The organism is Psychrobacter sp. Choline-02u-9 (genome assembly GCF_002836505.1).
GTDB lineage: Bacteria > Pseudomonadota > Gammaproteobacteria > Pseudomonadales > Moraxellaceae > Psychrobacter.
In genome coordinates this window covers 115,344-230,686 of record NZ_PJBF01000059.1, presented here as the reverse complement: position 1 = coordinate 230,686, position 115,343 = coordinate 115,344, and the positions used below count along the sequence as shown (strand labels likewise).

The 115,343-nt window shown below is 42.9% G+C and carries 88 protein-coding genes and 3 tRNA genes (1 of these 91 only partly in view); 22 read left to right on the top strand and 69 right to left on the bottom strand.

Annotation, left to right across the window (positions count from 1 at the left end; all coding sequences use genetic code 11):
• The first annotated feature begins 81 nt into the window (after nucleotides 1-81).
• Nucleotides 82-420 (top strand): ISC system 2Fe-2S type ferredoxin, encoded by a 339-nt coding sequence (fdx, locus tag CXF69_RS12320; RefSeq protein WP_101206134.1) that lies wholly within the window; start codon nucleotides 82-84, stop codon nucleotides 418-420.
• Nucleotides 421-524: 104 nt separating this feature from the next.
• On the opposite strand, the gene CXF69_RS12315 is transcribed toward fdx, so the two are convergent.
• From CXF69_RS12315 to CXF69_RS12295, 5 genes are all read right to left on the bottom strand, one after another.
• Nucleotides 525-1,946, bottom strand: a complete 1,422-nt coding sequence (locus CXF69_RS12315) for an adenylate/guanylate cyclase domain-containing protein (protein ID WP_101206135.1) — start codon at nucleotides 1,944-1,946, stop codon at nucleotides 525-527.
• A gap of 311 nt (nucleotides 1,947-2,257) precedes the next feature.
• Nucleotides 2,258-2,689, bottom strand: coding sequence for an HIT domain-containing protein (locus CXF69_RS12310; RefSeq protein ID WP_057759208.1), 432 nt, complete (start codon nucleotides 2,687-2,689; stop codon nucleotides 2,258-2,260).
• A gap of 149 nt (nucleotides 2,690-2,838) precedes the next feature.
• Nucleotides 2,839-6,549 carry a transcription-repair coupling factor gene (gene mfd / locus CXF69_RS12305; RefSeq protein ID WP_101206136.1) on the bottom strand — a complete coding sequence of 1,237 codons (3,711 nt, stop codon included), beginning with the start codon at nucleotides 6,547-6,549 and terminating at the stop codon, nucleotides 2,839-2,841.
• A 217-nt stretch (nucleotides 6,550-6,766) separates the two neighbouring features.
• Nucleotides 6,767-7,303, bottom strand: coding sequence for a ribonuclease E activity regulator RraA (gene rraA / locus CXF69_RS12300; RefSeq protein ID WP_101206137.1), 537 nt, complete (start codon nucleotides 7,301-7,303; stop codon nucleotides 6,767-6,769).
• Between the two features lie 488 nt (nucleotides 7,304-7,791).
• Nucleotides 7,792-8,493: an NAD-dependent epimerase/dehydratase family protein gene (locus CXF69_RS12295; RefSeq protein ID WP_101206138.1), complete on the bottom strand. Its 702-nt coding sequence runs from the start codon at nucleotides 8,491-8,493 to the stop codon at nucleotides 7,792-7,794.
• A 464-nt stretch (nucleotides 8,494-8,957) separates the two neighbouring features.
• On the opposite strand from CXF69_RS12295, the gene rpsT reads away from it, so the two are divergent.
• Complete coding sequence (gene rpsT / locus CXF69_RS12290) at nucleotides 8,958-9,224, top strand: 30S ribosomal protein S20 (protein ID WP_010200097.1); 267 nt, start codon at nucleotides 8,958-8,960, stop codon at nucleotides 9,222-9,224.
• Between the two features lie 155 nt (nucleotides 9,225-9,379).
• Here rpsT and CXF69_RS12285 read toward each other — a convergent pair whose 3' ends face one another.
• From CXF69_RS12285 to CXF69_RS12195, 19 genes are all read right to left on the bottom strand, one after another.
• Nucleotides 9,380-10,216 carry a histidine phosphatase family protein gene (locus CXF69_RS12285; RefSeq protein ID WP_101206139.1) on the bottom strand — a complete coding sequence of 279 codons (837 nt, stop codon included), beginning with the start codon at nucleotides 10,214-10,216 and terminating at the stop codon, nucleotides 9,380-9,382.
• A 156-nt stretch (nucleotides 10,217-10,372) separates the two neighbouring features.
• On the bottom strand, nucleotides 10,373-11,185 hold the full coding sequence (locus CXF69_RS12280) for a metallophosphoesterase (protein ID WP_101206140.1): 813 nt from the start codon (nucleotides 11,183-11,185) through the stop codon (nucleotides 10,373-10,375).
• A 209-nt stretch (nucleotides 11,186-11,394) separates the two neighbouring features.
• Nucleotides 11,395-12,093, bottom strand: coding sequence for an orotidine-5'-phosphate decarboxylase (gene pyrF / locus CXF69_RS12275; RefSeq protein ID WP_101206141.1), 699 nt, complete (start codon nucleotides 12,091-12,093; stop codon nucleotides 11,395-11,397).
• 104 nt (nucleotides 12,094-12,197) lie between these two features.
• On the bottom strand, nucleotides 12,198-12,605 hold the full coding sequence (locus CXF69_RS12270; protein ID WP_101206142.1) for a lipopolysaccharide assembly protein LapA domain-containing protein: 408 nt from the start codon (nucleotides 12,603-12,605) through the stop codon (nucleotides 12,198-12,200).
• Between the two features lie 63 nt (nucleotides 12,606-12,668).
• On the bottom strand, nucleotides 12,669-12,974 hold the full coding sequence (locus CXF69_RS12265) for an integration host factor subunit beta (protein ID WP_101206143.1): 306 nt from the start codon (nucleotides 12,972-12,974) through the stop codon (nucleotides 12,669-12,671).
• Between the two features lie 324 nt (nucleotides 12,975-13,298).
• On the bottom strand, nucleotides 13,299-14,987 hold the full coding sequence (rpsA, locus tag CXF69_RS12260; protein ID WP_057759193.1) for a 30S ribosomal protein S1: 1,689 nt from the start codon (nucleotides 14,985-14,987) through the stop codon (nucleotides 13,299-13,301).
• 307 nt (nucleotides 14,988-15,294) lie between these two features.
• Entirely contained in the window at nucleotides 15,295-16,062 is a 768-nt protein-coding gene (gene cmk, locus CXF69_RS12255) for a (d)CMP kinase (RefSeq protein WP_101206144.1), read from the bottom strand.
• 178 nt (nucleotides 16,063-16,240) lie between these two features.
• Complete coding sequence (gene tadA / locus CXF69_RS12250) at nucleotides 16,241-16,759, bottom strand: tRNA adenosine(34) deaminase TadA (RefSeq protein WP_227522981.1); 519 nt, start codon at nucleotides 16,757-16,759, stop codon at nucleotides 16,241-16,243.
• A gap of 69 nt (nucleotides 16,760-16,828) precedes the next feature.
• Complete coding sequence (locus CXF69_RS12245) at nucleotides 16,829-17,566, bottom strand: uracil-DNA glycosylase (RefSeq protein ID WP_101206145.1); 738 nt, start codon at nucleotides 17,564-17,566, stop codon at nucleotides 16,829-16,831.
• Between the two features lie 180 nt (nucleotides 17,567-17,746).
• Nucleotides 17,747-20,287 carry an AAA family ATPase gene (locus CXF69_RS12240; RefSeq protein WP_101206146.1) on the bottom strand — a complete coding sequence of 847 codons (2,541 nt, stop codon included), beginning with the start codon at nucleotides 20,285-20,287 and terminating at the stop codon, nucleotides 17,747-17,749.
• Between the two features lie 637 nt (nucleotides 20,288-20,924).
• Complete coding sequence (locus CXF69_RS12235; protein WP_101206289.1) at nucleotides 20,925-21,320, bottom strand: ATP-dependent Clp protease adaptor ClpS; 396 nt, start codon at nucleotides 21,318-21,320, stop codon at nucleotides 20,925-20,927.
• Nucleotides 21,321-21,483: 163 nt separating this feature from the next.
• A complete protein-coding gene (locus CXF69_RS12230) occupies nucleotides 21,484-22,350 on the bottom strand; it encodes a hypothetical protein (protein ID WP_101206147.1) in 867 nt (288 codons plus the stop codon).
• Between the two features lie 103 nt (nucleotides 22,351-22,453).
• A complete protein-coding gene (gene argC, locus CXF69_RS12225; RefSeq protein ID WP_101206148.1) occupies nucleotides 22,454-23,521 on the bottom strand; it encodes an N-acetyl-gamma-glutamyl-phosphate reductase in 1,068 nt (355 codons plus the stop codon).
• A 136-nt stretch (nucleotides 23,522-23,657) separates the two neighbouring features.
• Nucleotides 23,658-24,794, bottom strand: coding sequence for a uroporphyrinogen decarboxylase (hemE, locus tag CXF69_RS12220; RefSeq protein ID WP_101206149.1), 1,137 nt, complete (start codon nucleotides 24,792-24,794; stop codon nucleotides 23,658-23,660).
• A gap of 92 nt (nucleotides 24,795-24,886) precedes the next feature.
• A complete protein-coding gene (gene proB, locus CXF69_RS12215) occupies nucleotides 24,887-26,059 on the bottom strand; it encodes a glutamate 5-kinase (RefSeq protein ID WP_101206150.1) in 1,173 nt (390 codons plus the stop codon).
• 78 nt (nucleotides 26,060-26,137) lie between these two features.
• Nucleotides 26,138-27,343 carry an Obg family GTPase CgtA gene (gene cgtA, locus CXF69_RS12210; RefSeq protein WP_102078760.1) on the bottom strand — a complete coding sequence of 402 codons (1,206 nt, stop codon included), beginning with the start codon at nucleotides 27,341-27,343 and terminating at the stop codon, nucleotides 26,138-26,140.
• A gap of 290 nt (nucleotides 27,344-27,633) precedes the next feature.
• Entirely contained in the window at nucleotides 27,634-29,076 is a 1,443-nt protein-coding gene (locus CXF69_RS12205; RefSeq protein ID WP_101206152.1) for a glyceraldehyde-3-phosphate dehydrogenase, read from the bottom strand.
• A gap of 356 nt (nucleotides 29,077-29,432) precedes the next feature.
• The gene (locus CXF69_RS12200; RefSeq protein WP_101206153.1) at nucleotides 29,433-30,638 is read right to left on the bottom strand and encodes a lipocalin family protein; all 1,206 of its coding nucleotides are present in this window, start codon (nucleotides 30,636-30,638) and stop codon (nucleotides 29,433-29,435) included.
• 449 nt (nucleotides 30,639-31,087) lie between these two features.
• On the bottom strand, nucleotides 31,088-32,221 hold the full coding sequence (locus tag CXF69_RS12195; RefSeq protein ID WP_101206154.1) for an NUDIX domain-containing protein: 1,134 nt from the start codon (nucleotides 32,219-32,221) through the stop codon (nucleotides 31,088-31,090).
• 298 nt (nucleotides 32,222-32,519) lie between these two features.
• Here CXF69_RS12195 and hemP point away from each other — a divergent pair, with 298 nt between their 5' ends.
• The gene (gene hemP, locus CXF69_RS12190; RefSeq protein WP_227672156.1) at nucleotides 32,520-32,678 is read left to right on the top strand and encodes a hemin uptake protein HemP; all 159 of its coding nucleotides are present in this window, start codon (nucleotides 32,520-32,522) and stop codon (nucleotides 32,676-32,678) included.
• A 151-nt stretch (nucleotides 32,679-32,829) separates the two neighbouring features.
• On the opposite strand, the gene CXF69_RS12185 is transcribed toward hemP, so the two are convergent.
• Entirely contained in the window at nucleotides 32,830-37,824 is a 4,995-nt protein-coding gene (locus CXF69_RS12185) for a translocation/assembly module TamB domain-containing protein (RefSeq protein ID WP_101206155.1), read from the bottom strand.
• 102 nt (nucleotides 37,825-37,926) lie between these two features.
• Entirely contained in the window at nucleotides 37,927-41,415 is a 3,489-nt protein-coding gene (locus tag CXF69_RS12180) for an autotransporter assembly complex protein TamA (RefSeq protein ID WP_228706790.1), read from the bottom strand.
• Between the two features lie 522 nt (nucleotides 41,416-41,937).
• Between CXF69_RS12180 and CXF69_RS12175 the strand changes: the two genes are divergently transcribed.
• The 7 genes from CXF69_RS12175 to CXF69_RS12145 all read left to right on the top strand — a co-directional run bounded on the left by CXF69_RS12175 (nucleotide 41,938) and on the right by CXF69_RS12145 (nucleotide 51,464).
• Nucleotides 41,938-43,269 (top strand): MFS transporter, encoded by a 1,332-nt coding sequence (locus CXF69_RS12175; RefSeq protein ID WP_101206157.1) that lies wholly within the window; start codon nucleotides 41,938-41,940, stop codon nucleotides 43,267-43,269.
• 228 nt (nucleotides 43,270-43,497) lie between these two features.
• Nucleotides 43,498-44,142, top strand: coding sequence for a 2-polyprenyl-3-methyl-6-methoxy-1,4-benzoquinone monooxygenase (gene coq7 / locus CXF69_RS12170; RefSeq protein WP_057759163.1), 645 nt, complete (start codon nucleotides 43,498-43,500; stop codon nucleotides 44,140-44,142).
• A 243-nt stretch (nucleotides 44,143-44,385) separates the two neighbouring features.
• Complete coding sequence (locus tag CXF69_RS12165; RefSeq protein WP_101206158.1) at nucleotides 44,386-45,510, top strand: tetratricopeptide repeat protein; 1,125 nt, start codon at nucleotides 44,386-44,388, stop codon at nucleotides 45,508-45,510.
• 299 nt (nucleotides 45,511-45,809) lie between these two features.
• A complete protein-coding gene (locus CXF69_RS12160) occupies nucleotides 45,810-48,287 on the top strand; it encodes an esterase/lipase family protein (RefSeq protein WP_227522975.1) in 2,478 nt (825 codons plus the stop codon).
• 452 nt (nucleotides 48,288-48,739) lie between these two features.
• Nucleotides 48,740-50,236: a cytochrome ubiquinol oxidase subunit I gene (locus tag CXF69_RS12155; protein ID WP_102078119.1), complete on the top strand. Its 1,497-nt coding sequence runs from the start codon at nucleotides 48,740-48,742 to the stop codon at nucleotides 50,234-50,236.
• Nucleotides 50,236-51,252 (top strand): cytochrome d ubiquinol oxidase subunit II, encoded by a 1,017-nt coding sequence (gene cydB / locus CXF69_RS12150; protein ID WP_057759155.1) that lies wholly within the window; start codon nucleotides 50,236-50,238, stop codon nucleotides 51,250-51,252. The genes CXF69_RS12155 and cydB overlap by 1 nt, the downstream gene beginning before the upstream one ends.
• Nucleotides 51,253-51,347: 95 nt before the next feature.
• Nucleotides 51,348-51,464, top strand: a complete 117-nt coding sequence (locus CXF69_RS12145) for a DUF2474 domain-containing protein (protein WP_101206161.1) — start codon at nucleotides 51,348-51,350, stop codon at nucleotides 51,462-51,464.
• A 182-nt stretch (nucleotides 51,465-51,646) separates the two neighbouring features.
• Here CXF69_RS12145 and murU read toward each other — a convergent pair whose 3' ends face one another.
• Together murU and CXF69_RS12135 are read right to left on the bottom strand one after the other, a co-directional pair.
• Entirely contained in the window at nucleotides 51,647-52,384 is a 738-nt protein-coding gene (gene murU, locus CXF69_RS12140; protein ID WP_102078120.1) for an N-acetylmuramate alpha-1-phosphate uridylyltransferase MurU, read from the bottom strand.
• Nucleotides 52,385-52,430: 46 nt separating this feature from the next.
• Complete coding sequence (locus CXF69_RS12135) at nucleotides 52,431-53,534, bottom strand: aminoglycoside phosphotransferase family protein (protein ID WP_102078121.1); 1,104 nt, start codon at nucleotides 53,532-53,534, stop codon at nucleotides 52,431-52,433.
• A 381-nt stretch (nucleotides 53,535-53,915) separates the two neighbouring features.
• On the opposite strand from CXF69_RS12135, the gene CXF69_RS12130 reads away from it, so the two are divergent.
• Both CXF69_RS12130 and CXF69_RS12125 read left to right on the top strand, forming a co-directional pair.
• Complete coding sequence (locus tag CXF69_RS12130; RefSeq protein WP_102078122.1) at nucleotides 53,916-56,999, top strand: LPS-assembly protein LptD; 3,084 nt, start codon at nucleotides 53,916-53,918, stop codon at nucleotides 56,997-56,999.
• A 156-nt stretch (nucleotides 57,000-57,155) separates the two neighbouring features.
• Complete coding sequence (locus CXF69_RS12125) at nucleotides 57,156-58,547, top strand: peptidylprolyl isomerase (RefSeq protein WP_102078123.1); 1,392 nt, start codon at nucleotides 57,156-57,158, stop codon at nucleotides 58,545-58,547.
• A gap of 474 nt (nucleotides 58,548-59,021) precedes the next feature.
• Here CXF69_RS12125 and CXF69_RS12120 read toward each other — a convergent pair whose 3' ends face one another.
• A complete protein-coding gene (locus CXF69_RS12120) occupies nucleotides 59,022-60,152 on the bottom strand; it encodes an endonuclease/exonuclease/phosphatase family protein (RefSeq protein WP_102078124.1) in 1,131 nt (376 codons plus the stop codon).
• A gap of 439 nt (nucleotides 60,153-60,591) precedes the next feature.
• Between CXF69_RS12120 and asd the strand changes: the two genes are divergently transcribed.
• Nucleotides 60,592-61,725, top strand: a complete 1,134-nt coding sequence (asd, locus tag CXF69_RS12115) for an aspartate-semialdehyde dehydrogenase (RefSeq protein ID WP_102078125.1) — start codon at nucleotides 60,592-60,594, stop codon at nucleotides 61,723-61,725.
• A gap of 64 nt (nucleotides 61,726-61,789) precedes the next feature.
• Here the strand turns inward: asd and CXF69_RS12110 are convergent, their stop codons facing one another.
• Nucleotides 61,790-62,383, bottom strand: coding sequence for an SOUL family heme-binding protein (locus CXF69_RS12110; RefSeq protein ID WP_227684572.1), 594 nt, complete (start codon nucleotides 62,381-62,383; stop codon nucleotides 61,790-61,792).
• 321 nt (nucleotides 62,384-62,704) lie between these two features.
• Between CXF69_RS12110 and tgt the strand changes: the two genes are divergently transcribed.
• A complete protein-coding gene (tgt, locus tag CXF69_RS12105; RefSeq protein ID WP_102078127.1) occupies nucleotides 62,705-63,856 on the top strand; it encodes a tRNA guanosine(34) transglycosylase Tgt in 1,152 nt (383 codons plus the stop codon).
• Between the two features lie 141 nt (nucleotides 63,857-63,997).
• On the opposite strand, the gene CXF69_RS12100 is transcribed toward tgt, so the two are convergent.
• The 12 genes from CXF69_RS12100 to rimO all read right to left on the bottom strand — a co-directional run bounded on the left by CXF69_RS12100 (nucleotide 63,998) and on the right by rimO (nucleotide 79,057).
• A complete protein-coding gene (locus CXF69_RS12100) occupies nucleotides 63,998-65,350 on the bottom strand; it encodes a sodium-dependent transporter (protein ID WP_102078128.1) in 1,353 nt (450 codons plus the stop codon).
• Nucleotides 65,351-65,652: 302 nt separating this feature from the next.
• Nucleotides 65,653-66,432: an acyl-ACP--UDP-N-acetylglucosamine O-acyltransferase gene (lpxA, locus tag CXF69_RS12095; protein WP_101206170.1), complete on the bottom strand. Its 780-nt coding sequence runs from the start codon at nucleotides 66,430-66,432 to the stop codon at nucleotides 65,653-65,655.
• A gap of 173 nt (nucleotides 66,433-66,605) precedes the next feature.
• The gene (fabZ, locus tag CXF69_RS12090) at nucleotides 66,606-67,142 is read right to left on the bottom strand and encodes a 3-hydroxyacyl-ACP dehydratase FabZ (RefSeq protein ID WP_102078129.1); all 537 of its coding nucleotides are present in this window, start codon (nucleotides 67,140-67,142) and stop codon (nucleotides 66,606-66,608) included.
• A 52-nt stretch (nucleotides 67,143-67,194) separates the two neighbouring features.
• Nucleotides 67,195-68,211 (bottom strand): UDP-3-O-(3-hydroxymyristoyl)glucosamine N-acyltransferase, encoded by a 1,017-nt coding sequence (gene lpxD, locus CXF69_RS12085; protein ID WP_102078130.1) that lies wholly within the window; start codon nucleotides 68,209-68,211, stop codon nucleotides 67,195-67,197.
• A 146-nt stretch (nucleotides 68,212-68,357) separates the two neighbouring features.
• The gene (gene bamA / locus CXF69_RS12080) at nucleotides 68,358-70,757 is read right to left on the bottom strand and encodes an outer membrane protein assembly factor BamA (protein WP_102078131.1); all 2,400 of its coding nucleotides are present in this window, start codon (nucleotides 70,755-70,757) and stop codon (nucleotides 68,358-68,360) included.
• A 262-nt stretch (nucleotides 70,758-71,019) separates the two neighbouring features.
• Nucleotides 71,020-72,396, bottom strand: a complete 1,377-nt coding sequence (gene rseP, locus CXF69_RS12075) for an RIP metalloprotease RseP (protein WP_101206174.1) — start codon at nucleotides 72,394-72,396, stop codon at nucleotides 71,020-71,022.
• 96 nt (nucleotides 72,397-72,492) lie between these two features.
• Nucleotides 72,493-73,701, bottom strand: a complete 1,209-nt coding sequence (gene ispC, locus CXF69_RS12070) for a 1-deoxy-D-xylulose-5-phosphate reductoisomerase (RefSeq protein ID WP_101206175.1) — start codon at nucleotides 73,699-73,701, stop codon at nucleotides 72,493-72,495.
• 58 nt (nucleotides 73,702-73,759) lie between these two features.
• Nucleotides 73,760-74,569 carry a phosphatidate cytidylyltransferase gene (locus CXF69_RS12065; RefSeq protein WP_102078132.1) on the bottom strand — a complete coding sequence of 270 codons (810 nt, stop codon included), beginning with the start codon at nucleotides 74,567-74,569 and terminating at the stop codon, nucleotides 73,760-73,762.
• A 189-nt stretch (nucleotides 74,570-74,758) separates the two neighbouring features.
• Nucleotides 74,759-75,517, bottom strand: a complete 759-nt coding sequence (gene uppS, locus CXF69_RS12060; protein ID WP_102078133.1) for a polyprenyl diphosphate synthase — start codon at nucleotides 75,515-75,517, stop codon at nucleotides 74,759-74,761.
• A 388-nt stretch (nucleotides 75,518-75,905) separates the two neighbouring features.
• Nucleotides 75,906-76,460 carry a ribosome recycling factor gene (gene frr / locus CXF69_RS12055; protein ID WP_102078134.1) on the bottom strand — a complete coding sequence of 185 codons (555 nt, stop codon included), beginning with the start codon at nucleotides 76,458-76,460 and terminating at the stop codon, nucleotides 75,906-75,908.
• A 112-nt stretch (nucleotides 76,461-76,572) separates the two neighbouring features.
• Nucleotides 76,573-77,298, bottom strand: a complete 726-nt coding sequence (gene pyrH, locus CXF69_RS12050) for a UMP kinase (RefSeq protein WP_057759121.1) — start codon at nucleotides 77,296-77,298, stop codon at nucleotides 76,573-76,575.
• 172 nt (nucleotides 77,299-77,470) lie between these two features.
• On the bottom strand, nucleotides 77,471-79,057 hold the full coding sequence (gene rimO, locus CXF69_RS12045) for a 30S ribosomal protein S12 methylthiotransferase RimO (protein WP_101206179.1): 1,587 nt from the start codon (nucleotides 79,055-79,057) through the stop codon (nucleotides 77,471-77,473).
• Between the two features lie 135 nt (nucleotides 79,058-79,192).
• Between rimO and CXF69_RS12040 the strand changes: the two genes are divergently transcribed.
• The 3 genes from CXF69_RS12040 to CXF69_RS12030 all read left to right on the top strand — a co-directional run bounded on the left by CXF69_RS12040 (nucleotide 79,193) and on the right by CXF69_RS12030 (nucleotide 82,732).
• Nucleotides 79,193-80,557 carry a two-component system sensor histidine kinase NtrB gene (locus CXF69_RS12040; protein WP_101206180.1) on the top strand — a complete coding sequence of 455 codons (1,365 nt, stop codon included), beginning with the start codon at nucleotides 79,193-79,195 and terminating at the stop codon, nucleotides 80,555-80,557.
• Between the two features lie 90 nt (nucleotides 80,558-80,647).
• Nucleotides 80,648-82,429 carry a sigma 54-interacting transcriptional regulator gene (locus tag CXF69_RS12035; RefSeq protein WP_102078135.1) on the top strand — a complete coding sequence of 594 codons (1,782 nt, stop codon included), beginning with the start codon at nucleotides 80,648-80,650 and terminating at the stop codon, nucleotides 82,427-82,429.
• Nucleotides 82,430-82,647: 218 nt separating this feature from the next.
• Nucleotides 82,648-82,732, top strand: a tRNA-Leu gene (locus CXF69_RS12030).
• Nucleotides 82,733-82,945: 213 nt separating this feature from the next.
• Here CXF69_RS12030 and CXF69_RS12025 read toward each other — a convergent pair.
• The 3 genes from CXF69_RS12025 to CXF69_RS12015 form a co-directional block, all read right to left on the bottom strand.
• On the bottom strand, nucleotides 82,946-83,344 hold the full coding sequence (locus CXF69_RS12025; protein ID WP_102078136.1) for a ribbon-helix-helix domain-containing protein: 399 nt from the start codon (nucleotides 83,342-83,344) through the stop codon (nucleotides 82,946-82,948).
• 55 nt (nucleotides 83,345-83,399) lie between these two features.
• Nucleotides 83,400-83,960, bottom strand: a complete 561-nt coding sequence (locus tag CXF69_RS12020; protein ID WP_323807180.1) for a DJ-1/PfpI family protein — start codon at nucleotides 83,958-83,960, stop codon at nucleotides 83,400-83,402.
• A 168-nt stretch (nucleotides 83,961-84,128) separates the two neighbouring features.
• Nucleotides 84,129-85,154 carry a protein kinase domain-containing protein gene (locus CXF69_RS12015; RefSeq protein ID WP_102078138.1) on the bottom strand — a complete coding sequence of 342 codons (1,026 nt, stop codon included), beginning with the start codon at nucleotides 85,152-85,154 and terminating at the stop codon, nucleotides 84,129-84,131.
• A gap of 192 nt (nucleotides 85,155-85,346) precedes the next feature.
• Here CXF69_RS12015 and CXF69_RS12010 point away from each other — a divergent pair, with 192 nt between their 5' ends.
• Nucleotides 85,347-86,318, top strand: coding sequence for an ATP-binding protein (locus CXF69_RS12010; protein ID WP_416375008.1), 972 nt, complete (start codon nucleotides 85,347-85,349; stop codon nucleotides 86,316-86,318).
• A gap of 40 nt (nucleotides 86,319-86,358) precedes the next feature.
• Here CXF69_RS12010 and CXF69_RS12005 read toward each other — a convergent pair whose 3' ends face one another.
• The 7 genes from CXF69_RS12005 to CXF69_RS11975 form a co-directional block, all read right to left on the bottom strand.
• Nucleotides 86,359-87,495, bottom strand: a complete 1,137-nt coding sequence (locus tag CXF69_RS12005) for a ribonuclease Z (protein ID WP_102078139.1) — start codon at nucleotides 87,493-87,495, stop codon at nucleotides 86,359-86,361.
• Nucleotides 87,496-87,599: 104 nt separating this feature from the next.
• On the bottom strand, nucleotides 87,600-87,911 hold the full coding sequence (locus tag CXF69_RS12000) for a hypothetical protein (RefSeq protein WP_102078140.1): 312 nt from the start codon (nucleotides 87,909-87,911) through the stop codon (nucleotides 87,600-87,602).
• A 94-nt stretch (nucleotides 87,912-88,005) separates the two neighbouring features.
• Nucleotides 88,006-88,674, bottom strand: a complete 669-nt coding sequence (locus CXF69_RS11995; protein ID WP_057759100.1) for a glutathione S-transferase — start codon at nucleotides 88,672-88,674, stop codon at nucleotides 88,006-88,008.
• A 193-nt stretch (nucleotides 88,675-88,867) separates the two neighbouring features.
• Nucleotides 88,868-89,938, bottom strand: coding sequence for an EamA family transporter RarD (gene rarD, locus CXF69_RS11990; protein ID WP_102078141.1), 1,071 nt, complete (start codon nucleotides 89,936-89,938; stop codon nucleotides 88,868-88,870).
• A 240-nt stretch (nucleotides 89,939-90,178) separates the two neighbouring features.
• Nucleotides 90,179-91,249 carry an EamA family transporter RarD gene (rarD, locus tag CXF69_RS11985; RefSeq protein ID WP_102078142.1) on the bottom strand — a complete coding sequence of 357 codons (1,071 nt, stop codon included), beginning with the start codon at nucleotides 91,247-91,249 and terminating at the stop codon, nucleotides 90,179-90,181.
• A gap of 176 nt (nucleotides 91,250-91,425) precedes the next feature.
• Nucleotides 91,426-94,230 (bottom strand): DNA gyrase subunit A, encoded by a 2,805-nt coding sequence (gyrA, locus tag CXF69_RS11980; protein ID WP_102078143.1) that lies wholly within the window; start codon nucleotides 94,228-94,230, stop codon nucleotides 91,426-91,428.
• Between the two features lie 292 nt (nucleotides 94,231-94,522).
• The gene (locus CXF69_RS11975) at nucleotides 94,523-94,702 is read right to left on the bottom strand and encodes a YdcA family protein (protein ID WP_101206188.1); all 180 of its coding nucleotides are present in this window, start codon (nucleotides 94,700-94,702) and stop codon (nucleotides 94,523-94,525) included.
• 469 nt (nucleotides 94,703-95,171) lie between these two features.
• On the opposite strand from CXF69_RS11975, the gene CXF69_RS11970 reads away from it, so the two are divergent.
• Together CXF69_RS11970 and CXF69_RS11965 are read left to right on the top strand one after the other, a co-directional pair.
• The gene (locus CXF69_RS11970; protein WP_101206189.1) at nucleotides 95,172-95,453 is read left to right on the top strand and encodes a hypothetical protein; all 282 of its coding nucleotides are present in this window, start codon (nucleotides 95,172-95,174) and stop codon (nucleotides 95,451-95,453) included.
• A gap of 55 nt (nucleotides 95,454-95,508) precedes the next feature.
• Nucleotides 95,509-96,360, top strand: a complete 852-nt coding sequence (locus CXF69_RS11965; RefSeq protein WP_101206190.1) for a methyltransferase domain-containing protein — start codon at nucleotides 95,509-95,511, stop codon at nucleotides 96,358-96,360.
• Between the two features lie 34 nt (nucleotides 96,361-96,394).
• Here the strand turns inward: CXF69_RS11965 and CXF69_RS11960 are convergent, their stop codons facing one another.
• From CXF69_RS11960 to CXF69_RS11930, 7 genes are all read right to left on the bottom strand, one after another.
• On the bottom strand, nucleotides 96,395-97,720 hold the full coding sequence (locus CXF69_RS11960; RefSeq protein ID WP_198551547.1) for an ABC transporter ATP-binding protein: 1,326 nt from the start codon (nucleotides 97,718-97,720) through the stop codon (nucleotides 96,395-96,397).
• Between the two features lie 124 nt (nucleotides 97,721-97,844).
• The gene (locus CXF69_RS11955; protein WP_101206191.1) at nucleotides 97,845-99,521 is read right to left on the bottom strand and encodes an ABC transporter permease; all 1,677 of its coding nucleotides are present in this window, start codon (nucleotides 99,519-99,521) and stop codon (nucleotides 97,845-97,847) included.
• Between the two features lie 184 nt (nucleotides 99,522-99,705).
• Entirely contained in the window at nucleotides 99,706-100,830 is a 1,125-nt protein-coding gene (locus CXF69_RS11950) for an extracellular solute-binding protein (protein ID WP_057759087.1), read from the bottom strand.
• A 264-nt stretch (nucleotides 100,831-101,094) separates the two neighbouring features.
• Nucleotides 101,095-101,817 (bottom strand): 16S rRNA (uracil(1498)-N(3))-methyltransferase, encoded by a 723-nt coding sequence (locus CXF69_RS11945; RefSeq protein ID WP_101206192.1) that lies wholly within the window; start codon nucleotides 101,815-101,817, stop codon nucleotides 101,095-101,097.
• Nucleotides 101,814-103,370 (bottom strand): 3-deoxy-D-manno-octulosonic acid transferase, encoded by a 1,557-nt coding sequence (locus CXF69_RS11940; RefSeq protein ID WP_102078144.1) that lies wholly within the window; start codon nucleotides 103,368-103,370, stop codon nucleotides 101,814-101,816. The genes CXF69_RS11945 and CXF69_RS11940 overlap by 4 nt, the downstream gene beginning before the upstream one ends.
• Before the next feature lie 132 nt (nucleotides 103,371-103,502).
• Nucleotides 103,503-105,032: a tetratricopeptide repeat protein gene (locus CXF69_RS11935; RefSeq protein WP_101206194.1), complete on the bottom strand. Its 1,530-nt coding sequence runs from the start codon at nucleotides 105,030-105,032 to the stop codon at nucleotides 103,503-103,505.
• A gap of 116 nt (nucleotides 105,033-105,148) precedes the next feature.
• Entirely contained in the window at nucleotides 105,149-106,786 is a 1,638-nt protein-coding gene (locus CXF69_RS11930) for a cardiolipin synthase (protein WP_101206195.1), read from the bottom strand.
• Nucleotides 106,787-107,069: 283 nt separating this feature from the next.
• Between CXF69_RS11930 and CXF69_RS11925 the strand changes: the two genes are divergently transcribed.
• Both CXF69_RS11925 and CXF69_RS11920 read left to right on the top strand, forming a co-directional pair.
• Nucleotides 107,070-107,145: transfer RNA gene (locus CXF69_RS11925), tRNA-Val, on the top strand.
• A 37-nt stretch (nucleotides 107,146-107,182) separates the two neighbouring features.
• Nucleotides 107,183-107,259 (top strand) — tRNA-Asp (locus CXF69_RS11920).
• Between the two features lie 149 nt (nucleotides 107,260-107,408).
• On the opposite strand, the gene modB is transcribed toward CXF69_RS11920, so the two are convergent.
• The 10 genes from modB to CXF69_RS11870 form a co-directional block, all read right to left on the bottom strand.
• A complete protein-coding gene (gene modB, locus CXF69_RS11915; RefSeq protein WP_101206196.1) occupies nucleotides 107,409-108,110 on the bottom strand; it encodes a molybdate ABC transporter permease subunit in 702 nt (233 codons plus the stop codon).
• Between the two features lie 46 nt (nucleotides 108,111-108,156).
• Nucleotides 108,157-109,032 carry a molybdate ABC transporter substrate-binding protein gene (gene modA, locus CXF69_RS11910; protein ID WP_101206197.1) on the bottom strand — a complete coding sequence of 292 codons (876 nt, stop codon included), beginning with the start codon at nucleotides 109,030-109,032 and terminating at the stop codon, nucleotides 108,157-108,159.
• Nucleotides 109,025-109,516, bottom strand: coding sequence for a molybdenum cofactor biosynthesis protein MoaE (locus CXF69_RS11905; protein WP_101206198.1), 492 nt, complete (start codon nucleotides 109,514-109,516; stop codon nucleotides 109,025-109,027). The genes modA and CXF69_RS11905 overlap by 8 nt, the downstream gene beginning before the upstream one ends.
• Nucleotides 109,517-109,593: 77 nt before the next feature.
• Nucleotides 109,594-109,875, bottom strand: a complete 282-nt coding sequence (locus CXF69_RS11900) for a MoaD/ThiS family protein (RefSeq protein WP_057759069.1) — start codon at nucleotides 109,873-109,875, stop codon at nucleotides 109,594-109,596.
• A gap of 93 nt (nucleotides 109,876-109,968) precedes the next feature.
• Nucleotides 109,969-110,475: a cyclic pyranopterin monophosphate synthase MoaC gene (gene moaC / locus CXF69_RS11895; RefSeq protein ID WP_102078145.1), complete on the bottom strand. Its 507-nt coding sequence runs from the start codon at nucleotides 110,473-110,475 to the stop codon at nucleotides 109,969-109,971.
• A gap of 30 nt (nucleotides 110,476-110,505) precedes the next feature.
• Nucleotides 110,506-111,249: a molybdenum cofactor guanylyltransferase gene (mobA, locus tag CXF69_RS11890; protein WP_102078146.1), complete on the bottom strand. Its 744-nt coding sequence runs from the start codon at nucleotides 111,247-111,249 to the stop codon at nucleotides 110,506-110,508.
• An 18-nt stretch (nucleotides 111,250-111,267) separates the two neighbouring features.
• On the bottom strand, nucleotides 111,268-111,798 hold the full coding sequence (moaB, locus tag CXF69_RS11885) for a molybdenum cofactor biosynthesis protein B (RefSeq protein ID WP_102078147.1): 531 nt from the start codon (nucleotides 111,796-111,798) through the stop codon (nucleotides 111,268-111,270).
• 129 nt (nucleotides 111,799-111,927) lie between these two features.
• The gene (gene moaA / locus CXF69_RS11880; protein ID WP_102078148.1) at nucleotides 111,928-113,040 is read right to left on the bottom strand and encodes a GTP 3',8-cyclase MoaA; all 1,113 of its coding nucleotides are present in this window, start codon (nucleotides 113,038-113,040) and stop codon (nucleotides 111,928-111,930) included.
• 122 nt (nucleotides 113,041-113,162) lie between these two features.
• Nucleotides 113,163-114,458 (bottom strand): molybdopterin molybdotransferase MoeA, encoded by a 1,296-nt coding sequence (gene glp, locus CXF69_RS11875; protein ID WP_101206204.1) that lies wholly within the window; start codon nucleotides 114,456-114,458, stop codon nucleotides 113,163-113,165.
• Nucleotides 114,459-114,879: 421 nt separating this feature from the next.
• Nucleotides 114,880-115,343: the final stretch of a lytic murein transglycosylase gene (locus CXF69_RS11870; RefSeq protein WP_101206205.1), read on the bottom strand. It continues 835 nt past the right edge of the window; only the last 464 of its 1,299 coding nucleotides appear in the window; its start codon lies beyond the right edge, outside the window — the gene reads right to left on this strand; its stop codon occupies nucleotides 114,880-114,882.

Here is a 115,343-nt window from a genome sequence, read left to right as displayed (position 1 = left end):
ACATCGACATATATAGCTTAGCTAACATATTAAGCTAACTTCTAATATTTTTTAAATTGATTAGCATCGGACAGATAATTTATGCCAAAAGTTACCGTACTACCCCACCACGAAATTTGCCCTGAAGGCGCAGAAGTTGAGCTACAAGCTGGTGAAAACTTATGCAAAGCACTATTAGAAAAAGGCATCAAAATTGAGCATGCTTGTGAGATGTCAAAAGCTTGTACCACATGTCATGTTGTAGTACGTAAAGGTTTCAACAGTTTGGATGAGATGGATGATATCGAGGCGGATCTACTTGATCGTGCTTGGGGCTTAGAGCCTGACTCACGTTTATCTTGTCAGGTCATGCTTGATGATGAAGACTTGACCATCGAGGTCCCTAAATATACCCTCAATCACGCTAAAGAAAATCATTAAACACTGAAGATACTTTCTAGTTAAGATTAAAAAAGGCCAGCTATATGATAGTTGGCCTTTTTCTATATATAATTTTAATATATTAAGCTTGAAATACTTAACGCTTACTTGCGATTGGCATTCTCACGCTTACTTTCTGCGGCTATGTCCTTTACTACTTTTTCTTCCTCTTGCTCTATGCGTTCCAGCGCAAAATTTAAACGAGCTCTAATATCTTGATAATCATTGTCTTTCATATCTTTGAAATTCAAATGCAAATTGAAACCAGGTAATGTGTGGTCGACCCATTTAGATAAATGACCTGTACTGGCACTAGGGTCAAGTACTTGCCATGCATCGATCTTTTCATCAATACCTTTCAAGCAAAATGCGGCAACGTGTTCGCATTCATAATTATGGCAAATATAATCGTAAGTGCTTTCACTGACCAATATCTGATCTTTGCCCGCACAGGACTCAAGCCTAGAAGCTAGGTTGGCTTCTTTGCCAATGATGGTATAGCTTAATCGACTATTACTACCAAAATTGCCAACGTGACAGTAGCCAGTGGTGATACCAACACGTATATATAAACCTTCAAACCCCATCAACCGCCATTTTTGGCGTAAGGTACGCATTTCTCGGCGCATATCAATTGCCATCGCCACACAATCTAATGCATCTTGACGCGAGCCGCGACTATTAGGCTCACCAAAAAAACATACCATGCCATCACCAATAAACTTATCAAGCACTGCACCATGCTTATCAGCGATTGACGTCATACAATGCATATAAGTATTGAGAATGTCTGACAAGTTGTCAGAGCTTAGACTATCAGACAGTTCGGTAAAGCCGATAATATCTGAAAACATGATAGTTATTTTTGCGCGTTTATTAGAAACACTAACGGGGCTATCCGATTTGACAATAGGCTCCCAAATTTGTGGGGGTACAAAACGGGTAAGCTTATTGATCACTGATACCATCGTGCTTAGGCGTCCCCCTGCCTTATAAGCAGAAGCCTTATAACCAATGTATTCTTGATACATACGCCAGAACTGATACAAAATAACCCCTAAACTTGCCACCATTACTATCAATGGTAATAAGCCTTCATCAAAATCCATACTATTCGCATTTAAGACTGTGCTAACGTAGAAAAATACAATGATAGTGACGACAGATACAGATAACAGTCTGAGGTGATTCTCAGGTCGGCTAAGAATGATACGTACACCAATCAAAGCAGCCAAGCTGATTGATATGACCGTACAGCATGGTAGGGAGCCAATGACAACCGATAATAGAATAATAACGATATTAGACGTCCAAAAGCTGGTCTGACGTCGGTAGTTATATATCAGGATCAGGAGACTTGGCAATGTAATAATAACCAATAGTGCCATTGAGATAGAACGGAAGTCGTAATATATAGCATGCAAAACAACCGTCATTATTAAAACGAAGACTTCTGGATAATCGAAACGACAAACTCCAGCATCTTTCAGCGGCGACTTTGGTTTGAATGTCTCTGAGAAGGTCATATGAGATTCACTTAAATAAGGTGAGCTATCTGAGAGACAAAGGCATACTACACTAACATATGTACGTTATTTGTCCTTATGACGATTTATCATAAGATATATTTAATAATATATTATACTTTTGAAATAAGTTTAAACAAGGTTACTGATGACTATAAGGCGACCTTTTGTCTAGTTTATTCACTGTTTTATAGTTTTTATCCACATTTAAATAAAAAGAGAGGCCAGATATATTTAAGTATCTGGCCTCTCTTTTTACATATAAAATTAAGGTTCAATCTATTCTTATTGAAGGCAAAATAGAATGATAATTACATTTGCCAATCAAACGGCATTTGGTGATGACCACGTAGCGCCATCATCAATGTCTGCTGCATTTGCGCCAACACTTCTTTGGTATATGGCACAGCTGGTACACCCCATACTGGGTTTGGCCATTGCATATCATTTTGATAACGGACAATGTGATGAAAGTGAAGTTGTGGCACTTGATTACCAAGAGCGGCCACATTCATTTTATCAGCTTGAAAGGTTTTAGCTAACTGACTCGACAACCAGCTGGACTCTCGTAAAAACTGTGTTTGATCTGCCTCAGACAGCTCATATAACTCTTTGATACCGGAGACACGTGGCACTAATATCAGCCAAGGAAATTGGCAGTCATTGATTAAACGACAAGTGGATAATGGAAAATCCCCCACTAAAAAACTATCAGCAGCAAGTTTATGATGAAGTTGGAACATAATGACGGTTCTCTTGTTGTTTAATGCAAATAAAATACAGAGGGTTAAAAAGTTAGTTGGGCTATTTTATCAGTTATCGGGTTGATAAAATAGCACCATAATTTATTGGTTTAATATGACTACTGAGCCTACTGATATCTAGCCATGTACTAAGCAGGCTCTGTCACCATGTGCTCGCTAAAATAGCGCAGCAGCTCTTGTATGACCGTTACGCGCTGTTGCGGTGTGGCCAGTTTATCGCTATTTTGGTAACGGATACCAGATGCGCCATTCATACGATAATGCTGACCATTTGATTGGATCAATTTAATAATCGCTAACGCATCAACGGGAGTATCTGGCGCAAATTCCAGCGTCATACTACTACTATTGGCATCAATTTTATTGATCTTCAGTGGCTCTGCTTGTAAACGTAATCCATGAATGGCGAATAATTGCTTGGTTTGATCTGGCAGTGCCCCAAAGCGGTCTATCATTTCAGTGCGAATATCCGTTAATGCCTCTTTATCATCGGTATTGCTAATACGCTTATAGAACAATAAGCGCTGATGCACGTCATGTAGATACTCCTCTGGAATGAGAGCAGAGCTATGTAGATTGATTTCACTGGTCAACGACAATGGTGTATTTAAATCAGGCTCCTTGCCAGCTTTAATGGCTTTAGTCGCACGCTCAAGCATATCCATGTATAAGCTAAAACCAATCGCCTGCATATTACCACTTTGCTGCTTACCCAATATCTCCCCTGCACCGCGAATCTCTAAATCCTCACTTGCCAGCATAAAACCTGCACCTAACGTATTGGCGCGTTCAATCGCATGCAAACGGCGTTTGGCATCACCTTTGAGGCCTTTCAGAGAAGGCACTAGTAAGTAGCAATATGCTTGATGATGACTACGTCCTACTCGGCCACGCAGCTGATGTAATTGCGCAAGACCAAACTTATCTGCACGTTCAATGATAATCGTATTGGCATTGGGCACATCAATACCTGTCTCGATAATGGTAGAGCAAACCAACACGTTGAATTTTTTATGATAAAACTGCTGCATGATCTGCTCAAGCTGACGCTCTTGCATCTGCCCATGAGCTACTCCTACTCGCGCTTCTGGCACTAGGTCACGAATAGTCTCTGCCATACGCTCAATACTGGCAACATCATTATGTAGCAGATAGACCTGCCCACCACGTAACAGCTCACGTAATATAGCTTCTTTCATCAAAGCTTCTGTCTTTTGCATTACAAAGGTTTTGATGGCAAGTCGTCGTGCAGGCGGTGTGGCGATAATCGACATATCGCGCATACCTGAGAGCGCCATATTAAGCGTTCTAGGGATCGGAGTCGCCGTCATAGACATGCTATCCACATCTGTTTGGATGGCCTTGATACGCTCTTTATGACGCACTCCAAAGCGATGCTCTTCATCAACAATCATCAGGCCAAGGTTGGCAAATTTCACATCTGGTTGTAGCAGTTTATGAGTACCAATGACAATATCCACTTTACCAGCGGCCAAATCAGCCAATACCATTTCTTGATGTTTTTTGCCGCCAAAGCGCGATAAGCTTTCAATGCGAACTGGCCAATCGGCAAAACGATCTCGGAAGTTGTCTTCATGCTGACCGGCAAGCAATGTGGTAGGCACCAGTACGGCAACCTGATAGCCAGCACTAACGGCAATAAACGCGGCTCGCATCGCGACTTCTGTTTTACCAAAACCAACATCGCCGCAAATGAGACGATCCATCGGCTGGTTTTGTCTCATGTCTTCCATTACTGCATGAATGGCATTGGCTTGGTCGGCGGTTTCTTCAAAGGCAAATTGACTGGCGAATAGCTCATACTGTGATGGGTCTATCTTGAAATGAATGCCAACTTTGGCCTCACGTCTTGCCTGCATATTGAGCAATTCAGCAGCGACGTCATGAATTTGCTCCAATGCTTTTTGCTTGGCTCGGTCCCATTTGCCACTACCAATCTTATGTAGCGGTGCTAACGCTGGATCACCGCCACTATAGCGACTAATCATTTGCAAATTGGCAACTGGCACATAGATACTAGCGTCATCAGAATATTTTAAATGGATAAATTCTTGCTCACCATCGCCCACATCTAAGGTAATCAAGCCATTATAACGACCGATACCATGCTCAATATGCACCACTGGACTACCATCTGTTATTTCAGTGACGCTCTTAACCAAGAATTCTTCTGATACCCCGCTTTGGCGACGACGGCGTGTCTGTAAAACTTGACGACCAAACAGCTGCGTCTCACTAATCAACACCAAGCGCTCAGGCACATAGACACCGCGCTCAATTGGCGCTACGGTCAGACCGACATGTGGTAGATGACTGTTATCAATAGCGCTGGTTTTATCTGCGGCTAAAAATGCCTCAAAGCTATCATACGCCTTGATATCAATCTTGCCTTTGAACAGTTCGATTAGAATCTCACGACGGCCTGCGGTTTCTGCAACGATTAATACGGGTGTTGTAGTCTTCGATTGCGTATCCAAGAAGTCGAGCAATTCTGATAATGGTTCAGACTTTTGATGATTGACTGCTAATTGGGGAGGCTCTTGAGCACTTAATGTCACCAGTCCTTGTTGTTTAGTGACACTCGATGGCAATGGTATTTGTGAGGCATCTGTACTTTCTGGTGCTTCCACATCATTCATCGTAGCCAGTTCATCACGAGCACTTAATATTACTCGTGGATACTGGTTTAGCTGTTCGTTAAGCGCGTTAGATAATAGATACAGCATTGCTGGCTCTACGATAGGCTTATCAATATCATGTCGACGCTCTTCGTAGCGGCGCTGGATTTGTGACCAGTAATCAGCTTGTTTTTCATTGATTAATTCATCGGTGATAAATAATGCATCGCTTGGTAAATAGGAAAATAAGCTACTCTCTGCCTCCCAATCTTTTAAGTTAAAAAATAGCGGCTGATAATACTCTAATCCGCTACTGGCAATTCCTGCCATTACGTCTTTGTGCAGCTCAGACTTACGGCTACTGGTATTAGGGAACATCGCAGCAAAGTTCGTGCGGAACGTCTCACGCCCTTCATCGAGCGGGAACTCTTTTGCGGGCAAAATTTGAAATTGGTCGATAGGTTTAGAGATATCTGGCATCTTGTGAAGCAGTGACAATGACTCTTTCGCCATACTGGTATCGTTGCCCGTCAACATCGCCTTCAAATCATCGGCAGTCAATGTACGTTGCGTTTGAGGATGAAAAAAGCGAATCGTTTCGATTTCATCATCGAACAAGTCTAAACGTAGCGGAAAAGGCTGACCCATGGCAAAAATATCAATAATACTGCCACGTACTGCAAACTCACCTGGTTCAAAGACATTTTCAACCGCGCGATAACCAGCCTTTGCCAGTAGCCCTCGCTGGGTATTGATATCAAAACGATCGCCGACACTCAAATCAAAATGCTGTCCAATTAACCAACTTGGCGGTGCGACGCGATGCATGAGGGCTTGTATCGAAATAAGCAGCACGCCCGTTTTTGGCATATCCGTCAACAGATTGATACGTTCGCTAACGATGTCTTGATGCGGAGATAGCTCATCATAAGTCAGTGTCTCCCAGTCAGGGAACACATAAGCATCGACTCCGCAAAATGCCAGCTCAGTCTCTATTTGATTGAGTTGGTTTTGGTCACGTGCCACCACAACTTTTAGGCGCTCGGCAACATTCCACATAGGTGTTTGCACCAAGCTTGCCAACCATAAACTGCTGACCGCACCATGGACAGGCGCTAGCCAACGCCGCTCGGCATTTTGGATAGGAAACAACTGCTGGTTAATAGGGTCAAACGCGTCAGTCAGAGCAGTAATAGGCATAAAGAGTAGAATCAAAGTTAAGGAGTCAGAAAGCTATTATACGAATATTTGAGCAATTACCAAAACTTATGCCGTAACGGTTTGTCACTTAAGAGTTTACTCACTAATGATTGAGTGTTAACAATGATTATTGCGCTTTAACTGTCATTACATAACAAAAAACCCCAACTTATCAGCTGAGGTTTTCATTTTTGCTAATCAAGCCAAGCCTAAAACTTCAGCTGATAAGTGGTTTATCATTAACGATAATGCCATTATTATCAGCATAAACAAACATACCCGAGTTCAACGTTAAATCACCGAAGCTGATTTCGATATCCGTTTGACCTTCATCACGGCGAGTTGATTTGCGCGGGATACAACCAAGCGCCATCACGCCAAGATCCATCTCTGCCATGTCATCAACATCGCGGACACAACCATATACAATAACTCCAGCCCAGCCGTTGTCGATAGCTGATTGTGCAATCATATCACCTAGTAATGCACAGCGCATAGAGCCGCCGCCATCAACGACCAACACTTTGCCATTGCCTTCTTTGTCCTTGCCATCGCTATTCAATAGAGATTTAACACAGCTATTGTCTTCAAAACACTTAACCGTCACGATTTCACCGCAGAATTTGTCTTTCGCACCAAACTGACGGAATGACTTACCTTCGATATTTGGTAAGCATACTTGCGACTCAGGATTGGCATCCAATAGATCACAAGTGACAAAATTCCCTCTATCCATTTGTATCGATTCTGACATTGCTCCTGCTCCTTATTTTAGTGTTTCAACTGACTGGTTTTTCAATACTTATCGATGCTTTGATAATAGTTATTGTATTTTTTACTCTTGTATTCTTGTTCTAATGCAATCTTGTCCCAATGCAATTAGGGTCTGTTGAACATTCAAATATTAGGGCTGCTGATCGCTAAAATTGCCTCAAACTAGGCGCAAGCTGACGATAATGTCGAGACCTTAGCGAAGCTTGCAACAACGTTTGGGGTGATTTTAGCATCAGCCCTTTGGGGCAGTACTATTTTTTGCCAATATATGGCGACATTGTTTAACCTAGAATGACTAGGCCGCAAAAATTTCACTGCCCAGTGTCTAAAAAAGCAGTGCCTAAAAAAAGCAATGCCTAAAAAATAGTGACTGCCAGCACCACATTTGAATGTTCAACAGACCCTAATAATCGATATCTGTAACTTTCCAGTTTTGAGACTGAATCTGTCACTAGAAAAACTGTCCTTTTATTTTTTGACACGGGTCATCGCTAGCATCTGCTTATTTTCGATAATATCGATATGCTTGATTTGAGGTTCAGTACGATATTTACTACGATGATAGATATCATGAGCACTCATAGCCATGGCACTAGCAACGCGTTTAGCAGAGATAGGATGTAACGATAGTGACTCTGAAACGAGCGGCGAGATGAGTTTAAAGGCTTTTTGACCAATGCTCTCAAGCGGACGACCTTTATGTTTGCCAAGCAATAGTGACGGACGGAAGACGACCAATTGTCCGAAGTCTAACGCCATAATAGCCTGCTCTGTTTCAGCCTTGACTCGATTGTATAAAAAACGACTGTCAATATCCGCATTCATTGAGGAGAGTAAAAAGAAATTCTCTACCCCTTTGTCACGACACAGCTTGGCAAAATTTACGTTGTAGTCTCGATCTACTTTGCGAAAAGCCTCATCACTACCAGCCTGCTTTTTTGTCGTACCCAAACAACTAAAAGCATCCGTGGTTCGATCGGCACCAACACTTGCAAACACTTCAGAGAGATTATCAAAATCATTGATTTGATAAAAACGCATGCTGGCATTAATGTAGCGTGGCGGGCGACGAGCAATCACAATCAATGTGTCATAAAGCTCACTCAGTTGCTTTACCAAATGCTGCCCTACTAACCCCGTTGCGCCAATCACAATTGCTTTTCGCTGCATACCCTATCCACTTATATAACATTAGATGAACTATATTGATGAGAAAATACCTATATCAAGGTCTATCGTTAGAATATCATACCTAAATTCCTCAATAACTGACGCTATTATATAGGATATATTGTAAGAGATTTTATCAACCCTCTACGTCTATCAGCGCTTACTACTGATTTAGTTACTAGAATGACCCAAATTCGATGATATTACGTAACTTCTTTGAGCATTAATCATCAAATATATTGTCCTTAGTTCAATAATTTGCTAAGATAATCGGCTTTACACGTCAACGCTGTTTAATTATTCCAAACAGCTCTGACGCTTACGATGATCTATTCATATTAGATACTTTAATATCAGACATCGACATCATATTTGACGAGACGGCTGCTCGTCACCGATGATTGTTAAACCCATTATTGCAATCAACATTCATATTTTTATCTATCTTTATCAAGGAGATACGCGTGGCTAATACTGCACAAGCTCGTAAACGCGCCCGTCAAAACACCAAACGTCGTCAGAACTCTGCGTCACAACGCTCTATGGTTCGTACTTACTTAAAACGTGTTGATGCGGCTATCGCAGCTAAAGATTATGACGCGGCTACCGAAGCTTATAAAAAAGCGGTACCAGTTCTTGATCGTATGGCTGACAAAGGTATTATTCATAAGAATAAAGCTGCTCGTCGTAAGAGCCGCCTAAACAAAACAATCAAAGGCCTACAAGCTTAAGATTTGTATTGGTTAGACCGCATTTCGCTTTTATAGCGTAATGACTAAAACCTTGTCACTGGTTCTAATACCGTGGCAAGGTTTTTTTATGCCTATTCAAAACGTATTCAATGAATAGCGGCTCTATCAACTCATTTCAATGTTTAAACAAAACATCAATTCCACTGCACTTCTGGCGGCAATAGCAACTTGCTAGGATGATAACCAGCTGCACGATAACCGTCTAACAATGAACTAATCGGCCGAGTATATACCTGACCTCGCCAAATAAAATGCGCACTCGCTTGATCAAATGGCTTATCATCAAACCATAAAAATACGCCTTCCATCATCTTCGGCCAATCATTCCAATCAATCTCTACCACATCGAACATAACCGCTAAGAATGCAGATAGCAACGTGTCATGACTCACAGCGAGCATCAGATGGCCGTGCTGTGGCTGATTCTGGTAAAAAAGCGACAAAATATCCAAACCGCCTTGATAGGTATTTTTAGTCCCTTCCAAATTGCCTTGCAAAAAGCGATTGATAAAGTTTAAGACGCCAATTTCTTTGAACACAGGATTGGCTATTTCAGGATCAGTGACGAGACTACCAGGCTCAACCAACAGCGACTGATGTGCAATATTACGCTCTAGACCAGCTCCCTCTTGCATCAACTGCGCGGTAGCAACACAACGCCCAATGGGGCTGGAGATACTATCGACGTCGAGCGAATATGGTAGATGGCCTGATAACCAACGACCCCAAGACTTTGCCAGTATGCGACCTTTGGGAGTCAACGGTAACTGATCGCTGGCAAAACCATTACCATCAGAACGCTCGCGTAAAGAGTGCCTCGTAAATAGAATCAGTCGCTTATTTTCAGGTAATAAGCTGACGGAGGGAATCATACTATCTGGTAGATGCGAAGGTGCAGGCGCGCTTGGTGTATGACTCCCAAGCTTGTCAGCAGATACTTTGGACAGGGTATTATTCAGATATTTACTCATGACAGCAAGCCTAGCAGATTTCTTATCAGGAATGAACCACAGACAAATCTAGTTGCAATATATCTTATAAATACTCCGCACTCTTTCAAAAATGCTTTATTCAAAAGAGTTCATACCTAGAATAAATGAAGATTTGCCCAATATTTACACACGGTCCTAGCCAATATCAATGACTTTGTCCCACGCGAACTCTAGTGCTGTACTACTGACCTCATTAGGATAGGCTCGTGGATTGACAATCACTCGCGTATTACCAATTTTATAATCAAATGCTTCATGAGTATGTCCGTGTACCCATAGCATCGGCGCCCAATCCTCGTGCATCCATCCTGACAGATCACTGACGAAAGCCGCATTGCTCGGTAGATTGGCATATTTTTCAGACACCGATAATGCACTGACGCTATGATGACTCATTACCACAGTTTTTTTACCAAGTTCATGAGATTCAATCAATGCTTGCTGTAGCCACTGACGATGCTCAGCATGAATCTGCATAGATACTTCAGGTGAAAACAGTTCGTTGCCTGCGTAAATCTGCTTGTAATCACGCATAAAATGCCTAGCAGCAGCCATGGTATCTTCGTTAGCATGATACTGATAGTCTGTCCAAAGCGTACAACCTAAAAGGCGTATATCACCGATATCGATATGCTGACATTGTAAGACGCGAACGCCTTTTTTAGACACAGTATCATAGTTATCCCAAGTTGCCAGTTTATGGTCAAAGCTCAATACGTCTTCATCAAAGTATTCATGATTACCAGCGATAGTAATCAGGGGAACTTCTAAGCGCGCCGCTTGTTCTTGCAACCACGGCATACCTTTGTCGCTATTAGCAGTATCTCCTGCTACCAATACTAGATCTGCATCAGTTTTAGGAATATGTCCAACGGGGTGCGATTGACGTGCATAACTATCAATATGTAAGTCACTCAATATCTGTAATTTCATATTATTCAACATCATTTAGTGGCGTTATTATTAAAAATCTAATTAGCGATAAACGCTCATAGCAGTACTACTGATATTTAGCTAAATGAGCGTTTTTAATATAGTTATTATATTTTAGAAAGGTTGTAAGAATAAATTTAAGTAGTGTAGCAGCTTTTTCTATACCATCAAAAAGTAAAAAGACAGCCATTTAGGCTGTCTTTTTTCTTAACATTTATTCAAACTTAAATACTTTGAAGTATTGTCTGTAGTTTAGCAGCAGGATCTAAAGCTTGAGTGATCGAACGGCCAATGACTAAATAATCAGAACCGTCTATTAGCGCCTGACTTGGTGTACAGATACGTTTTTGATCATCTGCATTGTCTTCAGCTAAGCGAATACCAGGCGTCACCAGTTTAAAATCCTGACCACATAATGCTTTAAGTGCCTTTGCTTCTTGAGCCGAGCACACCACCCCATCAAGTCCAGCTTGCTTAGTCAGTTGTGCTAGTCGGCTCACTTGGGTATCTAAGCTATCAGTGATTCCTGTTTGCATCAACGCTTCATTATCCATAGAAGTCAGTACGGTGACTGCGATAAGTAAGGTATCAAGATCTCTATCTAGCAAGCGCTGTTTTGCCAACGACATGGCTTCTAGACCTGCGCTAGCATGGACATTCACCATCCAGACACCAAGCTCAGCGGCAGCCAATACTGCTTGGGCAGTAGTATTAGGAATGTCATGAAATTTTAAGTCTAAGAACACTTCAAAATCACGTTGATGCAGTGCCTTGATGATATCAGGACCACAACGGGTAAACAGCTCTTTACCGACTTTTAATCGACATTGGGATGGATCTAACTGGTCAGCTAGCGCTAGAGACGCCTCTACCGTCATATTGTCTAGAGCGACGACAACTGGAGAGTTAATTACATTATTCATGGTTTTACCATATATTTTGAAGTTATCAAAGTATTGTATTTGAGGTCAGTACTGCGATCGTTAAGCTATCACCTAGCAGATCACATAAAAAATCACTTAACGACTTAATCTCGTCTACGCTTAGACAGAGTAGAGCCTTCAGTTAGGCTAGTTGCATCGGTATTGTGCACGTTAGTAGCAGAAGCACCATAAACAGCTTCATCTACTGTTGGCGCGCTTGCTTGACGATCGATAACTGTATTGGCTTGAGTCAATTGCTCTTGCAGGTTTGCGTTTGCTTTTTGTAGACGTGAGATTTCCCACTTATTTTGCAGCACACGAAAGATAAGTAATGCCAGTAAAATACCAATAACAATACCTAGCATCAAACACAAAATAAGTAGCAACCCTAGATTCATCGTAGGTGCTTGTGAAAACAGTAGGTTGACTCCGACCTCAGTATTATTTGCCAATACCAAACCAAGTGAATAGGCAAAGCTCAAGAATAGCAATACAAATAGTAGAAAGCGCATGAGACAATTACCTCAGTTTGGAATGATAAATTTTGAACGGTTCAATAGTCAGTACTGGTTTAACTAACTGTTTGCTACCGTATCGTTTACTGCTTCGCGTAAGGCCTTGCCTGGCTTAAAGTGTGGAATAGCTTTAGCCGGTACAGGTACACTTTCACCTGTCTTAGGATTGCGTCCCATACGGGCACGGCGGTGATGTAGACAAAAACTACCGAATCCGCGAACTTCGACTCGGCCATCATTGGCTAAAGTATGGGTCATCAAGTTTAAGATTTCACGCACTGCGTCATCAACCACGGTGTCTGCCATGTTGTCACAGTTTGCACTCAAATTACTAATAAATTCGGATTTGTTAATCGCTTGCTGCATTATTACGCTTGCCTTGTTGATTGATGGATAAGCTGATGATAAGTCAACGCTCTATAGTACGTAAATGCGTTTGGATAATTAAACTATATATACTGAATCTTTAAAAACTAACATTCAGAATCATATTCTGACTATAAAAAGCTTATAACTATCATCTCGTTACTCAATGGTGCAAATGATAGCGGATATTAGCGTAAATGGGAATAAGAGTTTTCCCATTTGGCTAAAAACCTCTATTACTAACTGTATTAATAAAATCTAATCATAAAAAAAAGCGACCGAAGTCGCTTTTTTTATATTACTTTTATATCAATAGCTTACAGCTTACTGCATTTGCTCTTTGATCAAATCACCAATAGTTTTTGGCTGTGCATCAGAACCTGGAGCAGCAGTAGTGTTGGTGCTACCAAGATCTTTAATCGCTTGACGCTCTTCAGCTTCGTCTTTCGCTTTGATAGACAAATTGATGTTGCGTGTTTTACGATCAACACTGATGATTTTCGCTTCAACGTCATCACCAACAGTCAGATGCTTAGTTGCATCTTCAACGCGGTCACGTTGAATTTCAGAAGCACGTAGATAAGCTTCAACTTCGTCAGCAAGTTCGATAGTAGCGCCTTTAGCATCTACTTCTTTTACTTTACCATTAACGATAGCACCACGGTCATTGTTGACTAGGTATTCGTTGAATGGATCAGAGCTTAACTGCTTAACGCCTAGGCTGATACGGTTAGCTTCTGCATCTACAGACAATACCATTGCTTCGACGGTGTCGCCTTTATTGTAGTTACGGATAGCATCTTCGCCAGTTTCGTTCCAAGAGATATCAGATAGATGAACAAGACCATCAATACCACCGTCTAGACCGATAAAGATACCGAAGTCAGTGATTGATTTGATAGTACCAGTGATTTTATCACCGCGCTCATGTTTCTTATCAAACTCATCCCATGGGTTAGCTAGAGTTTGTTTGATACCTAGGCTGATACGACGACGTTCTTCATCGATATCAAGAATCATTACTTCAACTTCATCGCCCACTTGAACAACTTTAGATGGGTGGATGTTTTTGTTGGTATGATCCATTTCTGATACGTGTACTAGACCTTCAATACCTTCAGAAATCTCAGCGAAACAACCATAGTCAGTCAAGTTAGTTACGCGAGCTTTTACAACACTACCTACTGGGTAAGTGCCGCCAACGTTATCCCAAGGATCAGTACCAAGTTGTTTTAGACCTAGGCTAACGCGGTTGCGTTCACGGTCAAACTTCAATACTTTAACTTTTAGGTCTTGGCCAACTTCAACAACTTCAGATGGGTGCTTGATACGGCGCCATGCCATGTCAGTGATGTGCAATAGACCATCGATACCACCTAGATCAACGAACGCGCCGTAATCAGTAAGGTTCTTAACGATACCTTCGATCTCGATGCCTTCTTCAAGCTTGTTCAATAGCTCTTCGCGCTCAGCTGAGTTTTCAGCTTCCATAACTGCACGACGGCTAACAACAACGTTGTTGCGTTTCTGGTCAAGTTTGATGACTTTGAATTCTAGCTCTTTGCCTTCAAGATGCGTTGTATCACGGATAGGACGTACATCTACCAATGAACCTGGTAAGAACGCGCGTACTGAACCGATATCTACAGTGAAACCGCCTTTAACTTTGCTTGAAATGATACCTTTAACGATTTCATCGTTATCAGCGATTTTTTCAAGGAAGTTCCAAGTTTCAACACGTTTAGCTTTCTCACGTGACAGCAAGGTTTGACCCATGCCGTTATCAACCGCTTCAACTACGACATCAACGCTATCGCCAACTTCAACTTCAAGTTCGCCTTCTTCGCTTAAAAACTCTTCACGAGCGACGATACCTTCAGATTTAAGACCAGTATCTACTGTGATCCAATCGCTATCGATGGCCACAACAGCACCTGTAATAACCGAGCCACGCTCGATATCTAGGCCCTGCTCTTCAATGCTCGCTTCAAATAGTTCAGCAAATGATTCCATTATGTCTACCTTTGTATAGCCGTATCCTGTCCAGCACAGTACGGATCAAATTTATGATTGTATAGAACGAAATACTGGTTTTATATCCCATACAATCATATAAAAAAACGTTTGTTAATAGCGAGCTCATTATAATTAAAACTGACTAACAACAACTGTCTTATATCGAATGCAATATCTTGAATAAACTAAGTTTTTCTTATGGCTTCAATAAAATTTAACTTAACCGTATTATTTTATACTAAAACAATGATTAATAGGAAACTTTTTAGTACTTAATATGTTGTTTTTACTAGCTATTAAATGACTAGCTAGTGAAAAAAACACCTTTATCTTGGCAATGCTTCTTAACCTGCTCATATACTGCATCAGCATTAAGCGCTGAGCTATCAAGTAATAATGCATCTGCCGCAGGCTTCGATGGCGCTGTACTGCGATTTTCATCACGATCATCACGCTCTTTTATCGTCGCTAAAATCGCCTCAAAATCTGCTGTTTGACCAGCATTCAATAACTGAATCACACGGCGCTCTGCACGTGCTTCAGCACTGGCCGTCAAAAACACCTTAACATCAGCATCTGGGAAAACAACCGTACCCATATCGCGACCATCAGCAACCAAACCTGAACGAGTGGCCATATCTTGTTGTAGCTTGAGCAATGCTTGACGAACTTGTGGAAAGACAGCTATCTGTGATGCATAGCCTCCGACCGTTTCATTGCGTACTTGCTCACCTACTGCTTGTCCATTAACAATGATATCTACACGTCCTGAGTCATTGTTTGGTACAAACGCTATCTCTAAGCTTTCAGTCAATGCTAATACAGCATTTTCATCAATTGGTTGGCTAGTATCTGCGCTGATTAAACCCGCTTCAAACGCCTTGAGTCCTACAATTCTATATAGCGCCCCAGAATCTAGCAATTGATAACCCAGTACTTGCGCCAAACGCCATGTGACCGTACCTTTGCCAGCGCCACTAGGGCCGTCAATACAAATCACAGGGTAGCGCGTTGATTGTGTGTTGCTGTCATTTTTATTGAGCAGATCGTTGTCAGATGCGGAGACGGTCATAATACTTACTCAACAATAATGGCTGCTACTTATAGGGCTTCTCACACAATCACAATAAAGCAATATTTACTGATATATCATGTGCTTAATAGCAGAGCAAAAGGTTCACTATCAAATAGGGCGACATTATAGCAAAAAATAGACGCTATCACTAGCACCAAGACTGATATCTTGTTTATTAGTTATTTTCAGTCAAAGCCTTATTTTTATTCTTTTTTGCTGCTCGCCTACGCTCACGAAAAAACGTCTTTAACATCTGGCTACTGTGCTCACTGCACAGTCCTTTGTGAACTTGGATATTATGGTTATAAAAAGGCTGAACTGATAAATCAAACTGACTACCTAGCATCCCAGCACGCGGTTCATTCGCTGCATATATCAGTCTATCTACACGAGCATGAATTAGCGCACCTATACACATCGTACACGGCTCCAACGTCACATATAAAGTCGTGTGTAGTGGCAATCGATAGTTTGCCAAACGCTGGCACGCATCTCTTAACGCAACTATCTCAGCATGCGCTGTCGCATCGTGACAGCCAATTGGTTGATTAAACCCTTGACCGATGATCTGCTGATCATGTACCAATACCGCACCTACTGGCACCTCTCCACATTCAGCGCCTTGTTCAGCCAGTCTCAGTGCTTTTTGCATCCATTTAATATCTTCATCTAACCAAAATGTACTGGTATGCATAGCTTCGATATCTGGCTGATGATTCAATGATTGATAAGGTTTCAAACTTATACTCGATGTGGTCATCATCTATTGTGGCAGTTGCCAATCAATCGGTGTCTGACCATACTGCACCAAGTAATCATTAGTCTTAGAAAAAGGTTTGGTACCAAAGAACCCGCCACGATTAGCAGCCAAGGGTGAAGGATGTACTGCAGTCAAAATCAGATGTTTATCGGTATCAATATACTTACCTTTTTTCTGTGCTTTACTACCCCACAAAATGAACACAGTATGCTCTGTCTGTTCGTTGACCGCATCGATGACTGCATCAGTAAATTGCTCCCAGCCTTTATTTTGATGACTATTCGGCTCGCCTTCTCGTACAGTCAGTGAACTATTTAACAGTAACACACCTTGCTCCGCCCAATAGGTCAAATCACCATGCGCTGATGGACGGATACCGATATCATCTGCCATCTCTTTTAGTAGATTGTTAAGTGATGGCGGCTTTGGAATGGCTTTAGGGACAGAAAATGACAACCCCATTGCCTGTCCTGGACGATGATAAGGATCTTGACCTAAAATGACCACCTTGACTTGCGATAACGGCGTGAGATTAAGCGCATTAAACATCAGCGGCGCAGGTGGATAGATACTATCGTCTGACTGATAGGCTTCCTTTAAAAATGCGCGTAGATTATCCATATTCTCAGACGTTAGTTCATCTGCTAATGCTGTTTTCCAATCTTCTGGTAAACGGACATTGTCTAAAATCGCCTGTTTTTGTTCTGCTGTTTTGGTTGTCGGTTCATCAAACAGTTCCATATTGTGTCCTTTTTATACTTGTTATCTTGTTATAAGTTCAATAGATTTGTTAAAGCCAGCTTACTATAAATAATCATACTAACAAAAAATAGTGTGCACTTTGTTGATGAATTATAGCAATAAAAAAACGGCTACCGCAGTAATACGGTAGCCGTTTTTGTGACATCAATATTAAACAACTTAGCTAGCAAGAGATTCAGAATCGGGTTGTGGTTCATGAGTTTCAACGACTGTCAGAATAATACGACTATCAGCTGAGCCTTTGTCTGACACCTTATCAGGCTTCATCGTATCATTCTCTTGAGAATCATCGACTTTAGGCTCTAAAGTCAGATGTACGACACCGCCATTGACCAAATCACCAAACAAAATCATACTTGCCAATGGTTTTTTGATTTCATCCTGAATCAAACGCTGCATCGGACGTGCACCCATTAGACGGTCATAGCCTTTATCCGCCAAGTAGTCACGTACATCGTCATCAATCTCTAATGTCACTTGCTTATCATCAAGCTGTACTTGTAATTCAACCAAGAACTTATCGACAACCGATACAACAACTGACGTATCTAGAGGATTGAACTGAATAATGGCGTCTAAGCGATTGCGGAACTCTGGCGTAAAGACACGTTTCAGCGACTCTGTATTATCACGACTATGGTCTTGTTGCGTGAAGCCCATTGACGAGCGACTGATACTATCAGCACCAACGTTCGTTGTCATAATAACGATGACTTGCTTAAAGATGGCCACACGACCATTGTTATCAGTCAACGTACCATGATCCATCACTTGTAGTAACAAGTTGAACACATCTGGATGCGCTTTTTCAATCTCATCAAGCAACAATACACAATGTGGATGCTGATTGATTTTTTCGGTGAGTAAGCCGCCTTGATCATAGCCAACATAACCTGGAGGTGCACCGATCAAGCGTGATGCCGTGTGCGCTTCCATATACTCTGACATATCAAAGCGTACTAATTCTACACCTAACAGGTTCGCTAACTGACGCGATACTTCTGTTTTACCCACACCAGTCGGACCTGCAAACATAAACGAACCAATTGGCTTATCTGGGGCTTTTAATCCTGCACGTGATAGCTTGATAGCATCAGCCAACGTAGCAATCGCCTCATCTTGACCAAACACCAAGTGCTTCAGATCTCGATCTAAATGCTCAAGGATACTCTTGTCATCACTCGATACAGATTTGGGTGGAATACGTGCCAGTTTAGCAATGATAGCCTCGATATCAGCAACATCGATTTTCATCGGTGGCTTTTGACCCTTTGATAACTTCACACCATCTGCTGATTTAGCACTATCGCTCGCTTTCGCAGTCGCTGCTTCATCCTGCATTTCATTATCTGTATCACCATCGATACCTTCAATATCAGCATCAATTTGCGCATCAAAATCCTGCTCTAAATCAGCAATGAAACTCTCTTCCGCTTCGATATCATCGACATCAGGCACCACACCTAAGCGCTTGTACGCACCTGCTTCGTCAATCACGTCAATAGCTTTGTCAGGTAAAAAACGCTCATGAATATGCTTGGCTGATAACTGTACCGCTGTAACCAACGCTTCATCCGTATACTCAACATTATGGAATTCTTCATAACGAGGTTTTAGACCACGCAAGATATCGATGGTGTCATCCACACTAGGTTCTTTAACATCGATTTTTTGGAAACGACGCGACAATGCATGGTCTTTTTCAAATACTTGGCGATACTCAGTAAAGGTTGTTGAACCGATACAACGCAGCTCACCGTTGGCAAGTGCAGGCTTAATCAAATTAGACACATCCATATTGCTGCTCATAGATGAACCAGCACCAATAATCATATGAATTTCATCAATAAAAAGAATAGCATTTGGTTTTTTCTTTAACGCATCAAGCAATGATTTCATGCGTTTTTCAAAGTCACCGCGATACTTAGTTCCCGCAATCAATGAACCAATATCAAGGCTATAAATCACGCAACCATTAAGGGGCATTGGTGCTTTATCGTTAATAATTAACCATGCCAAACCTTCAGCGATAGAGGTTTTACCTACACCAGGCTCACCTACTAGCAATGGGTTATTTTTACGACGACGGCATAGTACTTGGGCAGCACGTTCAATTTCAGAAGCACGCCCAATCAAAGGATCTGTTTTACCTTCAGCAGCTCGCTGGTTTAGATTGTTCGCAAATTCAACTAAGGGATCTTTACTGGTCTTTTCAGAGGCACTACGGCGTTCAGTGCCTGCAGAACCACGTGATTCAGATGGCTCTTCTTTATCTTGACCATGTGATAAATACTGAGTCAGCTCAAGGCGACTGATGCCTTGTTTTTTAAGCAAGTAGACAGCATAGGTATCATGTTCTGAAAACATAGAGACCAAAATATCAGACCCTTCCACCAAACGACCACCACCGATCGATTGCACGTGAAAAATAGCACGCTGCAAGATACGATCAAAGCTTTGAGTCGGCTGCGGTGACTGTTCTGTATCAGCATCGATGGTTGGCGTGTGTTTATTAATATAAACCTCAAGCTCAGTACGCAACGCCGAGACATTAGCATTACAAGCAGTCAACGTATTGGCAGCATGAGTGTTTTCTAATAAGGCCAAAAGCAAGTGTTCAACAGTGAGATACTCATGCGATTTTTGGCGCGCAAGCGTCATTGCTAAACGTAGAGAAACTTCAAGATGACGACTTAACATAACAACTTCCTACGGTTATATCTATCTTTATAGTTGATAGTTTTATGAATGAGTTAGTAAGTAAATCAGGGCGGTAGATGAATTGTTCAAGGGCTATATTCGTATTATTAGAAGTCATGAATAAATGAGGTGAGCGGTAGACTATTGATTAAATACTATAATCTCACTATCAGCCAACCGTAATCATAACTATCCATGGCCGCTTTTCTTTATATCAACACGATACTTCGACGGAGTCAATCTATTAACACAGACTAAAATGTATCAAAGCGTGCTACAAGCTAGTAGCGACAACCTTAATAACGAATATTAAATGTTGAAAAACTGATTAGATAGAAAGAGAGATTGATATTTTCAAAGCTAGAAATGACGTGGTTTTAGCAAGTTTAACTGAGATATTTAGTCTAAAACTATTGAATAGACTGTTTAATAGATAGGGTTATTTGCTATATAAATCAATACCCTATGGATAATAAATCTATTTTTAAAAGATGCTACTTGTATACAAGAGGAGTGACTGAAAAGTCGAAAAAGCTCACTATAAAGGTGAGCTTTAATATGGATTGCTTAGAAGGAGAGAATAGTAGGTAAAACTTTAATAGAGCCATATATCAGTATAAGAAATTAATAAATTGCTCTACTCGCCTTGATGCGGTTCGATTTGAGTTAATAACGGATAACCTTCACGATGTGCCAGACTATTTACTTTTTTAGCCTTGGTCTCGGCGATATCTTTGGGATAAATGCCAGCAATACCTTTGCTGCTATTATGAATAGTCAGCATAATCTCGACCGCAGAATCCATACTATGACGAAATTCTGACTGCAATATGTATACAACAAACTCCATCGGCGTGTAATTGTCATTGTACATAACGACCGCATACATAGGCGGTTTGGCTACTTCAGGCTCTGCGACCAATACATCTGCTTGCGGTGACGTTTCACCATCAGTATCACCGTCTTGTGCACGATGAGCAGGCATATTGGGAAAGTGCCAATCAGCAACCGTTGGCGTGGCTTGTGATATCATTTTTTTCATCATAATCAAAATATAATTATAAGGTAAGTTTAAGATAGAGAATGTTAAGGCAGGCGATAAGGCATGGTATAAAGCACAAACACTAATTAAGGTCATTGTGCTTTGATTTCAACCACATCATCGTCACTGAGTGTTTCAATAAGACATGAGGTAATTAAGGTACGATAGGACTTTCATCAACTTCTGGTAAATCTAGGAGCGATGGTAGCATGTTATCCACACTATCACCGAGCTTCCAGTCATACAATTGCTCTACTTTCTGACCACCAGCTTGCAAAGTCAGTTTGGCTTGCAATGGTCTAAAACCTGATGGCATTACAAAGCGACCACGTATCCGAACGATACCTTCGATCATATGGTATGCAGGGTCAAGTGGCACCTCTACAAGGTCATCATTGTTAAGTAGCGTCAATACAGGCCTCAAGCGTTTGGCTTGACCATCGCTACTAAGCATCCCAATATCAAAACCATACTCAAAAGCATTTTCAGGTAATGGCGAAATTTTGGCACCTAATACCTGTAAAGGCATACCACCTTTCTCACGAATGACATCTGAATATAGCTCATTGAGCTGTGACACTTGCTTATTTTCTACTGTTAGTTCTTGCTGGCTTTCACGCAGTTCTTTTAAATTAGCCAAACTGATGGCCAGTTCTTGTTTGGCAGTTGCCGCTTGGTTAGTAGCTATCTTATTGCTAAGGCGCAAATCTTCTAGCGCTTGTGTCGCTTCAGTGCTATCGATGATTGCTTGCTTGGCTTCTGTTTCCATCGAATGAAGGCCACGTTGGTAACCAAGCTTATGACCAAATATTAGCCCAACCACTGCTGTCACTAATACGGCTACAATAAACAGTGCCAATACCAATGTAGAAGCGCCGCGTTGTGAACTAGCAATACCACTTTTCGGGACATTATTATTTCCAAAGGAATGCTGTTTGCGCTCCAAGCTAGGTATAACCGAGTCTTTGCACGATAAACGTGCTGGCTGTGAGCAAAAGCGTAGTACGAGCTGAAAACGCATTTAGACAGTATCTCTTAAGGGTAAGGGCAAGTCATTATAGCCGAATTTATAATCAATACCTAGCACCGCAAATGTGAATGATTGGAATATGAAGTCGTTGATATTAAGGAACAATCGGTGCAAAGTTCAGCCCCATTGACTCGTCAAAACCAAACATCACATTCATGTTTTGCACAGCCTGCCCAGCAGCACCTTTGACTAAATTATCTTGAACAACGATAACTGTTAGCTCAGCACGCTCATTGTCCTGATGTACGGCAATACGTAAACGGTTACTAGCGCGAACACTGCGCGTATCGGGATAAAGCCCCTTTGGCATGACATCAACAAACAACTCTGACGCATAGCTATTTTCAAACGCTTGCTGCCAATCGATAGCCGCACCAGCATCGGTCAGTTCCATATGAATAGAGCTGAGCATGCCACGAATCATCGGTACTAAATGCGGCAAAAAGCGAATACGGTGCGTAAATTGACTGTCTAATAACTGTGCGACACCCTGCTCAATCTCTGGTAAATGACGATGACCTTCGACGCTATAAGCCTTAAAGCTATCTGTTGTCTCAGCATAATTGAGTGCAAGTGATGCTTGACGACCTGCGCCAGATACACCAGATTTTGCGTCAATTACAATACGAGACTCGATCAAACGCTCTGCTTGCTTATTCTGAGCTTCGATAATTGGTTTTAGACCCAAAATCGCAGTGGTTGGATAACAGCCTGGGTTGCCTACTAGTAACGCATTCGCAAGCTTGTCACGATTGATTTCTGGTAAGCCGTAGACTGCTGTTTTCAACAATTCAGGGCAAGCATGTGACTGCTTGTACCAATGCTCAAAGTCAGTCAGTGACTGCAAACGAAAATCAGCAGCCAAATCGATAACCTTGACGCCAGCTTGAGTAAGCGCCTCAGCTTGCTTCATTGCTACGCCATGTGGCGTCGCAAAAAACACAACATCACATTTTTGCAATGCAGCAAGCGTATTATCACCCAAGTCGCTAAAAACGATGTCAGACACACCGCGTAAGCTTGGGAAGATTTCATCAGCACGAGTGCCAGCTTCGCTACGAGAAGTTAATAAATCAATAGAAACCTCAGGATGAGCAGATAATAAGCGAATGAGCTCAATACCCGTATAGCCTGTACCACCGACGATCGCTACTGAAATCATAAAACACCCTTTTCTTGGTAAATACTAAATATGCACTGATAGATTCTATATTTGCTTATAATTCATTCAGTTCCATAAATTATACAGTTCCGCAAATGCGAACAAATACAGAATCACTCTCTAAATATTCTGACTCTTAAATTTTATAGTCGTGTACTGCATCCACAAACACTTTGGCATTGTCAGGGTTAACCCACTGGGTGATACCATGACCTAAGTTTGCTATGTAACCAGTCTTTTCACCGTCGGCGTAAGCACGGTCAAGCATGGCGTTCACTTCAGAACGGATAGTGGCAGGCGAGCCGTATAACGTCGCTGGATCTAAGTTACCTTGGATAGCTTTGCTGCTTTGCAGTTTTTTATGCTTTTTGGTCAACTGACGCTGACTCTCAGTCAGTACTTGACGCGCACGATCAATCGGCATCGTCCAGTCTAGACCTAGCACATCTGCTTCGCTGTCAGCCTGAATATCAAGCCATAACCCACCACCTTTAGTGAATAGCACTACAGGTACTTGTGGATGACGTTCCTTTAGTTCGGCGACAATACGTTTATTATAAATGTGTGAAAATTCGATAAATTGACGATGGCCTAACGCCCCGCCCCAACTATCAAATATCTGAACGATTTGAGCGCCAGCTATGATTTGGGCATCTAAATAGTCAATAACTGACGTTGCAAGTTTGTCTAATAACTGATGTAAAAAATCAGGGTTACTATACAAGAAGCCTTTGGTATAACGATAATCCTTTGAGCTACCGCCTTCTATCATATAAGTAGCTAATGTCCATGGGCTGCCAGAAAAACCAAATAGTGGAACTTGACCGTTCAATGCTTTACGAATACTGGTTACAGCACGCATTACATAATCTAGAGAGTCGTTTGGCTCAAGCACTGGCAATCTATCAAGATCAGCCTGCTCACGGATAGGATGTTTGAACTTAGGGCCTTCACCAGTTTCGAAATACAAGCCCAATCCCATCGCATCAGGAATAGTTAGAATATCACTAAACAAAATAGCAGCATCTAAGTCATAGCGACGCAATGGCTGTAGAGTCACTTCAGTAGCGCGGTCTGTATCTTTGCACAGGCTCATAAAGTCACCCGCTTCAGCACGAGTGGCCTTATATTCTGGCAAATAGCGACCAGCTTGGCGCATCATCCATACCGGTGTGGTATCGATGGGCTCAAAACGTAATGCACGTAGCAATCTATCATTTTTTAAAGGTGCAAACTGTTGCTGAACCGAGTTACTACCGTCTGAAGCACTCATGTACAAATCTCCAAAACAGCACAATATCCATATTTATAAATGGATATTGTGCTGGATAAAATAAGTTGAATAAAAAAGGTTATATGAAAGCGCTATACAGTTAATGCAAGATTGTCGCGGTGTACCATGACGACACGTTCTTCGCTACTGCCAAAGATCTTATCGAACTGTTCAGTACGCTCACGAGCGACGCGGCGCGCATCATTCGATGAGAAGTTTACCTGCCCGACGGCTATACGTTCGCCCGTATCTTGGTGGATGATTTCTACCACATCACCTTCATCAAACCCGCCTTGCACTTCCACAACACCCACTGGCAATAAACTTCTATTGTGCTCAGTCAATGCTCTTGCAGCACCTGCATCGACGACCAAGCTACCTGACATACGTAGATGCGCAGCTAGCCACTGTTTACGCGCGATGATTTTATCTTCGTCATTAGTCGTCAGCAATGTACCTACCGCTTCGCCTGATACCACACGAGTGATAACGTCATCGATAGCACCGCTGACGATAACGGTAGGACAGCCACCCATAGCAGCAAGGCGTCCAGCACGGATTTTGGTCAACATACCACCGCGTCCAAGCTTACCGCCGTCTCCTGCAATATCAAATAAATAATCAGCCATTGCACGTTCTTGGCGAATCATCTTAGCATCAGGATTATCACGTGGGTTATCAGTGAAGACACCTTCTTGATCGGTTAAGATAATGTACAAATCAGCATTAACCATCGCGGCTGCCATCGCACCCAAGGTATCGTTATCGCCAAATTTAATCTCATCAATCGTGATGGTATCGTTTTCGTTGATAACAGGTAGTACGCGCCATTCTAATAACTGGGTCAACGCACCCGTCGTATTAAGATAACGGCTACGATTAGACAAATCATCATGAGTTAACAGTAGCTGCGAGCTTTGAATACCATGCTGAATCAAAGCTGACCACCATGTTTCAATCAACCCCATTTGACCAATAGAAGCACAGGCTTGTAGTGCTGCTAGTTTCTTGGGACGTTCCTCAAGGTTCATACGTACTACACCTTCAGCAACAGCACCTGATGATACCAGCAGTACCTCAACGCCTTTTTTGTGCAGCTTAGCAATTTGCTTTGCCCACTCATATATGGCAGTACGATCCAGCCCTCGACCGTTATTGGTTAATAATGATGAACCAATTTTGACAATAACGCGCTGAATATCAAAGTTGCGAGTTTGCTTAACAAATCTTGCTTCTTCCATCGTGTTTGCTATGTCACCTGCCATATAAACTCCTTTTTTTCATATTAATTGATTGTAGGGATTAAATTCACAATTCAAATATAACTGCTCAAGCATACTAGCTTAAGGAACGTACATTACCTCAACGCCATCGTCATCATCGTCGTCAAAATCAGACGTATCCAAGCCTTCACGCGCCGCTTTACGAGCTGCACGATACGCTTCACGCTGTGCTTCAGTGTTCAGACGTACTTCCGCTTCCAAACGCTCGAAACGTTCTTTTTGTGCTTCAGCGAAGATAGGATCTTCTATTTCACGCTCACGCTCAAGTTCGATATCATTCATTAGATGATATTTGACCGCATCAACGCCTTCACCAGTTAGCGTTGCCGTACGGAAGACCATACCAGTCCAACCAAGCTCTGCAACGATATGAGTACAAAGCGCGTTCAAATCTTCATCATTGACCTGATCGATTTTGTTTAATACCAAAATCTGCGGTAAGTTGGCTAATTCAGGAGAAAAACGCTCAAGCTCATTTAAGATAACGCGAGCATTCTCGACTGGGTCGCTGCCATCAACAGGCTTGACATCAACTAAGTGTAGCAGACGACGCGTACGCGCAACATGCTTCAAGAAGCGAATACCAAGTCCGGCGCCTTCTGATGCACCTTCGATAAGACCAGGAATATCTGCCATTACAAATGAACGATGACGACCAATATCGACCACACCCAAGTTTGGTACTAGGGTGGTAAACGGATAATCAGCCACTTTTGGTCTAGCAGCAGAGACTTGACGGATAAAGGTCGATTTACCAGCGTTAGGCAAACCAATCAAACCAACATCAGCCACTACTTTTAGCTCAAACTTAAGAACTTTTAGCTCGCCTTCAAAACCTGACGTCGCTTTACGCGGTGCTTGGTTGGTCGAGCTTTTGAAATGGGTATTACCCAGACCACCGTCGCCACCTTTAGCAATCAGTAGTGTCTGGCGAATCTCAATCAAATCGCCCAATACTTCGTCTGTCTCGGTATCAACTACCGTGGTACCAACTGGTACTGGTAAATAAAGATCATCAGACCCTTTACCTGAACAGTTTCTACTATGGCCGTTCTCAGCACGCATAGCGTCATGACGACGCGTATAACGATAGTCAACTAGGGTGTTGGTGTTGTCTTCTGCAATGACATATACATCTCCGCCCTTGCCGCCATCACCACCATCAGGTCCACCACGTGGGACATACTTCTCTCGGCGAAAACTGGCGATTCCGTTACCACCGTCACCTGCTTTTACCGTTACGACGGCTTCATCAATAAATCGCATCTTACGTTCCTTAATTCACAATCCAGTCTATAAACTGGTTACAACCAACGGTTGTATTTTGGGGTTTTGCTATGTTGTTGCGTCAAAATGAACACTGTATAAAGTCTACTTTTACTTAGTGCCCATTATGACAATAACACCCGATAATCAATCGGACTATCGGGTGTTTAAGTATGACAGTTAAAATCCTACCAAGCTATTCAAAGTAGTATCTGCTACAGCGCCATTTCTATGACACGATAGCGCTACTATACTTGGTATGACGTTATCGCTCTACTGTATTTAGTAATCTATGCTGGAATCTGAGCGTAGCTGATTCCGGCCATTTGCGTCGCCAAACGCAATACCTGAGTACTATAACCTACTTCGTTGTCATACCAAACATATACGATAGCTTGGTTGTCAGTCAAAATAGTGGCTTGAGCATCGATAATACCAACATGAGTCGTACCAACGAAATCCGTTGATACCGCTTCTGTAGAATCTGTATAAGCAATCTGCGACTGCCAAGTGCTGCTATTAGCCATTTTACGCAAGAACTCATTTAACGCATCAGCGCTTGCTGGAGCAGTTTTCAGATTCACGTTCAAAATTGCTAGGCTGACGTTTGGTGTTGGTACACGAATAGCGTTACCCGTTAGCTTACCGTTTAGTTCTGGCAATGCTTTACCAACGGCTTTTGCAGCACCAGTACTAGTGATAACCATGTTCATCACAGCACTACGACCACGGCGGTCAGCTTTATGATAGTTATCAACCAAGTTCTGATCATTGGTAAATGAGTGAATAGTCTCTACATGACCATTTACAATACCGTACTCATCATTCAATACATTCAGCGTTGGCGTAATCGCATTGGTCGTACAGCTAGCAGCACTAACGATCGTATCATCACCAACGGTATCATTGTTCACGCCATAAACGACGTTTTTGATATCGCCGCCAGCAGGTGCTGTTAGCAACACTTTTTTCACGCCAGTAGACTGTAAGTGCTTGCCAAGGCCTGCTTCATCTTTCCAGATACCTGTGTTATCGATAACAAGAGCATTGTCGATACCATAAGCAGTATAGTCGATTTCGCTTGGGTCTTTGGCATAGATAACTTGTACAAAACGACCATTAACGATCATGCCGTTATTATCATCATCAATGCTAATGCCACCTAAGAATCTACCATGGATTGAGTCACGCTCAAGCAATGAGATACGTTTAGCCAAGTCACCAGCAGCGGCTGGACGTACAACAATCGCTTTCAGTTGTAGACCTTTCGCGCTTGACGCTTGTGACAATAGTAGACGAGTCAAGATACGACCAATACGGCCAAAACCATACAGCACAACATCCGTCGCGCCATTCACAGCACCAGCGTTGTTGATAGACTGTAGAGCGGTTTGTAAGTCAGTGTCATTAGCAATCAATTGACCAACATCAATACGAGTGGCTTGGATATCAGTGTTTTCTGAGATAACTTTTACCATCGATAGAGTATCAGCGATATCGATAGCTTTGGCGCTATGGTCGCGTAGCGCTACTTTTTGATGTAAAGCAAGTATTTGACCAACTGAGGTAGAGTCTAGCGTTTCGCCAAACAAAGTCACTTGTACGTCTTGCTTGTTATAGAGCTTGTTTAGTAGCCTTATAAGCTCAATCGCTTGTTGCTCTTGATTGTTGTAGTTGTTCAAGTGGTCTTGATGTAATTGGCGTAAGGTATCAGCGTTGCTCACGAGAAACATCCTTATGGTCAGTAATGTATGATCAATAAAATATGAAGAAGTGTAAAATAGATAGGTTGTGTATGCTCTAAATGGCGACTCTAATATGATAATCAACCACTATCAATATGGGTTATTGACGCTAGAGTATTTGAATCGCCTAGATTTTAGCCTAAAACGCCTCATTTTGCCAGTAGTAACCGATTAGCTAGCGTGCATAATAGGTTTTACTCTCGTATATAGCTCTTATATATAATTCTCATATACAGCTAGTAATAAAAATAAAGGCAGCATATATAGCTGCCTTATCGAGACGTAATGAAATAATAATTGCTATAGGGCTTAATTAACCAAAGCAGTAAATTTAGTTATAACACTTATGGTGCTAGACTCACCGTTTGGTTGCTCTGCGACGTCAATGTAAATTCTTTTAAGTCATAACCTTGCTGCTGAGCAATTTGACGATATTTGGTATACGTTTCCTGACTGATATTTGGCGAGCGTGCTAGTAGCCATAAGTATTTTTTATCAGGTGTCCCTACTAGCGCAGTTTTATACTCTGCATCACGTGCTAGCACCCAGTAATCAGCACGGCCGACTGGAATCCAGCGAATCCACTTCGGTAAAAACGTCACTTTTAGTTTGCTGCCGCTCTCATCAACTGGCTTAGCCAAACCTTCTGCCACGATACCCGAACCGTCCTCGCTCACACATTTATTAGTAACAGTGATTCCTGAGCCGTCATCTTTTTGAGCATAATTGGCAGTCACATCACCAGCACATTTACGCTGGAAATACATCGGCAAACGTCCGATTTCATACCAAGTACCTGCATAGGTGTTCAGATCTACGCTATCTACAGTAGTTGGCGTGCTTGCAGATTTATGAATAATATCACTTGGCTTAACCGATAGCACATCGGTCGTGGTCTTCTCATTCATCGCATCATCAGACATTCCATTAGTTGCCATGTTCACTGGCGGCGTGGCCGCATAAGCTGAGAATGCTGCTAACGGTATAATAATTGCTAAGGCAATGCCTGTGTGTTTGATAAGTCCATTCATAAATATGCGCTCCGGTATTTCTTTGTAGGATGAATTATTTGCTGATGCATCGCTCATTTGCTCAGCGTCGATAGTCTGTTCAGAACTACTGTTTAGATTATCTACTTGATCCTCTAACAGTCCCGACATTAATGGCTCATCTTCGTTCAGCTTTTGTGGCGGCTTATTTCGCGCTGATTTATAGCCAGGTGATTTGTAGCCACTAGCCACGTCATGATTGTCCTCATTGCTATTTTTTAGATCTTTGCTTATCTCATTGTCACTCATAGCTGACTCTTTTGCCCTAGGGCTTTTGTATCCAAAATAGCTGTCTTGCGAAGACGTGTCTTTTGCCAGATGGTGCGAATATTCGCCATTCGAGCTGTCGTGATTATAGCTAGCATCGTTACTAGCTTGGTTTGTCTGTTGCGTATCATCGCCATATTCATTGTCATTGAGCGATTGCTTAGGCTGCTGAAGTTGAGAACCAGCTGCCTGTGAATCAGTCCATGCTGACTCAGGTAACTTATTGGTTTTCATAGGAGTACCATTCTTAAATAGTGATTGTTAAAAACGCTTTATGTACGGCATCTATTTGGTCTCGTTTTCTAAAAGCCATTTGCTTTGGTATAAATTATTCGTGCAAAACTTGACTCTACAAAAGCTTTTTTATTATTGTATTTTGAGCATCACTTTTGGTCAGTCACTCGTCTATAGAAATAAGATCAACGTATCGTAGATATGCAATATATATTAAGGACAACTGGACTATTAAAACAGTAGTGCAATGTAGGAAAACGCAACGGTTTGTAAGTAACTATGAGGTTTGAGTGTTGTTTGAACACATCATAACCACACAGTTACTTACTGGATAACTAAGTTAAAAATCAGTTATTTGAACTTACTAAGCTTAATACGGAAGTCTAATGCGGGTCACATTCAGCTATATGACACCATAGATTGCCTGTAGCTTTCTTGAAGTATGCAGATTATATAAACTGACGGATACCTGCCACACCGATACCGCCATACTGCAATGCTTGATTGAGCATAGCAGGCTCCAGACCGCCTAACCCAATGATAGGCATATCAGCTAACTCTGCTAATGCTGACCATGCTTCCCAGCCAAGCGGTGCGTCATCAGGATGCGTTTGGGTAGCGAGCACAGGCGATACAAAAGCACCGATCACTGGTGGTAGCTTCTGTAGTATGCGCATGCTGGCAAGTTGATTGGCTGCCGTTATGCTCGCAATGTCATGGCAGCTGACGATAAGCGGATGGTCTTTAGATAACGACTGCGTGAGAGCTGTAGAACTGCCTACCTCATCGAAACACTGCATCAGTGTCGTTTGTGTCAGATGCTTGGCAACTATTCGCTGGCCAATCTCTGTCTCATTAGCGGTTAGTGATTCCTCAACATTCAAAGGCTGCTCATTATCATTAGGTAAAATCGCTAAAATATCTGGACGTGCCGTTATCAGTTGTTCAGCAAGATGCTTAGATCTTGCGTCCTTCAAGCGGATATATACCCACGACTCTGATGCTAGATTTTCTTGATGATATTGTAGCCATGCTGCCGCTGCATCAGTGTGTGTGTTGAAGTGTGCCAGAGGATAAGTAATCGCTATATTCGATGGAAGTTTCAACCATTCAAGGATTGTTTTGTTAGCAGCGGGCAGATGATACGCTCCTGTCAAAAGCTGTAATTTACTTACCCAAGTTAATGCCTGCCCTTCTAAACCCTGTTCACGGTGTCTATGCTGCTCGTACTGCTCTGCTGTCAGCTCAATCTTATAAACCTGTAAGCTGACCTGCTTATCGCCATAATCATGATGCAAACGCCCAAGCTTAACGATAGTATTATTATCAAGCAGGATACCCGTCTCTTCCGCCACTTCTCTTATCAACGCCTGCGCTGCTGACTCATTCGCTTCTATCTTTCCGCCGACAAACTCGTAACGATTTCCCTGATGCTGAGTAGCATCTCGAAACCCAAGTAAATACTGATCTTTATAATGAATGACAGCCACTGCAACATTTACGATGTTAGGTTTGTTAGGTTTGTTAGTTTTCGTCTTACTTTCCGGCTTGGTCTCTGATTGTTGATTTGACCCGTTCAACATACTTATATCCTTTATTTCGGTATTTACCTTGATTATTTTTGATAATTTAATAGTTTTTATAGGCTAGATGATTTATTTGGATTTAGCACTTAACTCATTAATTTATTTAAATAAAATGCTTAATCGAGATAGTTTATAACAGTAAACTTAGATAAGTTTACATAATAACTGCATTTTATTTTATCAATTGCCTTGCAAATTTATCAAATCTAAATGATAATTATTATCGTTAAAAACAATTACGCTATGGTTAGCCAATTTATAAGCCACTTTTTTTCAAAAGGAATTTACTATGAGCATGGTCATCTCTCGTTATTTAAACTGTCGTGAAAACCGTTTACCTACTTTGCAATCACAACATCTATTTGCACTGACTAAAGAGGTACGTATCGAGCATGAAGGCGAAGAGTATCGACTACGCCTAACTCGTAACAATCGCTTGATTCTAACCAAGTAACGTCTATTTAAGTGACACTTTTTTCAATCCTTCTATAAAAAAACGCCTTCATTATGAGGCGTTTTTTTATAGGTTATACAACTTAGAAATAATTTCAAAAGCTCTCCCAGTTGACATCAACTAGAAAGCAGTTGTCCTCTAAATAAATAATTTAGAACTGCCAACTATAGACCACATCTACTGCATTTTCTGCTGCTGAGCTTGCTTCTACATAGATGCGGCGTGTCAATTGATAACGAACAGAAAGGCTATTTTGCGCATTGAAAACACCCACACCATAGCGAATGTATAAATCAGGCGTTACATAACCTGTGACGTTGACATTGGTGTCCTCGCTACTACCTGAGGCATCGACTGTTAGGCTCTGCAAACCGAAAGCTTGCCCGATTTGATTGGTCAGGCTACGAGTGCCACTCAGACCGAAGCTCAATCCAGCGGCAGCCAGATTATTGGTCACTTGCGACTTAAAGCCTTGCTCACTGATTTGCGTCGCACTCTTGTTATCGATGCGGCCTGTCACCAACGCGTTCATGGCTTGCTGCTGGGTCAGTCCTGCATTGTTAAAGACGATAATATTGGGGCTTTCAGTCGTCCCTTTGACACGCAGACCGACTGTTTTGCCATTAATCGTTTTTGCCGCTTCAATACTCAGACTCGGTTTCATCACGTCACCATTGAAACGAACTTGACCATAATTCAACTCTAGGCTTTGGCCAAAAGCATTGATATTGGTACGGCGTGAGACCTGCACAACACCTCTGGCACGCATGATACCTGTGCCATTCTGAGTCACATTAATCGCACCTGCCAACGGAATGACGGCGCCAAAACCACGGAAGTTTATATCATCGCCCAAATCAACACCGATATCAGCATTGATTGACCAAGGTTTTGAGATAGCCAGTACTTCATCGATATTACCAATCAAACGGCGATCTAGTACGACTGCATCTTCAGTCTGAGTAATGATATCTTCGCTGGCTTCAGGCGGACGAATGGTCGCAGACGGCACACTGATCGCCCCTTTTATATCAACATAACGGTCGCCTGGACGCACGATAATATCAATATCAGGATCAATTTCAGCAACCAGTAATGGCGGCTGGGTAATGACTAGGCCTTCACCGACGATACTCAACTTGGCTTGCAATTTTTGCTGCCAGTTGACTGTCCCTGACAATTCGCCTTCACCTGTACCACTATTGAATGTGCCATCAATGGTCGCTTGCGTGCCGCGTATTTTGGCTGCCACATTTACTTTGGACAGATTTACTGGCAAATCAAGCATGGCTATACGGCCATCAGAGAGTTTTACGTCGCCATAGAACTGCGGTTTGGTTAAGGTACCACCTAGGCCACCCGCCATTGTGACGTTACCTCTTAGGACGCGCATACCGGGGAAGAATGGCTTAAATATCGCAAGATCAAGCTCGTTCAGCACCAGTGCACCAGAGATTGGTTTAGGGTCTTTATAAGGATCGACGATCACTTCAGCATAGCCACGCGCCCCGCGTCCAGTATTGATATCAGTACGCAGCTTGATGCCCTCAGGCACAGACAAAGCAATAAGAGAGACACGCTTGTATGGCAAGGTCATTGATGTGCTCTCACCATCTTGAACAAGGCCAATCTTGCCGTTGTCTGAATATAGCGTGGTATTGATAGTTGGCGGACGACCACGTTGCCATCCAACGATTGCTTTACCATTAATCTTACCATTCCAGTCAATATCTTCTGGCAAGAACACTGAGAATAACGACGTATCTAAATTCTGCAACGCTACATTGACTTCACCTTGGTCTGGTGATGCCACTAGTTTTTCTCGTAGACACAGCTTACCGGTTTGATCCGTGGCCTGCCAGCAGTGAGCGGCAAGCTGTACTTTTAGATCACGGTTCTCACCACCCTGATTGTAAGGTAAATTCACAATCAGCTGTGCAGGTTGCAATTGATTCAAAGTCGCATATTTAGATTTAATGCGGCCTTTTCCAATGACACCTGACCAGCTTAGCCTGTCTCGATCAAAACCACCTTTTAGCCTAGCGCCGACATCGAGTTGCTTATTGGCCACATTGAGATCGACCACATGAGATTTCTCTGTCCCATTAAAAGACGCTTTAACGCTATCGAAACTCTGACCAGCAGCATCTAGGCCTTCAGCAGTTACAATTAGCTGGCTTGGGCTATTGGCTAAGTTGACCAGCTTGCCACGTACACGGCCCTGACGCAATATAAAGCCAGGTAGCGCAAGTCGCTCACCGACCAAATCAATATAAATAGTAGGCAGTGCTTGACCAGCTGGTTGAGACAGCGTGGCACCGCCAGTGACTTTACCAGCTAATTGGCTAGACAACTGATCTAGACTGGTGATGTTAATTTTGGTTTGTAACTGTTTGGCATTGCCGTTAGCCGTGACATAGTTGTCACCCCAACGCAGCACCAGATTATTAGCATTTAGGCTATCAATCAAAGCATTCACTTGCTTGTATTGTGCTTGGGCATCTTGGGTCTGAAGTTGTTTGAAGTAACTTGCTAAATCTTTAGGCAAACGCATTTTCGCTGATAGGCTGCCTTTGGCACTCAGTTGCTGCCCTTTTAGCATGCCATTCAGATTGACTTGTTTAATATTGACGATCTGCTGCGTGTCACTCCAGCGGCCATCTGTATCAATCGTACCAGTGATAAGGCTTGGGGTATCTTTTAGGAAATAGCCAATGTTAAAACGATCCATGACTGCGTTGATATCCCATGCAACGCCTTGACGCACGTCAACGGTACCGCTGGCATCGATACTACCTGCCGCACCCACATGACGGAAACGATTGATACGGATCAGCTGACTGTCACCACTGGCTTCTATATTCAGCTTACCTGCTGGCAATTGCTCGGCATCCAATATGCCGTTGAAATTTACGGCAAAGCGCTGCAATGTGCCTGCGGTGTTTTTGCTGTTTTTTGGCGCATTTTGCCACTCGCCACTGGTTTTTAGATCGCCTGTGATTATCGCTGGATTATTGGGTAAAAAATAACCCAAATTGAACTGATCAAAACGACCATCTATATTCCAGCCGATATTTTTACGTAAGTCGATGACCCCTTTCGCATCAACTGCGCCCGCTTCACCCTTATAGTTCAGCTTACGAATACTAATCAGCTTTGGCGTACCCGCAGCATCGATAGATAGACGACCTTGTGGTACATCTGCTGTATCAATCCGACCATCAAAACGCGCATCAAATACTGACAGCTCACCACCTACGATATCAACACTGGCATCACCAGCACCGGTAATACCGATAGCACGATCTGCTTGTGTCGCATCGAGCTGCGCTTGCATATCGGTATTGTTTAAAGTAATCACGTGACGTTGACCGCTAACACCATTTTTAGTGATATTTAGCAGTCGACCACGCGCACTTATACTACCTGTTAGGCGCTCAAGCGGTAAATCGCTACGATATTTCTTAGGGAGTAAACCTTTTGTACTGGCGTCAATCTGCCATGTCAGTGGACGCTGTTTGCTCGCCAACTGAATCTGTCCTGTGCCGGATAAGTCTCCTACGATGCCGTTATAATTAAGACGATTGATATCTATGACATCACCAGCCTTACGTATACGTAGATCATAGTTGCCTTTGGGGGCAGCATTGAGCTCATTGATGACGGCATTGGCATCGACTGATAGGGTCGAACCTCGAACGATGACGTCCGCCTGCCCACTAGGACTGTCGATATTGCCAATATTGGGTACGTTACGGCGGGTTAAGTTTTTCCAGTTAGCATCAATATACCAAGGCGCAACCTGCTTAGATTTAGCAGAAGTTTTACCACGGATCATATTCGCGTTGATGTGCTCACCATCGCGCTGACGCAAATCTGCATCGATCTGCGTATTACCAGTAGGATTCTGCTGCTGATAACGCAGTGACAGTCTACCGTTAAGGGTTTGCGGCGCATAAGCTTTAAAGTCAGCATACTCAGCCGGAATAGCTTGGCGAATATTAAAATTACTACCCGTCGCACGCACTGTGGCCTCAAAGCTGTCTTTCCAATCTAGAATACCTTGCAACGCCAAACGTCCCGCTGGCACGTCAGCATCTAGGCGATCTATACGTAGCTGACTGTTGGCAATAACGGCGCGGCCTTGGTAATGACCTGATGGAATGTCTTTGGCGGTCAATTCAGTATTGATACGCAATCGTATCTCAGAGATGACACCAGAAGCTGTGGCTGTACCGCTTTGTAGGCGAATGTTTTGGCTATCGGCGTAAGGGATAAGAATATCATCCCACTGTAGTTTTGCATCAAACGGCGCACCCGCATCTAACCCTTGTACTACAAAGTCGCCTTTCACATCGCTATCGTTATAACGACTGCGTACTTTACCGACAGTCCGTTTGAGCGTTCCCGTTGCAGAGATATTCAATGGGTCGATATAGGCTTTTTCAAGGGCGCTGACTTCCGCAATCGCACTCAAATCTAGTGGATAGTCGCCCTGTAGGTCGATCTCTCCTTGTAAGGCACTGACTTTCACGATATCAGCATACTGCAAATCACCACGGCCAACGGTTACCGTACTACCTACCCACGTTAGATCACGTGCCGTAATATCTTGAATAATGATAGGATCTTTGGTTACTTGCTTATAAGTAATTTTCTTAATTTTTGCTTGATCAAAGCGCAAGTTTACTGGCAACTTTAAAGTTTTATAATCAAATGGTTCACCAGTAGGCGGTTTCTTATTGATAATCTCTATGGTCTGGATGTCTGCATCGCTTAAATGCACTTCTTTTGCAAATACTGCACGCCAGCCTATTTTTACATAGGCCTTATCTACCAATATCTCAAGATCTTCAGTCGCTTCAATATCGATATCAGTGACCCAAATGCCATCGCGCAAGTTACCGCGTCCGTATTTGAAATCAATACCTGTCTCAACACTAATTTTTTCTAATATAAACTTCGTACCAGCGTCAGTCCCTGCTGCATAAAAGAATATGGCGAACATAATTGCTAGTACGATAAGCATCAATACCAGCAGTTTGAGCAGAAATGACAACGGATACCAACGCCTAACGGCACGGGCATCACGCTGTGCTGGATCTTCATCTGGAGCATTATTAGGCGGGGTATTTTCTGTCAGCATGACACTCAACTACGTTAAAAAATGAAGACCAGCAATCGGTACGATAAGTGATGATTAGAACATTTGGAGCTACTAAACATTTGGAACTACTACATTAAGCGATTATAACGGTGAACCAATAAAGAAGTGCAGTCGTACTGGAATGCTTTCTTCAGTCACGCCAGCAGCCACATCGACGCGCACCATTCCTACAGGCGATGCCCAGCGGATACCGACACCAACGCCGACTTTTGTCTCAGTATCAAAATCTTTGTCATAAGCATTACCGACATCAGTAAAGAATGCGCCACGGAAACCTGGTTTAAATTCATAGTTATACTCAGCACTACCGACCGCTAGCACCTGCCCGCCCGTTAGATAGCCTTTGTCTAATGGTGACAAGCTCTCATAGTCATAACCGCGGATACTCTGATCGCCACCTGCAAAGAAACGCAACTTATAAGGCACATCGTAAAAATCATCCGCCCAGATATAACCGGCATTGGCACTACCTAATACTTGATGCTTTTTGTCTTCGCCAAAGCTATAGATACCACTAACGCCTGCGCGAATAATCGCCATATCGGTATCACTGAATGCGCTATCAGTGCCAGCCTCGATTGAATAGTACTGGCGCATACCCTGCGTTGGGTTGGTAGCGTTGTCGGTATCTGTTTTACTCATACCATAGCCAAACAATAACGCGCGCTGTTTCGGACTTGAAGAGGTAAAGCGGATAGGCAAATCATCTAATGCTGCCCCATCAACCCCCGTCTCAAGCTCATCCAAGCGGTAACGCACAGAGTAGCTACGATTCCAACCAGTATCACTACGGATATTACGTGCCAAGGCCGCTTTCAGCGTTGTTGTCGATAGATCAAAGTTACCTTCACCTTGGTCAATCACTTCCTCTTCATAAGTAAGACGCCCATCTAACTTATCATTGAGCGGATGATTCCATGGTCGACTGGCATACACAGCCACGTTTTTGCTGATTCTCGATACTTCTGTTTCTGCACCCGCTTGATAGCCTTGGCGATTGAGCAAGTTGTAGTCTATTTTTGCGGTAGCGCGAACGCCAGTATCTGTTCCATAACCCAGACCGACTTGAGCATCGCGTGGTTTATCCGCGTATACAAACACATATAAAGGTACTTTTTTGCTTTCTGCAACGTCTTGCGGCGTTTTACGTCCTGATAGCGTTGGCGGTACAAAGTTTTCATCAGCGATCAGACTCTTTTCGTCAGGGAATATCTTTTGTGCGACATTGCTGATTGAGTCACTGATTTTGCCCAATAGATTGTCAGCTTCCTGATCTTTTTCATCAAGCACCCGATCGTTCGGCAAGCGGCTTAGTCGTTCTGCTTTTTGTCTGATGGCTTGCAGCTTATCAAGTGTCGCTTCATCCGCCTCAAAATCAATCGCAGCGATATCCGCTTCATTGACCGTCTCGCCACTATTAGCACTCAGAGCATTATCGCTCTCTGCACCTATATCGCTATTATCATTGACCGTATCTTCTTTGCTAGCAGTCACATTTAAGGCAGCTGCGCCATCATTGCTACTCAGATCTGCAATGCCATCATTGTCTACATTGTTAATATCGTCATCTAATGTGTCGTTACCCTCGGTAGCAGCATTGTCAAACGCCAAGGTACCAGCTGCACTACTATCAGTTGGTGGTAGTATCGACTCGACGTTGACCGTATTAAAGTAACGAGTTGCCGATAGGTCATTACTAAACTTCGTAACTGCTGGACGATAAAATGGCTCACCCGGCGTAAAGCCATAGAGCTGTTGCAATAATGAAAGCTCTACTGGTAACTTGTCGGGGTCTTGGGTCAGCGTATTGGTTTCTTTGTCGTAAGTAAAAAACACCACATCGTCAAACTCGTAACGATCACCTGTGTTGTAAACCAACGAGACATCCGCTTTGTTATCAGGCAAGATGATATCAACAGATTTGTTCAGCCAGTACTGGTCGAAATAGCCATAGGTATTGCTCAAGGACTCTAAAGCCGCTTTACTGCTCTTATAGACACGGTGATTAAAAATATCACCTTCTTGCGGCGGCAAGTCTGCCTCAAGCGATGCAAACTCTTCTTGCTCACTGCCCTCACCGCGAATCTCAATAATACGGCTATCTACCAGTACCGGCTCGCCTAGCTCTTCAATCACAACATTAACTGTATCGCGATCAGGTTGGGTCAAACGCATCTCAACCTCATAGTAACCAACGGCTTTAGCAGCATTCTGTGCTGTTTCGCGCAAACGTGGCAATGCCGCAGTAAAGTCAATAACCGACTGAACGGAAGTGTCATCCAGTGCTGCTTTAATGTTTTTCATTGGCTGAATGTCATTGTCAGCTTCAATCAGTTGAGCCTTACCGATAGGAGAGTCTTCAGCGGATACTTGCTCTAGATAAATAGTGGTTTCTACATTTGGCAAAGCCACCACGCCACCGTCATTAAAAAAGCGATTGTAGAGACGCGTCACGATATTACCTCTATTGCGTGCGCGTGGCCGTGGTCTATTGGCTTGTTCGATACTTTGATCGACAGCCTGAGTATCATTCTGATAATCTGGTAGATAGTCATTAGGATTGATAATATCTGTCGTCGTACCTTCTACATTGGCAGGCACATTCGTACCAGCTATCACCTCATCACTACTATCATCAGTCGTCAGGCTATTTTCATTCTTAACAATAGCTTCATTGCTAACGACATCTTCATTGCTGACAGCGCCACTTACCTCGATCGGACGTGACATCCCTTCAGCTGCGCTCGCCTGTTCTTCCGTGGCTTCACTTCTACCCAACGTATCAAGATTGTTGGGTGCTGGCAAGTTTGTTGCATCTAGCTCTGTATCTAGACCAATTGGCGATGTTGTGTCATCTAACGTAGCGATTGGCGCATCAAAATCACTATCATTATTGCTAATATTGATACTATTAATATCTTGAGCATTCTGCGCATCCATTGCAGCTAGCTCACGATCGATCTGCTCAGGGGTCATCATTTGATAACCCTGCTGCTGTATCTCGGTTGCTTGTTGCAACAGGTCATCATTAGAAGCGATTGATTGAGCGTTATTTGGATTATATGAAGTACTTGGACTATCAGGGAAACTCTCTAGATCTTGAGAGTTGTTTTGAGAAGTTGCGTTTTTAAATCCTGACTTTGTCGAGTTAGGTTTCTTAATGCCCAAGCTCTGTTCGCTATAGTCGTCCAATACTGACTGATCAATGATGCCTTGTTCCACTGCTTTTTTTAGACGTAGCGCATCTAGAGCCATATCTAGCTGAGTATCGTCATCGAACAATGTAGCTGATTGCTTGATAGATGCTTGATCATTCGCACTTTGACTATTGTTAATCTGGTTACTAAGCGTTTGATTGCTATCAGTTTGCTCAGCAGCAGATGAGTTGGTGATAGCGGTATTATTTACACTATTGGTAGTATCTGCCATTGCCGCAGGTGCTATACCGAACAAACTGGTCGCAAGCGCAGTGCACAATGCCGAGCGTCTGAAATTTTTACGCGGCGCTGCTGGATATGTACTTAAATTATTACTATCGTTTTGGATTATGGCTGTGTCACGCTGCATCATGAGACCCTTGCATGCTCGAGTTGAAGGCTGCTTTATCATCTTTACGTCCTATCAGCTCACGCGGCACAATCTTATCAACGATAACGATCGTCAAGTCTGACCGGTGAATAAACTTATAGCAGTTATCTGCAATTAATGGTTTACTACTTTAATTTTATGACTGGTTATCTATAGTGTCGGCTTTAGTACTGTGTGTCTACTGCCTTGTAGGTCTACTAGCTTAGAAAAGGCTACTAACTTATAGATAGCATTGATGAGTAATAGCCTTTGTTTTCAATACTATTTATACCCTAAAACGCAATCACATAAAATTTATAAATCATAACTTAGTTAAATATCGAATCATAGCATTGACTGCATGTATTTTCACCGAAGCCTTGCTATTATACGGCTTAATATTGATAAAACCTATGCTATATCTTGATATAGTTTTTAATAAAATTTACGATTATTATCATAAAAAAATTGTCGTTCAGCGCCGCTCTTTTCTCTATCAGTCGCGATTTATCTGTAGGAATGTCCATGTCCAACCAGTTCCAGTTATTCAAGCGCCGTCGTTTTAGCGCTATGTTTTTCACCCAGTTTTTGGGCGCATTCAATGACAATATTTTTAAGCAGGCGCTCATACTGGTGCTCACTTATACTGCCGCCAGTAAATTGGGCGTAGAGGTCAGCATCCTTAATAACTTGGCCGCCATGTTATTTATCCTGCCCTACTTTTTGTTTTCTGCTTTGGCAGGACAGATTGCTGATAAGTATGAAAAGTCAAAGCTCACGCAGTTTATTAAACTACTCGAGCTGGTCATTATGGCGGTTGCCGCGGTGGGCTTTGTCTTTGAATGGTATGCACTGCTATTTGTCGCGTTGTTTTTGATGGGTACACATTCGACTTTCTTTGGACCGATCAAATACGCTTATCTGCCACAAGCGATGAAAGAAGATGAGTTGGTCGGCGCCAACGGCCTTTTTCAGATGGGTACGTCGCTGGCTATTTTGGTCGGTATGATTGTCGCTGGTATTTTGACTCAGCTATCACAATCATTATATTGGATTAGTGCCACGGTGTTGGTTGTCGCTATTTTGGGATATTTAGCTGCACGATATATTCCTGATATGCCAGCGATGCAGCCTGACCTGAAGATTAACTGGAATATTATTACCACCAGCTTAGCCACTGTACGTTACTTATACTCCTTGCCTTTTTTGTTCTTTATCATTCTTGGCAACAGCTGGTTTTGGTTTTATGGGGCGACGTTTTTGACCCAAGTGCCAGAGTTCAGCAAGGTAATTTTGCTTGGTGATGAGTCAGTCGTTATTTTCTTACTCACATTGTTTTCTGTTGGGGTGTCAATCGGTTCAGTACTGTGCAAAACATTGACCAAAAATAAAGTCAGCTTGCGTCTATTACCTTTCGGTATTGCTGGATTAAGTATCTTTGCTATTGATTTGTATTTTTCACTTTCAGGTTTAGATATAAATGTGAATAATGACACATTACTTGGCATCGGTGATTTGTTTAATATAAGTGGTAGCTGGCGGGTATTCGCGGATTTATTCTTATTAGGGTTCAGCGGTGGATTGTATATCGTGCCGCTATATGCTTCTATGCAAGCCTACGCCCCTAAGAGTCATCGAGCACGCATCGTCGGCGCAAATAACATTTTTAACGCGATATTTATGGTTACTTCAGCAATTTTTGCGATTGTTATCTTAAATGTTTTAGGGTTTACGCTACCGCAGCTATTTTTGGTGACAGGGCTATTGAATATAGTGTTTGGTGCATTTTTATACATCAAACTCAATAAACATATTAAGCATGCCGTTAGCCAAACCAACGATGGTATAGCGCCGTAAATAAGTTTGGCTCTATAGATATAGTCTAATGTTGGGCTGATGGTTTCGTTGCTTTTATTGCTATAGCAACCTACGAACTATCTATAGGTTATTTATAAGCTATCTAGACAATAATATTCGAGCCGATAATTTGGATTGTTTGTTATAGTAATACGCATCATGCCGTTGCGTTTAAACGGTAATACATTTTATTTTATTGACAGTTTTTAACACCATCAGGAGTGAGTTATGACCCTGCGTCCTTTATCTAAAATTGACCAGTTGTTACTTGGGGTCGATAAGGCATTACGAGCTGTCGTGCCACATTCCAATCCAAGCACGCGTCCGTTGCCCGTCAGTAGCGATGAGATTCCTGAGCTGACCATCACAGAGGCGCGGCACGTTTCAGGTCTTATGCGTATCAATCATACCGGTGAAGTATGTGCGCAAGGTCTATATCATGGCCAAGCGTTTGCCGCAAAAGATAGTGGGGTCAAACAAGCCATGCAACAATCGGCAGAAGAAGAAGTCGATCATTTGGTCTGGTGCGAGACTCGTCTAAGCGAACTTGGTAGCCATGCCAGCGTATTTACACCGCTTTGGTACGGTATGTCTTTTGGACTCGGTGCAGTCGCAGGCGCGATCTCAAATGAGTTTAGCCTAGGGTTTGTAGCGGAGACAGAAGCGCAGGTCAGCGAGCATCTACAGGATCATATCAAGCAGTTACCTGAACATGATCAGCGCTCAAAAGAAATATTGGCACAAATGGATAAAGAGGAGCTGCACCATCGTGAGCTAGCACTTGCAAGTGGCGGCGCTGCCCTGTCTCCGGCAGTACGTCGGACCATGCGATGGATGGCAAATCGCATGAAAGATACCGCTTATCACTTATAGCTTATCACTTATGGCTACAGGTACTGTTGTTAGTTGCTGTTGTCGATTTTCTTACTAATTAATAGCTGCACAGATTTACGTAGGTTTGCTTAATTCTAGCGATTAACAATCCTACCACAGATAGCGTAAAGCTTAATTTGCTACGGTATTAAAAATTTGTACGATTTTGCAGCAATGCGCTATTTATATTACCGTCCAATCAATGAATAACAACCAAATAAATTAAACAAGGTAACGATTTTTATGAAAGCGATTCTCTCTAGTAGCCACTCTATTAAGTCACCGAAGTTTGCAACGTTGACCGTCATGGCTGCAACCTGTGCCATGCTATTATCTGCACCTGTGAATGCAGCAGAAACTGATGCCACTGCAACAGCTGTACCTAGTGCGATGGACTCAAGCAAACGTGTGATTCGTCTTGCTCGTCCTAATGCAGCTATCAGTCCTGCTCAAGCCAACGCCGCGCAAACAAGCTTGTCAGCAACACCTGCGAGCAACAGCCAGCCGACTAATGCGCAAACCACTAACATGCAACTAAGCGGCACTCTGCAAAACAATGCATCTGTCAGTACTGCTCAACCTCAAACACCACAAATGATGTCACCTGCTGCTGCACCTGTCATGAACGGCACTACTCGTGTCTATGAGCCTGGTCCAATGACAGCTACTGGTATCGACCTGCGTAGCGGACAACTTCCGAATATTCCTACACCGCAAGTACAGCTCTCAGACATGAGCTTTGTCAAAACTGTACTGATTCCACAACAAAAAGGGCTAGGTACTGATAAGCTTGATGTCAGTTTATTAGATGACTTCATCGCTGACGTATCCCCTAACGCGCGCCACTATCCACCAAACTTCCCTAACCGCTCACAGCGCCATTACACTCGTGAAAAAATCAAAGTGTTAGCGGATTGGATCGAACCGTATGCCAAGTCGCCAAATGCTTCTTATGACGTGTTGCTTCGTGCCGCTAAGCTAAACGGCATGGGTCGTAACCTAGACTTAGGTTCAGACTACACAGTACGTGGTGGTCAATATGTCGATCGCGCTATCAAGCTGCAACCTGATAGTGGTGAGGCTAACTTCCTATACGGCATGATGCTATCAGAAGGTGGTGGTTTCAAAGAAGGTCAAAAGTATCTAGATCGCGCTGTCGCTTTAGGATACACCGAAGCAGAACAAAGCTTGGCACAGTCAGATCTACTTAGTGACCGCCGTGCTAATGCGTTAGAGCGCCTACGTCGTCTTGAAGGGCAATACCCTAACAATACCGTTATTCCTCAACAAATCAAACTCGTTGAAGAAGGCAAATTCTACATTTGGGATATTCCTGCCCCTGACATCAGTGTAAAACCAGGTGCATAGATATTCTGTACTTGTTGAGATTAACTATTAAGGGTTTGATTCATAAGATATTTGTTTAATAAGACCTTCACTAGGTTAAATCTCTAATAAATAATCTAAGCTTTAAATACCAAGCGCTTTTGTTTTATATCTATAAGACAAAAGCGCTTTTTTTCGACTAGTAGAAACTCATTCGGTTTAAAACACGCCTTTATAGAACTGCAAATGAATAGTCTAACGCCAAAAGTTGCGCTACACTCATTATCAATTGCTACTTTCATTATTGATACTCTCCTAACTACCGTTTATTGGACTGACTTATGACTTTCGCTGGCTTTAGCAAACAGACAGTAATGCATACTAATAAAAAAACCCTGCCCATTGCGTCACTTATGCTTTTGGCAGCAGCAGTATTGCTACCAGCGTGTAGTACGGTGACGGTAGATAAACAAGCCTCGGCCAAGACCATCTCAGCGCAGCGCGGCAATATTGTCACTGACAATGCGCTAAGTAGCGATACAGCATCTGCTTTGTTATCAGCAGGACTGAATGAGCAAGCCTGTATGCAGCAATTTGACCTATGCTTGACTCAGCTCTCTGATAGTATGCTTAACAGACACTATCGCCCCGCTTTGGCTATTTTTGCAGAACTGCACTATGCAAAAGCGCGTCAACTATCTGATTCAAAAAACTGTCGTAATTCACTGGCACGCCCGCCACTTGATCCGTATTACGCCAATGCGCCTTTAAGTAATGAGGATTCAAAAACACAGCAAGAAGAGACTGACCTGTGTTTAACCGATTATCAAGCAAGGTTGTTTGATGCTGTCAAATACAGCTACACCTATCTATTTTATGACAGTTTGACCCATGACTTTGAAGGTGCAGAGCAAAATAGCAATAGCCATCGTGCGCAAAACCGTATTCCAAATGACAATGATATCCAAACCCAAGATATTTATAACGCTGCTAGCAATGACGTTATTACTCAAATTTATCAATCAACTGAAAACGCCAATAAATTGATGGGTGATACGACAGTAGAGTATTTGCCGATAACCTCTACCAAGCGTGATAACACGGATGAAGCAGCAATCGCCAATCGACCACCGCTAAAGGGCAAAGCAACAGACCAAGTCAAAGTCATGAAAGTTACCGTAGATGACTATAACCTCGATATTTATTTGCCCAACGAAAACAACTATCTGCAAAATGCCCATAAACAAACTTCCGCTTTGGCAGACTTATCATCCACTTATGAGCTGCGACTCTCCGGTCTCAATTCCGTGAGTAAGCGCCCTGGTTTGGGCATCAGTTTGGTAGCATCGTTGGATGATCGCTATACCACCACAATCCGTCAGTTACTGGTCGCCTCCTTATCTGGTCGACTGACAAATGAAAATAAAAACAATGATGATAGCGAGCCAAGCTCTCGTATTTATCCCACTGGACATCTGCTATTGACTGGTCTGATTAAGCCAGATGGCGATAGCGTATTAGACGCACTGAGCAGTCGTAAGCTTGATATCCATTTATACAATCCGTACCAAACCGAATCCGTCAATATCCTAAATGATGACTACCCATTGGCAGCCAACTTTTCGGCGGGATATGGCTTATGGCTATCAGAGAACCAGTTAGATGGCGTGGGTTATTTAAACTTGATTACGCGCCAGCCAGATGCTCAGCTGCCCAAACTCTTCATGCTCGAGCCTTATGATCCTGATAAACGCGTGTTGATTATGTTGCACGGGCTAGCCTCTAGTCCGGCCACATGGGTCAATCTGACCAACGATATTCTTAATGATGACAAGCTGCGTGACAATTACCAAGTTTGGCAAATATTCTATCCAACCAATCTGCCTATTTTAGAAAATCGTTATCAGATTCAGCAGTTAATCAACAGCACCTACCGGCAGACTGATCCCAATGGACAAAATCGTGCCAGTCGAAATAGTGTGATTATCAGTCATAGTATGGGTGCCATCATCGCTCGTATGATGCTATCTGATGAAAATTTAGTCGATGATTTAGATAAGCTTAATGACAAAGACCTCCTCTCTAGTAATGAGAAACAGCAAATCCGTAACGCGCTCAAAACGTCTTTTGGCGAAAATGAATTAAAGGAACGATTTGAGCTACAGGCATTGCCACAAGTAGACACCGCTGTTTTTCTATCTGCACCTTTCCGTGGTACCGATTATGCAGATCGTTGGTTCACCCGTGCGCTACGCCGCATCGTTTACTTACCCGTAGGTCTGGTCAAGACATTCACAGATAACTTAGCGACCATTGCCACACAAGGCGATTTGGCGCAAAACCCACTGGGCGCCTTATATTTGCAGAACGGTGCCAGCCAGTTAAGTGATAAGTCTTCTTTTATAGAGTTAACCAAAGACATCACTATGAATGAGCGTATTACTTACCATTCAATCATTGCCAATAACGATGCCGACATCACTAAAGGACTGGCACAAACACAACCAAACGGTGCCAAGATTGATTTGTCTCAAGCGGTAGAAGACAATGCTGGAAATGAAACGGCGAGCGTTGATGTCAGCGACAATACTGAGACATCACAGCTACCACCCGAGCCGCTTGTTGCCGCTGTGACAGTCAATGATGATATCAGTCAAGCACTGACCGAGCGTTTGTCAGATGGTATCGTTCCTTATAATAGTGCCCATCTCGATGGTGCTGCGTCTGAAACAATTATCAATGGCGGTCATAGTATTCAGACCAATCCGCAGACCATTTTGACGTTGCGAAGAATTTTGCATAAGCAGCTACAAGAATGATGTAGATTTTTGTTATTCCACGAGGTTTTTGGCGTATAAATCGTAACCTTTAAACATCAGTTATAGGTTTCAAATAAGCAGTATGTTCACGCATACTGCTTTGTTTTTAATAATATTAATTTTATCTTTCAATGTTTGAATTATGTTATTTTGATGACTCTTAGGTCTGCAACAGACAGACTGGGTTGCTTGCGTGTATATCTAGGTGAGCGCATAATATATCTATAGCACATGACAGTAATATGTAAATTTATAAGGACATAAATTATTCAATTCAGCTAAACAGTGAGTCGCAAACTTAGCCACAATTTATGTCTAATGGAGCTAAGTCCACGTCACTGAGCTATTGCCCGTAATGCTTGCCACTTTGATCGATGGATAGTTTACGGACAGTTACTTGAGCGTTGTATGGAAGTCAGCGCTATTCAGCTAACAGATGAGAGTAACCGTTTATGTTCGCTACATTTATGATTGACCAGCTCGATGCGCTGATGCTTGCGCGTATCCAATTCGCTTTTGTTATCTCGTTCCATATCGTCTTTCCTGCCTTTTCTATCGGTCTTGCCAGCTGGCTTGCGGTGCTTGAGTTCCGCTGGTTAAGAACTGGTGAACCTATCTATGCTGAAGTCTACAAGCATTGGGTCAAAATATTTGCTGTCGTCTTTGGTCTAGGCGTGGTATCCGGCGTGGTGATGTCCTACCAGTTCGGTACCAACTGGGCCGTATTCTCTGATAAAGCCGGTAACGTTTTAGGCCCATTACTCGCCTATGAGGTACTGACAGCGTTCTTCTTAGAAGCGTCCTTCTTAGGGATTATGCTATTTGGGTGGGGCCGCGTGAGCAAACGCATGCATTTTGCTTCAACTGCTATCGTTGCTATTGGTACCTTGATTTCAGGTTTTTGGATATTGGCCGCCAACAGCTTTATGCAGACTCCTCAAGGCTTTATGATGGGTGCAGATGGCCTGCTCTATCCTACCGACTGGCTTGAAATTATCTTCAACCCTTCATTCCCTTACCGTTATGCTCATATGATGACTGCAGCATTTCTAACGACTGCTTTTGTCATTGGTGGTATCGGCGCATATTATATTCAATCTAAAAAACACGTCGAGCACCGCGCGCATGGTCGTGTAATGCTAGGTATGGCGATGATTATGGCCATCTTTGTTGCGCCGGCGCAGGTATTGATTGGTGATGAGCATGGTCTAAATACCCTTGAGCATCAACCTGCTAAAGTAGCTGCGATGGAAGGGCTCTGGGAAGATGAGCGCGGTGCCGCACTACGTCTCTTTGCGATTCCTGACCAAGAAAATCAGACCAATAAGTACGAAGTAAAAATTCCTTATGTGACTGGTTTAATCTTAACCCATTCGTTAGATGGTGAAGTTAAGGGGCTTAAAAACTGGGCGCCTGAAGATCAACCACCCGTCATTATCGTGTTTTGGGCGTTTCGTATCATGGTTGGTATTGGCATGCTTATGGTACTGGTCGGCCTATTCAGTCTATACAAATACTTCAAAAAACAGCAATTCAATCCCGAAAGTGTCTGGTTCCACCGTGCGTGGATGATGATGACACCGCTTGGTTTTATCGCATTACTATCAGGTTGGTTCGTAACTGAAACAGGACGTCAGCCTTGGACGGTTTATGGGGTTATTCGTACTGCTGAAAGTATGTCACCAGTCGCTGCACAGCAGGTAGCCACGACGTTGATTGGTTTTATCGTGCTGTATATATTTGTTTTTGGGGCAGGTAGCTTTTATATCTTGCGTTTGATTGCTCAAGGTCCCAAGCCTTATACAGATCCTGCTGAAGATAATTTCTATGAGCATTCAGTGACAGAGAGCCAAGGTCGCGCGTTAAGTGGTGATAGTAATCCTGCCAAAGGTACTGAAGAAGGCTTAGATGAGCCTGCAAACGATGTCGATGATGGAGGATTACGCTAATGTTTAACTTCGGTGATGTATTAGATTTACCTCTTATTTGGGGCGGTTTGATTGCTTTGTCTGTCTTTGTCTATGTACTGCTTGATGGTTTTGATTTGGGCTGCGGTATCTTGTTCCCTTTTGCAGGCTCAGATAAAAACCGTAGCCGCATGATGAACTCTATCGCACCATTTTGGGACGGTAATGAGACGTGGCTAGTACTAGGTGGTGGTGGTTTATTCGCAGCATTCCCTGTTGCTTATGGCATCATCATGACAGGTCTTTATTTACCCGTGACCGCCATGTTGTTCGGTCTTATCATGCGCGGCGTGGCGTTTGAGTTTCGCTTTAAATCCTCTTCACGTCGGCATGTATGGGATACCTTTTTCTTTGTCGGTTCAGTCGTCGCCACTTTCTCTCAAGGCATTATGCTTGGGGCGTTAGTACAAGGGTTAGAAGCCAGTAACCGTCTATATACTGGTGGCCCATTTGATTGGCTCACACCCTTCTCGATTGTGTGCGGATTTGCCATGATTATTGGTTATGCCTTACTTGGCTCTACGTGGCTTATCATAAAAACAGAGCACACATTACAAGTATGGGCGCGCCAAGTTTCTAGATGGATGCTTACTGCGTTACTAGTGGCGATGGTTGTGGTCACAGCGTTTATGTACTTCTCAGACATCGATGCATTAGAAGGCTGGTTTAGTTTCCCAGATTTGTTATACCTTGCTCCTATGCCTATCATTGTCATGCTTTTATTCTTTATCATGCGTAAAGACTTAAAAACTGAGCGTGAGTATCGTCCATTTTTACTAACGGTTGCCTTATTTTTAATGGGTTACATTGGGGTTTGTTTCGCCCTATTCCCTTATATCGTACCGTATCAAATGACGATTTATGAAGCGGCGGCTGCCGATACTTCGTTATCATTTATGCTGATTGGCGCATGTATCATGTTACCGATTATCTTGAGCTATACAGCATTTGCTTACTATACCTTCAAAGGTAAATCTGATCACAATCCGATGTACTAATCGTTAATCGAGACGGGCAACGGATCGGCTAAAAAGGGTGGCTATTATTGTTTATAGATGGTAGCCACACTTCATACGCTAATCAGGAGATCTCTATGAAAAAGTTCAGTAAAAAACAATCGCAATGGGCATGGTTTGTGGGTCTATATTTAGCAGGATTTTTAGTGGTGTTTACCATTGCTCAGCTAATCAAGTTGGCCATGGGTGTTTAGCATAATTGCCTAATCATACGATTGAGTGCCAGTTAGTTAGCTAATGAGTAGTTTCTTAGATGCTAAATTTGCACTTTTGTCTTGCCAATATACCCTCTAGACATGTTGTAAAAAATAATTCTATATGCATAAAAAAAGCAGCGTTGAATAATCGGCGCTGCTTTTTGTTTATCTTAAATTTATCAGTTTGGCCTACCTGCATGCTCGATATCATGCTGTTCGATAAACTCATTAACCTGTGTTAGACGCTCTGGGGTCCCCACGTCTATCCAATTATCTGTTGTCACTTCAGCGGTAATCTGAAACTTTATCATTGCTTGCTTTAGTAGTGGTGCTAATGCCGCAGGCTGTCCTGATACCAGGCTTTCTACCAATTTTGGTGACATTACGCTAATACCCGCAAAGGTATACTTATCCGCATCGCCCACCGGCTGCTCACTAGCAAGACCGTTATTGATGGCGAAATCGCCGCCATTATTGTGCTCTGGATTATCTATCAATAATAAGTGCGCGCGCTGATCCGCTCCCAATGTATAGTCTGTTAATTGAGAGAAATCATAGGTAGTCCAGACGTCAGAATTGACCAGAATAAACGGTTCATCCTTTAGTTTACCTGATTGTAATGCCTGAAAAATGCCACCTGCGGTCTCAAGTGGTTCATCGTTTTCTACTGACCAATGCAGATTTACGCCATACTGTGAACCGTCACCTAAGGTATTCATTAGCTTGTCCGCTAACCATGAGGCATTGACCGTGATATCGGTGATGCCTGCTGCTTGTAGTGCTTTAATATGCCATACAATAAGCGGTTGACCTGCGACTTCAACCAAAGGCTTGGGCGTCTCAAGCGTTAATGGACGTAGGCGTGTGCCCTTGCCCGCTGCTAAAATCATGGCTTGTGTAATCGTAGAGGTAGACATCTGCGCTCCTATCTTTATTATTTAAATTAATTTAGCTGAGCGTAATCTACGCTGAAACAAACTTCTCTTTATAAGCAGGTAGCACTGCCTCTTGTAGCCATTGATTAAACGGTATAACTGATTGCTTTAGTTCATCGTTGCCATGTTCGGCAAGCCAGTTTAATTCAATAATCAAATCGCGCATGACTTTAGGAATATCCGCCAAATAGCGGTCTTTGCCATCACGCTCAGATAAACGAATAAAAATCCCTAATACCTTTAGATGACGTTGTACGCCTATGACATTCATATCTTTTTCAAACTGCACCGCGCTATCAGCAGTGGTTAGTGACTTTTGTTTTTGTAGCTGCCAAAAGTCCTCAATCCATGCAGATATTTGGCTCTCTGGCCATTCAACATAAGCATCGCGTACTAACGACACTAAATCATAAGCATACGAGCCAATGACGGCATCTTGAAAATCAATCACGCCCAGCTTTGATTTATCTGCTTGATCTTGCATAAGGTTGCGGCTGTGATAATCACGATGGACCACTACTTGTGGCTGTCGCAAAATCTCATTCATTAATGCTGTTTTTAGTTTTCCCCAGACTTGCTCATTTAGCACTATACCAATATAAGGCATAAACCATTCGCTAAATAAATCCATCTCGCGGTCTAATAGTGCTGTGTCATAATCTGGTAGCTGGTGTTGCGACTTTGCCGTTTCTACTGGTACCGTTTGTAGCGCAACTAATGTCTGCATTGCTAGCTGATAGTAGTCATTGATTTGGTCTGCGGTGGCATCGACAAGCAAATGGGCAAACTCTACTGTGCCAAAATCTTGTAATACCAAAAATCCTTTTTCTACATTTTGTGCAGTCAGAGTCGGCACGTTGACAGCAGGTGCCATCAGCTTAGCGACATTGATAAACTGCAGCATCGCATCTTGCTCGTCAGCAGAGTCCATGACGATATAATGCTTGTTGGCGCTTTTGTCTGTCTCTGATAGTTCGATACGATGATATCGGCGGGCACTAGCGTCACCAGGTAAGCTATCTAGACTAAATGTTTGATCTAAAAATACTTGCTGTAACCATTGTTCTAATTGCTGTTGGCGGTTGTTATTTTCATCGATCATATCAGTCTCTAAAGTCATTTTGTCAGTCATATTAGGCATCGCTGGTTAAATATAAGTCATAAATAATTAAAGTAGTGATAAGTCTGACAAATACTTGCTAAAATAGCGATATGCGGCGGTGCTATACAAGCTGCCACAAACGTATTGCTATATCATTCAATACTTGATGTCGGATAGAATCGCTATCGCTACTTAAAAATCAGCATGGCTATATTATAAATTTTGGTAAATAGTGTAGCTGATTTGGTTTTTTTTGACTATGATTAGTCGTCATTATATGTAAAACATCCAAATTTTTGAGAATACATTAGTCATATTTTAGTCGCTCGTTCACTGCTTTATGTCGTTCGGTGATACCGCTACTAAACTCAGTCATGCAATCCAATAAGCTCTGCAATCATAGGTGTGCCCTTGTTATATTCTCCGCTTTACCAAAGCATCCGCTTGATCTTATTTGGTGCCTTAGGTTTATCTAGCCTAACTGTCAGTGCTGCCATTGGTGATGCCAATACGCAAAAAACTGAACCACTCACTACGGACAGTACAGGCAGCTATGCGTCTAATAGTGTGGCGACTGACGCCAATAGTATTAGTCGTACTCAAAGTAATGAGGGCTATCAAGAAGCAGATATTCTAAATGATAGCTATCCAGACGATGCTAATTCTGCTAATACGAACAACGCTACTTTATTAAATGATACTGCGTTAGATAGCAGATTCTCTGAGAACAATGACCTAGATATCACAGATATTAATGAGGCTGCTGACTCTGAAGCTTTTAGCAACGAAGTTTCTAATACTGCTAATTTAAATACAGAAACTAACAACCAAGCAAGCATTGATACACCAGATAGCAGTGCCTTTGTTCCTAAAGCGATAACAACTGACAATGGCAAGCTAGATCTTAATGATGAGAGTATTCAAGCCAGTCTAATGCGCTTAGCAGAGTTTTATGAGCTAACGCCAGATACCGATGCGTCAACATTAAACAATGAGGCTATCAGCACTGAAGCGAACAATACTCATAATAATGCGATGCCTGCTGCACAGACGATTCCAAAGGTCGGTAGAGATTTGCGTCTGTTGCCAAATGCCGTGGACAGTGCCCAGCGCTGTGAAGGTCAATGGGTATATCCGCAGAGTAACCCCAATTATCAACGCGCTGTAAACGAAGCTGGTACGGCAAACGGACAACCAGCACCAAATGTGGCTAGCGTTCCGAACAATCAAGCCCCTTTATTTACCGAGTCTGATTACGGTTATTACAATAACGTGAATTACGCTGAGCTCTCAGGCAATGTAAAAATTGACCAAGGCACTCAGCATATCGAAGCAGAAAAAGTCATGATTGACTTGAGCAATGGCGTTGCAGCTGCTCAAGGCAAAGTCATGTTTACAGATAATGCGACTGGACAGCGTACAAGCAACGTCTCTACAAACAATGCCGCTACGAATAACGGCCAAGCCAGCTTTAATGATAGAGCGGCACAAGGCGGCCTAATTGGCGTTGCAGATAGCTTGAATTACAATACTGAGACTGGTCAATCAACGGCCAATGATGTGGCGTTTGCCAGTGTCGGTCTACAAGCGCACGGCTATGCCAAACGCTTAAACAAACCGAATGAGAGTGAATACGAGCTGGATCAGGTGATGTTTAGTACCTGTCCACCTACCAACCGCAAATGGCAGTTTGAAGCCAAAAGTATCGATCTAAATACCGATACAGGGCGCGGCGAAGCGTATAACACCACTTTCCGTGTTGCTGACATACCCGTATTTTATCTCCCCTACTTTAACTTCCCGATAGACAGTCGCCGTAGTAGTGGGTTTTTATTGCCAAGTGCCAGTGTCAGCAGTGAAAGCGGTCTTGAAGTTGATATTCCTTATTATTTCAACTTAGCACCTAACTACGATGCCACCCTTAACACGCATATTTATACTGACCGTAACCCGATGCTATCAGGTGAGTTCCGTTATCTGACTGAGAGCTATGGGGAAGGTATTTTAAACGGTTCATACTTACCTAACGATAAAGAATATGACGACGAAGATCGTACCAGCTTGTTTTATGACCATACTTGGTCGTCGAAAAGCATTCCACGTTTAAGCGCCGACGCTGAATACAACTATGTATCAGATGCCGATTACCTTAATGATTTTGATACGTTGGGCTTGTCAGACAGCACGATAAACTTGCCACGTCGTGCTCGTGTCAATTATTACAATGATTATGTCGATGGTGAACTGAAAGTAGAAACTTTCCAGACTCTAGATGCATTCACTGATAGTGGTGAAGCGTTAGAAGACAAAGACAAGCCGTACTCACGTTTGCCACAGCTCAAATTAAATTATCGCCTGCCTTGGGCTGAGCGCTTCGATATCACTGGTATTCATGATTCTGCATACTTCAAAAAATCCATTGATGATGGTTCTGAAAACGAAAAAAGTGGCGCACGTATTTATAATAAACTGAGCGCCGCCTACCCGATGGAAACCTCTTGGGGTTATATCAAACCTAAGCTTAGCTTGCAGCATCTATATACGTCATATGATGAAGATAGCTTAGAAGATAATCAGCTTAGTGAAGAAGATGGCAGTCAGTCGGTTTTTGTTCCGCAAGCCAGTATCGATGCAGGACTACACTTCTATCAAGCGGGCTCACCATTTGGTGCGTTTGACGATACGATGGGCGGCTATCGTTTACTTAGCCCACGCGTAAAATATACGTATTCACCGTATAAGAACCAAAACGACATTCCTAACTTTAATACGCGTATTGCCTCTATTAACTATGAGCAGCTGTTTTCAGACAGTTGGTTCTTAGGTCATGATCGCTTGCAGGATTTGCACTCTATTACGCCTGGCGTCAATTATCGTTACATCGATGCAACGGGTGTGACACGTTTTGATGGTAGCATTGCAGAACAGTTCTATCTAGATGATGGACGTGTAACACTTGATGACGATCAGCCAGTATTTACCTCGTCTTCTTCAGGTATGGTATGGGATACCAGCACTCAGCCTTATAATAATTTTTGGGTTGATGTTAGCGGTGCCTTAACCAGTAATTATGATTTGAACTACATTACGACTGAACTTCGTTATCAGCCATCAGACAATAGCTTATTTAATGTGGGTTATGTTAAGCGTCAGCGTGATGACAATACCGATCAGTTGCCATTATCGGCGTTTACCGCTTCCGCTGTTTTCCCTATTAATAACAGCTGGCGTATATTGGCTCAAGGTCAGTACGATTATAATCGTAACAAGATGCTTGATTCACTTATCGGCGTTGATTACGAAGATTGCTGTTTTGGCTTTGCTGTTTATGGTCGCCGCTATTACAATGACCTAAACGTAAAAGACGAGCCAACACAAGCTATTATGGCAGAAGTTAGATTAAATGGTCTTGGCAGCGGTAGTAGCCGCTTGACACGATTGCTTGCTGATAAAATCTTGGGCTTTGAACCTGTACAGACGGCATGGAAAGACTAACCAGTTTTTTGCTAGATTAGAATTATTTACGTAAATATTTATAAGACACTATTTGAACCCCTATTATGGGAAACGCTGTCGAATATTTTATTATTAAGAGTATTGGATAGAGTTGACCAACTACCATCCGATGCAATGACATTGATGAGGAGCATCATGAGATTTTTTTCTTTACGTCAGACTAGCAGAGCAGTATTGCTATCTATGGCAGGCCTTACGCTTACGTTAAGTGCCAACGCTGCTACTGTCAAACCTGCAGCGGCTCAAGCTTCTACTTCTGCTACGCAAAGCTCAGTTGATCGCTTGACGCCAGCCAATAGCACAGACGGTATTATTGCCCTAGTTAATGAAAATGCTATTTTAAAAAGCGAACTGGTTGATGCTATCGAGCAAACCCAAGCACGTGCCAAAGCTGCTGGTGAGCCTATCGCAAACTCAGCACAACTACAGTCTGAAGTATTAAACGCGCTTATTTTGCGTGAACTACAACTGTCTATGGTCAAACGTGCGGGACTGTCTGCCGATGAAGCAGAAATCAATCAACGTCTTGGTCAAATCGCTCAAGCTGAAGGCCTTAATAGCATTGCAGCATTGCAGCAACGTCTAGATGCCGCACAACCTGGTAGTTATGCCAATCTACGTGCCAAACTGATCGAAGAGGCTTCTATCCAAGCGCTACAGCAGCGTCAAATTACTCGCCGAGTACGTATTAGCGAGCAAGATATTGATGCATTTTTGGCCTCACCTGAAGCCAAACGTCTGAATCAAAGCGAATATCAAACCATTCACGTACGTGTGCCTTATATAGATGACTATAGTCGCCTATCAGCCGCTCAACGTGAAGAAGCATTAAAAGTCGCGCAAGCATTACGTACGCGTTTGCTTGAGCCAAATGTCAACGTCGCTGAAGCCGTTGCTGCTAGCCAAGGTAGCTATCCGATTCCATTGCAAGGTGGAGATATGGGCTTTCACAAGGCTGCTTCTTTACCGACAGAACTGTCTAGCAAAATTACCAAGCTAGACGTTGGTACTGTAAGCGAGCCACTATTGACTCCTGAAGGGATTGATATCATCAAGCTTGCTGATAAAAAAGCCAGCAATACGATGCTGATACCACAATGGCATACTCGCCATATTCTAGTCAAAGTCGATGACCTACAGACTGACGCGCTTGCTGAACAAAAAATCAATGATCTATACGAGCAACTTCGTGGCGGCGCTGACTTTGCTAGTTTAGCTTCAACGTATTCAGATGATCCAGGTTCTGCGGGACGTGGCGGTGATCTTGATTGGGTTAGCGAAGAAGATATGGTTGGTTCATTTGAAGCCACCATGAAAAATACAGCGGTTGGTGACTACTCTGCACCATTTAAGACAAAATTTGGTTGGCATATCCTAAAAGTCGACGGTAAGCGCGATCAAGATATTAGCGAGCAATATCGTCGCAATATGGCACGTCAAGCATTGTATCAACGTTTAGCGCCACAAGCTCAAGAAGACTGGTTACAAGAGCTACGTGCTGGCGCTTATATTCAGATACTTGGCTGATATGTTGCAATAAGCTAGTAGTATTAAGTTAGCGAAAGCACTGAATCGATTTAAACAAAGAAGGGTATATGCTATTGCATATACCCTTCTTTATTTTGCGCAGTTAGATATTTAACTGGAAGCTTTAAAAAAATATCGGAGTTAAGCATTTTAAACTTTATTAAACCAAAATCCACACAAAGAAAAACCCCGAACCTAGGGCGATTGGTTCAGGGTTTCAATACTTCGTGTTATTGTTATTATCTCTCTTCCGTGCTGACTCATCCTAAGTCATTTAACAGTATTATATAAGACAGCGGGCTGACCTGTACTTTTATTGGTACTGTCTCAACACTACATCCATGCGTATCCTTGTGTTGATGGATGTATTATAGGCCAATGAATTTGGTGCCGATAGAAGCTAAAGACTCTATTTTGCGTAAGCATATGCTTACATCACTTTTATGCATTACCGTTAATAAACGGCCTCTTTTATCAACCAAAACTGCGCTGTTCTTGTCTGTGTTCTTCTGACACTTTTTCGCCTTCTTTCTTGCCTTCTTCGATTTTGTTGTCAGTTTCTTGGATATCTTCTGCTTGTGCAGTAGGCGCATTGCCTTCTTGCTTGCTTGCCTCTTCTGGCTCATATTGTAAGGTAGTCATCACAGGAAAGTGATCAGATCCTACGGATGGCATACGCTGAATATCAACTACTGTAAAACAGGCACTATGAAAGATATGGTCTAGAGCCCAACGTAGAAATGGGTATTTAACATGAAAGGTATTAATGAAATGTCGACCAATACGAGGATCTAACAGGCCAGAGATACGTTGGAAACGACGCGTGGTTTTTGACCATGCGACATCATTGAGATCACCTGCCAGTATCGCCGTTTGATCGTTTTCTTTTATATGTTTACCCACCATGAGCAGCTCAGCATCACGCGTGGTGGACTTATCAGCTTCAGTTGGGCTAGGCGGCATAGGATGTAAGCAATATAACCAAACGACGCGGCCTCCTTGCAAACGCAACTGTGTATGGATAGACGGTATATCATCTATCATCAAATACTTAACTTCAGGATCAATTAGCTCAAGCTTAGAATACAAGTGCATACCATATAAATTATCTAGTGGCACTTTCACGGTATAGGGATAGTCAGACTCAACTTGGTGTAGGGCTTGCTCCCATTTCTTATCACTCTCTAACGTAATTAAGATATCAGGCTGCTTTTGCTTAACCAAATCGACCAGCTTCTGCGTTTCATCATTGGGCGTCAATACGTTTGATACCATGATTTTTATTTGATGCGCTTGCCCTTCTGGCTTATCTTTTGCCTTTTGAACTTCTTTTTTCCACAGCTTAGTATATGGCAGTACCATTCTCAGCTGAAATGCTAACGTACCGCTCAATACAACAAACAATATCCACTGCCCTAACTCCCACTCTGAGAAAAACACTATCATGCCAACCCAAGCGATAATACCAAGCACCATTATTTGGATGCGTGGAAACTCAACACCGCGCACCCACCAGTTATCCAGCGGTAACCAGCCCCAGATTGTGACAAAGGCGATGAATCCTGCTAGACCTTGTAAGGCGTAATATAATAGTGAGAGATCCATAAGTAGGTACTAACCGTTGATTGAAATATTGATAGAGCCAATGATGTATATTGGTTAAGCTTTTATTTGATAAGAAATATCGTGGTTGTAACTCACCTGACATCAAATAACTAACGTCGAGTAATTGTGTTTGAGACTTACTTTAGCATTTCAGAAGATTCTCGCCTACTGGTGAGTCTCAATTATGCGACAACTATCATAAAACGTTACAATATTGGCTCACTCAATGTAATGAGTGCTTTATTAAACATTATATTTTTGATGTCGTCAGATAGCCAAGTATCTATTCAACAGTAATAACTTAAAGTTATAGCCGACATAGTTAATAGTGTATAGAAAACGACCAAATAATAGCCAAAACGCCTTGCTTTTTCGCGCCATTCACGGCATTGTTATCGGTTGACGATGCAACAAATAATTGTAAATAGGATTGAACTTCATGAGTGATTTAACAGTAGGTTTGGTAGGCTGGCGCGGTATGGTAGGGTCAGTATTGATACAACGTATGCAGGAAGAAAATGACTTTAACGGGATCAAACCCGTGTTTTTTTCAACCAGTAATGCTGGTGGTGATGCACCAAAATTCGATGGTATTGAAACCGACCAACTAAAAGACGCTCATGATATTGAAGCACTTGCTGCTTGTGATGTCGTTATTACTTGCCAAGGTGGTGACTATACGTCAAAAGTCCATCAACCATTGCGTGATAGCGGTTGGAACGGCTACTGGGTTGATGCGGCGAGTACGCTGCGAATGAAAGATGACAGCATTATCATTCTTGATCCAGTCAACCGTAACGTTATTGATAGTGCCCTAGCCAACGGCAAAAAAGACTTTATCGGTGGTAACTGTACCGTATCATTGATGCTGATGGCTATCGGCGAGCTGTTTAACAAAGGCTGGGTCGAATGGGTCAGCGCCATGACTTACCAAGCCGCTAGTGGCTCTGGCGCAAACAACATGCGCGAGCTCATCAATGGCATGGGCGTATTACACGATGCCGTTAAAGACGAATTGGCTGACCCTGCTAGTGCGATTCTTGAGATTGATAAAAAAATCGCTCAGACTCAGCGCTCAGCAGACTTCCCTACACAATACTTCGGTGTACCATTGGCAGGTAGCTTGATTCCTTATATCGATGCGCAGCTAGAAAACAAACAGTCAAAAGAGGAATGGAAAGGCGGCGTCGAGACCAATAAGATCTTGGGTAACGATGATACCAGTACGATTCCTATCGACGGTATGTGTGTACGCGTCGGCGCTATGCGTTGTCATGCGCAAGGTTTAACGATCAAGCTGAAAAAAGACATTCCACTAGAAGAAATCGAAGCTGCACTCAAAAACAGTGGCAACGAGTGGTTGGACTTAGTCGAAGATGACAAAGAAGCTACTATGAATCGCCTAACTCCAGTAGCAGTGACTGGCACCCTAACCGTTGCGCTAGGTCGCTTACGTAAGCTTAATATGGGCCCTGAGTATCTAGGCGCATTTACTGTTGGTGATCAATTGTTATGGGGCGCAGCAGAACCATTACGTCGTATGCTTAATATCATCCGTGAGCAAAACGTCTAACTTAGATACCTTATATTAAGCACAAAAAAGACAGCGATTGCTGTCTTTTTTTATGGATCGATTACTATTTAGATTGATACGCAATCATCACCTCATTACGACGTAAGAATGGTAGCGTCCAAGGTGGGTTATAACGTGCTAATTCAGGCTCGCCTATAGGCGTCAAATTCTGGTTTTGCATCCATGTTTGCAGCGCTTCGGTTTTTTCCGCTACTTTGTCCTCTCCTGCGAGCCAAGAGAACTTAATCACACCGTACGTCTGTGCAGGCACTTCTATAATTTCAACGTTTGGATTGTTTGGCTTTGGCAGTGTTTGCATCGTATATTTACTAGGCATCGTAAATTGTACGCGCCACTTACCATTGTCTTGTTGCATACTGACTGGTGCTGTCATGGCAATTTTTTGTGACTCATTATCACTTTCTTTGTTATCAGCTTGCATCGTGACAGGTACCGTCATACTAATTTTACTACTGTCGCCACTTGGTGCGGTGTTATTACCAAAAATATAGTCCGCTAAAATCTTAAACCCTTCACGACTTGCTGAGTCTTGGTCACCACTCACCCACGTTTGCGCTACTAGCTGCTCATCATAACGACGCAGCTCAAAGTCATCTACTTGGGTCAACACCGTATATTTCGGCTCCTCAGTAGCCATAGCCCCTCCTGATATCAATAATAAACCACTCAATAATAAGTAAGCTGTCTTTTTCATGTCATGTCTCCAGCATCTAAAAGCATGGTGTGGCAATGATTATTACCTCACCTGTATAACTTCTACTGTATCAATAGACCTCTAGCACTGTCTGTGTCTTTTGGCGTGCTATCTGTATTTTTTGGTTATGAAAAAGGGATGTCAAATAAAATCCCTAAAGAACATATTAACTATGTATCGATACCACTAAATATCCATGTCCAAAAAAACCGCTAACAATGCTATAATTAGCGCCATTTTCATAGCTCATATATCGGTTAACATATGCAATTTGTCTTACATAAAACGGCCAGCGGTGCAACGCGTGCACGCCGTGGTACGGTTCATCTCAATCATGGCGACGTGCAAACGCCTGCTTTTATGCCTGTTGGTACTTATGGTACGGTCAAAGGCATGCTGCCACGTGATATCGAAGCCATCGGTGCTGATATTATTTTGGGCAATACCTTCCATCTCTGGTTACGTCCGGGTACTGAAGTCATTGATAAATTCGGTGGCTTACATAAGTTTATGCATTGGGACAAGCCTATCTTGACCGATTCGGGCGGTTTCCAAGTATTCAGCCTCGGCGCAATGCGTAAAATTACCGAAGAAGGCGTAAATTTTAAATCTCCTATCGATGGCGCAAAGGTATTTCTCTCACCAGAAAAATCTATGCAGATTCAGTACAGCTTGAACTCAGACATCGTCATGCAGTTCGATGAGTGTACGCCGTATCCAGCCACTCATGATGAAGCGAAAAAGTCGTTAGAGCTATCGCTACGTTGGGGACAGCGCTGTATCGATGAGCACAACAGACTGGGCAGCACCAACGCATTATTCGGTATTGTACAAGGCAGTATGTATCCTGATTTGCGTCAGCAATCACTTGAAGGCCTGTTAGAGATTGGCTTTGATGGTTATGCTATTGGTGGTCTTTCAGTTGGCGAACCTAAAGAAGAGATGATAGATGTCCTAGACTACCTGCCTGATGATATGCCAGCAGATAAGCCACGCTATCTTATGGGTGTTGGTAAGCCTGAGGATTTAGTTGAGGGCGTACGTCGCGGTGTGGATATGTTCGACTGCGTGATGCCAACTCGTAACGCGCGTAATGGCCATTACTTTGTGACGGGCGATGCAGACAATGCTGGTGTGGTACGTATTCGTAATAGCCAATATCGCAATGATGAAGGCTCATTAGATCCTGAGTGTGACTGCTATACTTGCCAAAACTTTAGCCGTGCTTATCTGTACCATCTTAATAAGTGCAAAGAGATGCTAGGTGCTCAGTTAGCGACCATTCATAACTTACGCTATTACCAACGTTTGATGCAAGGTATCAGAGATGCTATCGAGCAAGATAAATTTGATGAGTTTGTCAGTGAGTTTTATGCCAAACGCGGTCAAACGGTTCCTGAGTTAAACTTGCGTTAATCCTATTTAATATTCACGACCGTATAACGATATCTGTTGAAATAAAAAAGGGCTTAAGAATAATCTTAAGCCCTTTTTCTGTGCTGCTTTTATCACTCAATGATTATCACTTAATGATTTAAGTAGAGTCTATTTTGACTACTATCCCATCAATGACGTCACAAATACTACAATAACAGCGATTGGCGCGATGAATTTCGCAACGATTTGCCACAGCTGCCATGTACCATTAGATAAACCAAGCTCTTGCTGAATGTTACGTTGATCCATTTTCCAACCAACAAATACAATTGCAGCCAGACCTGTTAGAGGCAATAGGAACTTACTAGTAAGCTTATCTAATGCATCAAAGATACCATTACCCATGATAGTAAAGTCAGACCATAGGTTGAACGATAGCAGTGCTGCAATACCTAACAACCAGATTACTGTACTTGCCACGATAGTCGATACAGTACGACTCATCGACGTACGCTCTTCTAATAACTCAACGGTTGGCTCAAGTAACGAGATAGATGAGGTGATAGCTGCAAAGGTAATAAGCAAGAAGAACAATGCGCCAATGATAGTGCCCGCACCCATGCTACCGAAAGCAATTGGTAAACTTACAAAGATAAGACCAGGACCTGATGCAGGATCTAGACCATTGCTAAAGATGATTGGGAAGATGGCAAGACCAGCAGCCAACGCAATAACCGTATCTAAAATAACAACGGTACGTGCTGTTTTTAGCAAGTTTACTTCACGGCCCAAATACGAACCATAAGCAACCATGATACCCATACCAATTGATAGTGTGAAGAATGCATGACCTAATGCTGCAAGCATAACATCAGCCGTTAGTTTGCTAAGATCTGGTGTAAATAGGTAAGCAACTGCTTCACCAAATCCACCGTTAATCACGTTGTAACCAACGATAACGAACAGAATCACACCCAATAATGGCATTAAAATCTTAGCTGTTTTTTCGATACCACTTGTCACACCAATACCAACGATGACAGCGGTTAAGATCATAAATACCGTATGCCAGATCGTCAATGTACCAGCTGATGCAAGCATAGCATCAAAGGTTGCAGCAACAGAGTCACTGTCTTGACCAGCAAAGCTACCTGTTGCAACTTTAGTAATATAGTTAAGCGCCCAACCACCGATCACACTATAGAACGATAGAATTAAGAAGCCACCTAAGATACCAGTAGCACCAACGATGCCCCAGCTACGTGACTTACCTTCAGTCGCTGCTACGTCTGAAAAAGTATTGACTGGGTTTTTTTGACCACGTCGACCAATTAACCATTCAGCAACTAATATCGGAAAACCGACCAGCGCGATACAGAACAAATAGGCAATAACGAAAGCTGAACCACCGCTTTCGCCAACCATGTATGGAAATTTCCATATGTTTCCTAAACCAACTGCTGAGCCTACTGCTGCCAATACGAAGCCAAAGCTTGAGCTCCATTGGGCATGTTCTTGTTTATTGATAGCCATTTTTTCCGTCCTCGTGCTTCAATTAACGTTACTGATAATCTTCCTTGATCAACATAAATAGTCGGCCTTACTGTGGGACTATTTAGTAAACGCTTCGATGTGAAACGCCCAGCAACATTAAGAAAGAATTGATTACAATATCGTAAACGCTCAGTTTCTGCTAAGCGACCAAAAAAGTCAAGTGCTCATAAATATAAAAAGCCATAACAAATAGTTATGGCTTTCATCTAATTCGCCTTCATTCCATAAGAATTTAACCGATTAAAAGTATCAAACTCATCATTAATCGAGTTATGCTTTCTTTAGCGTACAACACCGCGGCTGCTATTTTGTAATGAATCAATAAGTAGCTGAATTTTTGGCTCTTTAGCTAATAGCTCATTATGTAAGACTTCCAACGCTTGTACAGTGGTCAAACCTGATCTGAAAATCGTACGGTACGCTTGACGCAATACATTAATGGTTTCTTTTGACCAACCTTTACGGCGCATGCCTTCGATATTGAGTCCATGAGCCTTTGCTGGATTGCCAGATACCATCGTAAATGCAGCCACATCTTTTAGAATGAGGCTTGCTCCGCCAATCAAGCTATAGTCATCTACTGTACAAAACTGATGAATACCTGAGTTACCACCGATGATGGTATGGTCGCCAATAGTCACATGCCCCGCTACACCGACATTGTTAGCCAGTACGTTATGATCGCCAATAACACAATCATGTGCGACATGGGTGTTTACCATCAGTAGATTATGACTGCCGATTTTAGTCAGCTCGCCGTCTTGCGCTGTACCACGGTGTAAGCTACAGGCTTCACGAATCGTATTGTGATCGCCGATTTCAAGCCAAGTGCGCTCACCTGCATATTTCAAGTCTTGAGGATCTTCACCAATACTCGCAAATTGATAAAACTCATTGTGTTGGCCAATACGAGTCAGTTTAGTCACAACGACATGTCTATGCAAAACCGTATGCGCACCAATTGATACTTCATCACCAACGATACAATAGGGCCCGATGATAGCAGTCTCGTCAATCTGCGCGGACGGTGAGATGAGTGCTGTAGGATGAATCTGACTCATAAGATGGGCCCTTGTATCATTTGATGCGAGTAAATAATAAAAAAGTATCGCTATTTCAGTGTTACTAACGAAGCTAATACCAGTTATGTTGTTGAATTTACATGTAGCTATTTATTGCAGTGGTAGTGAGCGGTTTCAATATTGCTCTTTGTACAGTATGGCTTATTAAAAACTTAAGCACCCTTCACCTTAGCAGGTTTTTGCTGCTCTTGACGTGCAATCATAATTTGCGCACTAGCCGCCAATTCATCTTCGACATGGACAGTACAATCAAACTTATAGATACCATGTCTTTGCATCACAGTTTTTGCGCGAATGATAAGCTGATCACCAGGAATCACACGGCGTTTAAAACGGACTTTATCCACACCTGCAAATAGATAGAGGTAACCGTCTTCTGAAGTCAGACCTGCGGTAATGAACCCAAGTATGCCTGAAACCTGTGCCATTGACTCCACCATCAATACCCCTGGCATGATTGGCTCGTCAGGAAAATGCCCATTAAAAAACTCTTCATTAATAGTCACGTTTTTGATACCAGTAATACACTCACCTGGCGTACAAGCTACAATACGATCTACCAGCATAAAAGGATAACGATGCGGTAAGTAATGCTTAATCGTATGATACGTCAATGGTAGCGTAAGACCTTGCTCAGCCAAGCTTTTAACGTCTTCATCAGTTGGGATATCTATATTGTTATTGCTCATAATGACGCTTCCTTGCTGTGTTTTGAATATCTATTATTCGTTTGTGTTTGCATTAGTTATTGCCTAGCTGACGAAAACGTACAGCAGCACGTCGCCAATTAGCAGTTGGCATTGCAGCCGTACCAGATGAATATGAGCCAGCGGTTTTAATGGATTTGGTTACCATGGTCATGCCAGATAAAACAACATCGTCTGTAATCTCGATATGCCCTGTGATACCGACAGCGCCGCCTATTATACAGCGCTTACCTATCGTAGTACTACCCGCAATACCTGTTTGAGCAGCAATAGCAGTGCCGTCACCGATACGGACGTTATGGGCAACTTGTACCAAATTATCAATAATCACGTGATTACCAATAACTGTATCATCGATAGCGCCACGATCGATACATGTCTGGCTACCAACTCGTACATAATCACCAATAATGACACGGCCTAACTGGGCAATGCGCTCCCAACCTGTGTTACTAGGATCTTTAGTAGGCGCAAAACCGAACCCTTCAGATCCGATGCTTACTCCTGCATGCAATCTAACGTGATTGCCAATGACACACTCAGGCCCAACAACGACTTGCGACTTAATGACACAATCGGTACCGATACTGGTATTGGCCTCAACCACGATATGAGCATCAAGTGAGCTACGCGCCCCTATTTGTACATTGTCACCAATCACACAAAAAGGACCGATATTGACTTGCTCGCCAATAACAGCACTGTCTGCAATCACAGCACTAGGATGAATTCCGTTAGATAAAGAATGACGTGCAAACAGCTGACTGGCACTGGCATAAGCCAGATATGGATTTGAAACGACTAGCGCTATCGCTGAGGTAGGCACCTGGTCACGATATGCTTCCGTTACCAACACTGCCCCTGCGTCACTGCTCGCCAAGCTAGAAATATAGTGAGGATCTGCCAAAAAGCTTAACTGCTGCTGACTGGCTGTCGTCAAACTACCGACGCTACTGAATGGTTGACACAATTGCTCAGTATCAATCTCAGCCTTATTAATAATAGGCTGACGCTGCTCAATTCGAGTAATGAGTTGCTCAATCGTTATCATAATGACTATTAATAAAATGTGTTTATAAATGAAACGGTCGCCAAAATAACAATGCGTTTTGACGACCTACTAAGCTCTAATGATATTTCCGTCTATTTGAAACAATCTTTACAATTACTCAAATAGATATGAAAAATGTCATTAATTTAGAATGTATTACCAATCTGGAACTGGACTTTTTCAGTCTTATCGCCCTCTTTGTCACCAAATGGTACCGCGTAGCTAAGTGAGATCGGACCAATTGGCGTATACCAAGTGATACCAGCACCCGCACTGTAGCGGAAGTCATTATCTTGAGTCAGCAATGGAACATCTGAGTCATTAAAAGTACGATCTTCTTTATCAGAAGTGTCAAAGACCTGACCACCTTCAGCAAACAATACTGGGCGTACTTGATCTGCCCAGTCACCTTTGAACGGCATTGGCAAAATTAGTTCAGCACCAAACGTAGCTAGCGCATTACCACCAACCTCTTCTGCGGTAAAGGTTTGGTTGTCTGGATCATTGACCGCATCAAGATAAACTTGTGATTTAGGTCCTAGTGTCGATGATTCATAGCCACGTACTGAGCCATAACCACCAGCATAGAAGTTCTCATAGAACGGTAAATCATTACCATAACCAAGCTTAGTATAACCACGCGCGATCACGTCTTTATAAATAGGGTAATATATATTGCCGCTATAAGTTAGCTTTTGGTAGTTGGCATCGCCAAGACCGATGGTTGCATCAACCGCATGGCTCATCCCTTTGGTAGGGAATACTGGACGGTCTAAAGTGCTGTAGTCCCAACCAAACAATAGGTTGTAAGTCTGATAATCATTCTTGAAGGTAGCAACACCATCAGTCTCAACTTCCGGCGTTTTTGTACCGCCTTCGTCTAGAATTTCTTGGACATTAGATATACCTAAATAACGACCACCACGAACCTTTGTGTTGTCTACATTTAGACCAGCACTCAGGCGTTTGGTTTCGTCAATAGGATAACTATAGTTCAGCGTCGCACCATATGAATCTGTCACATAGTTACTAACGTTGTCGTCATCATATTTGGTTTTGCGATAATAACCGCTGATACCTTGAGAAACACCGTTTTCTGTAAAGTACGGATCGGTATAACCTAGGCTATAAGAGTCACGTGTCTCTGAACGAGAAAGCGCAGCCTTAACACGGTTACCGGTACCCATGAAGTTGTTTTGGGTCAAATCCAACTGGAAAGTCACACCACCGCTTTGTGAGTAACCGGCTGCAATCGTTGAGCTACCAGAAGGCTGCTCTTCAACCACATAGTTCACATCGACTTGATCTGGCTGGTTAGGTACGGGCTTAACGTCGACAGTGACATTTTTAAAAAAGCCAGTACGCATCAAACGCGTGCGTGACAGTTGAATTTTGTCATTGGACGATAGCGTACCTTCTAACTGACGCATTTCACGACGTAATACTTCGTCTTGCGTTTTAATATTACCCGTAAAGTTAATACGGCGAACGTAGATAGGACGTGCAGGGTCGATATAGTAATCAACATCGACCATTTTCGTATCGTCATTGATACGTGGTACTGGTCTGATTTGAGCTAGATAATAGCCTTCATTACCATAGCGTCTTTTAAGAGAAGCAGTGGTTTCGTCTAGTTTTGCTTGCGAGTACTTTTCATTAGATGCAAAGCTCACTAGCTCTTTTAGCTCACTATTCTCAAAGGTAGGTTTACCTAGAAAGTTCACTTCGCCAAACTGGTATTGCTCGCCTTCACTTAGGCTAACTTCGATAAACACGCTACTTTTGTCTTCGCTGATATTCAATACAGCATTATCGACTGAAAAACGCACATAACCATCGTTCTGATATAGCGCCTTTAAACTCTCTAGACTGGCAGCCAGTTTCTCTTGAGCGTATCGATCAGATTTAGATAATAGACGCGTCCATGAAGATTCTTTTACCGCGAAAACATCTTTAATCTCTTCATCACTAAAGTGTTTGTTACCAATAATATTGATATCGACAACTTTAGCAGGTTTGCCTTCTACAAAGCGCACGTCAAGTTTTACGCGGTTGCCATCAAGGACCGTTTGATCTACTTCGATATTACTATTGTAGTAGCCCTGGCTAATATATTGCTGTTGTAGCTCATTGGCCACGCCTTGCAAGGTAGACTGCTTGAGCACGTCACCAGCAGAAAGGCCAGCATTCTTCAATCCCTGCTCAAGCCCTTCTTTTGGAATAAGCTTGTTACCTTCAAAGGTTACTTCAGCGATCGTTGGACGCTCAATGACGTCAAATCTTAGCTTGCCACCTTCGACACGGCTTTGAATATCAGCAAAGTTTTCAGTTGCATATAGCGCCTTAATACTGGCAGCTAAGCTACTATCATTCACCGTATCGCCTACCGTAACAGGTAAGACCGGATAGAGGCTATCAGGGGTTAGACGTTGTAAGCCATTAAAACCGATGTCAGTTACTACAAATTCTGCAGCCTGTACTGGCATACTCATCATCGCTACAACTAACGGCAACCCAGCCGCGCTCATAATTAAAGGCGTACGCATAAACACTATCCGTCAATAAAAAAATTGCTTAAGTTAAGTTAAAAGGCACGTATTGTCTAACCCGTGCGCATAAGGTTATAAACCCATGCAAGGGTAACTCAGAACACTTTATATAAATTGCATCACAAAATAAACTAAAAATTACGATTAGTACAGAGGCTGCGACACAGAGTAGCATGCCTATCATAACAATAATCAGCCTATAATAGGCGTAAAACCATTAGTATATCGTGCTTTATCAGCCATATTGCTCATCAGCTGACTAAAATAGCCGGCTGATGTCATTACCAATTGCTAACACCATGAAACCTGCCAGTAAGAGTAAACCGATATTTAGACCGACCATTTGCACACCTTCAGACAGTGGCTTACCGCGAATCAGCTCAATAAAATGATAGACAATATGACCACCATCTAATACTGGAATCGGCAAAAGGTTTAAGACGGCAAGACTCAAGCTAATCAGCGCCGCTGTCGATAATACCATTTGCCAACTGATATCAAAGCTTTGCTTGGCAACTTTAGCAATGGTAATTGGCCCTGATAAATTGTCTAAACCAATCATACCTGACAGCATTTTCCCCATCGAGCTTACAGTCATTACCGCGAGCTGCTCAGTCTTTTCAAACGACTTAACTAACGACTCACTAGGACCGTAGACCACGGTAGTCTTGTAATCGTCAGGAATCACAATCTCAGTCTGATCAACCATCGCACCAATCTGTCCGTAATCATTACCCAAGTTGTCTTTTTTACCTTGAGGCATAATCTGCAACTGTACAGACTTATCATCACGTAACACCGTAAAATTAAGCAGCGTTTCAGGATTATCACGAATAATACGTGTGGCAGTAATCCAGTCTTCAATTGACTCATTATTAATAGCAGTAATACGGTCGCCAACCTTTAGACCTTGGCGACTAGCGGCACCATCAGGAGCCAAACCGCCTACAATCGGCGCAATCTGCGGCTGCCATGGCAACATACCAAAGCTGGTCAATGCATCTTTGCCTTGAGCTTCACCTTGCATAAACTGTGTGACGGGTGCTTTATATGTCTTAGTCGACTGATCGGTTTGGGCATCTGACTGCAAGGTAATGCTGACATTATCCGTCTCACCCATACGTCCTGCAAGGCGATAGTTAATACCTTCCCATGTCTGCACATCATGTCCATCAATCGCCACAATCTTATCACCGACTGGTAACTGTGCTATCGCAGCAGGCGTATCTGGTAGTACCTGACCAATCTTAGTCGCCAACTGCTCAGATGGGGTCATAAATAGTACCCAAAATAGCGCGATAGCGATGACAAAATTCATGATAGGGCCAGCTGCAACGATAGCAATTTTCTTGAGCGGATGTTGCCGATTAAATGCAAGGTGCTGCTCATCTTTTGCGACATTACCTTCACGCTCATCTAGCATCTTTACATAGCCGCCAAGTGGCAATGCTGAGATACGATAGTCGATGCCGCTTTTTTTACTGGTCCAACCAAAAACTTTAGGACCAAAACCGATAGAGTACGTTAGCACTTTGACACCGCAAAGCCGCGCCACAATATAATGTCCCCACTCGTGTAAGGCAATAAGCGGGCCCAAGACAAATATGGCGGCAAGAAGTGTTAGTAAAAACGTCATGATTTTTTCTCAGTATTGTCTCTCAGCATTTTTATCAACATCTTCGCTAATATCGTTTAGCAATATCATGTATCAGCTAAGAGACGCTTGCTACGATTATGTCAGCTTTGCTACCAACTTATCAGTCAAGTGGCGTGCAATCTTATCGATTGCCAATATGTCTTCTATGTCAGCGGTTTCGTTCAATGGTGGCAGCTGTATGTCATTTAAGGCTTGTTCGTTAATATCAGCAATATCCGTCAAACGTATTTTACCATCGAGGAACGCTGCTACTGCAATTTCGTTTGCCGCATTGAGCACAATTGTGGCTTGCGTCCCTGCTTGCATAGCTTGGCGAGCCAAACGCAAACAGGCAAATTTTTGTAGATCTGGCTCAATAAACTCCAAACCACTAAGTGCAAATAAGTCTAACGGCTGCGAGCCACTATCAATTCGATCAGGATAGCTAAGCGCATGTGCAATTGGGGTTTTCATGTCTGGACTACCCAGCTGTGCTAAAAAACTCCCATCGCTATATTCTACCATTGAGTGAATGATACTTTGTGGATGAATGACCACATTTATCTTATCTTCAGGCAAATCAAATAAATGACAGGCTTCTATCAGCTCAAGCCCCTTGTTCATCATCGTCGCCGAATCGACAGATATTTTTTGACCCATTGACCAATTCGGGTGTTTGACCGCTTCTGCGACGCTTGCCTGCTGCATTTGCTCGAACGACTGCTGCAAAAATGGCCCACCAGAGGCTGTCAACCATAGTTTACGAACACCATGATTTGACTGATGGATTTGCGTATTGTCTTGCTGAATAGCGAGTGGCAAGCATTGAAAAATGGCATTGTGTTCGGAGTCGAGTGGCAGCAAAGTGGCTTTGTGTGTCTTGACCGCATCAATCATAACTTTACCTGCCATCACTAAGGCTTCTTTATTGGCCAATAAGATACGCTTACCTACACGGGCTGCTGCTAATGTAGACGGCAACCCTGCCGCCCCTACAATCGCCGCTACAACCGTATCAGTCTGTGAGTCAGTGGCAATATCTACCAATCCTGCCTCACCCCCTACGACCTCACTATCAATCCCCGCGGCTTTAAGCCTGTGAGCAAAATCATCTACGGCTGACGTCGGCACACTGACGCGTTTCGGCAAAAACTGCTGACAGAGTGCAAATAGCTTATCTAAGCGATGATAGCCTGACAAAGCATAGACTTCGTAAGTGTGCGGTTGCGCCGCCAATATTGCTAAGGTGCTATCGCCAATCGAGCCTGTCGCGCCTAGTACGGCGATGCGTTGCGTCATAACCATCAATGCCCATGATACTTAAAAATAATAAAAATAGAATATCGTCTATTAACTATAAACCTTACACCACTATCAAACCAAGCTGCTGTATCACCCAAAAACCAAGGGCAAATATCGGTGTTGCAGACAACAGAGAATCGATACGGTCAAGGATACCACCGTGACCTGGCAAGATAGTGCCTGAATCTTTTACATCAGCACGGCGCTTGAGCATCGACTCGAACAAGTCCCCAAGTACAGAGGCAAGAATAGTGATGGCCGATAACGCTACAAATGCGATTAACGGTACACCGGTCAGCTGTAATTTAAAGACGCTAATGGCTACCACAACTAACAGCCCTGTGACGAGGCCACCAGCCAACCCTTCCATGCTCTTATTGGGTGAGACATTGGGTGCCATTTTTCGGCGACCAAGTTTGCGTCCAACGAAATATGCACCGCTATCTGCACACCATACTAATAAGAACACATATAGCAGCCACCATGCCGACAGTTGCCAGAGATAGAACATCGCCGTGATAGATGCCGTCAGAATAACCGCGCCCATCATTGCCAGCTGGTTGCCGTACCATCTTGTTTGTGTTGGGAAGACTCGAACCCAAGACAGCGCCATCAGCCATATAACGAGTGACGCCACCCACCAAAACAACCAAGTCACTTTGAACATTAGTGATAATATAGTGAGCGCTAAAATCAATAGAACGAATACCGCAGGTTGGCGCCATTTAGGCATCAATTTAGCCCACTCATGAGCGGCGATAATGACCCCTATGGCCAACAGTGGTGCAAATAAAATAGGTGTTTGGCTCGCAAACATTGCAATACCAACGATAATAACGAGAACAATTGCCGTCTTAATTCGTTGCCACATACTTATCGAGCCTTATAATAATGAAGAACAGATGGTCAAAAAATGCATTATAGCAGCTAACTAACGATGGCCTAGTGATAGCATTTAATACTAATCCAAGCCGTTTATCATTGCATAAACCAACCTTATTGACCAGTTATACAATACTAACTGAACTGAACCGACTAAACTTATCTATCAACTCACTGCTCAGTGACCTTGCTGCTCTATCACTACTTGCTCGCTGGTTTTGCCAAAGCGGCGTTGGCGTTTAGCAAAATCTGCGATCATCAAAGCCAGCTCTTCTGCTGTAAAATTTGGCCATAATGTGGGAGTAAAAAATAGCTCAGCATAAGCAGATTGCCACAATAAGAAATTAGAAATACGATACTCGCCGCCCGTACGCACTAGCATATCTACTGCTGGCGTATCGGCTAACTGTACGTAATTACCTAACAACTCTTCGCTGACATCTTCAGCTTTTAATTCGCCAGCTTGAACTTGTTGAGCCAGCTGTTTTGCTGCATTTGCAATATCCCACTGCCCACCGTAACTAATCGCAATCACTAGCGTCATTGCGTCAAACTTCGCCGTTTTTTCTTCTGCATCAACCATTAGCGTTTGTAATGACTCACTAAGTTGACTACGGTCACCGATGAAACGCAAGCGAATACGATACTCATTCATGCGCGGCATTTGCTCATGAATCGTCGATGTGAGTAGCTGCATCAACAATGCTACCTCACTAGGCGGTCTCTGCCAATTTTCGCTAGAAAACGCAAAAACGGTCAGCACTTTAATGCCTGTACTGACACAATAATCAACAAGGGGATCTAGTGCATTTTTACCCGCTATATGACCTTGACCTTGGCCTAAATTATTGGCCTTACCATAGCGATTATTACCATCCATAATGATGGCGATATGACGAGGAAGAATAGCGGGCGCCAAAACGGCTGAAGTGGACATAGGCGAACTTGCTTATTGTTAAGGTAAAATAATAATAACGTGTGCAACGGCGAATAAAAAGTGCCATTTATATAATTCACTAACTTATCATAATTATATTGTGAATTTTTAATGCTCAGAATGCGATGAACAAAGTCTAATCAATCGCGTTTTTGGCATGTTCTAGATATGGCTGCATATAGTTGATTCAGTTTAAAAGAGAGACCAGCAACCGAGTTCAGATGTATATGCGATACTTCAATCGAGGTTAACGCTGCGACTCTTTTATAGAGGATTAACTATATCAGTCTACACAATAATAAACAGCCAATAGCTACAAAGTATTGGCTGCTCAATGACAGATAATCTATCAAACTGATTCTTGTTATAAATCACAATTATATCAGTATTAAACTTCCATCAAATCGCTTTCTTTCTTGCTCAAACGAGCATCAATTGTTTCGATATATTTGTCAGTAATTTTTTGAATATCATCGTTAGCGCGGCGCTCATCGTCTTCTGAGATTTCTTTTTCTTTTGCCAAATCTTTGATGTCATTCATCATGTCACGGCGAATATTACGGATAGAAACACGGCTGCTCTCAGCTTCACCACGTGCAAGCTTTTGCATATCGCGACGGGTATCTTCTGTCAATGCTGGCATCGGCACACGGATCACATCAGCAGACATTGGGTTTAGACCCAAATCTGCTTCACGAATGGCCTTGTCTACTGCTTGTACCATCGTACGGTCAAATGGTTGAACCAGCAAGGTACGTGAGTCTTCAACGTTGACGCTTGCTACTTGGTTCAATGGTGTATCAGAACCGTAGTAGCTGACCATCACACCTGACAACATACCTGGATGCGCACGGCCAGTACGAACTTTACTGAAAGTGCTTTCAAGCGCTTCCAATGTTTTTTGCATGCGTGCTTCGCCGTCTTGCTTAATCTCTTTAATCATTGTGTATCCTTATTTATCGTTACCGACAAATCTTTTATTTGCTATTGGGATATTAATTATTTGTTGCTAATCGTTAGCTATTTACTGACGTTAGTTGCCAGTATCGCATCAATTAATGAAAAACTCGTGTGCCTTCATTTTCACCCATGATGACATTCAATAATGCATTAGGCTTAGTCATGTCAAACACTTGCAGCGGTACGTTATGCTCACGGCATAATGCGATAGCCGTTAAATCCATAACACCTAGCTTTTGCTCTAGTACTTCATCAAAAGTCAGACCGTCATATTTGACTGCATCATCATGTAGGCTTGGGTCTTTGTCATAAACGCCATCGACCTTAGTCGCTTTTAAAATCAAACCAGCTTCGATTTCGATACCGCGCAAACAAGCAGCGGTGTCAGTGGTAAAGAATGGGTTACCCGTACCTGCGACAAAGATACAAACTTCGCCGTTTTTAAGATAACGAATGGCATTACGACTGCTATAGCTTTCAGTGACTTCACCAATCGGTAACGCTGACATCAAGCGAGTTTTGATATTGCGACGCTCAAGCGCATCACGCATTGCCAGTCCGTTCATAACGGTCGCTAGCATGCCCATCTGATCACCTGTGACACGGCCAACGAGACCTTCTTTTTGCAATTGCGCACCGCGATATAAGTTACCACCGCCGACTACGATACCGACTTGGACACCAAGCCCACGCAAGTGAGCGATAGACAGACTCATTTTATCAAGCACTTCGGTATCAATACCCATGTCTTTACTACCAGCTAAGGCTTCACCGGAGAGTTTCAGCAAGATACGAGCGTAACGCGGGTTTTTGTCAGACATGAGGTCACCTTGTTATCATGAAATTATAAAGAAAATTATCGGTAAAATACAAATCGAGTTTGGCCACAACGCCACACTTACAGCTAAGCGTATTAAAAAGGCTAAATTGCGCTAATTGTAGCAAAAACTGCCCGCCATTGGGCAATTTTCACTCGCATATCTTATTGGATATCTAGCCTTGATAACTGGCGAATAGATCGTATTCGCTAGCATCGTCGATAGTCACGGTTAAGAACTGCCCTACTTTGACTTGAGCGTTGATGTCATCAACATAGACATGACCATCAATTTCAGGTGCATCAGCATAGCTACGGCAAATAGCAATATTTTCATCGCTATCAATTTCATCGACCAATACCGTTAAAGTCTTGCCGACTTTTTCTTGTAGCTTTTGCGCTGAAATATCTTGCTGTAGCGCCATTAAACGCTCATAGCGAGATTGCTTGACGTCTTCAGGCACATGATCAGGCAAGTCATTGGCCACTGCGCCTTCTACTTCTGAATAAGTAAATGCGCCCACGCGATCGAGGCGTGCTTCAACTAACCAGTCAAGCAAGCACTGAAAATCTTCTTCTGTTTCGCCAGGGAAGCCAACCACAAAGGTCGAACGAATCACGATATCAGGACAGATATCACGCCACGCTTTGATACGAGCCAAGGTGTTTTCGCTATGCGCAGGACGTTTCATCGCCTTTAGGATACGATGGCTGGCATGCTGGAACGGAATGTCCAGATAAGGCAGTAGTTTCTTCTCAGCCATCAACTCAACGACTTTGTCTACGTGTGGATACGGATAGACATAATGCAGGCGTACCCAAATGCCCAAATCGTTCAATGCTTGGCATAAGTCATAAAACTTAGACTTGAGCGGCATGCCATTCCAAAAGCTGGTCTTGTACTTTAGGTCAAGGCCATATGCCGAGGTATCTTGCGAGATGATAAGTAACTCTTTCACGCCAGCTTTTTTGAGCGCCAGTGCTTCGTTCATCACATTATCAATCGGGCGCGATACCAAATCACCGCGCAAGCTTGGAATAATGCAGAACGTACAACGGTGATTACAGCCTTCTGATATTTTTAGATAAGCATAATGGCTTGGGGTCAGTTTGATACCCGCTTCATTAATCAAATCTATTTTTGGATCATAGTTGGCGTCCTGACTGCGATTTGGCTTAGGCACATGCTGCGCCACTGCCGTAATCACTTCGTCATAGGCATGCGCGCCCGTCACTGCTAGTACAGCCGGATGCATCTCACGGATTTTGTCCGCTTCTTTGCCCAGACAGCCAGTGACAATCACTTTACCATTTTTGCTAATGGCCTCGCCGATCGCATCAAGTGACTCTTGTACCGCTGACTCAATAAAGCCGCAAGTGTTTACCACGACCAAGTCAGCACCATCATAATCACTGGCCACTTGATAGCCGTCACGGCTTAGCTCAGTGATAATACGCTCACTATCTACCAATGCTTTTGGACAACCTAGTGACACAAAACCAATCTTTGGCGCCGCACTAACTGGCATCGTAGCAGTCGCATTGGCAGTCGTAACATCACTGCTTTGGGCTACACTACGGTTCTGATTGTGATTGGCTTTATGATGGTAAGGTTGTTTAGCATCTGTTTGACTGACATCTGCCTGACTCTGCGCTTGTACTATGGTAGGCGCGGCAGGATTGAAGATAGTGGCAGTGTCTTTTACGGCAGATAGAGGAGCTGTTGCTGTCGTATTCACTGACTCGGTAGAAGTTTTGGACATGGCTGACCTTGCTAGAGATAAATTGGCTGAGCGCATTGTACGTTTTTTTTGCAAAAATCACCAGTTTTGCCGCTCTATAGTCTTGATTTGTGGTTAAATATTATCTCAAGCATCTGACTTTTTTGGGCCCTACTGATGAACGCTGATTTTATAACCGCCAAAACAACCCCTGACCTCGCATTTATATCTCAGCATTTATTCACCGCTATTTTATGGGTTAACGATGAGCTATCAATCACACGGTTGAATGCTCAAGCCGAGCAGCTACTCGCCATTAGTAGCGGCAGACTAATCAATCAATCAATATTGACACTGCTCGCACCTGATGAATTAAAGACTAAAGATACTGCATTTATCGATAATGATAGTGGTGATATAAATGAAAACGAGGCTTCGAGCGAGCCAGCATATTCGTTGACGGAGCGCTTTGTGCAAGCGCAGAACTATCAGCAGCCTTTTATCGATCATGACCACATCATAAAAACACCGTTAAACGGTAATTTATCATTGTCAGTCGACTATAGCGTCACACCAGTCATCTATGAACAGCAGCCTTATTTTATTATCGAGATGTGGGGTAAAGATCGGCAAAGTCGTATTTCTGAGGAGCAGCGTCAACAGCAGCAATACACAGTTGCCCGTCATATGCTACGCTCGGTAGCACACGAAATAAAGAACCCTCTTGCTGGTATTCGCGGGGCAGCCCAACTGTTGCAACGGCAGTTTATTAAATTCAGCGACGCATCTACCACTAGCACCTCTAGTGTTGATAATGCTTTGACAACTACTAACATTGACGCGCAGCATGATTTGCAAAAAATGAATCAAAAACTGCGCAACTATACGGACATTATTATTTCAGAGACTGATCGGTTAACCCATCTTATTGGGCAGCTTCTGGGTTCCAATCAACTGCCAAACTGGCAAACGCTCAATATCCATGAGCCTTTAGAGCATGTCTTAACCTTAGTGACCAATCAGTATCCACAGGTAGTGTTACAGCGTGATTATGATTTATCATTGCCAGAGTTGTGTGCAGATAAGGATCAGCTGATTCAAGTGTTTTTAAACCTTATTAATAATGCTTGTGAGTCGATGACTGAGTTCGAACAAACGCTACAACAGAATAAAATCTCAGAGTCTCAAGAATCACCACAATCTGCCATACAAACTGAGGGCAATTCTGATTATCAACCGACATTGCATATTCAAACGCGGGTTGCCTTTCAGCATACGATCGTCGGGCAGCAGCACAAGCAAGTGATGCAAATTACTATTACTGATAATGGCTCAGGTATTGATCCAGCATTGATCGGTCAGATATTTTTCCCAATGGTCACTAGCCGTGCAGCCGGTACAGGTCTTGGATTATCCATCGTCCAAGATATTATCAGTCATCATCATGGTATGATTGATGTGAGCTCGACAAAAGAGCAAGAAGATAAGCAAACCCGATTTACGCTATATCTACCATTTACTCAACCCATCACTGAGACATAAAATAAATTATGAATTAAAGGCTGCTAAGTTTCATAACGCCAACTCCCAATCCCCAACTTACCATCAATAATTGCTGATTAGGCCCAATACATGACTGAATATAGCGACGACCTCCAACCTAAAAGCGATGATCAATCACCACAATCACAAATAGTAACTGTGAATAATGCACCCAGCGACCACCCTGCAACATTGTGGTTAATCGATGACGATGCAGCCCTACGTATGGTGTTGGCCGACACGTTTGAAGATGCTGGATTGACCGTTATCAGTTTTACTCAAGCACAAGCAGCATGGACTCGCCTTAACGATGTGTTAAAACAGCAAGAGTCAGCTGAGCAATTACCTGACGTCATACTGACCGATATTCGTATGCCAATGATGGATGGATTGTCTTTTAGCGACTGGGTCCATCAGCATTTCCCCAAAATGCCAATCGTAATTATGACGGCACATTCAGACCTGACCTCTGCTATCAATAGCTATCAGACTGGTGCTTTTGAATACCTGCCCAAGCCTTTTGACTTAGATGATGCAGTTGCAACGATTTATAAAGCCATCAATTATCAGCCCAATTTAGAAACAACGACTGTTTCCCTTTCTGATGAACCCAATACCAATACAACGTCTGACACGTCTACCGAAGACCTGATAAAACCTAAAGCCGCATCTTCTAGTAAGACAACCAAAGACAATAAGAACAAAAGTGCCGGCGTAACCAAAGATAATGGGAACCCTAGCGGCATCATTGGACAGTCACCAGCCATGCAAACGGTGTTTCGCGCTATTGGCAGGCTGGCTCAATCCCCCATTTCCGTCTTAATCACTGGCGAGTCTGGAACGGGTAAAGAGTTGGTTGCCAGTGCATTGCACCAACACTCCCCGCGTAAACAGCAACCGTTTATTGCGCTTAATATGGCAGCCATACCACATGACTTGATCGAGTCTGAGCTATTCGGTCACGAAAAAGGCGCGTTCACTGGTGCAGCGACAATGCGTCAAGGCCGTTTTGAGCAGGCAGACGGCGGTACTTTATTCTTAGACGAAATCGGTGACATGCCTTTTAGCACTCAAACACGGCTGTTACGCGTACTGGCCAATGGTGAGTTTTATCGTGTTGGTGGTCAGCAGCCAATAAAGGTCGACGTGCGTATCATCGCAGCCACTCATCAAAACTTAGAAGAGCTGGTAAAACAAAGCCGATTCCGCGAAGATTTGTTTTATCGTCTCAATGTCATTCGGTTACCCCTACCACCACTACGTACACGCCCTGAAGACATTCCTGCATTAGCCCTCTACTTTATGCAGTCTGCCGCAGAGCAAATGAGTACCTCTCCGAAGCATCTACATCCTGCCGCATTGCAAATTATGCAAACGTTTGACTGGCGTGGTAACGTGCGTCAATTAGAAAACGTCTGCTTGTGGCTCACGGTGATGGCCACTGGTGATACTGTGATGGCGACAGATCTGCCACCAGAGCTACTTGAAAACATCTCACCTAATACGGTGCTTTATGAAGAGCACGGCGCATCACATGAAGACGCTCAAGAGAACTTGGTACAAAGTGGCGATGTATTAAATGGCAGTGCATTAAACAGTCATCAAAATGAGCGAAGTAGCCCGTTGCCTAAAAGCCAAAGTTGGCAACAAGCATTGGCTGATTGGGCTGAGCAGTCGCTAAGCACGGGTGAAACTGATATTCTGCAAACAGCAACCCCTGAGTTTGAGCGTGTTTTATTAACAGCAGCACTCAATCATAGCGGTGGTAAAAAGATAGAAGCCGCGAGCTTACTTGGTTGGGGACGCAATACTCTGACACGCAAATTGCAGCAATTGGATATCTCTGCCCCGAGAGTACCAACTAAAGAATAAAGAAACGCATAAAATACGATATTAAATTATTATTGATATCAATTACTTAAAATTAATATCGAAAATAAATGATAAATAATTAAAAATAATTGCAAATAGGGGTTGCCAAACAATTAAAACTCTATATAATAGCCAACCACTGAGACGCACTACCGAATCAGTTAACTGTCTAGATAGCGTTTGAGTTTAACCGCTTTTGATGATAGAGTAACGAAAATGGGGCTGTGGCGGAATTGGTAGACGCACCAGATTTAGGTTCTGGCGCCGCAAGGTGTGAGAGTTCGAGTCTCTCCAGCCCCACCATTTTCGGATAGTACATCTTAGACCAAATATCAAAACCTGCTTTTTAGCAGGTTTTTTTGTGTCTGGAATTTGGTATTAGAACTATAAAACATCTTATTAAAAGTATTAATCTACTTTTCTACCCTTTATAAGTCCTTTAACACTTCATCCATACGCTAATAGCGACACTCTACCCTCTGAATCAATGCTTTCATGCACTCGCTATAAGCACAGCTAATTAATAGAAATATTTTGCTCACTGTCATTGAATAACGCATTACGTTGATTCTTACGACGGGTTTCACGTTGAATGATATTTTTCGCATCGACTTTTTCTAAAGGCAATCTTGTTTCGCGAGAAAGATCGCCATCTGCTATTAAGGATAAATAACGAGAACAACAAACTCTTAAAAAAGAGGTGAAATTACCAATATCATGATCAGCATCGAGAGATTCAAGGTATAGCTTAGTGATCAGCTGATTAACCGTCATTTGATCCCGAAATGACAACTCTTCTAATATATCCCAAAAAAACACTTCTAAACGAATTGATGTGACTACTCCCTGAATTCGAAGTGATTTGGTTTTAGAGCTCCACAAACTGTCGTCAGCACTAATAAACAATTGGCACATATATCCTCTCTTGATGCTAGGGTCTATTGAATATTCAACAGACCCTAATTAAAGATTATAGCAAAGCAACAAATTGCTTCAGCATAGCTGGGTGGGCAGGCCACGCAGGAGCCGTTACCAGTTGTCCATCGGTAATAGCACCATCCATAGGTAACTCGACATACTCAGCGCCAGCCATTTCTATTTCTGGCTGACACGCAGGATAAGCAGATACTTTTCTGCCTTTCAATACGCCAGCAGCCGTCAGCAATTGCGGCCCATGACAAACTGATGCAATTGGTTTACCAGTATTTGCAAAATGCTGAATCATTGCAATGACCTTAGCATTCAAACGCAAGTATTCTGGCGCACGTCCACCTGGTAAATACAAAGCATCGTAATCTGCGACATTAATATCTGCAAAAGACGCATTAAGGGTAAAGTTATGACCGCGTTTTTCGGTATAAGTTTGATCACCTTCAAAGTCGTGTATTGAGGTCGCGATGCTATCACCTGCCACTTTATCTGGGCATACAGCATCAACCTCATGTCCCATCGCTAGAAGCGCTTGGAACGGAACCATGTTTTCATAATCTTCAACAAAATCACCGGTAATGATAAGTACTTTAGCCATGATATTCTCACTGTATCGTAATGAAATATTGTAATGAAATACGGGAACCCAAATTAATTTGTAGCGACTTCGCTTAAAATGAGTCTGAATATCCATTCAAACATAAAAAACAACGACTGGGTAATATGTGAATACTACAAACAATCACTTTTTGAAAATAAAATCATAAACTTAGCTATTTTCTAATAATGTTAAACCCTCCAATACCTCTTCCAGACTCTGATACCGTCTCTCTACCCGCTTCGCCAATGCTTTATCGACCATATATTGATAGTGACTATATTCTGCTGACAATGTTGGAATAGGTTGCTGGCAATGCTGAATCGCCCACGCTTTTGATTTATCATGGCTATTGCTACTTACCTGAAACGGTCGCGTGCCTGTTAATATCTCAACCATCATGATGCCAAACGCGTAGATATCACTTTGCACCGTTGCACCCTGTCCTTGCCAGCGCTCAGGTGCGAGATACGCTGGTGTGCCAGCAGGATTTGGTTGGCTATTAGCCACCGTAACACGTTGTGATAAAGCAAAATCAGTGAGTAATAATCTAGGAGGCAGACTATTGCTCATGGTATCTACAGGCCACTCATCATCAGAACCTTCAACCAAGATATTACTGGGTTTAATATCATTATGTAGCCAACCAGCCTGATGCAAATTAGCTATCAAGTATGCAGCCTGAGTGATGAAATGATGCTTTTGTGATGCTCTCAATGACAGATGTTTTGAAGCGGTCAGTTGACTCGCCAAGCTACCATTAGAGTAATAATGTGTGACTACTATAACTAGTCGTTGCAACTGCGATAGTATCTGAACATCCACGCAATGATGAGCCAATAGTGGTGGTGCGATAACGTTATCTTTGATTTTTAATGAAGCATTTACAGCAGCTAAAATATCCGCTTCATGAGTTAAATCAGAAGCGATAGGATAAACGCCATCACTCAACTGCCATTTAATCATCACGCTACCAAATTGTGGATGCTGGGCACGTGTTAAACCTTGGAAGTAAGTATTGTCGATATTTTGCGTTTTGATATCTTGCGTTTGTTCTGTGCTTTGCTGAGCAATACGTTGATGTACTATCTCACTAAAATGTTGTGCGTCCAGTTCTTGGGAAATAATGGGCAATAGCTGCATTGCTTGAGCTTGCAAGGCTTGCGTAATAGACGGATTACTGGCACTATTTTCCATGGTATTGTTTCTCATAATATAGTGAGATTATTGCCTTCTCATTCGTATCATTTCCAAAGATAATAATAGCGCGAATAATGGTTACAAGTACTACGATTAATAGGTACTAAGATTGTAGGCACTGAAATTTCAGCAGCGTTAATTGTATTTTTGGGTATGGTATTAAAGACAACCTTAATTGCTAGAGCCACTATGTCACAACCAACTATCCCGACCATGCCATCTGATCAACCTACTTATGCCCTACCCGCACCGTTGTTAGACTTACTCAGTCAATACTTACAAGAGCGAGTCACACCAACTATTGAAATCGACCCGAGCCAGCTTGCTTATCGCTGGGTTGGTGGACGCACTGGTCACCTGCAGCCTTTGTCGGTCAACCTGTTTTTGAGCTTAGATGACTTGCATGGTATCGATACGCAAAAGTCGAAGTTAGTACAAAACACCCGCCAGTTTATTAAAGGTTACCCTGCCAACCATGTATTGATGTCAGGGACACGCGGTGCCGGTAAATCATCATTGATTCGCGCTTTGCTACAAGCCCATCATAGTGAAGGCTTGCGTATTATTGAGGTTGCCCGCGATGATCTGCAAGTATTGGACAAGATTCGTGCTGCTATTAATGCCCTACCAGCAGATTGTCATTGCCGCTATATCGTATACTGCGATGACCTCGCTTTTAATGGTCAAGACGAAAGCTATCGTGCGCTAAAGAGCGTACTCGATGGCTCGCTAGACTCTGAGCAAGACAAACTACTGGTCTACGCCACCAGTAATCGTCGTCGCTTGCTACCGCAGATGATGAAAGACAATGTCGATATCTATAATGGGCAGACGGATGAAGTAAATCCCTATGAAGCTATTGATGAGACCGTGTCATTATCAGATCGATTCGGTTTGTCCCTCACCTTCCATCCTATGGATCAGCAGACTTATCTGCATATTGTTCAGCATTATCTGAATTTAGAGCAGCAAAAAATCTCAGCTGATATAGATAATGATGCTAAGGACATTTTAGCAAGTCAGTCTATGCCTGATAAGATCAGAAAGGATGCGCTACGCTGGGCCTCAGAACGTGGTGGTCGCTCAGGACGAGTTGCTTATCAATTTAGCCGTTTTTGGAGTGGTAAAACACAATTGGCTATCGAAGACAGTAAGCACTAGGTCATATTTAACGCTAAATCATATCTAAGCTTAACGATGTCTAATCACTGCGTGCAGAGCCTATATACTGCACGCGACTCTCTTCTTGCCTGTTCTCTTGATTGCTTACCGATTCAACTGCACCATCAACCATATATTGGTCAAAATCTGCCGCCAGCCATAGATTACCTTTGTAGACGCTCTCAGCATCTAAACGAATATATGCCATATTTGGCGTTTCGCTATCTGGATTATCAAAACCCTGATAGCGAGCGCTAAAGTGGGTCAAAATGATGTTTTTCAGGTTCATCTTTTGCGCGAATGTGCCCACCACATGCGCACTGCTATGCATTGGGTCATAGTCAGGGTTTCTGGCTTGAATAGCCATCATGACCTCATGCGTATAAGTGGCTTCATGCACCAATAAATCCGCATTGATAACGGCTTTGCTTAACAAATTTGGCGCATCATTGTCTCCTGCCACCACCACTCGCGTCCGCTGTACCTCATCGTCGACATAGTCTACTGAGTGCAATTGTCTATTGTCCTCAGTCGTGACATCTTCGCCTTGCTGCAATTTACCCCACAGTGCACTTGCTGGAATACCATCCGCCACAAGCTTATCTGTATTAAGGGTGCGGCGGCTAATAGTCTGAGTAATACCAAAGGCATGAGAAGCAACCCGATGTGATAGCAGCGTGATATCAATATCAAGCTGCTGTTGGTCACTTAAGCTAATGTTAACCTTGTTCGTATCACCTTGCTCAGCTAATACCTCTTCAATCGCTATAAAATTGAGAGCAAAAGGTAGATAAAGCTCTGTAGTAGCGGTAATGGCATCAAGCAAAGTAGCAATCGCTTTTGGGGCAATCAAAGTTAATGGCTCACGGCGTCCTGACATGGCAGCACTAGCTAGCAACCCTGGTAGACCATAGCAATGATCACCATGCACATGAGTGATGCAGATAGCAGCTAATTGATGTAAGGAGAGTTTGGTACGTAGTAATTGCTGCTGCGTGCCTTCACCGCAATCAATCAGCACCCATGGACGCGATTTCTTACTCTGATTATTCTGTTGACGACTTCCTTGCTGTACGCCAGAGGTATGTGGATTCAAACACTCTATGGCCAATGCGGTCACATTACGCTGTTTGGTCGGTACACCTGCAGAGGTTCCCAAAAAGGTTAGCTTTAGCATAATGATGCCTTTTATTTATCAGGAGTACTGGCTCAGAAGTACGAGAACGTCTCTTCATTATGAAAACAATGACAGAAATAAGATAAACGAAGAATATACCCTAGTTATGACAATTGGCATATCATGGTTTTTTGACCTTCAACCATTTGTCCGCCATTGGCAGTGCACTCATTTACCATATTTGATTCGTAAGATTTCCAACCACCATAGAAGCTCGCCGCACACAGAATTACCACCAGGATTTTCTGTGACCACGATTTGATAGAGACTTGTTGGCTATTAATCTGTTGTCTATTATTTTCTTGCATACTGGTATCTTGCTTATTAAGTGATGTTTGAGTTGCTGACTGATTGTCATCTTTGTCTAGGCTATCTTGCTTCAGATTGTCTTTATTCGAGGTATTTAGGTCTGTCATAACATTATCCTAAAAAAGGCTTTGTTTATTCATAAACAAAGCCTTTGGTCTACATGGCTACTTAAGCGTTGAGAGAGGATTATACCAGTATCCTCTAGAAATTCAGACGGCCACCCTTTTTTTCTGCTCGCTTAAAGGCATCTCGTTCTTCGCAGCGTTTGAGCCAGTTCAAAAGATTGGTATATTTACTCTGATCTAAACCTGCACCAGCATTGGCACCCAAGACTGCAAGATGCATTTGAATATCAGCGGCGCTAAATTCACTACCTGCAAACCAGTGATTTTCATGTAGATGACGCTCCATCATATCTAGCATCTTCTCCAAACCGCTACTGATCATGTTTTTTTCAATCTGACCTTGGATTTTTTTGCTGATAGGTTTGATTAGCATCGGCGACTGAGACACTACTTTGGTGAATACCAAACGCATGACCAACAGTGGCATCAATGAAGCCTCTGCAAAGTGTAGCCAAAACGTGTAGGCTTCCCACGCTGCTTCGTTATTATCGTCAGGTTTGAACTGCTTTTCTTTATCATAGTGCTTAATCAAATATTCAATGATAAACCCTGACTCAATCAGCACACGATCGTCTGCTTCTAGTATCGGTGCATTACCAATCGGATGCACTTGCTTTAGGCTATCAGGAGCACGGTATGCCTTGTTGCGCTCATAGCAAGTCAGTTTATAATCGGCGCCGAGCTCTTCCAACAGCCAGATAATACGAAACGAGCGCGAGTTTGCTAAATGATGAAGATGTAACATAAACCGTCCTAGTTATATATTGTAGTAAATCAGCATAATATCTCAGATATAGCACCATACGTTTAATCGATTGTGGCACCACTGCTCTCGATAATAGCGTAATTTGTACTTCTTTAATACTGTGAGTTGGCAGACATGCTGGAAAACTATGCCTACCGAATCGATACTATCTCAGACGGTGTACTCTTCAACATCAGTCTAAATGTAATGCTTCAATCTTACGCGTCATTTTATCTATCTTTTGCTGATATTTTTTGATCTGGCGGAATCGATGCGCGATTAGCACGCCTTTGATACGGCGATTTTTCAGACGACGACGTGGTGGAAAACTGCCTACTTGTGGCTCATTGTAGCCATGTAAGCGGTCTTCACGTTTACGCGCCGTATAACCTAATGCGCTATCGGCAATCATAATCAGCAATGCGACAAAAATCATGCTGTACATCAGCATCGAGCCACCATCATGTAAGTTACGATCTAAAATTGCGATTGAGAAGATAAACAAGAATATTGGTTCAAGGTAGCACAGAGTGCCAAAAAGTGAGACAGGCAACTTCTGACTGGCCACCATCGTTAGTGACATTGCAGCGGTGCTGATAATGCCTAATAACGGCAGCAGATACCAAAGCTTATGGTTGGTGATTGCTACTTCAAAACCGCCATTCATATACAGCGCAACCAATACAACTGGCAATAACAATACAAGGTCTGAGATAAGACCAGTAATAGGCGGCACTGCCAACTTGCGACGTAGTAGATAATAAGGAGGATAACCCAAGCAAACAAATAAAGTCGCCCAAGAAATAGCCCCATACTCAAAAATATCGTAAGCGATACCGAGACCTGCACATACAATGGCAGCCCACTGAAGTAAGCTCATGTCTTCGTTGTAAAAGAACCTGCCAACAACGATCATAATCATCGGATATAGGAAGTAACCCAACGTTACCTCAAGTCCCAAACCATTAACTGGCGCCCACATAAATATCCAGATTTGCGCACCCAAAATCGGTGTAGGTAATATAAATAAAAACCACTCTTTTGCGTTCTTTAGTGTTTTTAAATAATCAAAAATGTGCTGCCATTGCTTTAGTACGCTGACCAGCAGTACTAGACTAAAAAACATTGTCAGCACGCGCCACGAAGCGACTTGCGTACCTGATAATGGTTGCAGCAGTAGACCAAATAAGAACAGCAATGAGTATAAAAAATTTGCAGCGACAGCAGTGATTGTACCCTGCGAGGTTTGGTTAGTAGTCAGCATCACAACAGCCTTTAAAGATTGGGGCACATCCATGGCAATTTTTAAAAAAAACAAAAGCCTCAGACGAGAACGTCTGAGGCTTTTGCATATAAGGTCGTCGCGCAATCTAAGTTGAACGCTTTTGATGTATTAGGCTTACATCATGGTCGGCATTATGTCAAAGTCAGAATGAATAAGCAATGCCACTGTTCATCTAGTGTCTAAACTTTTAAATTGAGTAAATTTAATGCAGGTAAGTGCTTATTTTGCATCAAGTTGTTCGATTTTTTGCTGTATCTTATCCATCTTCTTTTGGTAACGACGAATCTTACGAAAACGATGGGCTTTTAGCACGCCATCGATACGCTGATTGATAAAGTGACGACGCGGTGGAAAGCCGCCAATCTGAAGCTCTCTATAGCCATGCAAGCGGTCATTACGCTGACGAACGAGGTAGCCCTTGATGCTATCGGCCATCATGACCAGTAGCGCAAACGTAATCATGCCGTACATAAAGAGCGAACCACCTTCTTCAAGGCTTTGACTCAAAATAGTAATAGACAATACGAATAACAGCATCGGCTCGATGTAACTCAATGCTCCAAATAGTGATACTGGCAACTTGCTACTGGCAATCATCGTCAGCGACATCGCAAGCGCACTAAAAGCACCAAGCAGCGGCAACAGATACCAAAACTTCATGTCTTGCGCCGCAACATCAAAACCGCCCGTCATATAGAGCACGATGAGCACGACTGGTGTTAACAGCGTCAAATCAAACAACAACCCTGTAATGGGCGGTACAGAAAGGGTGCGGCGTAGCAGATAATACGGTGGATAACCCAAGCATACAAACAGTGTCACCCAAGATACTGAACCATACTGAACAATATCGTAGCCGATACCGAGTGCTGCAAATATCGCGGCAGCCCATTGCAAGATACTCATATACTCATGGTAAAAGAATCGACCAAGCACAATCATCACTAGCGGCAATAAAAAATAGCCCAACGTAACATCGAGACCAAACCCATTGACCGGAGCCCACATAAACAACCAAATCTGCCCACCTAGGATTGGCGCAGGCAGTATAAATATTAACCACTCCTTGATTGTCTTTAGCGTCTTTATATAATCAAAAACACGTTGCCACTGCTTAGTCAAACTGACCAATATCACCAAACTGAGTAACATCATGAGCACACGCCATGACGCTACCTGCGTCCCTGTTAAGGGCAGCATAAACAGTCCAAACAAAAACATCATCGAGAATAAAAAGCTCGATGATACCGAAGCAACCGTTCCCTGAAAAGTTTGATTGGTCGTAAGCATAACAACAGCCTTAAAAAATAGAACCTTATTTACAGTATTGAAAAAATGAGAATGAAAAAACAAAAGCCTCCGACGATAACGTCAGAGGCTTTTTTCTAGAAAAATACTAAGAGACTAGACTCAAAAGCTAATTACCAAGACTATTACTCGTCATCGTCTTATGCATAGTGAGTCTATTATAGATTGTCACTTGGTTTATGGTCGTTTGCAATATCAATCGCATCATCGACGTCGGTAGCTGCGGTATTGTCAGTTGTCGCATCAATATCTATCTGCTCCTGACCTTCTACCTCAAACGTACCATCTTCTCTCATGGCATCGATAAGCTCGTCATCGCTCTCTTCGTGCTCAACACGCGCCATGGCAACCAGTTTTTCATCTTTTGACAGACGAATCAATGTTACGCCTTGCGTATTACGACCAGAGCTAGCAACATGCTCAACTGGTGTACGAACCAACGTACCTTTGTCAGAGATTAGGATAATATCATCGGTAGAGTCAACCTTGGTCGCTCGTACTAGTGCGCCATTACGCTCGCTGGTCTTGATAGCGATCACACCGCCACCGCCACGATTTTGTGTATTGAACTCATCGATAAAGGTACGTTTACCAAAGCCATTTTCACAAGCAATCAGAATTTCACGTACATCATCTTCGATAACGACTAATGATTTGATAAACTCATCAGTAGCCAGACGCATACCGCGGACGCCTTTTGCCGTACGGCCCATCGCACGCGCATCATTCTCATCAAAACGAATCGCTTTACCATTTGAAGCAAACAACATCACTTCTTGGCTACCGTTAGTGATACGAGCGCTGACCAATTTATCACCGTCTTCTAGTCCAACCGCAATCAAACCGTTCGAGCGAATATTGGCAAACTGCTTAAGCTCAACACGCTTCACGGTACCATTGGCCGTTGCAAAGAAAACGAAAGGCGCTTCTGCTTGGTTGCTGTCTTCTACTGAGTCATCATCACTATCTATTAAGATATCTGCCTCTGACATCTCACCTGTGACCGATGTGTCCCCTACGATTTTCGGAATCGGTAATATCGTCGTAACGGTTTCATCACCATTTAAGCCAATCAGGTTAACGAGTGGACGACCACGAGCACCGCGACTGGCAATCGGCACTTCAAAACCACGTAAGCTAAAGACACGCCCACTATCCGTAAAACACAATACGGTAGAGTGAGTAGATGTCACAACTAAATGATCAATGACATCATCTTCTTTCATCGCCGTGGCAGACTTGCCTTTACCGCCACGTTTTTGCGCGACATAATCGTCAATTGGCTGAGTCTTAGCATAACCAGTACGTGACACTGTCATCACGACCGTTTGCTCTGGAATAAGGTCTTCACGGCTAAAGTCAGTACGTGAGTCAATAATGTCCGTACGGCGCTCATCACCAAAGTTATCGCGAATCTCGATCATCTCATTAGAGATAATAGCCATAAGCTTATCAAAATCGCCAAGGATAGACTCTAAATGCGCAATTTCACGCAATAGGTCTTGGTATTCTTCGGTCAATTTATCTTGCTCAAGGCCAGTCAGACGATGCAATTGCATATCTAAAATCGCATTGACCTGCTCAAGTGACAAACGATAACGCTCTTCGCCTTCGATTAGACCAAACGGCGCTTTAGGATCTTCGCCATCGATAAACTCAGGACGTACTGATTGACTACCAGCAGCCGTGAGCATCGCAACGACGCTACCTGAACCCCACGTGTTATTTAATAAGCTTTCACGTGCTAGGCCACGGTTTGCAGAAGCTTTAATCGTCGCGATAATTTCGTCGATATTGGCTAGAGCAACCGTTAGACCTTCTAGCAAATGACCACGAACGCGGGCTTTGTTCAATTCATAAATCGTACGGCGGGTCACCACTTCTTGACGATGACGGACAAATGCAGCGATAAGCTGACGCAAGGTCAATAGTTTTGGCTGACCATTATCGAGCGCCACCATGTTGATACTAAAGCTAGACTCTAGCGGCGTTTGTAGAAATAGGTTATTAACGATAACTTCAGCGGTCTCACCGCGGCGCAAATCAATAGCGATACGCATACCGTCTTTATCTGACTCATCACGAATTTCGCTAATGCCTTCGATTTTTTTATCACGAACAAGCTCTGCGATACGCTCGATCAGCTTGGCTTTGTTAGCCTGATAAGGTACTTCGGTAAATACGATGCGCTCACGATCACGGTTGACTCCAGAATTGCTCATCGGCTCGATATGATAACGACCACGAATATGCAAGCGGCCTTTACCCGTACGATAAGCATCTAAAATGCCCGCGCGACCATAGATAATACCGCCCGTAGGAAAATCAGGACCTGAGATATGCGACATCAGCTCTTCGGCTGAAACTTGTGGGTTTTCAGCATAGGCCAGACAGGCATTAATCACTTCGGTCAGGTTATGGGGTGCCATATTGGTCGCCATACCAACGGCAATACCCGTCGCACCATTGACCAATAGGTTAGGAATACGCGCTGGCATCACACTTGGCATGCGCTCAGAGCCATCGTAGTTGTCTTCCCAATCGACCGTGTCTTTGTCCAAATCAGCGAGCATCTGGTGGGTCAGTTTGGTCATACGTACTTCGGTATAACGCATCGCTGCCGGAGGATCATCATCGATCGAGCCAAAGTTACCTTGACCATCAACCATTGGGTAGCGCAAGCTGAAATCCTGCGCCATCCGTACGATGGCATCATAGACAGCACTATCGCCGTGTGGATGGTACTTACCGATAACATCACCGACCACACGTGCTGATTTTTTATACGGTTTATTATAATCGTTTGATAGCACGTGCATGGCATACATCACGCGGCGGTGTACAGGTTTGAACCCATCACGCACATCAGGCAGCGCACGCGAGACGATCACGCTCATCGCATAATCCAAATACGACTGCTTTAGTTCATCTACGATGCCAATAGGACTGACCGATTCGCTCATATACACTCCTTCACTCACATTTTTTTCTAACGTTGACACATCGCTTATGGCACCCATAGATCATATAAAAATACTGCCACATAAATGGGCAGTCATGACCAAAATAGATACCATAAAAAAACACTGCTACACGTGCAAAACAATAGGAAAATAGCGATAGTTTTAATGTTTAATAAAAGAAGCTATTTTAGCACAAATTTGCTGATTTAGGGGGTTCTGACCACCATTAAAATCAAGCTAGGCGGTTCATTCGCAGTGATATTTTGAATTATCGGCACACGCTAAAATAATTCTAATGGCAGGTTTTTTTTGATTGGCTGATTTTGCCATTTTTACAGACGAACTTACCATCTGCTGAGCAATGAGACACCCCGCCCATTTTTCCTGAACAAGGCGTATTTCGAGCTTGTGCTTGGCTCATAGATGTAAAGGCAAATACTAGGGCCAGTAGCGCTGTATTGATTAACTTCATTGTTTATTCTCCGTATTTGATGGATATTAAATAGAAAAATACTATACTCATTAGCTACAGTTCGACAAGATTTATTTTGACTAACTGAGTGAATGCTTATATCTCTATTTACAATTCAACATGACATTTGATTTAACGCTAAAATCTTGAGCATAGAGCTCATACGTGGTTTACATATAAGCTCTATTGACCAAACAACTAAGATGCTTAGAATATTTAGCCAATACAACAACACCTACAACTGTCTCTGACATAAACTAATTGTTTTTATGAGCACACTGTCTTCATAAGCAGACTGTATTTCAACATCATAATGTTTTCAAAATCATATTATTTTAATCAGCACATTATGATTTAAACCACTTTGATGCAGCTATTTTTTGAGTGATACTGGACAAAAAATTTCTAAACGCTACACTACCTCATCTTTTATAGCACTTACATAACGACCTAACAGGCTACTTTTATTATGGATATCATTCTTGCAATTGTTTGGATTTTAGCAATGGTGCTATACAGTTTTTCGAGCGATTATGTTGCTAGCTTTCCTAACCATAACAATCGCGCTGTCCCTTATGTCCGTTGGGGAGCACTTTTAGTCGCTATGGCTTTATCAGCATACTTGTCAAAAGCCTATCAAGAAAATCTACAAGGCAATGGTATGTGGGTGTTTGTTATCGTGGTATTTGTCGTTATTGTATTAGCGAAGGTCGTTTTTAAATGGGTAATTAACAGACGCCTGAAACGCTAGTTAATACTGAATAGTTTTATTAATTTGACCCTCTTAATTATTGATCTAAATACCTATGACAATTAAACATCAAGATAGCCAGCCTGACTCAAACCTTTCTATACCAGCAGCAAACGATCGAGCAGATCGTAGCTTCGATGCCATTGCCGATCATTTCGAAAAAAAGGTCTATGGTGGTTTAAAAGGCGAGATTCGATTGGCTGTGCTACGCCGTGATATTTTTGAATATAGCACGCAGACGAGTGAGGCGCTTGGGCGACCTTTACGTATCTTAGATGTGGGTGCAGGGCTTGCACAAATTGCGATAGAACTTGCTGCTCAAGATCATAGCGTAGTCATCAATGACATCTCAGCGAATATGCTTGATAAGGCAAAAGCGAGCGCAGAGAAAATCGATAAAAAGCTAGACATCACTTGGTATGTTTGCCCTTATCAAGCGCTTGAAGAAAAACTGGCTCAGACAGAGACAGAAAAATTTGATTTGATTATGTCGCACGCGCTACTTGAATGGTTGGCAGAACCAGCGGCGGTTATGGACTTTTTTGATCAGCATTTAACAGATGATGGCGCGCTATCTTTGTGCTTTTATAATCCTGCAAGCTTTGATTATCGTAACCTTATCATGGGAAATTTTAATCTACTCGATAATACAAACTATAAGGCAGACAACAAGAAAAGTCTGACACCCAATCATCCCGTCGCTAAAGAAGAGGTTCAGTCTTGGTTAAAGGCGCATGACTATCAGACGGTGCGCAGCAGTGGCTTGCGGGTATTTCATGATTATGCACCACTCAAGCGTGGCGGGCATAACGACCCAGATGCAGTGATTAGAATGGAGTTACGCTACTCACAATTAGAGCCGTACAAATGGCTTGGGCGTTACTTACACATTTTGGCTAAACGGTAAATTTAGACGATAGCTCAAAAATGGATGAAGACGGCTAAACCTCTTCATCCATTCTCGATGATCTATCATATTCTGACCAAGTAGTGGCATTGATGTCTTTTTCATCGAAGACTACGACATGCTCTAGCAAAGGCAGAATGCCAATATGCGAGCCGATTGCATGATTATGATGGCTCGCAACTAAGGATAAGACAGTCTGTCCGTCATCTAACTGCAGTCGGTACAAATAGTTGGCACCGCGAAACACACGTCCAATAACTAAAGCTGTCTGTGTACTGTCATCATCATGAATAATATCATCAGGGCGCACGAGTACTTTGATTAGCGTACCATTTGGATAATCATATTCGCAGTACTGTGGTTGTCCTGATTCATCATAGACTTCCATGCGGCGATAGATATTCCCCAGTGCCGTCTCAACATGACCTTCTTTGATAATACCGTCTATCATCGCGCCTTCGCCCACAAACTCAGCGACAAAAGGGCTGACAGGCTCATGATACAGCTCGCTTGGTCGCGCCCATTGTACCAATCGTCCTTTATCCATTACCCCTACTTTATCCGCTAGCGCGAACGCTTCATTTTGATCATGAGTGACCAAAATCGCTGTGGTATTGGTACGTTTGAGAATATCACGGACATTCATTGCTAGTGATTCACGCAGCACCACATCTAGATTAGAAAAGGGCTCATCAAGTAATAGTAGTTTTGGTTTGGGTGCTAGCGCTCTTGCTAGAGCCACACGCTGCTGCTGACCACCAGAAAGCTCATTTGGACGTTTATCCGCATGCTCGGTTAATTCAACTAAGCTTAGCATCTCAGCCACTCGAGCTTTTTTGTCAGCAGATGACCATTTATTGAGACCAAAGGCGATGTTCTTTGCCACGCTTAAATGACCAAAAAGAGCATAATCTTGAAATACCATGCCCATGCCACGCTTGGCTGGCGCCACTGCGAATGATTGGCGAGCATTTTTTTCAGTTAAGCGTTGATTGTTTAGGTAGATAGTGCCACCGCGACTTTGCTCCAGTCCCGCGATAGCTCGTAGCGCTGTGGTCTTCCCGCAGCCGCTATAACCTAAGAAGCAACCAATCTCGCCTTGCTCCAACATCAACGATAGACCATTGACGACGATAGTATCGTCATAGCCTACGATGAGATTTTGCACACTAAAATAAGGATCTGTCGCGATATGTTTCTCAGTATTTTGTTGTGAGGTACTGCTCTGCTCTACAGTTTTATTCGGCTGAACTGGATTGATTCTATTTTGTGACAGTGGTGATTTTGCTACAGGCGTATGGCTAGCCCGAGCCTTTTCTGACTTAGAATTTGTAGAGTCGTTCATTGAATCAGTGTACATAGACGGTACCAGTTCGCTATTAGTAAGTAAAACCATCGATAAAACAGAGCAAATTATAATATAGCTGACACTACGAGTGTGCTGTTAAACTTATGCCAAATTATTGCTATTAGATTTGTTGTTACTAGCTGTGTTTGTCGCTTTGACGCAGTAATATCCAAACAGGGAGCAAACCAACCAGTACGATTAGCAAACTCGGTAATGCGGCTCGTCCCCACATACCTTCGCTCGTCATTTCAAACACTCGTACTGCAAGCGTGTCCCAGCCTTGACGCCGTGTCATTAGCGTAATGGGCATCTCTTTCATCACTTCGACAAAACCCATCAATAATGCAGTCAATACGCCAGGGCTAAGCACAGGCAGCATCACATGACGCCAGCGCTGATAAGGACTGTCGCTAAGTAATTTTGCAGCAGCTTCTTGATTGACAGTCAGTCGTTGCAGTTGTCTGTCAATAGGCTGAAAACTCACTGTCATAAAACGCGTCGATAATGCCAGTAGCATAACAATGACACTGCCAGAGAGCACTTGCTGTGAGGTAATACCAAAGGCAATCATTTGATTATCAAGCCACGCAATAGGTATAAATATCCCTACCGCCAACACAGTCCCCGGTACGACATAGCCTAAATTGGCTAAAGTGGTCATGAGCTTAGTCGATTTATCAGGATACTGCCGTTTAATCCACGCAATAATAATGGCCAAAAAGGCAATAAACAGCGTGGTCATACTAGCAATCATGAGGCTGTTGGTGACAAAATCAATGTAACGCGCATCAAAATCTTGGCGAAAATTCAGTGCTGTCCAATAGATAAGCTGTAAGAAAGGAATTAAGAAGGCGACCAGAAAGATCAGCGTACACAGCAGTGTCATGGCGAATTTGGCAGGTTTGCTAGCGTCAAAGCGCTGGCTGCTACCTTGGGTCAGTGAGCTACCACGCTTCGCTTGCCAATACTGCTCAAACAATACCACAATAAATATCACACCAATGAGCAAGGCTGCTAGCTGAGCCGCTGTGGTCAAACTAAAAAAACCAAACCATGCTTTATAAATGGCGGTAGTAAAAGTATCGACATTGAATACCGATACTGCACCAAAATCCGCTAAGGTTTCCATACTGGCTAGCAGCAAGCCACCTATAATCCAAGGCAGTGCTTGCGGTAGCGCCAATCGGAAAAATACACGGCTACGACTCAAACCTAGCATTTGCCCCGCTTCTATCGCTCGCCTGCCTTGTGACAAAAATGCCTGACGCGCGAGCAAATATACATAAGGGTAAAACGCTAGCGATAATACCAAGCCTGCGCCCCATACATTCCTTATCGACGGTATGGCAGTACTGATACCAGAATCGCGTAAAGCTGTCTGTAGCGGCCCACTAAAGTCAACAATCCCGATAGTGACAAATGCCAATACATAAGCAGGGATGGCAAGTGGTAACATCAGTGCCCACGAAAAGAAACGCTGACCAGGGAAACGGTACATACTAGTAACCCAAGCCAAAGCAGTACCAATAGTACCTGAAACGACAGTCACCATAAGCAATAAAATCGCCGTGTTTTTGAGCACTTGCGGCAGTACATAATCTGCCATGTGTGTCCAAATCTCTGCCACTGGCTGAGTCCACGACAGCAGCACGATTAAAATCGGTACTAGCATAAACAACGAAATCAGCCCTAAGACTGATTTCGAGATAATACGTTTACGAAGGGCGTGGTCTTGGCTGACAGTCTGCTGGTCGTTAACACTGTCATTGACAGTATCGTTCTGACTAACAGACGCATCTGGCGTTGTGATCATATTATCATTACCGTGTCATACGTATAGAGACCTTGTAAGCTTATACCAACCTTAAAATCGTCATTACCCAAATAACTCATCTGTAATAGCTAACCTTTGAACACATTCTGTAAAAGCTTTTGTTTAAAAGCTATTGCCTAAAAGTTATGATTTTAAGATTGGTATCAGTATTACTGGCGACCCCTTATTTATAACCCGCTTTATCCATCATTTGGATAGCTTGAGTTTGTAGTTCACCGAATTTCTGTACATTGATATCGTCTTTTTTGAACTCGCCCCATGATCTGAGCATGTCTGACTCATCGATACCTACTTTTACTGGGAATTCTTTGTCAGAGCTGGCATAAAGACCTTGTGCCTCGTCAGATGACAACCACTCTATCAGTTTAAGCGTACCATCTGGATTGTCTGAACCTGCAACCACACCAGCGCCTGAAATGTTTACGTGCGTACCAGTCGTGTCTTGGTTTGCCCAAAATATCTTCACAGGGAAGTTTGGTTTTTCGTCCAACAAACGACCATAGTAGTAGCTATTAGCAATACCCACTTCACACTGACCAGCAGCGATAGCTTCTAGCATCGCAACGTCATCACTGAACACGTCAGTCGCTAGGTTATCAACCCACCCTTTGATAACTGCTTCGGTTTTTTCTTCGCCCAAATGCTCCATCATGCTAGCGACAAGCGATTGGTTATAAACCTTTTTAGAGGTACGTAAGCATAGTTTGCCTTTCCATTTTGGATCGGCCAAATCTGCATAAGTAGATAACTGGTCGGCAGTAACTTTGTTTGGATCATAAAAGATAGTACGTGCACGTAGTGACAAACCAGTCCACTGACCTTTTGGATCACGGTATTTTGCAGGGACATTAGCTTCTAACACAGTAGACGATACTGGCTGTAATAGTCCTTGCTCTGCAGCTTGCCATAAGTTACCAGCGTCAACGGTCAATAGCATATCAGCTGGAGTATTCTGACCTTCAGCTTTTAGACGCGCCATCAAAGGCCCAGTTTGGTCTGTAACCAGTTCAACTTTTACGCCTGTTTGCTCAGTATAGCGATCTAACAATGGTTTAATCAGCTGCTCATTACGTGATGAATAGATAGTAATTGTCTGACCATCAGCAGTCGTAGCTTCGTCAGTTGCTGCTTGCTGCTCAGCACCTGTTTCTGTTGACTCTACTTCTACGCTCTCTTCTGTGGTTGAAGAATTACTACAACCCGCCAAACCCAACATCATGCCAAATACGGCTGCAGGTAAGATAAGCTTCGTAGAGGTTAGATTAGCGCTGATAGCGTTCAATGACATGGTTTTCCCCATAGTAATGCTATAAAAAAAGTAAGACGGATGGTGAGACAAAATAACAGTGATTATAACGATGACTTGCTAAGCGTTAACAGTAATCAGGCCATAATATATTAAAGCAACATACTAATGGAAGTGAGATTAATTATCAATACATTTGTTTAACTGGCAAATATGCCTGTGATGAGTCTTGAGCATTGATTTTTAAGAACTATTTTTCACCAGCTCTTTCAATAGTTTGGTCTAACGACGCGTTTTAGTGTCCATCTATAGCAACCATTGGCCTAAAATTGCATTGACCGCAGCTTCCGTGCGCAAAATACGAGAGCCTATATGTACAGGCGTGCAGTCTTGAGCTGACAACAGCTCTATCTCATAGTCAATCCAGCCACCTTCAGCGCCTATGCAGACTATACTCGGTAGCTCTCGTGATGGTTGCTGTTGTAAAAATTCAGAAAAGGACTGCTGACTATAAGGATGCGCGACAATCGCTTGACTGCTTATTAGGCTTCCAAGTGAGTCTTCGACAAATGGCTTAAAACGTTTTTGTAGCGTAATACTAGGAACGATCGTATCGATGCTCTGCTGTAAGCCTTCTAATACAAACTCGTCTATCCGCTCAAGCATTGGGCTTTGCCAATAACTTTTTTGGGTACGGTAACTATTTATAAGAATGATATCGCGTACACCAAGCGCTGTCATATCCATGATTAAACGCCGTAGCACTTTAGGACGCGGTAACGCCAAAATAACAGTTAAGTCTAATTTGGCTGGCGGCACAGTATTGAGCTGGACGTTACTTAACTGAATGCTGGCAGCGGTAATATCTTCGATAACAGCAGTACCAAGATTGCCACCGATCTGGCCAATCTTAAGCGTATCACCAACTTTTGCGCCCAGCACTTTAGTCACATGGCTGACTTGAGACAAGGAATCGATGTTCGCTGTGTCTACTGAAAAGTTTTCAGCGGGCAATAATATACAGTTCATAAGCTATCTTGGTTGGAAGACAGCTCGATTGCGTTTTCAATCATAGTAAATTGACGGGTCAGTACCGCTTGCTGCTGTATCGTCATTTGCTCGCCAGCTAGCCCTGCCTGCGCGGCTAATTGCAAATTACTTAGCCAAGTTTCTAGCTGCGTATAAATACTTACAGCGTCTTCACGATTATAAGCTGTTTTCTTACGAGAAGTTTTTTTATTCGCCTTTAACTGGTAATCACTGGCCATCTGTGCATCCGAACTACTTGAGTTATTTGACTCGATTGGACGATAGAAGTCATTATTTGGCTGATATAAAGCGCCTACTTCAGCCAATTTGTCTATTACGCTTTGGCAAGACTGAGTGTAACCCCCCATCAGTACAGGCGTGGCCACACTAGCAGGCTCCACTGGATTATGCCCACCAATATCTACCAGCGAGCCGCCCACAAATGCTACATTTGCCAATGTATACCAAGTCATCATCTCACCCATGCTATCTGCTAGATAGACTTGCGTGTCTGCATCAATGGCTTCCCCATCACTGCGCCGAGCCATATTTAACCCAGTTTTCTGAATGAGATCTGCTACTGCATCAAAACGCTCAGGATGCCTAGGGACGATAACAAGCAGCGTATCTGCTAATGTGGCTTGAGACAGTAGTTGCTGCTGCAATGACAACGCTGCTGCCTCTTCGCCATCGTGAGTACTCGCAGCTACCCACACAGGACGATCTGCTATACCAAACTCTGCTCGCAGATCAGCTTTCTTATTATAAATACTGTTATCTTCTACCGCTTTGTCATCAGTTTTGGACGCATTGATTACCCACTTTAATGAGCCTGCCACACGAATTTGGGCGCTACTAGCCCCTAACTGCCGAAAGCGTTTAGCAGAGTCACTGTCTTGCGCAATAATTAAGGAAAGATTTTTCATCATACTGGCGCTGACTGCACCAATTTTTTGATAACTCTGAAAAGAAGAAGCAGATAATCGACCATTGACTAGGATACTTGGAATACGGTGTTGGGATAATTTGGTCAAGATATTTGCCCATAGCTCTGTTTCTACAAACAGTGCAGCGATCGGCTGCACATGCGTCAAAAAAGTCTCGATCACAGTAGGGCTGTCGACTGGCACATAGCTATGACTCATCTGACCCTGAGCTATCTTTTCTGCAAAACGACTGGCGCCACGAGCAAAACCTGTCTGAGTCGTATTGGTCAACCATATCTGATAGCCATTAGCCAATAACATATCTAATAAAGGCGCGACCGTATTAGTCTCGCCTAATGAGACTGCGTGGCACCAAATCACCCCTTTATCGATATTAGCATTAACCACTGGACGCGGTGGATACTGCTTACCAAAACGCTGGTCGATTTCCTGCTTATAGTTGTCGTTTTTATGAGATCGATGCCATACTTGCAGACGATATAGTGGCTTTAGCAGCCCAATAAGAGACTGATAATATAAGGGAGTCTCATATACCGATCGACTAGGCGATGATACGGGGTCAATTGTATTTTCAGAGTGGTCAGACGGGGTATTAGATGATGGCATGGAACAGCCCAAATTAGTTATGAATCAAACAATAAAAGGGTAAAGGTAAAGCGCGCCAATTCTACCTGAATTTAAGCTGTAACAATAAGCTTTTAAAAAGTTACTGAGTAAATAGTTATTAGATAATGATTGTTAGATAATGACTATTATCAATAAGGCGACTGCGATGATTGCGCCAATTAACAGCTGATAACGCTTGGTGCTATGCTGCTCTTGCTTCTGTGTGGTCAGCAGCATTTCTGCTTGCTGCCATTGCTTGACCAGATTGGCCGCTTCTGCATGACCATTATCTGCCGCTTGCTCTAACCAGTATTTACCGCTATCTATATCCTGGGATACCCCTACTCCTTGGTAATACATTTTACTGAGTAGACGCTGAGCACGGCTGTCGTTTTTGCTAGCGGCTTGATTGACCCAATCTACGCCAGATTTTTTTTGGTTATCACTGTCCGCTGTCAAACCTTCACCTAACAATTCATACATGGCCAAACGTAACATAGCCGCTGTATTACCATCTTCAGCAGCCGCTTGTAGTAATAGCAGCGCTTTGTTTTTTGCTGCGATATGATCATCTGAAAATACAACTTGGCGACGAGGCTTGTTCTGCTTGGCAATATGTTGCTCGAACTGATCTAGTACTTTGCGTGATTGCTGATACTGAACATCACCAGTTGGTTGTGGCACCGTTATCTCATCTAATTCTACGAGCAGTTGCGTAAACATCTCTGGCGTCGATGTACTTTTTACAGACGACGTAGGTTTGGCTGTTGGCTTCGTTACTTTAGTCAGCTCAGGCTTTATCAAGCTCTCAGACTCAGGAGGCACTACGCTTGTTTGCAACTCAGGTACAGTGTCAGACATAGCAGATGGTGCTGCGAGACTTTCACTATCAGTTACAACTATATTGGCTCGGTTACGCTCAGCTCCTATCGATACTTTCTCTGGCTTTTCCAGAAGCTCACTCGATTGGCTAGTACCGACATACGCATTTGAATCTGCGCTCAGAGCGATGCTTTCAGTGCCTGGATGAGTGGTTGCTTTGTGCTTTATTGCTCTATGCGCTGTTACTTTGTCCGCTGTTAATTCGGACACTGAATGAACGTCGTTATTTAGAGTATTCGGTAGTCTAAGGCTAACTGCTTGATACAATCCACTCTCTACTTGCCCGCCTTGTACTGCGTTGAACTGCCGATCAATATGACCAAACAGACGCAGCCCTATTGGCTCTAGGGCAAAAAATAAGCGCTCTTTAACCCCGCTATCATCATAACCGACCGCCATATGCTGATAAAAATCATCAGTGACCAATGACAACTCAGGGTAACGTTTACGCAGCTCAAACTGACCATACCAATGTGGCTTGCTCTGCCACTGCTGCGCCAATACACGACCTGCATAAAACGCCAAAAATACCATGAAATTACGATAGCGTTCATCGACCAGCAGCGTCGTCTCATCCCATATACCGCTCTTGATCATATCTCGGCGCACTTGGGACAATAGCATGTCGATACGCTGTAAACTCTCAAGCGACTCGTCTAGCGTACAAGCGCGCAGCTCAGTTTCGTAGGCGATACCGCCTGCAATAGAACGCCCAGCCAAGAAGTCTTGCCAGTAGCCTTCTGCAATATAGTCCAGTGGCGTTAAAGGTGATGCAGACATAGACGGGAGTGACCTCTTTACAGATAGATAAACAAAAAAAGTATAGGATATAAAAGTGCTACGACTAAGATGATAGAACAATACTAGTAGATTACCTTACCCTAAAAATCCGAGTGCTACAATAAAGGACTGAACAAGCGCACGACATTATCAAACAAGCGTTTTGATCCATGACGCTGTTGCCATTCATCACTATCCAAGATTCGGCAGTTTTCTAAATAGACTTCCTGACAGTCCGCTACTTGGGCAACCATTTCTGGCGTATAAATCGCCAAACTGACTTCCATATTTAGATAAAAACTGCGCATATCAATATTAACGGTGCCAAATAAACAGTAGTCATCATCGATAACCACTGTTTTTGCGTGTAGCAAACCACCTCTAAACAAGGCAATCACTACCCCAGCATCCAACAACTCTTGATAATAAGCTTGAGAAGCATGTTGTACCAGAAACGAATCCACCTTTTCAGGAACAATAATCGTCACATCAACGCCGCGCTTAGCCGCTATCGTCAGCGCACCCGATAGGGATTCATCAGGGACAAAATAAGGCGTGGTAATACGAATGCGCTTATTAGCACGATGAATCACGGTAACCAACGTATTGTAAATCACATGAGCCGTTAGCTGCGGTGCTGAAGGTATTAGTTGCGCCAAGACTTTGTCCACGACAGGCATCTTTGGTACGACAATCGAAGTGGCACCTATATCTGGCTGCTCATGATCATCAATCGTATCCGTTAATACTTTCACACGGCTATTTAGATCATTGATGGTCGGATGCATCACATATAATTTACGGGTGTAGTTATTAACCCGCTGATGCAGCTCAGCAAGATTGTCATTACTTTCAGCACCGATGTCGGTAACTATCACCTTAGCCATCGCTGTATTGATACTAATCGATTGCTGGCTAGTCGTTCGTAGCGCCACATCAATCCATTGACCAACGTTTTTATTTTGCTTAAAAAACCTTGGATCAACCAGATTGAAGCTGCCGATATAGCCAATATGTTCATCGATAACGACCATTTTACGATGATTGCGCAAATCAGAACGTTTAAATAATGTCTTAAACAACCCTACTGGCAATGACTGATGGACATAAACCCCTGCTTTTTCTAATTTACGATGCACGCTGCTATTAATAAAGCTAAAGCTGCCCACACTATCAGCCAATATATGACACTCTACGCCGCGCTGAGCCGCTACAGACAGCGCTTCTATGACTTCTAGCACCTGTCCTTTTGGATAGACAATATAAAACTCCATAAGGACAATACGCTGGGCTGCATGAATATCTTCAATCAAACGCTGAAAAATAGAAGCAGGATCCGTCAACAGCTGCATTTGGTGATTGGGAAATACACCAAACCCGGTCCAGCGCGTTCCTATTTGGCTAACACCGCGGTAGTTGGCTGGTAATAAGTCCTGCCCTTTATCAAAAATCAGATGCTCACGCCTTGCCATATCGTTCATCAAGATGCTAGCTTGATCTACGCGTTCACGATAGCGTCGTCCAATCATCGGCTCACCGAGCAGGATGTACGCCACAAAACCAAATATTGGCAACGTGTAAAGCACAGCCACCCAAGCGATAGACACGCCAATATTGCGCTGCACAGAAACCACTCGCAGCGTCATTACTATCATAAGTACAATATGCAGCACCAGACCTAGACCCGCTAAGTCTCCCCAGGTCCAGCTAGTAAAAGTATCTTTAATAGTAAAAGTGTTTATATTGGCCTCCATCAACCGTGTTCAACGAATAAAGCATCCATAGTATAGTAGCTTTTCACCGCCAAACAACAAATAATGATAATAAGTGTATTTTTAGAAATGCTATATAATACATGGCTTTGAGTGCTATTTTTGATAGATTACAAGTCCGATTTATAATTATTTTCTAAAAATATTAAAATAACATTTGACACCCAACTGTAAATCTATATAATACACTCCCACAGCAACGGAGCTTAGTGACAAACTTAAGAGCTCAGTTGATGTTGAATAAATTGCCTAGCAATTGTTCGAAGGGTGATTAGCTCAGTTGGTAGAGCGTCTGCCTTACACGCAGAATGTCGGCGGTTCGAATCCGTCATCACCCACCACTTCTTAGCAAGTGGCTAAACAAGCTAAGAGACCTAAGCAGCGGTAGTTCAGTTGGTTAGAATACCGGCCTGTCACGCCGGGGGTCGCGGGTTCGAGTCCCGTCCGCTGCGCCATATTTAAAACTTAGTTTTAATACAAAAGTTTCAACCTCAAGCATTAGATTGTTTGAGGTTTTTTTGTGTCTGTAGATTTTGTTTAGACATTGTTTATATAGCTACTGTGCCACCTAACACTCCTTAACTCGCGTACAAATATTTCAGTGCTATGGACGTTGACTTATTCGGCTTACACTAGCGATTAACGCTACCATCACTACACCCATGACAATCAGAATACCAGACATCATATGCGCCGCCTCATAGTTGAGCGCTTCTACCTGCTCATATATAGCAATCGATACCACCTTAGTTTCGCCTGAGATGCTGCCCCCTATCATCAGTACAACACCAAACTCCCCAATCGTATGGGCAAAGCTCACCAAACTACCCAAAATAATACCCACCCGCGCTTGCGGTAAGGCCACTTTCATAAACCGTCGCATACGACTGGGCTCTAAGAGATGAGCGACTTCCGTGATACTTTGCGGAATACGCAAAAACTGTGCATAGACAGGCTGTATATAAAAAGGCAATGAGTAAATGATAGAACCAATGACCAGACCTTCAAAGGTAAAAATCAGCGGGCTAATATTATGTTCGCTCAACCATTTACCGATACCCACACTAGGACTGAGCAGTAACAGTAGATAAAAACCAATCACGGTAGGTGGTAGCACCAGAGGCATCGCAATGATGCCCATGAGCAGTACCTTAAGACGTCCTATTGCTTTTATACGGCTCGGCTTAGCCAACCAATAAGCGATAGGCGTTGCAAATAGTAATAGACATAAGGTAGTCACGCAAGCGAGCTTGATGCTCACCCAAAATGGACTGAGCATATCTGACATAAGAGACTGGTCGATCATATAATGTCACTGCTCGTTCTATGATGAGATGGGTTAGTCTAACGTATTACTGGACGGCCAGATAGCCTGCTTGTAAGAAGTGCTGCTGCCCTGCTTTTGAGCGCAGGTAGTCGGTGAAGTCTGCTGCTGAGACAGTATTATTATTAATAATTATCCCATCTTGTAAGATAGCTGGATAAGACGCTGGCAGCAAAGTAATAAATTGCTCAGGCTTGGCTTTAATCGCAACAAGCTGAGACTGTGCTACAAAACCATAGTCCACACTACCTGTATGCGCATATTGAAATGCTTGACCGATATTCTCTGACTGTATTAAGCTTTTTTGAGCATTTAACTTATCGTACGTATTTTGTGATTGCAGATAGGCTTTCGCAGAGGCACCATAAGGAGCAAGGTTAGGGTTAGCGATAGCCACTTTACTGTCCTGAGTAAAGTCAGCACTGGTAAACACATCACCCAGCGATGTTGGCGTAAAATCGTTTAAAGGTTTGGTGACACTATAGAGTGCTAATTGACCTCTGGTATACGTAAAAGGCTTGGTTAGCTTATTATCTTCGTTAATAACACTAACTAAATTTTCATCAGCCAATTTAGCAGGGAACGCTTGATTGGCAGACAAGAATATATCATATGGTGCCCCTGCTTTGATTTGCGCATATAACTTACCAGAAGAGGCATAAGTAACTTCAATATCTGAGATACTTGAAACATTTTGGGCAGATGAGCTGTTATCAGCCTGATAGCTATCAATAATATGAGGTAGTACATCAGATAAGTTAGCAGCCGCGGCAATACGCAAAGTCCGGGCTGGTTCAGTGGTATCACCAGCAAGCATCGTATTGGCGTCTTTGTCTTGCGTACAAGCACTTAGTGACAATAACAGACAAGCAGATACACAGACAGCAACTAATGACTTAACCATTATTGCTGAGCCATTTAGACGAGTCGTCTTCGTAGTATTCTTGCTTCCACACAGGAATGTCTGCTTTGATGGTATCTAATATCCAGCGACAAGCATCAAATGATGGATAACGGTGCGCTGACACTACCCCAACCCACACAGCCACGTCGCCAATTTCTAACGCACCGATACGATGTATCGCAATAGCATGCGTAATTTCAAAACGCTTTTTGGCTTCTTCTATAATGGCGCGGCCTTGATTGATGGCCAAATCCTCATAACCATAATAGGTAAGACGATCAACGCTCGCGGCATTATTATGGTTGCGCACTCGCCCTTCAAAACAAACAAACGCGCCGCAGCTGTCATTATCTAACGTACTTTTTAGTCTATATTCGTCTATAGCAATATCTAGTAGCGCAAAACCATCACGCTCAGCGATAAGGTAAGCCTCGTCAGCACTACGTTTGATACTCATTGAATGATCGTGGACGTTGTCGGTCATTTTTCTTCTCTATTTATTATTTTCTCTTTGTAACCACTGAATAGCTACTGACAAAATGGACACTAATAAACGCTTGTCTAACCACCAGCGACTGGCGTGATGAAAACCACGCTATCACCATCATTTATCTGGTCAGTCCATTTAGCGAAGTAGTCATTCACTGCGACTCGTAGCTCTGACTGCGGACGGCTAAAGCGATGTTTTTGACTAAGCTGTTCGTATAGTTCAGTCAATGACGTATCTTGCTGTACGCTTACTGTCTCTTGCTGACAGTTGGCCTCGTCAGCCAAACTGGCGAAATACATGACATTAATATTCATCGTTGATTCGATATTAGTTGTCATATCGATAGCACTCATAAATCTCTCCCTCTGATGCAAGCTTCCTTGCTTGGCATTTAGCATATCTTTATTGATTGATTAATTGATTACGCACTCTGCAATGTTGTCACTTTAAGCATGACTGTAATCTGACTTGCCACCTGTCTTTTTAACCAAATGAATATCATCTATAACGATGTCATGCGATAGCGCTTTGGTCATATCATAGATAGTCAAACAAGCAACACTAACTGCGGTTAGCGCTTCCATCTCAACCCCTGTCTTATGCGTGACCTTGACTACCGCACTGACCGTGATGCTGCTGAGCGCGTCGTTATACTCAAAGCTTAAGCCTATCTTGTCTAGCGGTAGTGGATGACAAAGCGGTATAAGATCATGAGTGCGTTTGGCCGCCATGATACCAGCGATATGAGCTGTTTGCGTGATGCTGCCTTTTTTGGTCATACCATCAGCCGCTTTAATCTGCGCATAAATCTCACTGGGAAAGCGTACTTGTCCAGTGGCATTGGCTTCTCGCGTTGTTGCTGTCTTACCACTGACATCGACCATGGTAATATCACCATCACTATCTAAGTGAGATAAAATAGATTGCTGATTTATCTGAACGCTGTCATTCATTTATATAACCTTTTTTATGTGATATTTTTATTATTTTGGTAGAGCAGCACATGCCTGCTTAAAATCTTCAGGCGTATTGAAGTTGGTTAGATTCTGCCACTCTTTGCTAAATGATACAGCTTGCACCAATGGCTGAATAAACTGCATCACTCTACGCTGTCTGCTATCTATATAGGCCTTCAAATCAGGCTCGATACTCAACTGATACAGCCCTAATAATGGATATAAGTGACTATCATCTTTTAAGCAAATCACTTTCTTATCGGCAGCATGGCTCATTTCACACTGTAATTTCTGCCACAAGTCAGTTGCTGGTATTAAGCTATCACAGCTGATAACCAGTAACCACGATGCTTGTACGTTTTTTGATACGCCTGAATCATTCAAACCGTTCAATGTTTGTAAGGCTGATTCGATAGCGACCAAAGCACCGCCCGTTTTGATCTGCCCATCATGCTCATTAGAGTCAACATCAGTACCATAATCAGCAATGTGAATAACAGGCGCATTAGGTTTTTCTGAATGGACATCTAAACCAGCTTGAAAGTCGCGACCATTATCTGCAATCAATATAGGAACCTGTAACTTGCTCGCATGACGGACATGATAGTCTAACAGCTGCTCACCTGACGGTAGCGTCAGCATTGCCTTAGCCGTTCCCATACGTCTAGAGGCTCCGCCTGCCAAGATAACCACACCTGCCAAACCATCCAGATTATTTGAGCAATCTGTCACTATGCCATTACCTGTCAGGCTTGATTGTATATCACTCATAGGTCAATTATTTATAACTCAATCATGGCTGGGGTTTTGTGCCAAAAAATGCGGTACAAAATTGCACGGACGAGTACGACTATCAAACTGATCCTTTAAGATATTTTCCCAACCAGTACGGCAAGCACCAGAAGAACCTGGTAGACAAAATATACCCGTACCATTGGCCATACCAGCAACTGCTCGCGATTGTACGGTAGACATACCGATTTCATCTTTTGAGATTAAACGGAACATTTCACCAAAACCATCGATTGATTTATCAAACAGCACACTCACAGCTTCTGGCATGCTATCTCTGATGAAGAACCCTGTGCCGCCAGTGGTGATAACCGCATGAACGTCTGGACTAGCAATCCAACCACTGATGACTGCGCGAATCTGGTAAATATCGTCGGTGATTAGTTGGCGATCTGCCAAATGATGCCCTGCTTCAGTCAAGCTATCTACTAAGTACTGACCTGATGTATCTTCTGCCAGCGTACGGCTATCAGAAACGGTCAATACAGCAATATTAAGCGGTGTAAATTGTGCAGCAGGCTTACTCATAAATAATCCTTTATAGATGTCATTTTATAATTGTATTAAAAAGCAGTTGTATTAAAAAAATTTATGTAGAAAAACGATTGCACTGGAAGACAATCACTATCAGCGTCATGATTGCAGACTCAAAATTTTTTATCCGCCGATTATCGACAGATTGTGCATGATGCCACTGTTAGAGTTATGCAGATGATGATGCTCAGGCTTGATTGGCATAAAGCTATGTAAAGTATTCACCAATCCTTGGATATCGTTTTGCTGTAAGTATGGACGGATGTCGTAGTTGCCTTGATCGAACAGACACAAATGCACCTTGCCTTGGCTGCTTACGCGCAAGCGGTTACAGGTATCACAGAAGTGCGCCGCATATGGGGCAATCATACCGATACGACCGACATACTCAGGGTGGCTGTACTCTACTGCTGGGCCATCGGCACTACCGCGCTCATGCGGCTGCCAGCCATTTTCTAACAAGTAATCAGTGATAATATCAGACTGGGCATGCTGAGCAAAAAACAAATCGCTATTATCACTGGTCTGCATAAATTCAATAAAGCGATAGGTTACTTGTCTGTCTTTGACATAGTCGATTGCCGTGATTAAGTTCTCAAAAGCAGTCTCTGCCATCAAAACACTATTTATTTTGAGTTTGATATCAGTCGTTTCTAATAATGTATCCATGTCAGCCAATATCTGCGGTAAGGTATCAAAGCCTGTCATTTTATGAAAGGTAGCGGCATCGAAGCTGTCCATACTAATATTGAGCTGATCAAGTCCAGCAGCTTGCCAGTTGGCTGTATGTTTACCCAATTTATAGCCGTTACTGGTCATCGCGACCGTCTCGATACCGTCAGTTTGCTTAATTGTTTCGATAATTTCGACAACATCACGACGAATAGAGGGCTCACCGCCCGTAATTCTAACTTTTTTAGTACCTACTTGAGCAAAGCCGCGCACCAAGGTCGCAATTTCAGAGATACTCAGCTCATCATCAGGGCGCTTACCTTGATAGCCATTTGGCAGGCAATACTCACAGCGAAAATTACAAAAGTCAGTAATAGATAGACGCAAGTATGTCAGACGCCGTGCAAATCCATCGGTTAGCGGCTGGTGATAGTCACTCATCTGCTCAGTGGGCACGATCAAGGAAGACTCTATGTGGCCATCAGATAATGCCGGTGCCAAGCTCGGTGAATATAGTTGTGGACTGTCTATTTTGTGTTTGTCATCTATGTTGTCATCAATCATATGTTACTGCCATCAGTACTACTTACTATAAGCACTACTTTGTTATTCGTATTTAGCATACCAGTGTAAGGTTACTCTCTGATTTTGTGCGACCACCTTACAATAAATTGGCAAACGATGAATTAGCGATGTAGCCAAGGAAACGGTTGTACAACGACGTCATTACCAGCTGCTACGTTCCCACTGTCTTTGTCCAATACAATAAAGCAATTGGCACGGCTCAGCTGTTTGACTCTATGTGACTGCTGTCTTGAGAAACACTCAACTTGATAATGACCTGTCTCATCTCGTGACAATACGCCACGCTGAAAGTCTTTGCGGCCGGGAGATTTTCTAATGTCACTGATCAGTTTGGCTTTGATCGTTAGCGGCATCGGCTGCTCTGACACGCTAGCACCTGACATTTGCCACAATGCAGGTATCACAAACTGTAGCGTACCCACAACCGTAGAGAGCGGATTGCCCGGTAGGCCAAAATACAATACCGGCTTATCAATATTTTTATTCAATTCACCAAATACGAAAGGCTTACCAGGCTTCATCGCCACTTTATAATGGTTAATCTGACCTAGTGTTTCAATCACAGTGGTCAAAAAATCATAGTCACCCACTGAGACACCTGCCGTCGATATCAGTACATCACAGTCCTGCATGGCCTCATTGACTGCGATAGTTGTCTGCTCTAGGTTATCAGGGATAATGCCATAATCACGAATAGTGATAGGCAGATCTGATAGCAAGCTTTTGAGCGTCGGAGTATTAGAGTTATATATTTGGGCTAGGCTTTGCAGCTCATAGCCAATAGCTACGAGCTCATCACCTGTTGCTAACACACCTACGACAAGCGGCTGGAACACGTACACTTGGCTAATACCTAGGTTGGCAAGTAAGCTAATATCGGCAGAATTGAGGCGTTTGCCAATTTTTAGTACGGCTTCGCCAGACTCAATCTCTTCGCCTTGTGAGCGGATATTATTGTTAACTTCGGCAGTTTGCGTGAGCGTAATGTTATAAGGTCGAGATTTATCAATGGTTGCTCTGATATCTGCAAAATTCGTATTCTCTTGCATAATGACCGCATCACAGCAATCTGGTACGACTGCACCCGTAAAAATACGTACCCCTTGCCCTGCTGCTGTCTTACCAGTATAAGCACTGCCAGCTTGCGACTCGCCAATGATTTCGATAGTACTGTTTTCTGATAACTCACTACCTTTGGCAATCGCATAACCATCCATTGCAGACAGGTTTTGTCGCGGCACATCAAAGGGCGAAGCAATATCTTGAGCCAGTATATGGTTTAGGCTGCCCAGTAACTCTAGAGTATTGACGGCTCTTTTTTGTAGTGGAAAGTCAGTAATATGATAATTATCTATCCGTTGCTGTATCGCAGCTTGTAATTCTTCCATGGTAATCATAAGGTCACGCTCTTTCTGTCGTTCTAATTACTGTCGTTCTAATTATTCGTAATCGAAACTGTTATTAAAAATAGTCATTAAAGACTGTCACTGAAAACTATGAGTAAAAGTCATCGTCAAAAAACACATTATCTAGAGTCTATCATTCAAAGTATCAACTTTCTTGTATTAACCTTGTCCTGATAAGTTTTGAATAAAGCCAGATTACACTGGTCTTAATATTTGATATTTATTGCATTGTCCATCGTGTTAAAGGTGTCAGCAAAATCAGACATAGATTGAGACAAAAAAAGCACCTTGGCAAGGTGCTTTTTGTAGAACAAAGTAAATTATCGTTTGTTGGCTAGTGGCTAATTAATAATGGCTAAGCACGATTAAAAAGAGCCGCTTTTATACAATGTATAAATACCCTCAGCCTACCTCACCATCCAGCCAGTGAGGACGCACTGTTTTGAGTAATAAATCCATCTGGCGTTTGACCATTATCTGCTTGCCAACGCTGGAATGCCATACGAGTATTGGTACCCACGATACCATCAGCGCCTTTGGTATCGTAACCCATACTAGTCAAACGACGTTGTAAATTAGTCACTTGCGTGGTCGATAATGGACGCTCATAACGAGGCCAAGATTTTTGCAAACCGCTTTGTCCATTAATCGTTTTGCCTAGCAGACTGACACCCAACGCATAACTTGATGAGTTGTTATAGACTTTAATCACATCAAAGTTTGGGCTTAGCAATAATACTGGACCATCCTTACCAGCGGGTAACCATAGCTCCATCTGAGTATTGGCATCTAGGTAAACGTCCGCTATCGTATCGACACCCATCGCAGCCCATCTAGCAGCAGGTTGTTTGCTACCAACCACTGAGTAATCAAACG

Bases quoted from the DNA above. Each gene is read 5' to 3' on its own strand.
- CXF69_RS12295 (WP_101206138.1), bottom strand. From the start codon at position 8,493: ATGCAGCGAAAAGCAATTGTGATTGGCGCAACGGGGTTAGTAGGGCAG.
- pyrH (WP_057759121.1), bottom strand. From the start codon at position 77,298: ATGTCTGACAAAAACCCGCGTTACGCTCGTATCTTGCTGAAACTCTCC.
- CXF69_RS12120 (WP_102078124.1), bottom strand. From the start codon at position 60,152: ATGGATCTCTCACTATTATATTACGCCTTACAAGGTCTAGCAGGATTC.
- tadA (WP_227522981.1), bottom strand. From the start codon at position 16,759: ATGCATACCAGTACATTTTGGTTAGATGAAGATATTAAATGGATGCAA.
- lpxD (WP_102078130.1), bottom strand. From the start codon at position 68,211: ATGATAACGATTGAGCAACTCATTACTCGAATTGAGCAGCGTCAGCCT.
- moaB (WP_102078147.1), bottom strand. From the start codon at position 111,798: ATGAGTAAGCCTGCTGCACAATTTACACCGCTTAATATTGCTGTATTG.
- CXF69_RS11970 (WP_101206189.1), top strand. From the start codon at position 95,172: ATGGATATCATTCTTGCAATTGTTTGGATTTTAGCAATGGTGCTATAC.
- CXF69_RS12135 (WP_102078121.1), bottom strand. From the start codon at position 53,534: ATGACTGACAAAATGACTTTAGAGACTGATATGATCGATGAAAATAAC.
- CXF69_RS12155 (WP_102078119.1), top strand. From the start codon at position 48,740: ATGTTCGCTACATTTATGATTGACCAGCTCGATGCGCTGATGCTTGCG.
- CXF69_RS12010 (WP_416375008.1), top strand. From the start codon at position 85,347: ATGTCACAACCAACTATCCCGACCATGCCATCTGATCAACCTACTTAT.
- CXF69_RS12110 (WP_227684572.1), bottom strand. From the start codon at position 62,383: ATGGCTACTGAGGAGCCGAAATATACGGTGTTGACCCAAGTAGATGAC.
- coq7 (WP_057759163.1), top strand. From the start codon at position 43,498: ATGACCCTGCGTCCTTTATCTAAAATTGACCAGTTGTTACTTGGGGTC.
- uppS (WP_102078133.1), bottom strand. From the start codon at position 75,517: ATGTCCACTTCAGCCGTTTTGGCGCCCGCTATTCTTCCTCGTCATATC.
- tgt (WP_102078127.1), top strand. From the start codon at position 62,705: ATGCAATTTGTCTTACATAAAACGGCCAGCGGTGCAACGCGTGCACGC.
- CXF69_RS12040 (WP_101206180.1), top strand. From the start codon at position 79,193: ATGAACGCTGATTTTATAACCGCCAAAACAACCCCTGACCTCGCATTT.
- CXF69_RS12280 (WP_101206140.1), bottom strand. From the start codon at position 11,185: ATGATGTTGAATAATATGAAATTACAGATATTGAGTGACTTACATATT.
- fdx (WP_101206134.1), top strand. From the start codon at position 82: ATGCCAAAAGTTACCGTACTACCCCACCACGAAATTTGCCCTGAAGGC.
- CXF69_RS11900 (WP_057759069.1), bottom strand. From the start codon at position 109,875: ATGAGTGCTATCGATATGACAACTAATATCGAATCAACGATGAATATT.
- mfd (WP_101206136.1), bottom strand. From the start codon at position 6,549: ATGCCTATTACTGCTCTGACTGACGCGTTTGACCCTATTAACCAGCAG.
- CXF69_RS12175 (WP_101206157.1), top strand. From the start codon at position 41,938: ATGTCCAACCAGTTCCAGTTATTCAAGCGCCGTCGTTTTAGCGCTATG.
- CXF69_RS12035 (WP_102078135.1), top strand. From the start codon at position 80,648: ATGACTGAATATAGCGACGACCTCCAACCTAAAAGCGATGATCAATCA.
- CXF69_RS12005 (WP_102078139.1), bottom strand. From the start codon at position 87,495: ATGCTAAAGCTAACCTTTTTGGGAACCTCTGCAGGTGTACCGACCAAA.
- CXF69_RS11940 (WP_102078144.1), bottom strand. From the start codon at position 103,370: ATGCCATCATCTAATACCCCGTCTGACCACTCTGAAAATACAATTGAC.
- moaC (WP_102078145.1), bottom strand. From the start codon at position 110,475: ATGAATGACAGCGTTCAGATAAATCAGCAATCTATTTTATCTCACTTA.
- CXF69_RS11930 (WP_101206195.1), bottom strand. From the start codon at position 106,786: ATGGAGGCCAATATAAACACTTTTACTATTAAAGATACTTTTACTAGC.
- CXF69_RS12270 (WP_101206142.1), bottom strand. From the start codon at position 12,605: ATGCGCTTTCTACTATTTGTATTGCTATTCTTGAGCTTTGCCTATTCA.
- modA (WP_101206197.1), bottom strand. From the start codon at position 109,032: ATGGTTAAGTCATTAGTTGCTGTCTGTGTATCTGCTTGTCTGTTATTG.
- rraA (WP_101206137.1), bottom strand. From the start codon at position 7,303: ATGTCAGAATCGATACAAATGGATAGAGGGAATTTTGTCACTTGTGAT.
- CXF69_RS12285 (WP_101206139.1), bottom strand. From the start codon at position 10,216: ATGAGTAAATATCTGAATAATACCCTGTCCAAAGTATCTGCTGACAAG.
- CXF69_RS12165 (WP_101206158.1), top strand. From the start codon at position 44,386: ATGAAAGCGATTCTCTCTAGTAGCCACTCTATTAAGTCACCGAAGTTT.
- modB (WP_101206196.1), bottom strand. From the start codon at position 108,110: ATGATCGACCAGTCTCTTATGTCAGATATGCTCAGTCCATTTTGGGTG.
- CXF69_RS12230 (WP_101206147.1), bottom strand. From the start codon at position 22,350: ATGCGTTTTCAGCTCGTACTACGCTTTTGCTCACAGCCAGCACGTTTA.
- CXF69_RS11950 (WP_057759087.1), bottom strand. From the start codon at position 100,830: ATGTCATTGAACGCTATCAGCGCTAATCTAACCTCTACGAAGCTTATC.
- cgtA (WP_102078760.1), bottom strand. From the start codon at position 27,343: ATGCGATTTATTGATGAAGCCGTCGTAACGGTAAAAGCAGGTGACGGT.
- ispC (WP_101206175.1), bottom strand. From the start codon at position 73,701: ATGGTTATGACGCAACGCATCGCCGTACTAGGCGCGACAGGCTCGATT.
- rarD (WP_102078142.1), bottom strand. From the start codon at position 91,249: ATGCTTACGACCAATCAAACTTTTCAGGGAACGGTTGCTTCGGTATCA.
- hemP (WP_227672156.1), top strand. From the start codon at position 32,520: ATGGTCATCTCTCGTTATTTAAACTGTCGTGAAAACCGTTTACCTACT.
- argC (WP_101206148.1), bottom strand. From the start codon at position 23,521: ATGATTTCAGTAGCGATCGTCGGTGGTACAGGCTATACGGGTATTGAG.
- CXF69_RS12245 (WP_101206145.1), bottom strand. From the start codon at position 17,566: ATGGAACTGTTTGATGAACCGACAACCAAAACAGCAGAACAAAAACAG.
- CXF69_RS12265 (WP_101206143.1), bottom strand. From the start codon at position 12,974: ATGCAGCAAGCGATTAACAAATCCGAATTTATTAGTAATTTGAGTGCA.
- CXF69_RS12000 (WP_102078140.1), bottom strand. From the start codon at position 87,911: ATGACAGACCTAAATACCTCGAATAAAGACAATCTGAAGCAAGATAGC.
- proB (WP_101206150.1), bottom strand. From the start codon at position 26,059: ATGGCAGGTGACATAGCAAACACGATGGAAGAAGCAAGATTTGTTAAG.
- CXF69_RS12160 (WP_227522975.1), top strand. From the start codon at position 45,810: ATGACTTTCGCTGGCTTTAGCAAACAGACAGTAATGCATACTAATAAA.
- CXF69_RS11965 (WP_101206190.1), top strand. From the start codon at position 95,509: ATGACAATTAAACATCAAGATAGCCAGCCTGACTCAAACCTTTCTATA.
- murU (WP_102078120.1), bottom strand. From the start codon at position 52,384: ATGTCTACCTCTACGATTACACAAGCCATGATTTTAGCAGCGGGCAAG.
- CXF69_RS11975 (WP_101206188.1), bottom strand. From the start codon at position 94,702: ATGAAGTTAATCAATACAGCGCTACTGGCCCTAGTATTTGCCTTTACA.
- fabZ (WP_102078129.1), bottom strand. From the start codon at position 67,142: ATGAGCAATAACAATATAGATATCCCAACTGATGAAGACGTTAAAAGC.
- CXF69_RS11960 (WP_198551547.1), bottom strand. From the start codon at position 97,720: ATGTACACTGATTCAATGAACGACTCTACAAATTCTAAGTCAGAAAAG.
- lpxA (WP_101206170.1), bottom strand. From the start codon at position 66,432: ATGAGTCAGATTCATCCTACAGCACTCATCTCACCGTCCGCGCAGATT.
- glp (WP_101206204.1), bottom strand. From the start codon at position 114,458: ATGATTACCATGGAAGAATTACAAGCTGCGATACAGCAACGGATAGAT.
- rimO (WP_101206179.1), bottom strand. From the start codon at position 79,057: ATGTCCAAAACTTCTACCGAGTCAGTGAATACGACAGCAACAGCTCCT.
- CXF69_RS12185 (WP_101206155.1), bottom strand. From the start codon at position 37,824: ATGCTGACAGAAAATACCCCGCCTAATAATGCTCCAGATGAAGATCCA.
- asd (WP_102078125.1), top strand. From the start codon at position 60,592: ATGAGTGATTTAACAGTAGGTTTGGTAGGCTGGCGCGGTATGGTAGGG.
- cmk (WP_101206144.1), bottom strand. From the start codon at position 16,062: ATGACCGTCTCCGCATCTGACAACGATCTGCTCAATAAAAATGACAGC.
- CXF69_RS12025 (WP_102078136.1), bottom strand. From the start codon at position 83,344: ATGTGCCAATTGTTTATTAGTGCTGACGACAGTTTGTGGAGCTCTAAA.
- rpsA (WP_057759193.1), bottom strand. From the start codon at position 14,987: ATGGAATCATTTGCTGAACTATTTGAAGCGAGCATTGAAGAGCAGGGC.
- CXF69_RS11945 (WP_101206192.1), bottom strand. From the start codon at position 101,817: ATGAACTGTATATTATTGCCCGCTGAAAACTTTTCAGTAGACACAGCG.
- rseP (WP_101206174.1), bottom strand. From the start codon at position 72,396: ATGACGTTTTTACTAACACTTCTTGCCGCCATATTTGTCTTGGGCCCG.
- CXF69_RS12310 (WP_057759208.1), bottom strand. From the start codon at position 2,689: ATGTTCCAACTTCATCATAAACTTGCTGCTGATAGTTTTTTAGTGGGG.
- rarD (WP_102078141.1), bottom strand. From the start codon at position 89,938: ATGCTGACTACTAACCAAACCTCGCAGGGTACAATCACTGCTGTCGCT.
- CXF69_RS12015 (WP_102078138.1), bottom strand. From the start codon at position 85,154: ATGGAAAATAGTGCCAGTAATCCGTCTATTACGCAAGCCTTGCAAGCT.
- CXF69_RS11905 (WP_101206198.1), bottom strand. From the start codon at position 109,516: ATGACCGACAACGTCCACGATCATTCAATGAGTATCAAACGTAGTGCT.
- CXF69_RS12100 (WP_102078128.1), bottom strand. From the start codon at position 65,350: ATGGCTATCAATAAACAAGAACATGCCCAATGGAGCTCAAGCTTTGGC.
- gyrA (WP_102078143.1), bottom strand. From the start codon at position 94,230: ATGAGCGAATCGGTCAGTCCTATTGGCATCGTAGATGAACTAAAGCAG.
- CXF69_RS11995 (WP_057759100.1), bottom strand. From the start codon at position 88,674: ATGTTACATCTTCATCATTTAGCAAACTCGCGCTCGTTTCGTATTATC.
- bamA (WP_102078131.1), bottom strand. From the start codon at position 70,757: ATGCGTACGCCTTTAATTATGAGCGCGGCTGGGTTGCCGTTAGTTGTA.
- hemE (WP_101206149.1), bottom strand. From the start codon at position 24,794: ATGAGTGCTTCAGACGGTAGTAACTCGGTTCAGCAACAGTTTGCACCT.
- moaA (WP_102078148.1), bottom strand. From the start codon at position 113,040: ATGATTGATGACAACATAGATGACAAACACAAAATAGACAGTCCACAA.
- CXF69_RS12145 (WP_101206161.1), top strand. From the start codon at position 51,348: ATGAAAAAGTTCAGTAAAAAACAATCGCAATGGGCATGGTTTGTGGGT.
- CXF69_RS11935 (WP_101206194.1), bottom strand. From the start codon at position 105,032: ATGTCTGCATCACCTTTAACGCCACTGGACTATATTGCAGAAGGCTAC.
- mobA (WP_102078146.1), bottom strand. From the start codon at position 111,249: ATGAGTGATATACAATCAAGCCTGACAGGTAATGGCATAGTGACAGAT.
- CXF69_RS12200 (WP_101206153.1), bottom strand. From the start codon at position 30,638: ATGAAAACCAATAAGTTACCTGAGTCAGCATGGACTGATTCACAGGCA.
- CXF69_RS12065 (WP_102078132.1), bottom strand. From the start codon at position 74,569: ATGTGGCAACGAATTAAGACGGCAATTGTTCTCGTTATTATCGTTGGT.
- CXF69_RS12315 (WP_101206135.1), bottom strand. From the start codon at position 1,946: ATGACCTTCTCAGAGACATTCAAACCAAAGTCGCCGCTGAAAGATGCT.
- CXF69_RS12180 (WP_228706790.1), bottom strand. From the start codon at position 41,415: ATGATGCAGCGTGACACAGCCATAATCCAAAACGATAGTAATAATTTA.
- frr (WP_102078134.1), bottom strand. From the start codon at position 76,460: ATGATTAAAGAGATTAAGCAAGACGGCGAAGCACGCATGCAAAAAACA.
- CXF69_RS11955 (WP_101206191.1), bottom strand. From the start codon at position 99,521: ATGATCACAACGCCAGATGCGTCTGTTAGTCAGAACGATACTGTCAAT.
- CXF69_RS12195 (WP_101206154.1), bottom strand. From the start codon at position 32,221: ATGTTGAACGGGTCAAATCAACAATCAGAGACCAAGCCGGAAAGTAAG.
- CXF69_RS12240 (WP_101206146.1), bottom strand. From the start codon at position 20,287: ATGTTAAGTCGTCATCTTGAAGTTTCTCTACGTTTAGCAATGACGCTT.
- CXF69_RS12125 (WP_102078123.1), top strand. From the start codon at position 57,156: ATGAGATTTTTTTCTTTACGTCAGACTAGCAGAGCAGTATTGCTATCT.
- cydB (WP_057759155.1), top strand. From the start codon at position 50,236: ATGTTTAACTTCGGTGATGTATTAGATTTACCTCTTATTTGGGGCGGT.
- pyrF (WP_101206141.1), bottom strand. From the start codon at position 12,093: ATGAATAATGTAATTAACTCTCCAGTTGTCGTCGCTCTAGACAATATG.
- CXF69_RS12235 (WP_101206289.1), bottom strand. From the start codon at position 21,320: ATGATATCACAAGCCACGCCAACGGTTGCTGATTGGCACTTTCCCAAT.
- CXF69_RS12205 (WP_101206152.1), bottom strand. From the start codon at position 29,076: ATGTTTCTCGTGAGCAACGCTGATACCTTACGCCAATTACATCAAGAC.